Origin of the sequence: Porphyrobacter sp. MBR-155 (assembly GCF_040547625.1) — a bacterium.
Taxonomy (GTDB): domain Bacteria; phylum Pseudomonadota; class Alphaproteobacteria; order Sphingomonadales; family Sphingomonadaceae; genus Erythrobacter.
This window is the reverse complement of sequence record NZ_JBEPQB010000004.1, coordinates 171,041-285,727: the sequence shown is the minus strand read 5'-3', so window position 1 is coordinate 285,727 and position 114,687 is coordinate 171,041. Positions and strand designations below refer to the sequence as shown.

The window sequence follows — 114,687 nt, the reverse complement described above, 5'->3', positions numbered from 1 at the left end:
TTTCGGCAAATTCACGGTTGCTCGGCGGAGCCAGTGCGCTGCGCTGCCAATTGTCGATCAGCACCTCGCACCCGCCGCCATCAGCTTCGGTCAGCGGATGAATTCGCGCAAACCCGGAGATCATGGCATCGCCATCAAAGGCACTGAAACTGCGCGCGATGCGCAACCCCATGCGGCGCGATTGCCGGACCAGTTCCAGCAATTCGGGGATTGCCAGCGTTCCCGGCAGATCACCGCCGCAGCGCTCCTGCAATTCAGCCAGCTGCTCATCAGCGCTCAACAGGCGGTCGTGCGCATCGGTGAGCCCGCAGGTGCCCAGCAGATTGTCGTGCCGGTCGATGGTGTTCATGATGCCGCTCTGCTTGCCGCCAGCATGGTCGCAGCGTGTTCGGGCGATAGCGTGGCAATCGCGCGCGGCATCCGGGCGGCAGGCTCAACCAGCAGATATTGCCGTTCGATCTCAGGCAAGGAAAGTCCGGCCGATCTCAATGCCAGGGCTAGCCGAGCGCCCTGCCCTTCGTGACAGGCCAGCACCACCGATTCTCTCGGCTGGCGGGTTTGTGCAGCTAGCGCGCTCGAAAACAAGGCAAGTCCGGCGTGGTCTATCGCCATTGCCGCCACCGCCCCGCGCCGCATCGCCGCGACAAGACGCGCAAGCAGCCCGAGCCGGCTGGCGGCCTCATCATAACGCAGCGGCACCCGTTCGAGCGCGGCGCGCGCCGTGTCATCGGCCGCATGGCGCAGGCCAATCGCGATCACCGCATGGAAAAGCTCAGCCGGAAGTTCGCCCAAGGGCAACTCCATCCGGCGCTGGCTCTGGATAAAGCGCGACTGCGCGGCCAGCGCGCTCATCGCCAGACTGGCAATCGCAGGGTCATCGGACGCGATCAGTTCCTGCAATAGCGGGCTGAGCACCGGGTCGATGGCGCGGCGCAACTGGAACTTTTCCGCAAGCAGGCCCTCATTGGCAAGCGCATGACAGAAGCTGAGCAGCGGCTCGTCACGCATCAAGCGATCGGCCCAGAAATCGATCATCGCCGGATCGGCCAGCGATGGCGAACGAGCGGCGGGATCACGTCCGGCCATCGCGGCCAGCAATTGTGCGGCGCAATCCACCACCATGCCGCGCACCCGCGCAAGGATAGCGTCGCGCACCAATGCATGGGCGTCACTGGCGAGCAAATGGCGCAGCACCGGGACGACCGCCGCCGCCGCGCGGTCTTCGCGCGCGAGTTCATCCCGCAGGATCGCCTCGACAGCTTGGTCGGCGGCAAGGTCCATCGTTTCTTCGCCCATCCTTGCAGGCCTAACACCTGCATAGTTAAGGCCGCGTTAGTTCAATTGTCAGCTTTGCGCAGTAGCAAAGCGGCAAGCAGCGCCAATGCCATGATTGCGACCGCCTCGGGCAGCAAACCGAAAACCGCCGCCAAGGCGAGCAACAGCAACTGGCTCGCCCGGTCGGATGCAACCGCCGCCAGCGCGGTATTGGTTGTTTTTGACGCAAGTCGTGCCAGCCCAATGGCCATCGGCCCAGATACCGCCAGCGCAGTCCATTCGGGCCAGGGGGATAGCGCAAACCATATCGCAACTGCGGTCAAAACATCCACCAAAACCCCCGCAATTGCCCCGCGCCGCCCAGCGGTGTGCTGACGCAGCAGATGCTGGCGCAGCGTCGCAAAGCCGCCCGAAAGCCGCGCTGCAAAATTGCCAAGCGCCGCCAGCGCAAGGCCGCCCGCTGCCGCCCCCAACGCCGCCGTCACCGCTCCGCCAATCAGCAAGGCGAATGCTGCGGCTGCGCCAAGCATTGGTGCCCGCATCAGGCCGCGCGGCGCAAGTTTTCGCACCAGCACCGCCGCCAGTGTCGTCAGCGGCGCGCGCCAATCCGATTCTGGCGCTGCTTTTGCAATCATGGCCTGTTCGTGCCGCGTGATCGCATCGGCGCAATCGGCCAGCAACCAAGCCTCATCCGTCAACGCATTTGCGGTTAAGCCGTGACAAGGCGTTCCAGCTTGCAGGGCGAGCCGCAGCAGCACCGAAACCGCATCGGCATCCGCAGGAAAATCAGCCAATTGTTGCACTGGCGCACCGCGCATTACCAGCAGTCCGGCCCAATGGTGCACCGCATCAACACGCTCAAAGTCGTGAGGGTGGCTGGTCGCAAGCGGATGATCGGAAGGCAGGCAGGCGACCATCCGGCGCAGGCCGAGGTCAGCCTCCACCAGCGAGCGCGCCAGCAGCGGATCGGGCACCAGCCCATCGCGCAGTATGATAAGATCATCCTCGGCCCGAACCAGCGCCGGAAGCGCGGCAAAGCCTTTCAACGCATGAAACGCGCCGCCGCCCGCCTCAACCTCGTGTTGCAGACGCAGAAGTTCACCGCGCACGTCCTCGCACAGACAGAGTATCCGTTCGACCCCCAGATCGCGCATCAACGCCACCTGCCAAGCCAGCACCGACCGCCCGGCCACAGGCAATTCGGCGCGCAATTCGCCGTTCGCGGTGCGTGTGACAGCAGCAATCAGGCCGGTGCGCATCCCTCACATCTCCGATCGAGCCACGGAAAGACTGAGGGATTGGCGGGTTCAGCGCAATCGTTCAAGCACCATCATGGGATCAGCGACGTGCGGTGCGAGAGAAACGCGCGAGCACCGCTTCGATCTCGCGGATCGCCAGCGGCTCTCCCGGTGCTGCCCGCAGTGCAATTTCAGCCGCCTGCAACAAATCATCGGCATGGAAACTTGCCGCCAGCCCCTTCAGCCGCATTGCCGCAACGTTCCAGTTGCCATCGCAGCGCGCCCGTTTGAGCAGGTCAAGCTGGCGAGCCGCGCTTTCCAGAAACGCCGCGCGCAGCTCGCGCAGCAGCACGGCATCATCGCCGGCCGCCGCCGCAAGGGTCGCATCAAGGGCTCCATTATCAAACGCCATGACACGATCATAAGGCAAATTGGGTTAAAGCGGGGTTTATCACGAGTCCGACTGTGTTATGATAGCAATATGGCAGGACGGCACCAGATGCGCGCCTTGGGGCGCAAGAGCGGGGAAAACGGCGCAACGGAGCCGGTTTCGCCGGACAATGTCGCTGATAACGCGGCATCGCCAGATACGGCGGAACTGGAGCTGTCAGAAAGCTGGATCGCTGACAGTGACCCCGCTCTGCCGACATCCCGGTTCGGGTGGGTGGCACCGACTTTGGCAATGGCAACCATTTTCGCATGGTCGGCATTTTTCGTCTGGGCGCATTGGGCAAAATTGCTTGCCAACCCTGCCCCAGATCTGTGGGCAGGCTGGGCTGTGCAATGGTCGGTACCGGTTGCTCTGGTCGGGATCGTCTGGTTGCTTGCCATGCGATCATCGCGCGCAGAAGCCAATCGCTTTGCCGCCAGCGCCGCGCAGATGAACCAGGAAAGCGCCGCGCTCGAAGCACGTCTCAAGGTGGTCAACCGCGAACTCAGCCTCGCGCGGGAATTTCTGGGCGCGCAATCGCGCGATCTGGAATCGCTGGGCCGGATCGCTGCGGAGCGGATTTCCACCCATGCAGGCGAATTGCAGGCGCTCATCACCACCAACGGCGCGCAGGTCGAGGCGATTGGCAGCGCCAGCGAAACCGCGCTCGGCAACATGAACCGGCTGCGCGATGACCTGCCGGTGATCGCCAATTCCGCGCGCGACGTCGCCAACCAGATCGGCGGCGCAGGGCGCAATGCCCAGGATCAGCTTGAACGGCTGGTGGCCGGGTTCGAGAGGCTCAACACTTTTGGTGCCGCCAGCGAAACGCAGGTGCGTAGTCTGGGTGAGCGGGTGGGTGAAACACTCACCGGGTTCGAGGATCAGCTGACCCGGATCGAAGCGCTCGTCACCCAGCGATTTGTCGCCTTGCAGACCGATGCCGAAGCCTACCGTGCCCGGCTCGACGCGCTGGAAGCCACTGCGCTCGCCGCGCTGGGCAAACGGGCACGGCAAACCACGTCCGAGATTGAGGCTTTCGACAGCCAGCTGAGTGAACGAAGCCGCGCACTTGCCGAACAGTTTGAACAGCGCCAGGCCGCGTTCGAAACTCACGAAGCGCAAGCAAGCGAACTGCTGGCACAGCGGCTTAGCGAACTTGATGATGCCCTGGCTCTGCGGCGTGAAGCGCAGATTGCCGATACTGAAAAGCTGCTGGCGCATGGCGAAGCAGTGGCAGAACGCATCGACCAGTTGGGGCAGATGATACGCGAAATTGACGAGCACGGTGAAGCTGCACGCGCCAACCTTACGACAGGCCTTGACACGCTTGGGGAACATTTGGCCGACAAACGCGCCGCGCTTGCCGCAACTGAGACACAATTGGCGCAACTCACCGAAAGCGGCATTCGCCTGCTGGAAATCATCCAGTCGGGCGCGCGCACCACACGCGAAGATCTGACCCAGTCGATCACCGGAGTCGGCGAAGCGCTCTCTGAGGTTGAGGCGCGCGCTGACACGGTCAACCAGTTGATGCTGCGTTCAAGCGAGCAAGGTAACGACCTGTCTGGCTATCTGCTGCAAACCCGCAGCGAGATCGACGCCGCCGATGAAGCGATTGCCGGGTTCCGATCACGCCTCGCCGAACAGTCAGACGACGCGCTCGCCCGCCTACAGGGCCTGCGCGGCGGGTTCGCGCGGCTGGCGGAGGAAAGCGGAACGCTCGCCGCTGACACGCAGGAACGGTTGCGCGATGCGCTCGGCACGCTGGAGACAGCGATTGCACAGGCCTTTGCCACACTTGATTCCGGTGCGCGGGAAAAGACCGCTGCGCTCGCTCAGAACCTCGGCGGCGAAGCGGTCGAGGTGCTCGAACGCGCGCTACAAAATGAAGCAGCCACGATGATCGGCAAGCTGGAGCAAGCAGCAGCCCGTGCCTCGGGCGTCGGCCGGGAAGTAACCATCCAGCTGCGCGATCAGCTTGTGCGGGTGAACGAGCTTACCGGCAATCTCGAACACCGCGTGACGCGTGCGCGCGAACTGGCTGAAGAACAGATCAATAATGACTTCGCGCGGCGCATGGCGCTGATCACCGACAGCCTCAATTCGGCTGCCATCGATATCAGCACCGCGCTGTCCACCGAAGTGGCTGACACCGCATGGGATGCCTATCTGAAGGGCGACCGCGGTATCTTTACGCGCCGCGCGGTGCGCCTGATCGACAATGGCACCGCGCGTGAGATTGAATCGCTCTACAACGCGGACGATGTGTTCAAGGCCAATGTCAGCCGCTACATTCACGATTTCGAGGCGATGCTGCGCTCGATCCTGTCGACCCGTGATGGCCACGCGCTGAGCGTGACGGTGCTGGGTTCGGAAATGGGCAAGCTCTATGTAGCGCTGGCACAGGCGATCCAGCGCCTGCGCAGCTAGAGCATCGTGCTGAAAAGTGGGAACCGGTTTTCAGCTTTTTACGATGCGACAACAAAGGCTAGAGCGGGCGACCTGCGTCAGATTTAACGCAGCCCGCTCTAGCGCGCCGCTGCTCCCGGCGGCTTGGGCATAATGTCGATATCGGCAACAGTGACCCAGCCATATTGGTAATTGGCGACGAACAGCCCGGTGAACAACGCCGCGATGATCGTTGCCCGCAACGCCACCCTGCCGGGGCGGAAATTGACCGGGGCGCTGTCCGCCTGTCCAGGTACCTTTGCCTCCCCGGCTTCATCGGCGGTGCGCACGCCGAACGGCAACATCACGAACGCGCTCATCACCCAGAACAGGAAATAGATCGCCGCAATCGAAGTGATCTGCATCAGGCAGGTACCCCCGGCATCACCACGCGCACCTGCGGTTTCTTACCCGACCAACGCTGCGCCGCACGGCGGGCGGCGAGCCGGGCTGCTTCGTGGATCACAGCTGAATCGCGTGCGTCCTTGCCCTTGAGCCGATTGATCGCAGCAAGCACGTCGCCAGCGGCCTCTTCAAGAAAATCTGGCAGGTCTTCATCCAACGGCAGGCCAATTGCCTCCACCAATGGTGCCTGCCCGCGCGCGAGCACCACCACCAGCACGCCATCTTGCGCGATCCGGCGGCGCATGGTGATCGCTTCGCCGTTAGCGCGCGCGATAATGTCGCCATCGAGCACCAGACGCCCCGCACGCACTTCGGCCAGCTTGCCCGGCTTGCCGGGGGCTAGGCGCACAAGATCGCCGTTCTTCTGCACCACTTGCGCCGGGATCCCGGCGGCTTTGCCGACCCGCGCCTGCTCAGTCATATGGCGGATTTCGCCGTGGACAGGCACCAGCACGTCTGGCCGCAACCAATCATACAGCGCCTCAAGCTCTGGCCGCCCCGGATGGCCCGAGACATGGATAAAGGCCTGCCGGTCGCTCACGGTCACAATCCCGCGCGAGGCGAGCTGGTTCTGAATCTTGGCGATCGGGATTTCATTGCCGGGGATCTGGCGCGAGGAGAATAGCACCACGTCGCCCGCAGCCAGTTCAATCGGATGATTACTATCCGCCATCCGGCCCAGCGCAGCACGCGGTTCGCCCTGCCCGCCGGTGGCGATGATCAGCACTTCGCCGCGCGGCAGGCCCATTGCGGTGTCGAAACTGACCGGCGTGGGGAAATCGTCAAGATAGCCATTATCCTGCGCGACCTCGATAATCCGGTCGAGCGAGCGGCCTGCGACGCAAATCTGCCGCCCCGTTTCGCGCGCGACCTCGCCCAGCGTGTGCAGCCGCGCGACGTTGCTGGCGAAGGTGGTGACGACGACGCGCTTGCCCTTGTGCCGCGCAACCTCTTCCATCAACCCGCGATGCACTGCGCCTTCGGAGCCGGAGGGTTCGGGATTAAACACATTGGTCGAATCGCACACCAGCGCCAGCACGCCTTCGTCACCGATAGCGCGCAGTTCTTCTTCGGTGGTGGGCTCGCCAATGATCGGTTCTTCGTCGAGCTTCCAGTCGCCAGTGTGGAAGATGCGCCCATGCGGCGTGTCGATCAGCAGTGCGTTGCCTTCGGCAATCGAGTGCGCCAGCGGCAGATAGGTTATTTTGAACGGGCCGATGTCGATCTCGCCGTGATCTTCCTCGATAATATTGAGTTTGACCTTGCCAAGCAGCCCTGCTTCCTCGAGCTTGCGCGCCACCAGATCGGCGGTGAACGGGGTGGCATAAAGCGGCACGCCCAACTCGCCCGCGAAATAGGGGACTGCGCCGATGTGATCTTCATGCGCGTGGGTCAGCACGACGGCGAGCAGATCCTTGCGGCGCTCCTCAATGAAATCAAGGTCGGCAAATACCAGTTCGACGCCAGGATATTCGTTGCCCGAAAAGGTCATGCCCAGATCAACCATGATCCATTTGCCCTGGCAGCCATAGAGATTGACGTTCATGCCAATTTCGCCGGAACCGCCGAGCGCAAGGAACAGCAATTCATCTTCGGGCGTAAAATCTTTCTTCAAGGTGTTTCCGGTTCTGTCAGGAGAGGGATAAAATAGGTTCAAGCGGTTTCGGCCTGACGCGCAAGGATGGCGAGGCCGTCCAGCGTCAGGTCAGCATCGACGTGGTCGAAAATGTCGGTGGCGTCATCGAACAATATGGCGAGCCCGCCGGTGGCTACAACCTTTGCCGGGCGGCCAATTTCGGTTTTCATCCGCGCGACCATGCCTTCCATCATCGCGACATAACCCCAGAACACGCCGATCAGCATCTGGTCTTCGGTGTTGCGGCCAATCACGCTGCGGTTGTCGGGTGCACGAATGGCGATGCGCGGCAGCTTGGCGGTTTTGCCGACCAGTGCATCGAGTGACAGGTTGATCCCCGGCGCGATTGATCCGCCCTTGTATGCACCGGTGAAATCAACCGCTTCAAACTTTGTCGCGGTGCCGAAATCAACCACAATCAGATCACCGCCATATTTGTGATGCGCAGCGAGGATGTTGAGCGCACGGTCAGCGCCCAGCGAGGACGGTTGATCGACGTCGATTGCGAACTGCCAGGCGGCTTTACCCTGCCCGGCGAATAACGGAGTGATGCCGAAATATTTCTGGCACAGCACGGTCAGGTTATGGTCGGCACGCGGCACGACGGAGGCGACAATAATCTGAGTTATCTGGTCGCGCGCAACCCCTTCGATGGCCAGCAATTGCAGCAGCCACACCGCATATTCATCGCCCGTACGGCGTGGATCGGTGGCGATCCGCCAGCGCGCGCGGGTGGTGTGCGAACCGTCCGGGCAAGGCTCGAACAGCGCAAAAACGACGTTGGTGTTCCCGACATCAGCGGCAAGCAGCATTGGGCGCACTCCTTAATCCAGTCATCATTTCAGACGATATCCCCGGCGCGAATGACACGTTCGCTGCCATCCGCCAAGCGTAGCCGCAAAGCACCATCGCTTTCGTCCAACCCCGCGAAGTTGCCGGAGAGCTGCGACCCATCGCTATCGTGGACGGTTACGGACGAACCCCGGGTGTGGATTGACAGCCCCAGAAATACTTCGAGTGTAGGGCCAATGCCAGCATCACGCCAATAGGCAAGGTTGCGGGCAAACTGCCCGGCCAGCGTTTCGGCGAAAACCGCGATTGGCACAGGATCGCTGACGTCGGCGAGCGCTACCACCTTGCGGTCGGGCAATTGCGGCGCGCGAGCAAGGTTGACGCCAACGCCGACCACCACCTGCCCGCGCACCATCTCCAGCAGAATGCCCGATAATTTGCCGTGGTTCAGCAGCACGTCATTGGGCCACTTGAGCGCCAGCCCAGCGGCGCTGTCTTTAACAATTCGACAGGCTTGGAAGACACTGATGGCTGCAACGAAGCTGAGCGAGGCCGGAGGTGGATCGTCTGTGCGCAGAGCAACCACGGTTGAGCCCATGAAATTGCCCGTGCCATCAAACCATTCGCGTCCCTGCCGCCCGCGCCCAGCAGTCTGGCGGTGCGCAACCAGCCAATGCCCTTCTGGCCATCCTTCTGCGCTGCGGATGGCCGCGACGAGGTCAGCATTGGTCGAGCCGGTTTCTTCGACCAGTCGAATGTCAGGCGAAACCGTCAAACCGCAAGGAACAGCGAGGCTGCGGCCTTGTCTGCCAGATCGGTCAGCGACGGGGTCAGCAGATAGCCTAGCGGTGAAACAATCGCCGCCGTCAGCCCTAGCAGCACCCAGTGCGCAGCGCCGCTCTTGCCTGTGACCACGCCCGCCGGTGCATCGAAGAACATCACCTTGACGAACTTGATGTAGTAGAACGCCCCGATCACGCTCGCCGCAATGGCGATGGCGCCAAAGGCGACCAACCCGGCTTCGATAGTAGCCTGAAACACCACGAACTTGCCGTAGAAACCGAGCAGCGGCGGAATGCCCGCGAGGCTGAACATGAACAGCAGCAACGCCCAGGCAATCGCAGGTCGCGTGACCGAGAGGCCCCGGATATCGGCGAAGGTTTCAAACAGCGCGCCATCTTCACCGCGCAGCATCAGCAGAGCAACAAAACTGCCAAGGCTCATCGCGACATAGATGAACAGATAGACCAGCATGGCGCTCACCCCGGTCTCGTTCGCGACCGCAAGACCCAGCAGGATGAATCCGACATTGTTGATCGACGAATAGGCCAGCAGGCGCTTCAAATTCTCCTGCCCGATCGCCCCAAGCGCGCCGAAGATGATGGAGGCGAGCGCGGTGAACATCACGATCTGCTGCCACGCATCGACTTGCGCGCCGAACACTTCAAACACCACCCGCGCGGTGAGCGCCACGGCAGCCACCTTGGGAGCGGTAGCGAAGAACGCGGTGACGGGGGTCGGCGCGCCTTCGTAAACGTCGGGCGTCCACATGTGGAACGGCACCGCCGAAATCTTGAATGCGAGGCCCGACAGAACGAAGATCACACCGAACAGCGCGCCAATGCCCATTTCTCCGGTCAGACCCGCGCGCACGGCGGTGAACGCGGTGCCGCCGGTGAAGCCGTAAAGCAGACTCATCCCGTAAAGCAGGATGCCCGATGCCAGCGCGCCGAGCACGAAATACTTCAGCCCCGCCTCGCCCGAACGCGTGTCGCGCCGCAGGATTGCGGCCAGCACATAGGCCGACAAGCTGTTGAGTTCGAGCCCGAGGTAGAGCGTCATGAAATCATTGGCCGAAACCATGATGCTCATGCCGACAGCGGCGAATAGCATCAGCACCGGATATTCGGCGCGCATCCCGCGCTCTGTGCCCGCCGCCGCACTGTTGAAAAACGCTGGCGCGACCATCAGCGCGCCAATCGCAGCAAGATAGATCAACGCCTTGGCAAACAGCGCGAAGCTATCGACCTTGATTAGCCCGCCAAACGCCAGCGTGGCCGGGCCGTCCACCCCGAAATGCAGCCCCGGCACCAGCATGAAACCCGCACCGAACAAGGCGGCTGCGGCGGCAATGGCGACAAGCCTTGCGGACTTGTCACCACCCCAAGCACCAACCAGCAACAGCGCGAGGCCCGCCGCGGTCAGCAGCAATTCTGGCGCGATCAGCGCGAAGGAGTGAGCGAAATCCATCAGTGCGCGCCCTCCTCGGCGCTCGAATGATTGGCGCCGTTTTTATGCGAAAGCGCATTGGCGGCTTCGGCGCGGGGAGCACCTGCGGTCAAAGCGGCATCGCTAGCCGGAGCCGCTGCCGCAAGCCGCGCATCAAGCACGGCAATGTCAGCGCGCATCGGGGCAAGGAAACTTTCAGGGTAAACCCCCATCCACAGCACGGAAGCGGCAATCGGGGCCATCATCAACCATTCACGCGCCGAAATGTCGCGCATCGCGGCCGCGTCTTCATGCACCTGCCCGCCAAATGCGACCCGGCGATAGAGATAGAGCATATAGGCCGCGCCCAGAATGATCCCGGTCGTCGCCACCAGCGCCACAAGGCTGGACGTCTGATAAATGCCCGCCAAGGCGAGGAACTCTCCCACAAATCCGCTGGTTCCCGGAAGGCCGATGCTCGCCATCGTGAACAGCAGGAAGAACAGCGCATAATAAGGCATATTGATCGCCAGCCCGCCGTAACGCGCAATCTCACGCGTGTGCAGCCGGTCGTAGATCACACCCACGCACAGGAACAGCGCGGCCGAAACAAGCCCGTGCGACAGCATCACGATCATCGCGCCTTCCAGCCCCTGCACGTTGAAGGCGAACAGGCCCACGGTCACAATCGCCATATGCGCGACCGATGAATAGGCGATCAGCTTCTTCATGTCTGACTGCACCAGTGCGACCAGCGAGGTGTAGACCACTGCGATCATCGACAGGACAAACACCAGCCACGCAAATTGCGCCGAGGCCTCAGGGAACATCGGCAGGCTGAAACGGACAAAGCCATAACCGCCCAGCTTGAGCAGCACGCCCGCCAAGATCACCGACCCTGCCGTGGGCGCCTGCACGTGGGCATCGGGCAGCCAGGTGTGGAACGGCCACATCGGAACCTTAACCGCGAAACTGGCGAAGAATGCCAACCACAGCCACGTCTGCGCGCCTGGCGGGAAGGAGTATTGCATCAATGTCGGGATGTCGGAGGTGCCAGCCTCTGCCACCATCCAGAACATCGCAATCAGCATCAGCACCGATCCGAGCAGGGTGTAGAGGAAGAACTTGTAACTGGCGTAAATGCGGTTGTCCCCGCCCCAAACCCCGATGATCAGATACATCGGGATCAGGCCTGCCTCGAAGAAGATATAGAACAGGAACAGATCCTGCGCCGAAAACGTGCCGATCATCAGCACTTCCATGAACAGGAAGGCCGCCATGTATTCGCCGACGCGCTTTTGCACGGCATCCCAGCTCGCCAGAATGCAGATCGGCATCAGGAACACGCTGAGCATGATCAACATCAGCGCAATGCCGTCGATCCCCAACGCCCATGTAAAGCCCGCGAACAGTTCAGCCCGTTCAGTGAACTGCCATTGCGCGCCCCCGATCTGGAAATTCGACCACAGCACCACGCCGAGAACAAAGGTGACGAGTGTCGTCCCCAGTGCAATCCACCGCGCGGCAGCAGCGCCCGCAAACAGACACGCCATCGCGCCCGCCAGCGGCACGAGCATCATCAACGACAGGATGGGTAGGCCTTCCATGACGAAGCGAGCTCCTACAGCAGAACGTAAGTGATAGCGGCGACCAGCCCGAGCAGCATGATCAACGCGTAGGTGTAGAGGTAGCCCGACTGGATCGACTTGGCGGCCACCGCGCTGCGATCAACAACCCAGGCGATGCCATTGGGGCCAAACCGGTCGATCGTGCCAATATCGCCGAGCTTCCAGAATTGGCGACCGAGCCAGAAAGCGGGTTTCACAAAAATCCGATCATACAACTCGTCAAAATACCACTTGTGGTAGACGAAGTTGTGCAAGCCGCCGAAAGTCGCGACGAACTTGGCCGGGATATCAGGCTTGGCGATATAGGCGAGATACGCACCCGCAAAGCCGAGCAGCATCACGACCAGCGCCGAATACTTTACCCAATAGGGCACAGCGTGCATGGCATGAATTAACGGCTCGTTATAAAAGATCGACCCGGCCCAGAATGCCGCATTATCGAGGAAGCTCGGCGCAAACACCTGCCCTGCCGCAACCGCGCCAACAGCCAGCAGGCCGAGCGGCACCAGCATCGACACCGGGCTTTCATGCGGGTGATAGCCGCCTGTGGTATCTTCTCCCGCCTGTTCCGGGGTCTTGTGGACGGAATGCTGGATATGCTCGCTCTCGATCCAGCGCGGCTTGCCCCAGAAGGTCAGGAACATCAGCCGCCAGCTGTAGAAGCTGGTCAGCAAGGCAGCACCAACGCCCAGCCAGAACGACATCACTGAAATCTGCGTACCGCGCGCAAAGGCTACTTCGAGCACGGCGTCCTTCGACCAGAACCCGGCAAAGCCGACGCCAAGGTGGTAAACGCCCAGCCCGGTGATCGCCAAGGTGCCCGCCAGCATCGCGTAGAAGGTGAACGGAATGCGTTTCCTCAGCCCGCCGTAATAGCGCATGTCCTGTTCGTGATGCATCGCGTGGATCACACTGCCCGCGCCAAGGAACAGCAGCGCCTTGAAGAAAGCGTGGGTGAACAGGTGGAACATCGCCGCCCCGTATGCGCCCACCCCGGCAGCAAAGAACATATAGCCGAGCTGCGAACAGGTTGAATAGGCGATCACCCGCTTGATGTCCCACTGCGTGGTGCCGATGGTAGCGGCAAAGAAGCAGGTGGCAGCACCGATTACCGTGACGACCATCAGCGCGGTCGGAGCGGTTTCGAACATTGGCGACAGACGGCAGACCATGAACACACCCGCCGTCACCATTGTCGCGGCGTGGATCAGCGCGGAAACCGGCGTCGGCCCCTCCATCGCATCGGGCAGCCAAGTGTGCAGGCCCAACTGCGCGCTCTTTCCCATCGCGCCGATGAACAGGAGGATGCACAGGATGTCCATCGTATAGAGGCGCATCCCGACAAAGGTGATGGTCGATCCGCTCATCGCCGGCGCCTCGGCCAGAATTTCGGGGATCGAAGTGGTCTGGAACACCAGATAGGTGCCGAAAATGCCGAGCATGAAGCCCAGATCGCCGACCCGGTTGACCACAAACGCCTTGATCGCGGCGGCCCCGGCGCTGGGCTTTTTGAACCAGAACCCGATCAGCAGATAGGACGCCAGCCCAACCCCTTCCCAACCGAAGAACATCTGCACCAGATTATCAGCCGTCACCAGCATCAGCATCGCAAAGGTGAACAGCGAAAGGTAGGCGAAGAACCGCGGCTGATCCGGGTCTTCCTCCATATACCCCCACGAATAGATATGCACGATTGCCGAAACCGTGTTGATCACGACCAGCATGACCGCCGTCAGCGTATCGACCCGCAAGGCCCAATCGAAGGAGAGCGAGCCGCTTTCGACCCACTTCAACACCTGCACCACTTCGGCGGTTTCAGTCCCGGCGATAAAGCCGAGGAAGATCGGCCAGCTCAGGATAGCTGACAGGACCAGCGCGCCGGTGGTGATCGACTTGGCCGCAAGATTGCCGATCATGCGGTTGCCCAGACCGGCAATCACAGCCGCCAGCAGCGGCGCAAACACGATGAGGAGGATCTGGGTCTGCACTGGTCGCTTACCCCTTCATCCGGTTGATATCATCAACCGCAATTGAGCCGCGTCCGCGGAAATAAATCACCAGGATCGCAAGGCCGATGGCGGCTTCGGCCGCCGCCACGGTCAACACCAGCATCGCGAAAACCTGCCCCACCAGATCCTGCATAAACGCGCTGAAGGCGACCAGATTGATGTTCACGGCGAGCAGGATCAGCTCGATCGCCATCAGGATCACGATCACATTCTTGCGGTTGAGGAAAATCCCCAACACCCCAAGCACGAACAAAATCGCGCCCACGGTAAGGTAGTGTTCGATACCAATCCCACCTGCACTCATCATAGTTCAACCCCTTGCCCGATCTCCGGGTTCTTCATGACGGTTGCATCTTCGGGACGGCGGCGGATCTGCTTGCCCACGTCCTGCCGCGCACGCGCACCGAGCTTCGGCGGCTGGAGGGTCAGCACAATCGCCCCGATCATCGCCACCAGCAGGATGATCCCGGCGATTTCGAACAACAGGATATACCGACCATAAAGCAGCGCGCCGAGCGCCTCGATATTGCTGACATCAGCCGCCTGCATCGCGCTGCCATCGGGCACGCCGAGCGATATTCCGCCTGCATTGTATGCGCCCACCGCCAGCAGCAATTCGGCCAGCAGCACCGCTGCAATCGCCAGCCCCAACGGGACATTGCGGATAAAGCCTGCGCGCATCGCGGCAAAATCAATGTCGAGCATCATCACCACAAACAGGAACAATACCGCGACCGCGCCGACGTAAACGATCACCAGCAGCATCGCGATGAACTCTGCGCCCACCATCACCATAAGCCCGGCGGCGTTGAAGAAGGTCAGGATCAGCCACAGCACCGAATGCACGGGGTTCTTCGCCATGATAACCATCACAGCGGCGCCGACCACGATGGTCGCGAAGAAATAGAAGGCGATGGCCTGTATCATGTCGTGTCTCCGCCGGTCCGTTACCCCGGCCAAGGCCGAAGTCCAGAAAGCGGCAATGTGATCCCTTAGTCCAAGCTAGATCCCGGCCCCGAATTCATTGGTGCCGGGATGACGAAATATTGATCCTACAACTCTCTGCGGCGCGCCCTAGCGGTAGGGTGCGTCGGCTTCAAGGTTGGCCGCGATGGCCCGTTCCCACTTGTCACCATTGCTGAGCAATTTGGCCTTGTCATACAACAGCTCCTCGCGGGTTTCGGTGGCGTATTCGAAATTCGGCCCTTCGACGATGGCGTCGACCGGGCAGGCTTCCTGACAGAAACCGCAATAGATGCACTTGGTCATGTCGATGTCATAACGCGTGGTGCGGCGGCTGCCGTCTTCGCGCGGTTCGCTGTCGATGGTGATCGCCTGCGCAGGGCACACAGCCTCGCACAGCTTGCACGCGATGCAACGTTCCTCGCCATTGGGATAGCGCCGCAGCGCGTGTTCGCCACGGAAGCGGGGCGAGAGCGGGGCTTTTTCAAACGGGTAGTTGATCGTCACCTTGGGCTTGAAGAAATACTTCAAGGTCAGCGCGTGCGCTTTGAGGAATTCCCAGAGGGTGAACGATTTGATGAGGTGGGAGACGGTGGTCATGAAAAATGCCCAATGGCCATGAGATAACCGGAAGTGGCAGCGACAAACAGCAGGCTCATCGGCAGGAACACCTTCCACCCGAGGCGCATCAGTTGGTCATAACGGTAGCGCGGCACGGTGGCCCAGATCCAGCTGAACATGAAGAAGAACACGAAGGTCTTGAGCAGGAACCAGATGATCCCCGGCACCATGTAGAGCGGCGCCCAGTCAATCGGCGGCAGCCATCCGCCCCAGAACAGCAGTGTGTTTAGCGAGCACATCAGCAGGATGTTGGCATACTCGCCGAGCCAGAACAGCGCGAAGCTCATCGAGGAATATTCGGTCTGGTAGCCCGCAACCAGCTCGCTCTCCGCCTCGGTCAGGTCAAACGGCGCGCGTGCGGTTTCGGCCAGCGCCGAGATGAAGAACACCACCCACATCGGGAACAACAGCGGATGCACCGCATAGGCGTTGATCACGCCGAGGCCGAAGCCTTGCTGCGCATTGACGATGCCCGACAGGTTGAAGGTGCCAGCAAACAGCACCACGCACACCAGCACGAAGCCGATCGAGACTTCGTAGGAGATCATCTGCGCCGAAGCGCGCATCGCCGAGAAGAACGGGTATTTGGAGTTCGACGCCCACCCGCTCATCACCACGCCGTAAACCCCCATCGAAGAGATCGCGAGGATGTAGAGCAGACCCACGTTGATATCCGCCAGCACCACGCCCGCATCGAACGGGATCACCGCCCACGCCGCCAGCGCGACGGTAAAGGTGATAATCGGCGCGAGCAGGAAGATGCCCTTGTTAGCGGCTGATGGGATGATGGTTTCCTGCAGGAAGACCTTGAGCCCATCCGCGAAGCTCTGCAGCAAGCCGAACGGCCCGACCACATTCGGCCCACGCCGCATCATGATCGCGCCCAACACCTTGCGGTCGACATAGATCACCATGGCGACGCTGAACATTACGAGCAGCGAGATGATCAGGATCCCCGCAAAGGTCGCGACGGTCCAGGCCCATTCGTAGGAGAGGCCGAGGGATTGGAAGAAAGCGGTCATCGATTCACTCCCTCGTCATTGCGAGGAGCCGCAGACGACGCGGCAACCCATGGGCCGTTGCTCTGCGACGCCGTGGATAGGGCCATGGATTGCTTCGCTTCGCTCGCAATGACGAAATTGGTCGGAGGCAGAAAATGGCTCATTCCGCAGCCTCCTTCACATCGGCCCCGTGCAGCAATTCATCCGAACAGCGCTGCATCACTTCGCTCGCGCGGGCGATAGGGTTGGTGAGGTAGAAATCCTTGACCGGATAGCCGGTGATCTCGCCCTCGGACTTCGCGCCGCTGTCCGCCTTGGGCAGCGCGCCGTAATCGGCGAGGCCTTCTTCGCCAAGAGCAGGCACGGCGGCAATCATCTTCGCCTGAAGCTCGGCAAAGCTGTCGAAGCCGACCGTGACGCCTAGCGCATCGGCGAGCGCGCGCAAAATCGTCCAGTCCTCGCGCGCATCGCCGGGGGCGAACACGGCCTTTTCGGCGAACTGCACCCGGCCTTCGGTGTTGACGTAAGTCCCGTCCTTCTCGGCATAGGATGCACCGGGCAGGATGATGTCGGCGTGATGCGCGCCCTTATCGCCGTGGTGGCCGATATAGACCTTGAGGCTCCCCGCGAACGCGCCGTAATCCATCTCGTCCGCGCCGAGGCTGAGCAGCACTTTGGGCGCGGCAGCGGCGATGTCGCCCATGCCGCCCGGAACTGTGAAATCAAGCATCAGCGAAGCCATCCGCGCCGCCGAAATGTGCAGCACGTTGAACCCGTTCCAATCGTCTTTCACCAGCCCGAACTTGTCGACCAGCTTCAGCGCAGCAGGCAGCGCGCCCTTGGCCAGCGCCGCCGCGCCGAGGATCACCGCCGGGCGCTTGGCCGCCTTCATGACGTCACCCAGTTCCTTGGGCACGCGGTTGAGCAGTTTCAGGTCGCTACCGAGCAAGGTCGCCGGATAGGTCGTTTCCCATTCCGGCCCGACCACAAAGACCTTCGCCCCCGCCTTCACCGCCTTGCGCAGCCGGACATTGAGCAGCGCCGCTTCCCAGCGGACATGGCTGCCGATGATCAGGATCGCATCAGCCGTCTCGATGCCCGCGAAGGTCGAATTGAAGTTCACCGCCGCGAGATTTGACACATCATAAGTCATGCCGGTCTGGCGCGCTTCGATCAGCTGCGAACCGCAGGCATTGACCAGCGCCTTCGCCGCAAACATCGTCTCGGCATCGAGCATATCGCCCGCCACCGCCGCAATGCTGGCTTTGTCGCCTTCCAGAGCGCCCGCGATCATGCCGAAGGCTTCGCTCCACTCAGCAGGCTGTAACCGGCCATCCCGGCGCACCCAAACCCGGTCGAGCCGCCGCTTGGTCAGCCCGTCGACCTGATAGCGGCCCTTGTCGCTCAACCACTCCTCGTTCACGTCGTCATTGACGCGTGGCAGCGCGCGCATGACTTCGCGTCCCTTGGAATGGAGCGTGATGTTCGCCCCCACCGCGTCCGACACATCAATGCTGAGTGTCTTCTTCAGCTCCCACGGCCGCGCCTCAAAGGCGTAAGGCCGCGAGGTCAGCGCGCCGACCGGACACAGGTCGATGACATTGGCGCTCAGCTCATGCGCCGCCGCCTGTTCGAGATAGGTGGTGATCTGCATATCTTCGCCGCGATACAGCGCGCCGATTTCGTCCACGCCGGCGATTTCCTCGGAAAAGCGCACGCAGCGGGTGCAGTGGATGCAGCGGGTCATGATCGTCTTGATCAGCGGACCCATGTATTTCTCGGTCACGGCGCGCTTGTTTTCGCGGGCATAACGCGAACCGCCGCGGCCATAGGCGACCGCCTGATCCTGAAGATCGCACTCGCCGCCCTGATCACAGATCGGGCAATCGAGCGGGTGGTTGATGAGCAGGAACTCCATCACCCCTTCGCGGGCCTTCTTGACCATCGGGCTATCGGTGCGGATTTCCTGACCCTCGGCAGCGGGCAGCGCGCAGCTAGCTTGCGGCTTGGGCGGGCCAGGCTTCACCTCGACCAGACACATGCGGCAATTGCCCGCGATGCTGAGCCGTTCGTGATAGCAGAAACGCGGGATTTCCTTGCCCGCCAACTCGCACGCCTGCAAAACAGTCGCGCCCGCGGGGACTTCGATTTCCTGACCATCTACGGTGACTTTAGGCATCAGTCTTCTACCACGATGTTGTTGGCGGAGCAGAGGCTAGGCGATGGCGTATGCGGACCTGTCATACGCAATCCGTAACCTTGGCGAAGGTAGTGCGCGACTTCCGCAAGCGTCGACACCTTGGTGGCGTTTGCATCTATGTTGAACTTCAGGTTGCTGTTCGGGTCATAAACCCGAAAGAACCCATCGGTGTAGCGGTAGGGCACGCGACGCTCAGTGATCCCCTTGCGAGGACCGACCTTAAACTCGTGGTCTTTATAGATGAGCGGCTCAGTCACTCCGCCGCTTCCGCAAACTGCGCGTTATGTTCGTTGATCCGTCGCTCAAGTTCCGGCCGGAAATGCCGGATCAGCCCCTGGATCGGCCACGCCGCCGCATCGCCCAGCGCGCAGATCGTGTGGCCTTCGACCTGCTTGGTGACTTCGTGCAGCATGTCGATTTCCTCGATCGCAGCATCGCCGGTGCGCAGGCGTTCCATCATCCGCCACATCCAGCCTGTGCCTTCGCGGCAGGGGGTGCACTGGCCGCAGCTTTCGTGCTTGTAGAAATAGCTGAGGCGGCTGATCGCGCGGACGATGTCGGTGGACTTGTCCATGACGATCACCGCTGCCGTGCCGAGGCCCGAGCCCAGTTCCTTCAGCCCGTCAAAGTCCATCGGCGCGTGGCGGATTTGCGCGGCGGGGACGAGCGGCACGGACGAGCCGCCGGGGATCACCGCCAGCAGATTGTCCCACCCGCCGCGAATGCCGCCGCAGTGCTTTTCGATCAGCTCCTCGAAGGGGATGCTCATCGCTTCCTCGACGACGCAGGGCTTTTCCACGTGGCCGGAAATCTGGAACAATTTGGTGCCCTTGTTGTTCTCGCGCCCGAAGGAGCTGAACCACGAGGCCCCGCGCCGCAGGATCGTCGGCGCGACCGCGATGCTTTCGACGTTGTTGACCGTTGTCGGGCAGCCATAGAGCCCCGCGCCCGCCGGGAACGGAGGCTTGAGGCGCGGCTGGCCCTTTTTGCCTTCGAGGCTTTCGATCATCGCGGTTTCTTCGCCGCAGATATAGGCGCCCGCGCCGCGGTGCATGAACACGTCGAAGTCGTAGCCCGAACCGCAGGCGTTCTTGCCGATCAGCCCCGCGTCATAGGCTTCGTGAATCGCCTTCTGGAGCGTCTCGGCCTCACGGATATACTCACCCCGCACGTAGATATAGGCCGCCCGCGCCCGCATCGCGAAGCCTGCGACCAGCGCGCCTTCGACCAGCTTGTGCGGATCGTGGCGCAGGATTTCGCGGTCCTTGCAGCTACCCGGTTCGGATTCGTCGGCGTTGATGACGAGGAAGCTGGGGCGACCGTCGCGCGATTCCTTGGGCATGAAGGACCACTTGAGCCCCGTGGGAAAACCCGCCCCTCCGCGTCCGCGCAGGCCCGAAGCCTTCATTTCCTCGATGATCGCGTCCGGCCCGCGTGCGAGCAGCGCCTTGGTGTCGTCCCAATCGCCGCGCGCCTGCGCTGCCTTCAGGCCCCAATCCTGAAAGCCGTAAACGTTGGTAAAGATGCGATCCTTATCGCCAAGCATCACTGCTTCCCTTGAGTTTTGGCGCGTTTCAGCCGCACCAGCGAAATCACTTGGAAGGCAAGTCCGAGACCCATCAGGATCACGCCCATTTCCATCTTGCCGGTCGCGCTCAACACCGCACCCAGCGCAAAGCCGGTCAGCCCGAGGACGACAAAGGCGAGCGTGAGCGAATTCATCCGATCACTCCCTGCTGCCACAGCCCTGCCAGCACCGCGAGGATGAGGATGATCACCCCCACGCGCACCAGACCCATCAGCACCTTGTAGGCGATGAAGGCGAGGATCAGCGCGCCAAGTATGGAGACGGCTTCGGTCACTTTGCAACCTCTCCCGTCACCCCAGCGAAAGCTGGGGCCTCAGGCAACAAAGCACAGTGCGTGTCGCCCTGGGTCCCAGCTTTCGCTGGGATGACGAGAATGGGATGGCCGGAACGCATCACCACTCCCCCCGATAATCGTGGTTGGCGTTGACCATGTCCTGCAAGGTAGTCGGCCCGCCCGAGGGTTCCGAGGTATGCCGCCCCGGCTCCTGCGTGCCCGCTTTGGGTTGCTCACCCGCTGCGAGCGCATCGAGCACCGCGTCGAGGCGTTCCAGCGTCAGATCCTCGTAATTGTCATCGTTGATCTGCACCATCGGCGCGGTGGCGCAATTGCCCATGCATTCGACTTCGGTGAGGGTCCACAGCCCATCTGCCGAAACCTCGCCCTTCTTCATGCCGCGCTTTTTGCAGGCGGCGATGATGTCGTCGCTCCCGCGCAGCATGCAGGGCGTAGTACCGCACACCTGCACGTGGAATTTGCCGACGGGCTTCAGGTTATACATGAAGTAGAAGCTGGCGACCTCGAGCACGCGGATCACCGGCATCCCGAGATATTGCGCCACATATTCGATCACCGGAAGCGGCAGCCAGCCCTGCGTATCGGTCTCGGCGCCGACCTGCCGCTGGGCGAGATCGAGCAGCGGCATCACCGCCGAGCGCTGACGCCCCTCGGGATACTTGGCGATGTGCCAATCGGCGGTTGTCTTGTTCTCCGGGGTCCATGCGAACGCGCTCCAACGGGAGCGCAGTTCGGGGGTATCGGGTGCGGGGGTACGGTCAGCCATTTGAGTTCTCGCGGCGGCGCTTGTTTCCTCGCAGTTCGAACCACGTCGACAAAACGAGCGACCCAAGCATTACAGACATGAATTGATTGTGGCCCGCTATCAACAATCCAATCGAGACCCCCAAGATCAGGATCGCAAGCGACAGGAGCGCGAAGTCGAAGCGGCTCATCTCGATCACCGGTCACACTCCCCGAACACCACGTCGATCGCGCCCAGGATGGCGGTCGCGTCGGGCAGCATGTGGCCTTTGCACATGAAGTCCATTGCCTGAAGGTGCGAGAAGGCCGTGGGGCGGATCTTGCAGCGGTAGGGCTTGTTGGTGCCGTCGCTGACGAGATAGACGCCGAATTCGCCCTTGGGGCTTTCGGTCGCCACGTAAACTTCGCCAGCAGGCACGTGGAAGCCTTCGGTGTAGAGTTTGAAGTGGTGGATCAGCGCTTCCATCGACTGCTTCATTTCGCCGCGCTTCGGCGGCACGACCTTGCTGTCGCTGCTGGCAATCGGGCCAGTCGGTATCTCGCGCAAGCACTGGCGGATGATTTTGGCGCTTTCGTAAACTTCCTTCACGCGCACCATGAAGCGATCATAGCAGTCCGAATTTGTGCCCACCGGAATGTCGAATTCCATGCGGTCATAGACGTCATAGGGCTGGCTCTTGCGCAGATCCCACGGGATGCCAGCGGCGCGGATCATCGGGCCGGAAAAGCCCCACGCAATCGCATCATCGCGGCCCACAACCGCAATATCGACATTGCGCTGTTTGAAAATGCGGTTGTCGATCACGAGGCTCATCGCGTCTTCGAACAGCTGGAAGAAACGGTTGTCGAGCCAGTCGCCGATATCGACCAGCAGCTTTTCCGGCACGTCCTGATGCACGCCGCCGGGACGGAACCACGCCGAGTGCATCCGCGCGCCGCTGGCGCGTTCAAAGAAGTTCATGCAATCTTCGCGCAGATCCATGATCCACAGGTTCGGCGTGAACGCGCCAACATCGAGGATGTGCGCGCCCATGTTGAGCATGTGATTGGAAATGCGCGTCAATTCCGCAAACAGCACCCGCAGATATTGCGCCCTGATCGGCACTTCGAGATTGAGCAGCTTTTCAATCGCCAGCACATAGGAATGTTCCTGACACAGCGGCGAAACGTAATCGAGCCGGTCGAAATAGGGCAGCGCCTGCAAATACGTCTTGTGTTCGATCAGCTTTTCGGTGCCGCGGTGGAGCAGGCCGACGTGCGGGTCGATCCGTTCGATCACCTCACCATCCAGCTCCATCACCATCCGCAGCACGCCATGCGCCGCCGGATGCTGGGGGCCGAAATTGATGGTGTAATTGTTGATGACCGCGCCATCGGTGGTCGGCGATTCTTCGCGCTGCATGGTCATTTCTTCGCCTCCCCGGCAGGCGGCACCGCAGGGGCCTTCTCGTCTCCGGGCAGCACGTAATCTGCTCCTTCCCATGGGGAGAGGAAATCAAACTCGCGCATTTCCTGCGCCAGTTCGACCGGTTCATACACCACCCGCTTTTCCTCTTCGGAATAGCGTAGTTCGGTGTAGCCGGTGAGTGGGAAGTCCTTGCGGAACGGGTGACCTTCAAACCCGTAATCGGTGAGGATGCGGCGCAGATCGGGGTTGCCCGCGAAAGTGACGCCGAACATGTCGAACACTTCGCGTTCCAGCCAGCCCGCGTTGGGCCACAGCCTCGTGACGGTCGGAACCGGGGTGTCCTCGTCAGCCGAACATTTCACCATCACGCGGTGGTTTTTGGTCAGGCTCAGGAGCATATAGACCACCTCGAACCGCTCCGCGCGGTCGAGGTAATCAACCCCGGCGATTTCCATCAACTGCTGATATTGGTGATCGTCACGCAAGCTGCGCAGCACCTGTTCGATGCCATCGCGCTGGACGCGGAACGATACCTCGCCATGCGCTTCTTGCGCATCGATCAGCCACACGCTGATGCTTTCGCTGATCGCGTCAATCACGCCTTCGTTCGAGGCGAATTTCGGGGCGGAGTGGAGAACGGCCATCGCCCTTACCTCTCAATCGTGCCGACGCGGCGGATTTTGCGCTGGAGCTGCATGACGCCGTACAGCAGCGCCTCGGCCGTCGGCGGGCATCCGGGCACGTAAATATCCACCGGCACAATCCGGTCACAGCCGCGCACCACCGAATAGCTGTAATGATAATAGCCACCGCCATTGGCGCAGCTGCCCATGCTGATCACGTATTTGGGATCGGACATCTGGTCGTAAACCTTGCGCAGCGCCGGGGCCATCTTATTGCAAAGCGTGCCCGCCACGATCATCACGTCCGACTGACGCGGGGACGCACGCGGGGCAGCGCCGAAACGCTCCATGTCGTAACGCGGCATATTGACGTGGATCATCTCGACCGCGCAGCAGGCGAGGCCGAAGGTCATCCACCACAAGCTGCCGGTGCGCGCCCACTGGAACAGATCCTCGGTCGAAGTCACGAGGAAGCCCTTGTCATTCACCTCTGTCTGCAACGCGGTGAAATAGGACGCATCGGGCTGACGCAACTCGCCGCCCTTGGCGGTGGTGAGCGCCGAAATGTCAGGAAGTCCTTGGGGAGGAGTAATGGTCGTATTCATTCCCAATCCAACGCCCCTTTCTTCCATTCATAAGCCAGCCCAACCGCAAGGATGAACAGGAACACCATCATGCCGCCCCAGCCAACCCAGCCCGTTTCGCCAAGGCTGACCGCCCAAGGGAACAGGAATGCGGCTTCAAGATCGAACACGATAAAGCTGATCGCCACGAGGTAGAACCGCACATCAAACTGGCTGCGTGCGTCCTCAAACGCGGGGAAACCGCATTCATACTCGCTGAGTTTTTCGGCATCCGGGTTGTGCGTGCCGGTCAGCCGAGACACCGCCATCGGCGCCACCACGAACAGGAGCGAGAGCCCGAAGGCAACGAGCACGAATAACAGTATCGGAAGATACTGGCTGAGATCGACCACGGCGTTGTCCAAGCTGTTAATTCCGATGGCCGCCCTAAGCCCGTCGAACGGCAGGCGCAAGCCTGTGACTCCGACAAATTCCCTTATTGGTGTTGCGGGAAATCGAACACCTGTTGCGCCCGCCCCTTACTTCATCATGTTCGCCGCCGCCTTGTCGGTCGCCTTGCCATAGGGCGGCTTCAATCCGGCAAGCTTGGCGATGTCGATCTTGGGCTGGTGATAAACCGCGCGGGCGTGGCTGAATTCGCGGAAGCCTTCGATGGCGTGGTAAGACCCCATCCCCGACGGGCCGACCCCGCCGAACGGCAGGTCTTCCATCGAAACGTGGAAAATCACGTCATTGGTCGTCACCCCGCCTGAAATCGTTCGGGTCAGCACACGTTCCTGTTCGCCTTTGTCCTCACCGAAATAATACAGGCCGAGCGGGCGATCATGATCGTTGACGTAATCCACCGCCTGATCGAGCGCCTTGTAGGTCATCACCGGCAATACCGGGCCGAAGATTTCCTCTTGCATCGCCGCCATATCTTCGGTGACGTTTTTCAGGATGGTGAGCGGCATCTTGCGTTGGTTGGCGTTTGTGAAATCCTCGCCAGCGGGATTGACCTCGATCACCTCGGCGCCCTTGCCGCGCGCGTCTTCGATCAGGCCTTGCAGCCGCTCAAAGTGGCGGTCGGACACGATCGAAGCGTAGTCATCATTATCGAGCAGGCGCGGATACATCGCGCTCGCCGCGCCGACGACGCCCGCCACCGCTTCGTCCTGCTTGTCTTCGGGCACGATCATGTAATCGGGCGCGAGGCAGATTTGCCCGGCGTTGAGCATTTTGCCAATCGCAATCCGTTCGCCTGCCTTGGCGAAATCGGCGCTGCGGCCCATGATGACGGGCGATTTTCCGCCGAGTTCAAGCGTTACCGGAACGAGGTTCGCGGCGGCGGCCTGCATCACCCGGCGGCCCGTCGCGGTCGACCCGGTGAACACCAGATGATCGAACGGCAGCGAGGAAAACGCGGCGGCGACTTCCGGCCCACCGGTAACAACCGCGACTTCTTCGGGTGCGAAATATTCGGCCGTCAACTGCGCCATCAACTCGCTGGTGCGCTCGGTAAATTCGGACGGTTTGATCATCGCACGATTGCCCGCTGCAAACACCTGCATCAACGGGCCAAAGGCAAGCTGAAGCGGGAAATTCCACGGGGATAGGATGCCGATCACGCCCTTGGGTTCATACCGCACCTCGGCCCGCGCGCCCAGCAGGCCGAGCGGGAACTGCACCTTGCGCTTGTCGGGCTTGGCCCACTTGTCCATGTGTTTCAGGGCATCATTGCCCGCAGCCACGGTCGCCGCAACATCGGTCAGCATCGATTGCGCGTAGGAACGGTTACCGAAATCCGCGCTCATCGCCTTGGCGAAATCATCACCGTGATCCTTCACCAGAGCAATCGCGCGCCGGATGCGGTCTTTGCGCTGCGACATTGGTTCCGGGCGCGAAGCGGTGAAGGCAGCGCGTTGGCGCGTCAGCAGGGCTTCGAGTTCTTCGCGGCGATCATCGGCCATGTCATTCTCCCATTCGCAGTGATGCGTTTTCATTTGCGACGCATCTTCGCGCAAAGCCCGCCCGCTGACAAGGCGGTTGCAGCCACGCGACTATGATTGCCAATACTGCGACGCAGCATTACATTGGGGGATCACCACCCCCTACGTGACGCAAGGACTTTGCCATGACCCAGTTTTCCGCCGCCGACCCGATCGTGATCCTTTCTTACGCCCGCACCCCGATGGGCGCGATGCAGGGCGCGCTGGCCGATGTTGCCGCGACCGATCTTGGCGCGGTGGCGGTCAAGGCGGCGGTTGAGCGCGCCGGCGTGGCGGGTGAGGATATCGACCGTGCCTATATCGGCTGCGTGCTGCCCGCTGGGCTTGGCCAGGCCCCGGCGCGCCAGGCCGCGATCAAGGCGGGCCTGCCGCTTTCCGTTCAGGCCACCACCGTCAACAAGGTGTGCGGCAGCGGAATGCAGACCGTGATCATGGGGGCCGAAGCGCTCGCCAGTGGCACCATCGACGTGGTGGTTGCCGGCGGGATGGAGAGCATGACCAACGCGCCTTACCTGCTCAAAAAGCACCGCTCGGGCGCGCGGTTGGGGCATGATACGGCCTATGACCACATGTTCCTTGATGGGCTGGAAGATGCCTATGAACCGGGCCGCGCGATGGGCACTTTTGCTCAGGATACCGCCAACGCCTATCAGATGACCCGCGACGAGATGGATGCCTACACCATCGAATCGCTCGCCCGCGCCAACCGTGCGATTGCCAGCGGCGCGTTTGCCGACGAAGTCGTGCCGGTGACGGTGAAAACCCGCGCAGGCGATGTTGTGGTGGAACACGACGAATCCCCCAGTAAAGGCCGCCCTGACAAGATCCCGCAACTGCGCCCCGCCTTCGCCAAGGACGGGACGATCACCGCCGCGACGTCCAGTTCTATTTCGGATGGTGCCGCCGCATTGGTGCTGACCCGCGCAAGTGTGGCCGCTGACAAGGGCTACACCCCCGTCGCACGGATCGTCGCCACCGCAGCGCACGCGCAGGCCCCGGCGGATTTCACCACCGCGCCGATCCCCGCGATCCAGAAAGTGCTCGACCGCGCCGGGTGGAGCGTCGATGATGTCGATCTGTTTGAAGTCAACGAAGCCTTCGCCTGCGTGGCGATGTTTGCGATGCGCGATCTTGGCATCCCGCACGACAAGATCAACGTCAACGGCGGCGGCACGGCATTGGGCCACCCCATCGGCGCGAGCGGTGCGCGGATCATCGTCACCCTGCTTGGCGCATTGAAGGCGCAGGGCAAGACGCGCGGCGTAGCGTCCTTGTGCATCGGCGGCGGGGAAGCGACCGCGGTTGCGGTGGAGTTGATCTAAGGCGAAACGCCGGGCGGCTTGGCGGTCGCCCGGCCTATTCGTCGCCCGGCAAATCCTCTGCGCCCCACAGGCGTTCGCGCAGCGTCCAGCCCTTGCGCCCGGCAATATCGACTTCGCACCAGCTTTCACGGCAGCGCAGCAGGGTAGCGACCACACCGGGCTGCGCCCGCCAATTGAGCGCCGACGTGGGCGATGCCTCGGCCCGCACATCAGCCAGCCCTGTCCCCACCACCATCACCCCGCGCGCAGGGTCAAGCTGGCTGCGCGCAATCCAGCCGCGCGCGCCTTCGGGATCTTCGACCAGACGCCAGCCTTCGCGCACCCGCACAACCTTCACCGGCAGGCCCTTGCGCTTGTATACCCACTCGATCGGGTACTCCTCGCTCGGCCCGACCCGCATCCGCACCTCGTCATAACGCAGCGACGCCCAATAGGGCAGCGCCCGATCCTGCGCCCGCAGCGGCGCGGTGAACACGGTCAGCCCTGCCGCGAGGGCAAGACAAAATGCGATAAAGTTACGGAATCCCCACATCATCCGCTGCGATAGCCGCACTGCCCCGTCCTGTTCAAGCCGCACATGCCGGATCGCAGCTTGACCGCGCGGCCCCTGCGGTATTAGCCGATACCTATGCCAGAAACCCGCACCCCGATTGCCCACCTACCCCTTGAACGCCCGCGCGTGATCGTCACCCGCCACCTGATGCCCGCAGTCGAGGCGCGGATGCGCGAGCTGTTTGATGTGGCGCTGAACGAGGGCGACGTGCCGCTGACCCGCGAACAGCTTGCCGCCGCGATGCGCGATTGCGACGTGCTGGTGCCGACCGTGACTGACCGGATCGACGCCGATCTGATCGCAGGCGCGGGTGATCGCCTGGGCCTGATCGCCAATTTCGGCGCGGGGACGGAACATATTGATCTGGCCGCCGCCGCCGCGCGACGCATCCTCGTCACCAACACCCCCGGTGTGTTCACCGATGACACCGCCGATTTGACTATGGCCGGGATCATTGGCGTGCCGCGCCGGATACGTGAAGGTATCGGCCTCGTTCGGCGCGGCGAATGGACAGGTTGGGCACCTTCGGGCCTGCTGGGGCGTAAGCTGGCGGGCAAGGTGCTGGGCATCGTCGGCATGGGGCGGATCGGCCAAGCGGTCGCCCACCGCGCCCGCGCCTTCGGTCTGGAGATCGCCTATACCAACCGCAAGCCGCTGCCCGAAGCGCTTGAACGGATGCTCGGCGCGCGATACGTCGCCGATATCGATGCACTGATGGCCGAGGCGGACATTCTCACGCTGCACTGCCCTTTGACCGACGACACGCGCCACCTTGTCGACGCGCGGCGGATTGCGCTGATGAAGCCGGGCAGCAGCATCATCAACACCGCGCGCGGCGAGTTGATCGATCAGGAAGCACTGATCGCGGCGCTGCAATCGGGCCATCTGGCGGGCGCGGGGCTGGATGTTTACCCGGACGAGCCCAACGTCGACCACCGCTTGATCGAGCACCCCAACGTAATGACCCTCCCCCACATCGGCAGCGCCACTGCGGAAGGCCGCGAGGATTCGGGCCACAAGGTGATCGCCAACATCCGCATATGGGCCGACGGGCACAGGCCGCCCGATCAGGTGCTGACGGCGCTGGTGCGGTGAGGAGATTTTTTCTCGCCTTATCGGCAACCGCTCTGCTCGGAGTTGCGCCTCCTGCGAAGCGCATCGTACCACCGGGAGAAGGTGTGCTTTGCTCTGCCGTCCTGCTCCACTTCGCCCGAAATCAGGGGGAGGCATGCTTCCCCGAGGACGACCTGGCGTTTCAGTCCCAGCTTCAATCATGGACCGACCGCTTCGATGATTATCTCGTTCGGAACTTGCCCGGCGGTGATGCTCAACTCGAACAATTCAAGGCAGATCAAGGCGTTGCATCCCCACCCGACAAACGCATTTGTGAACTCGGCGAAGACTATAGGTTCTACGAATACTATCGTGACGCCAATCGCGAGAAGGTTATGCAGTCCATCGACGAGCTTCTAGCCCGCGATGGACCGCCGACTTTCGGCGACTGCCTCTAATCCCCCGTCAAAATCCGCTCGACCAACTCGCCAACGCTCGGCGTGTAGCCGTTGGAGAAGAACGGATCGGTCTTGAAACGGTAGGCCGCGTGGCCTGCAAAGGCGAGGTTGTTGTCGGGATGATCGCCGTGGGCGATGTCTTGCAAGGTCTTCTGAATGCAGAAGCTGCGCGGGTCGGCGAGGCGCCCGGTGGTGTAATCATCGTGGTCTTTCCAGCTGGAAAACCCGCAATGCGACAGGCAGCCCATGCAGGCCTGCTGATCGTCGCGGATGGTATCGCGCGCATCGGGCGTGACAAATACGATGGTGCCGTCGGGAGTCTTGAGCGGCTCGGTATGCCCGGCGCGCATCCAGATTTCCGCCTTGGCCTTATCCTCTGGCCGCACCCAGAAACTGCGCGCCTTGCCGTCTTCGCCGAGTTGCACCGTGCCTTCTTCCGCGCCGCGCTTGAAAAACGCAATCTGGCGTTCTGACCGGTGCATCAATTCATACAGGAACGGGGTCTTGACCGCGCTCGAATAAAACCCGGTGGGCGAGAACTTGTGCAGCAGCACATCGCCCGGCTCGACCGTGCGGAGCATATCCTTCCAGATCTGCGGGATCGGACTTTCGCGGGTGAGCAAGGGGCGCGTGCCGAACTGGAATGCGATCTTGCCGAGTTCGGGATTGTCGATCCAGTCGTTCCATTCGCGCAGGTACCACACCCCGCCCGCCATCACGATCGCCACATCCTCGCTCACACCCTCGGCGCGCATCATCGCGCGCAGCTCCTTGACGCGCGGATAGGGGTCTTGCGGCATGGTCGGGTCTTCGGCGTTGGAAAGGCCATTATGCCCGCCCGCCAGCCATGGGTCTTCATAGACCACCGCCGCCATCAGTTCAGGCACCTTGTGATAGCTGCGTTTCCACAACGCGCGGAACGCCCGGCCCGAACTGATGATCGGCAGGTAGGACACATTGAACCGCGCCGCGATTTCCGCCAGCTTGTAAGGCATCCCTGCCCCGCAGGTGACGCCGGTCACCATGCCGCGGGTGTTTTCCAGCACGCCTTCGAGCACGGCCTGCGCCCCGCCCATTTCCCACAACACGTTGATGTTGATCGCGCCCTTGCCGCCTGCGATTTCATAGGCCTGTTTGACCTGCGTGGTCGCGCCATCAACGGCGTAACGGATCAATTCCTGATGGCGTTCGCCGCGCGTTGCGCCGTGATATATCTGCGGAATCGGGTTGCCGTCTGCATCATAGCTATCGGCGTTGACTGCGCTGACCGTGCCAATTCCGCCCGCCGCCGCCCACGCGCCTGAACTCGCATGGTTGGTTGCCGATACGCCTTTGCCGCCTTCGACCAGCGGCCACACTTCTCGCCCGCCATAGACGATCGGGCTCAATCCCTTGAACAATGAAAACTCCCCTTCGCGCCGTTCCTGACGCGCATTCCTTTATTGTGACATAGTGATCCGATACGCGCGCCGCAACGCTTGAGGCGGCGCTTTTGCTAGCCCGCGCTGCAGGCGCGGATCGCCTCTGGTCTGGTGCGGGCTTTACCGCGTTCAAACCGTGCAAAATATCCTTTGATGTCTGGCCGCTCGACATATTCTACCAGCACATAGCCGACCGCCTCGAATTCGCAGAACAGCAGCCGGTGCGGCATCCCGTGCGTGCCGATCGGGCTGTTGCTTTCCACAACAATGATCTGCCCGCCGGCGTTAAGCGCAGGCCACATATGCCACAAAAAGGCGTAGGGCTCGGTCACTTCGTGATACATATGAACCATGAAGATGCGGTCGAAACTGTCAGGAGGCAGCTGCGGATCGGCGGCTTCGCCCAGCTTGATCGAGATGTTTTCAAGCCGCTCGCGCTCAACCCGGCGGCCCAGCCGTTCCAGCGCATCGCGGCTGATATCCTGCGCCAACACGCGTCCGTCTGCCCCCACACGCTCGGCGAGGCGCACGGTATAGTAGCCTTCGCCCGCGCCGATATCCGCCACTGTCATTCCGGCGCGGATATTGGCGAGGTCCATCACGACCTGCGCTTCATTTCGCTCATCACGCGCATCTTCGTTGGAAAACTGGTTCGAAATTACCTTCGCTACCGGGCGATCCGGTTTGGGAAATTGGGCCGTGCTTTCGGGCTGATCCACCACAACGGGCATGATCTGATCGCAGGCCGACAGCAGCAGCATGGCCGCAGCCGCCACGGCCACCGCAAGCGGACGCCCCATCGCCATCATTATTCCACATCCTCGATTTCGACTGTCTCGCCCGTCACCCGCTGGGCGAGCGCGGCTGAAATGAACAGATCGATTGCGCCATCAAGCACGCTGTCAGGCGCAGTAGAAACGACCCCGGTGCGCAGGTCTTTGACCATCTGATAGGGCTGCAACACGTATGACCGGATCTGGTGGCCCCAGCCAATTTCGCTTTTTTCCTGATATTCGCCGCTGGCAGCCGCTTCGCGCATCGCCATTTCGCGTTCGAACAGCCGTGCCTTGAGCATATTCATCGCGGTTTCGCGGTTCTTGTGCTGGCTGCGATCATTCTGGCACGCCACCACGATCCCGGTCGGGATGTGGGTAAAGCGCACCGCCGAATCGGTGGTGTTGACGTGCTGCCCGCCCGAACCCGATGCGCGATAGGTATCGATCTTGAGGTCTGCCGGATTGACCTCGATTTCAAAAGAGTCGTCAATCACGGGATAGACCCAAACCGAACTGAACGAGGTGTGCCGCCGCGCGCTGCTATCATAGGGGCTGATGCGCACCAGCCGGTGGACGCCGCTTTCGGTCTTGGCATAGCCATAGGCATTTTCGCCCTTGATCAGCAGCGTGGCCGATTTGATCCCGGCCTGATCGCCCGCCTGATATTCGACCGTTTCGACCTTGTAGCCGCGCCGTTCGGCCCAGCGGCCATACATCCGAAACAGCATTTCGGCCCAGTCCTGGCTTTCGGTGCCGCCTGCGCCTGCGTGAATTTCGATATAGGTGTCGTTGGCGTCCGCCTCACCCGAAAGCAGCGCCTGCACCTTATCCGCATCGGCGCGGTCGGCGAGCCGTTCGAGCGTGGCTAGGCCATCAGCGACGATGCTATCCTCGCCCTCTGCCTCTCCCATTTCGATGAACTCGATCGCGTCAGCCATTTCAGCGGCGATTTCGTTGACGGTGTTCACCGCATTTTCAAGCGTCTTTTGTTCGCGGCTGATCGCCTGCGCCTGCTTGGGATTGTCCCACAGCGCGGGGTCTTGCACCCGCGCGTTGAGTTCATCGAGCCGCCGCAGCGCACGTTCCCAGTCAAGCGACAGACGCACCAATGACAGCGCCGCTTCGATCCGGTTGATAAAGGCTTGGGCCTCGGCCCGCATGGTTGATCCTTTGGTCACGCAAAAAGTCGGCCCCGCTTAACGCTGGCGGCGCGATTGTAAAGCACCCGGCGCTGCGCAACGCGCGGTGCATTTCCTTCAACGCACCGCGCGCCAAGGCAGTTCAGTAAATCCCGCCCTGTTCCTCGACAAAATTGGCTGGCCGTCCATCGGGCGCATCGACCACTATGCTTTCGGCAGTTTCTCGGCCAGCGCGGATCAGTTGAAGAATCTCGTTGCGCCGGGCCGCGATTTCGTCCTGCCGGGTGAAACGTTCTGGCTCAGTATCGGGTTTGAACGCTTCCCAGATGATCGCCGATCTGGGGTCATCGGTCGGCCAGCCTTCATAGACCTGCTTGCCCGAGCGGCGATCCACCCGCACCATCCGCACGCCCTGCGGCGCAACCGGAGGAAGGTCAGACCACTTCTGGCGGGTTTTTTCGATCAGGCTTTTGATGATCGGAGCGGCGATCGTGCCGCCATAGGCATAGCCGCCCATATTGCGCGGCTGGTCAAAGCCGACATAGGCACCCGCGACATATTGCTGAGTGCCGCCGATGAACCACACGTCCTTTGGCCCGGTGGTGGTGCCGGTCTTGCCGAACAGCGGCAGATTGAGCGGATTGAGCACCGTCGCCGTGCCCCGGCTGACCGCGCCGCGCAGCATATGCATCACCTGAAACGCGGTGCGCGCGTCCATCGCCTGTTGGCCTCTGATGCCCATGCGCGGCATTGGTTTGCCGTCCCATTCGGCCATGCTGCACCCCCGGCAATTGCGGGTATCGGCGCGCCACAGCACCTTGCCGCGCCGATCCTGCACATAATCGATAACGGTCGGCGCATTCAGCCGTCCATGATTGGCGAGCGCGCTGTAACCGCTGACCATTTTCACCAGCGTCGATTCGCCTGCGCCCAGCGCGGTGGAAGGATAGGGTGCAAACTTGCCGATCCCGAGCTTTTCAATCTCCTCGACAACATTGGGCATACCCGCAGCCATGCCGATCTGCACGGTCATGATGTTCTGCGACTGTTCAAGGCCATACCGCATCGGGTGCTGCCCACCCGCGCCGCGCCCGCCGCGAATGCACTTTTCGCCGAGGTTGGCGCCCTGATAATAGCAGAAGCGCGAATTATCGATCTGGGTTGACGGGGTCATGCCATTGTCCAGCCCGGCGGCATAGACGAACGGTTTGATCGTCGAGCCCGGCTGCCGCATCGCCTGTGTCGCGCGGTTGAAATCGGACAGGCGGTAGTCAAACCCGCCCTGCATCGCCACCACGCGGCCTGATTGTGCAGCTTGCACCACCAACGCGCCTTGCGCTTCGGGAATAGTGCGCACTTGCCAGCCATTACCCGCTGGGCTGGCGGCGATCACATCACCTGCCTTGAGCGCATTGGGCAGGCCCGATAGCGGCGCCTCAGCGCCATCAGCAAAGCCGATCCGCGCCGATGATCCGCTGCGGCTGGTGACGACACCGATGCGCCAGTTACGATAATTGATCCCCAAAGGCGAGCTGGCAAGCTGGCCCGCCCAATTGCCCTCGCCAACGTCAATAGTGGCAATCGGCCCGCTCCATGCGCGACCGCCGTGATAGCGCAGCAACCCTTCACGCAAGGCATCGCGCGCGGCGAGCTGAATTTCGGGATCGAGCGAGGTGCGCACCCACAACCCGCCTGCATAGACGCTATTGCCGCCATCTTCGGCGGTTTCACCGAAACGGTCGATCAGTTCGCGGCGCACTTCTTCTAGGAAATATCCCGCATCCACGCTACGTTCGCGGCGCTGGGTGACAAGGCCCAAAGGCTTGGCCGCCGCCGCGCGACTCTGCGCCGCAGTGATAAAGCCATTGGCCTCCATCTGACTCAGCACGAAATTGCGGCGATCCAGCGCGACCTGTTCCTGCCCCTTGCGGCCATAGCGTTCGGGGGCCTTGGGCAGGATCGCCAGAAACGCCATCTGGTGCAGTTCCAACTCGTCCACGTCGCGGTCAAAATAAGCGCGTGAGGCCGCCTGCACCCCGAACGACCGCCGTCCGAGGGGGATTTCATTGAGGTAAAGTTCAAGGATTTCCTGCTTGGTCAGCACCTGTTCGATGCGTCCGGCAAGGATCATTTCCTTGAGCTTGCGCGTGACCGAATATTCATCGCCCAGCAGCAGGTTCTTGGCGACCTGCTGCGTGATCGTCGACCCGCCCACCGCACGCTCGCCCGATCCCATCTTGCTGGCATAATCGAACACTGCGTTTAATGTGCCAAAGAAATCGACCCCGCCGTGGCTAAAAAAGGTCTTGTCCTCGGCCGCGAGATAGGCCTCGATCAACTGTTCGGGAAAATCGGCATATTGAAGCTGCACCCGGCGTTCGCGGGCATAGGAATGGACAATCTCGCCATCCACCCCGCGCACCACCGAAGGCAGCGGGGTTTCATAGGTCAGCAGCGCGTCAGCCTCAGGCAGATCGCTGGCGAGCCAGACGAACACCGCAATCCAGATCACCAGAAACGCGCCAACCGCCGCTGCGGCGAGTTTGAACAGCAGGCTTTGGCGCCATTTTTCGCCAAACCACGCCAGCGCCGCCGCGATATCGCGGTTCACGCGGTAGCGCAGATAGGCCCATAGCGGTTGGGTATCAGTGGCGGGTGTCAGGTCGGTCATCGGCGCGAAGCGACTAGCACGCGCGCGGGTGCAATGGCTAGCCGATTTAGATGCCTATTCCCCGCCCGCAGTCAGCGCAGCGGTATCGGCGCGGCGGGCGAAATAGACCTGCACCGCGCGCGCCAAGACACTGGCATATTGCGCGCGGCCTTCCCGCGTGGTCAGCCGCGCCCTGTCATCCCGATTGGTCACAAACCCGCTTTCGAACAACACCGAAGGCACATCGGGCGCGCGCAGCACCACCAGCGCAGCGGCTCGGCGCGGTTGCGTGTTAAACGCGAGCTTGTCCCCGCCTTCGCGCAGCACCAACCCGACAAATTCGATCGCGTCCTCCTGTGTGCGCTGCTGCGCCAGTTCGACCAGAATCGCGCTCACCGCCTCGCTCTGGTCGTCAATCGCAATGCCGTTCAACCGGTCGGCGTCGTTCTCACGCGCAGCAAACCGCGCCGCGGCCTCGCTCGACGCGTCATCGGACAAGGTGTAGATGCTCGCCCCGCCGACATCGGCGCGCTCTCCTGCGGAATCGGCGTGGATCGAAATGAACAGGTCAGCTTCGAGCAGCCGGGCGATCTCGGGCCGGTAGCCTAGCGGCACGATGCGATCATCGCCGCGGGTCATGGCCACCCGGATGCCGCCCGCGCGCAGCAATTCATCACGCAGCGCCAGCGCGATAGCGAGCGTGATGTCCTTTTCATTGACCTTGCGCCCCTCAGTATCGGTGCCGATAGCACCGGGGTCACGTCCGCCATGACCGGCATCGATCACCACCAGCGGGCGCGCGGGATCATCAGGGCCGGCGATATCCGGCAGTTCAAGCGGCGCGCGCGCGCCGTCCACCACAAACCGCAGCACATAATCGCGCCCCCATTGCGGCACCGGGATCAGCACCCCCAATGCCGCAGCCCCGCCCAACAGCAACAGGGGTGCCAGCAGCACGATCAGCAACATGGTGCGATAGTTCATATCGAATGCGGCTTACGTTCTTGCGACTGCGAAACGCAATAGAGTTGCGGGGTTTGCCCCACAGTGCTAGCGCTTCGATCAGAGAGGTTGCAACATGGTGCCTTGGTGCCTGACCGCTTCGCTCTCTGACTACCGGACGCCCTTTTTACTCCGGCTCCCGGTTCACAACAGGTTGATGCAGTGACGAAACGCTTTTCCCCACCCACCAGCACAGCGCGCGTTTCGCTCGCTGGCGGTGCGATGGACCAAAGCGCGGCCCAAGGTTTACCACCACGCCGCAGTTGCGTTGCAGCAGACACGAACTTCGCGCCCTTCGCTATTGGCCTATCCCGTGGTGGATCAGGCGCGGCTACCAACCCCGGCGTGGTCTTGAACCGTGCCGGTTCACCAAACAATGCGCGCCCCCTTGATGCCCCATTGCGGGCAAGGCCGGGCGCTTGGAGAATATTCAATGTCAACGCGCATGCTTATCGATGCGCGCCACCCGGAAGAAACCCGGGTGGCGGTTCTTACAGGCAACCGGATTGAGGAATTCGATTTCGAATCTGCTGAACACAAGCAGATCAAAGGCAATATCTATCTCGCCAAGGTAACGCGGGTCGAACCATCGCTTCAGGCGGCGTTTGTCGATTTTGGCGGTAATCGCCACGGGTTCCTCGCCTTCAGCGAAATCCACCCCGATTATTACCAGATCCCCAAGGCGGATCGTGACGCGCTGCTGGCCGAAGACGCCGAAGCCGCCGAAGAAGAAGAGCGCCTGCGCGCTGAGGAAGAAGACGAAGGCATTTCCCCCGGCGACGAATACGACGCCGAGGACGAAAGCGGCGAAGCGCTCGCCGAAGACCTTGCTGAAAATGGCGTTGAGGAAGTCGACACCTCCGACAAGGATGACGTCGCCACCTTTGAAGGCGGCGCGTCGGACGATGACGGTTCTGACGACGAAATCAGCGACGATGAGACCACCGACGATGAAACCACCGAGGGTGCTGATCAGGATCGGGGCCGCGGTCGTCGCGGGCGCCGCCGTCAGGGTGGCCGGGGCGAAAAGGGCGGCGAAAAAGGCAATGGTGGGGCCAATGGTTCGGGCCGCACCCGCGCCAAACAGGTCGACGAAGTTCGCGCCAAGCGTCAGGAACTGCGCCGCCGTTACAAGATCCAGGACGTGATCCAGCGCCGTCAGGTGTTGCTGGTGCAGGTCGTCAAGGAAGAACGCGGCAACAAGGGCGCGGCGCTGACCAGTTACCTCAGCCTTGCCGGACGTTACACCGTGCTGATGCCCAACTCCACAAGCGGCGGCGGGATCAGCCGCAAGATCAGCTCCACCAGCGATCGCAAACGATTGAAGGACATGGTTTCCGACTTGAAGCTGCCGCGCAGCATGGGCCTGATCGTGCGCACCGCCGGGATGAGCCGCACCAAGCCAGAAATCAAACGCGATTTCGATTACCTCGCCCGCGTGTGGGATGAAATCCGCGAAAAGACGCTGGCCTCGGTCGCCCCCGCGTTGATCCATTCGGACAGCGACCTGATCAAGCGCGCGATCCGCGATATCTATAACCGCGACATCGAAGAAGTCGTGGTCGAAGGCGAGGATGGCTACAAATCGGCCAAGGCATTCATGAAAATGCTGATGCCCAGCCATGCGCGCCGGGTGAAAGCCTATTCCGATCCCGTTCCGCTGTTCCAGCGTTATGGCGCCGAAGACCAATTGCGCGCGATGTATGATCCGATGGTGCAGCTCAAATCGGGCGGCTATCTGATCATCAACCCGACCGAAGCGCTGGTGTCGATCGACATCAACTCGGGCCGTTCGACCAAGGAACACGGGATCGAAGCGACCGCGCTTCACACCAATCTTGAAGCGGCCAAGGAAATCGCCCGCCAGCTGCGCCTGCGCGACATGGCCGGCCTGGTCGTGATCGACTTCATCGACATGGATTACTCCAACAACGTCCGCAAAGTCGAAAAGGCGATGAAGGACGCGCTGAAAAACGACCGCGCGCGCATTCAGGTCGGCCGCATCTCCAGCTTCGGCCTGATGGAAATGAGCCGTCAGCGCCTGCGCACCGGCGTGCTCGAAGCGACCACCCGTTCCTGCCCGCATTGCGACGGCACCGGGCTGGTGCGCACCGCCTCATCAGCCGGGCTTTCGGCGCTGCGCCTGATCGAGGACGAGGCCGCGAAGGGCAGAGGCACGCTGATCCGGCTTGCCGCCAGCACCGAAGCGGCGATCTACCTGCTCAACGAAAAGCGCGCCGATCTGGTCGAGATCGAACAACGCTTTGGCGTGACGGTCGAAGTCGTGCCCGAAGGCGAGGATGAAGGCGCCAAGATGAGCGTGTCGAGCGCAGGCCCGCGCCCGTCACAGGCTCCCAAGTTTGAACCGATCATCGATGATGAAGAGGACGAAGATCTCCCCGAGGACGATTTCGAGGAGGAAGAAGAAGAGCGTGAAGCGCCCCAGCGTCGCCAGCGTCGCGGCAGTGGGGAGCGCAGCGAAGCCAGTGAGAGCGAAGATGACGCCGCGCGCCGCAAGAAGCGCCGTCGTCGGCGCGGAGGCCGCAATCGCAGTCGCGGTGATCGTGAAGACGGTGTCGAAGGCGAGTCCGACGAGGCCGAAGACAGCAGCGAAAACGCCGACAATGGCGAAGACACCGATGATCGCAGCGATGCGCCTGCGGGCGAATCCGGCGATGATGGTGCCGCTGATGCAGAAGGCCGTCCGAAAAAGCGTCGTCGCCGGGGTGGTCGCGGTCGCAAGCGTCGCTCGGATGAAGGCGGCGAAGGTGAAGGCGCCAATGGCGAAGCACAAACGGCTGGAACCGAAGGCGACGATGACGGTCTGACCGTGGTCGAGGCTGAGACCGAGTCCGTCGAAGCCGAAGCCGCACCGACAGCGGACGAAGCGCCCGCCGAAAAGCCCAAGCGCAAACGCGCCCCGCGCAAGACCAAGGCAATGTTGGCGGCAGAAGCTGCGGCAGAGGCAGAGGCAGAAGCTGCACCCGAAGCCGCGCCCGCGCCGGAACCCGCTGCTGCGGTTGAGGAAGCCGTTGAAGCTGCGGCCGAAAAGCCCAAGCGCAAACGCGCCCCACGCAAGGCGAAGGTCGCAGACGCTGCTCCGGCAGAGGTGACAGAAGTATCGCAGCCCGCGCCTGATGCAGTGCCTGCAGCCGATCAAGCTGTTGATGCTGCCAATGCCGATGGCACACCGCGCCGGGGCTGGTGGCAGCGTACTTTTGGCGAATGAGCTGATTGCACCTATTTGAAGAAAACGGGCGGGAGAGGGTAACTTCTCCCGCCCTTTTCACGCCAGCTTGCGCGCGATCCCCCACTCCATCCACCCGGCAAAGCGCGGCGTTTTGGGGGTATAGCCATCGCCCAGCGTTTCCACCGCAAAGCCTGCGTCCTGCAAGGCGCTGGCGATCGGGCGGGTCAGGTGGCATCCCCCGGCAAGCTGCTTCCACACAGGCTCAATCCGTTCCTGCCAGCGGCGCACGCCTGCATCAGGCGCGCGGCCATGTTCAAGGAACAGCGCCTGCCCGCCGGGCCGCAAAATGCGCCGCAATTCGCGCGTCACCTGCGCCGGATCATCCACCGAACACAGCGTGAAGGTGCATACCACGCAATCGAAACTGCTATCGGCGAACGGGATCGCCTCGCCTTTGGCCGCGCGCAAATCCGCCGCCCAGCCCTTGGCCTGAGCCGCCGCGCGGGTGCTGTCGAGCAGGCCTTCGTGCGGATCAATCCCGGCATAGGATGTGATCGCGGCCGGGTCATAGAATTCGTGATTGATCCCGCCCCCGCAGCCCAGCTCAAACACGTCGCCGCGCGCCAAAGGCACCACCGCCGCGCGGCGCTTCATCACCTGGCCCTGACTGCAGGCGCAGGTGATCAGCTTTGGCATGATCGTCGCTTCGTACCAATTCTTGAGGCCCATGGGTTTTCCTTCCTCGGCAGCAGGGCACCACCCTAGCGCGGCGATGGCAGATCGGGAAATGCCGATTTGCGCTGTCAGCACGCTGGGAAGGTGCTAACCTATGGCGATGACCACAACCACATCGTCCATTCCCGCATTCCGGTTCCACCCGCTGATATGGGGCATGGCGGCAGCCGCTTTGCTGGTTCCGGCCGCAGCGATGCTGGTGACGCGCGAGGTCAATTGGGGTGCGGGCGATTTCATGGTCTTCGGCGTGATGCTGGCCGCGCTTTGCATGGCGGTAGAGACGGCTTGCCACTGGCTTGCCACCCCCTTGCTCCGGTTTTCCGCGATCGTTCTGGCGGCTCTGGCATTCCTGATCGTTTGGGCAGAACTGGCCGTGGGCCTGTTCGACTAGGGACAGCGCGCATCGCCGCGCCCCAATCAACCCCCGTTCGAAACCCTGCAACACATGGCAGGCACGGCCCGCTTGCCAGCGTGTGATGAAACGTTAGATAGGGGGCAAATCACAACGGGATCACATGATGGCGACCTTCACTCTCCCCAAGAATTCGAAAATCAGCCCCGCTGGCAAGGTGCACAAAGCATCAGGCGCCAATGGGAAGGGGCGGGTGAAATCGTTCAAGGTCTATCGCTACGATCCCGACAGCGGCCAGAATCCGCGTTACGACAAGTTCGAAATCAACCTTGATGAATGCGGTCCGATGGTGCTCGACGCGCTGTTCAAGATCAAGAACGAGATTGACCCGACACTGACCTTCCGCCGTTCATGCCGCGAAGGCATCTGCGGTTCGTGTTCGATGAACATGAACGGCAAGAACGGCCTCGCCTGCACCACCGCAATCGAAGACCTGAAGGGCGAGATTCGCATCACCCCGCTACCCAGTATGGACGTGATCAAGGATCTGGTGCCCGATTTCACCCATTTCTACGCGCAATATGCCTCGATCCGTCCGTGGCTCCAAACCGTCACCCCGACGCCGAGTGGCAAGGAACGGCTGCAATCGCCGCAGCAGCGCGAACAGCTTGATGGCCTCTACGAATGCATCTTGTGCGCCTGTTGCTCGACCGCCTGCCCGTCCTATTGGTGGAACAGCGATAAGTTTCTCGGTCCGGCGATCCTGCTGCAGGCCTATCGCTGGCTGGCAGATAGCCGCGATGAAATGACCGGCGAACGGCTTGATGATCTGGAGGATCCGTTCCGCCTTTATCGATGCCACACCATCATGAACTGCGCCAATGTCTGCCCCAAGGGATTAAGCCCCGCCAAGGCGATTGCCGAAACCAAGAAGATGCTGGCTGAGCGGGCGATCTGATCCGGTGACATTGAGAGACGACGTATTCGAGCACGGGCCAGACCCGGACAACCCCGGCTGGCGGCACTGGAACCTGAAAGACCCGACGCTGTTCAACGGCGCGGTGATGGGCAAGCTCATCACCCGCGTTGATCCCGATGGAAAAGCTCGGCTTCGAATGTTCCCGCAGCGCCATCACGAAAACCTGCAAGGCATAATCCACGGCGCGGTGACGTTGTCGCTGATCGACATCTCGCTGTTCACCACCATGCACACGCTGGGCAGCGGGAACGCCGGGCCTTCGGTTACGCTGGAACTTTCGACGCAGTTCGTCGGTGGCGGCGATCCAACGCGGCCGCTGGACGCCGTGACCGAAATCGTGCGTGAAACCGGCAAACTGGTGTTCGTGCGCGGGATGGTGGAGCAGGACGGCGATATCGTCGCATCCTTCTCAGGCATCGTGCGCAAGATGCAGCCGCGCGCGTGACCGGGTTGCTCGCGCGCTACGAAGCGCTGATTGCCAGTGGAGAACTGCGCGCCGATTCGGATCAACGCGCGGCGGCCGAGCGGCTTGACCGGTTGCAACGCGAGTTAGAGGCGCCCCCGCCCAAGCAGGGTTTGTTCGCGCGGCTGACCGGCACCTCCGCCGCAACGCCCGAACCGCGCGGTGTTTACCTTTGGGGCGGGGTCGGGCGCGGCAAATCGATGCTGATGGACCTGTTCGTCGAGACGCTGGCGATCACCGCCAAGCGCCGCGTCCATTTCCATGCCTTCATGCTCGAAGTCGACCGCCGCATCGCCGAAGCGCGTAAGGCCGAGCGCAAAGACCCGCTGCTGTCCGTCGCGTTAGACATGGCGGCAGGTCTGCGCTGTCTCGCCTTCGACGAGATGGTCGTCACCAATACTGCCGATGCCGCAATCATGGGACGTTTTTTCGGCGCGCTGATGGAAAGCGGCACGGTGATCGTCACCACCTCCAACCGTCCGCCGCGCGACCTGTACAAAGACGGCCTCAACCGATCATTGTTCCTGCCGTTCATCGCGCTCGTCGAGGAACGCATGGACGTGCTGAGCCTCAACGGCCCGACCGACTACCGGCTCGACCGGATAGGCGGGCTGGCAACTTGGCACACGCCGATGGGCGATGCGGCGACCGCGCAGGTGCGTGAGGCGTTTTTCCGCCTGACCGACTTTGAACCGGAAGACGCGGCCCATGTGCCTAGCGGCGCACTCGATCTGGGCGGCGGGCGCACCCTGTTTGTGCCAAAATGCCTCAAGGGCGTGGGCGTGTTCAGCTTCAAGAAGCTGTGCGGCGAAAACCGCGGCGCGGCGGATTATCTCGCGATTGCGCGGGCGTTTCACACGGTGATCCTCGTCGGCATTCCGAAGATGGGGCCGGAGAACCGCAACGAGGCGATCCGTTTCACCAAGCTGATCGATGCGCTTTACGAACACCGCGTGAAGCTGTTCACCACCGCCGCCGCCGAGCCGGAGGCGTTGTATCAGGCGGGCGATGGGGCGTTTGAATTTGAACGCACGGTAAGCCGGTTGAATGAAATGCAGTCCGATGAATATATGGCGATGGGCCACGGGGCTGAGGGGTAAACTCTCAGCCGCTTACCCCAAGCTGCGACAGCGACTTTTCCAGCATCAGCAATTGCCACAGGCTGCGCGAATGATCGGCGCGGCCCGCGATATGCGCTTCGGCCATCACAGCAACGGCTTGCGGATCAAAGAACCCGGACTGTGCGATAGCGGGACTGCTGGCAATCCCCCGCGCCGCACCCGCCAATGGCCCGCGCAGCCATTCGGCAATCGGGGTCACAAACCCCTGCTTGGGCCGGTAGAGAATGTCCTGCGGAAGATAGCGTTCGAGCGATTTCTTGAGCAGATATTTGCCGGTACCGCCCTTCACCCGCATCCCCTCGGGCAGGCGCGCGGCGAATTCCACTAGGCGGTGATCGAGCAGCGGTTCGCGCGCCTCAAGGCTGACCGCCATGCTGGTGCGATCAACCTTGGTGAGAATATCGCCGGGCATCCAGAAGGTGAGGTCGGCATATTGCGCGCGGTCGAGGCCCGAGCGGCCCGGCGCATTGCGCATCAACGCGATCAGCTCATCCTCGCCGCGAAACCCACCGAGGCTGGCGGTAAAGCTGTCGGAATAAAGCGCGGCGCGCGCCTCTGGCGTGGTGACGGAAAGCCCGCGTGCATAGCCAGCCTCGCCGCTTTCAGCGAGCGCCAGCAGCGTCGCCTTGGCGCGCAGCGGGCGCGGTGCCCAATCGGCTTTTGGCCATGCCCTCCCCAGCGTGCCGAACAACGGTGCACGCAATGCGGCAGGCAGCACGCGGCGCGCGCGTTCTTCATGATGGTGGAACACCTGCCGCCGGTATCCGGCAAAGGCCTCATCCGCGCCGTCACCCGATAGCGCCACCGTCACCCGTTCACGCGCCAACTGGCACACCCGCCATGTCGGCAGCGCCGAGGCATCGGCGAAGGGTTCATCAAACATCGCGGCGAGTGTATCAATCGCGCCAAAATCATCGGTCGCGACGATACGTTCCTGATGATCCGCACCAAACCGCGCGGCGACGCGGCGGGCGTAGCTGGTTTCATCATAGGCGGCGACATCGAAGCCGATTGAACAGGTCTGCACCGGCTGGCTGCTCGCCTCGCTCATCAAGGCGACAACCCCGGACGAATCCACCCCGCCTGAAAGGAACGCGCCCAATGGCACATCGGCCACCATGCGCGACCGCACCGCTTCGCGCAGGCGGTGGACGAGCTGTGCGGAGAGATCGGCCTCGCTCCCACGTTCGCGCTGCGTGAAGTCGATGTCATACCAGCGCCGCGGACGGCCCGGCGCACGGCCTTGTTCAAGCGAAAGAAAATGCCCTGCCGGAAGCTTTTCTGCCCCTGCCAGGATCGAATGACTATCGGGGACATAGCCCCATGTCATATAGGCCTCAATCGCCTGCGGGCTGACCCGGCGGCGCAGCAGTGGGTGCGCGAGCAAGCCCTTCAGTTCCGAGGCGAAGGCGATGCTGCCGTCCGACAGGTGCGCCAGAAACAGCGGCTTCACCCCAAAGCGATCCCGCGCCAGAAACAGCTGGCGTTTATCCCGGTCATACAGCGCGAAAGCGAACATCCCGTCGAGCCGCGCAAGGCAATCCGGCCCCCAGCGCTGCCACGCGGCGAGGATCACCTCGGTATCGCCATTGGTGCGGAAGGTGAAACCGGCCTGCTCCAGCTCGCTGCGAAGCTCCCGGAAATTGTAGATTTCGCCGTTGAACACGATCACCGCGCGCGCGTCTGCCGAATGCATCGGCTGCGGCGATCCGGCGATGTCGATGATCGAGAGGCGGCGGTGGCCCAGCCCGACGCCGTGATCGGTCCACACGCCTGCCCCATCCGGCCCGCGATGGGCGAGCGCATCGCACATCCGTTCTACCCGCGCCGGATCAACCGGCTTGGGAGTTTCGGCATGAAAGATCCCGGCAATTCCGCACATAGCGCGCGGGCCTAAAGCATGGCGGCCAGCGCAGCAATCGCGGCCATGCCTGCGATCACCAACGCGGGCACAGTCGGCGCGATGTTGAGGCCTTCGGCGCGGGTCAGCCAGTGCCAAGTGGTCAGCGCGTCAGCCGTCCAGCCATAGTCCTCCGGCTCGCGTTCAAAGAACCGCCAAGCGCCCGCCAGCAACGCGGCGACGATGACGGCGAAGAATATCCAGCCATAGACGATGTGATCGAACCCGGTCGCAGCCTCGGCCCCGACATATTGCGCGATATAAACCGTCGCCCAGGCGCGCACCCCGTTGGCGAGGATCGGAATGATGATGCAGGCGGCAAGGAAAGCGGCCCGCCGCCGCCAGCTGGCAAAGCGGGTGAAGGCGACCAGCACGCCCAAAGTCACCATCGCAATCAGAAACTTCACCCCCGAACAGGCCTCGGCGACGATGAACAGCCCGGCGGGGGTGTTGATATAAATGCCTTCAATGCTGGCAGGCACCCCGCTCCAGCGGGTGAGCGCGACGGTGATATCGGCGGTGATGAATTGCAGCGGCGGGATGATCTCGTCGCCAAACGGCACCAGAAACGCCCCCATCGCCAGTGGCAGCGCCAGCAGGGCCGATGCGCGCAAGCCAAGCACGGTGAGCACCGCCGCCTGCACCGCGCCAACCGCCCCGGCATGGGCGATCAAGTTGATGTCAGCCGCGCGCCCCGCCCACCACAGCGCCAACGCTGCGGCGACCAGCGCAAGGCCGGGGAGGAACGGCTGCGGGGTAATCCGCGCCAGCTCGCCCGCCTTCAACATCACCAGCCAGCCGATAATGAACGGCACCAACAGCAAATGGTTATAGGTGTCGATATTCCACCACTGATGCAGCATCTCACCCCAGCTAGGCGCGGTGGCCGCGATCAGCGTTATCCAAGCCGCAGCCAGAGCCAGCAGCGGCGTGCGCCACGCGGGCGCAATGCGATCAAACCGGGCGGCGGCGCTTGCGGGCAGAGCGGCAGGTTCAGGCGGCATGGCGCGCACCCTCCCCGCCCCTGCCGACAAGCCCCGCAAGTGGTGCCAGCATCGCATCCCAGCCATGTTGATCGAGCACGAATTGCCGCGCCGCCGCGCCCATTTGCGCTCGCGCATCAGGGGCGGCCAGCAGCGGCGCGATCCGGGCGCACATGGCATCAGGATCGGGCGGGCTGATGATCCACTGCGCGCCGTCCTCAGCCGCAATTCCCGTAGAAGCGTCGGGGGTCAGCACGACCGTGCGCGCCATAGCCATCGCTTCGAGCACCTTGTTCTGCACCCCGCGCGCGATCAGCAGCGGGGCGAGCACCATGTCGGCAGCGGCGAGGAACGGGCGCACGTCGGGCACTTCGCCCCACACCTGCACGCCGGGGGTGCCGTGGTGCGCCATCAGCTTACCAGTGGGATTGCGTCCGACAATATGGAACATTGCGGCGGGGTAAAGCGCGCGCAGTTTCGGCATCAGCGCTTCGATTACCCATAGCGCCGCCTGTTCATTGGGACGATAATCCATCTGCCCGGTAAAGACGAAATGCGGCCCCGGCAGACCTGCGATGATCGGGTGCGGGGTGACCTTGGCAGGATCGAAAAACGCAGCGTCGATCCCGTTGCCGATTACCTGCACATTCACCCGCGCCGGGTCGGCAAGGCGGCTGCGATAGAGCGCCGCCTCCGCCTCGGAAATCAGCAGCGTCGCATCGGCGCGCTGGCCGAGCCGTTGTTCCTCGGCAGAAAGCAGCCGTGCCTCACGCGCATTGAGCCACACCCGCTCGCCCGCTTCGGCATAGCTGGCAAATTTGGCGCTATCGACATCGCACAGGTCGATCATCACCCGGCCCGCAAAGTCAGCCGGGACATATTGCCCCATCTGGCCGGAGAACACGGTGATGGCGGTGATGTTGCGATCGGCGATTGTCGCTCGCACCCATGCTGCAAGCTTGCGGCTGTGGAACGCGGTGAGGCTGACCGGCTTGCCCGCCAACACCGCCTCAATCCCGGCGAGCGCCAGCGGTTTGGTGCGCGGGACGATGCAGTGCGACGCGGCAACTTGCGCAAGCGCCGCCTCCCCCGCCCTGTCTCCATCGGAAAAGCATCCGACGTGCACCGGGCCAAGCCGCGCCAGCGCCTTGAGTAAATGGTGCGAACGGATGCGGTCGCCGCGATCCGGCGGGAACGGCACGCGGTGGGTGAGGAGCAGGATTTCCCCCATTACGCGAGCCCGCGCGCGATCCACGGCCCTATTGTATTGGCGACCGGCAGTGGCAGCTTCTTCCACAATTCAATCTTGCGGGAATAGCTGGCGTCGGTGGGATTGATATTGCGCGCCGCCGCGCCAAAAGCCGCCCATGCGCCATAGGTCAGCGGTTGCGGGACAAAGCCCCAGTTCTTCTTGAACGCAAACGGCCCGCTGCCGGTTTTGGAACGCCCGAAATCGAACCGCTCCATGCCTTGCCGCCGCGCGTGGAGCATCAATTCGTAATACATCAGCTCATTGGCGCGCGCGGGCCGGGCGGCGTGGCTGCCCCCGCCCCAGAACGGCATCACCGCGCCATCGTGGTAAAAACTGAGCACGCTGGCGAGCGGGGTATCGCCGTCCCACACGGTAAGAATGTCGCTGCTTCCCGGAAAGGCTTCCAGCATCGCGGCAAACAGCGCGCGCGGGAATACCGGGGTGCCAAGGTTGCGCACGCTTGCGCTGTAACAGGCGTAATGCGCGGCCAGATCAGCCATGCTGCGCCCGATGGTGACGCGGTGGCCGAAGCCCAGCCCCTTGCGCACTTCGGCGCGCGCCTTGCGCGGGATGGCAGTGAGTTCGGCCTCGTCATTGTCAGCCAGCGCGCGTTCAAACCCGCAATGCTTGTCGCTCCACTGGCTCCAGCCATCGGGGATCGGCCCGCCGCGCAGTTCGATGGCCGCAAAGCCTGCGCGCCGCGCATAGCACGCCGCAGCCTCAGCCAGCGCACGCGCCGCTTCATCGCTGCCAGCGCAAATCCCGCCGCCGACCCCGAACCCGCTCGATACCAGCGCCTTGCCAAACAGCGGCGAGCGAACTTCGGTCAGCGGGAGCCAGCCGGTGATGATGCCCATCCGTTCGATGACAATGCCCGCCGCGCGCTGCCCTGTGCCCGCCGCGACCGCCTTGAGCCATGCCGGGCGGTGGAACAGGCTGGCGCGCGCTTCGTTGACGAAACGCTCGATCCGGCGCACGTCCTTCGCATCGCCAAAATCGGCCATGCGCAGGCTTGGCGCGGCATTCAACGGCGCGTTCATACGGCGTGATCCGCAGGCGGATTGAGCGGTGCCAGTTCCCCGGCGCGCGCGGATTCGCGGTGGGCGATCATGTCCATCCGGCCCCAGCGAAATTCATTCACCAGCTCACGCAGCTTGCCCGCCATCCGGCTAAGCCCGGTATAGTGCCGCAGGCGTGATCGCATCGGCGCGTGCGGCATACGCGGCTGATCGGGATCGACTTCCCACGGGTGGAAATAGAACACCGCCGGACGGCCCTCCTCGCGGTTGGCCTGCCGGATTGCCCAGCGCGAAAAGGCATAGGGCAGCACCCGGAAAAACCCGCCGCCGCCCGCCGCCACGCGCCTGCCGCCCAGCAGCGCGGTGGTCACCGGCAGTTCGACCAGCGATGACCACGACAACGGGCGGAACGCAAAGCGCGGGGCTTCAGGCCAGCCATAGTGATCATGCGCCACCGGGGCGACGCTGCTCGAATAGGCATAGCCCTGCGCGGCCAGTTCAGCGAACGCCCAGGGGGTGCGGTGGTCGATCGAAAAACTCGGCGCGCGATACCCTGTCACCGCCACGCCAGCGCAATCCTCGATGATTTCGCGCGCCTTGCGGATATCCTCGGCAAAGGCGGGGCGATCAAGGGTGAACACCCGCGCATGATCATAACCATGGCTGGCAAGTTCGTGCCCGGCATCGGCAATCCGGCGGATCATGTTCGGATGCCGCTGCGCCACCCAGCCAAGCGTGAAGAAGGTCGCCCTGACATCAGCCTCGGCAAGCAGATCGATCACCCGATAGACATTGTCTTCCACCCGCGTGCGGATGCTTTCCCACTCGCCGCGCGCGATCACGTTTTCGAACGCGCCGACCTGAAACCAATCCTCAACATCAACCGACAAGCCATTGACGATTGATGGGATTACCGGGGTCTGCACCTCCGGATCAGGATCGGGTAAGGGGTGAAACGGAGCGTTCATGGTTCACGCCGCCTCGCGCGACGGGTCTTCCTCAAGCCATTCGATCAGCATGGTCAGCACGTGGCGGAAGGATTGTTCCTGCTCCTCCAGCCGCGCCTCGATCCGTTCGAGCGCTTCTGCAAGCTGGGCTTCGGCTATGCGCGCGTCGTCGGGTGAGAGCGGATCGCCCGCTGCATCGCGCTGACCCGTCCCGGCGGCCTGCAATTCGCTGATCGCGGCCTCAAGTTCGGCGGTGCGCGCATCACGGGCGGCAAGCAGCGCGGCGACTTCGGTGGCGGGCAGGCTGTCGGGGCAGTCAGGCACGGCAGTCGCAGCCGGGGCTGCCCTCAGATCGCCCGCGTTGCCCTGCGCGCCGCGGGTCTGATCCGCAGCCATTTCCGCCATCACCTCATCCAGCATCGCCAGCGTCAATTCGCCGCGTTCCTCGATCGCGCCGAGCAGCAGCAGGCGGTTCATCACCTGATTGACCCTGCGCGGGATGCCATCCGTACGGCGATAGAGCGCGTCGATCAGGCCTTCTGCAAAGCCGGGACGTTCGCTCCAGCCGACATGCATCAGCCGGTGGCGCACGTAATGTTCAACCTCGTCCGCATCCAGCGGTGCGAGATGGTGCGAGGCGATGATCCGCTGGCGCAGCTGCTCCAGATCGGGATGATGCGCAACCGTGCGGCGGAATTCCGGCTGGCCCAGCAGCAGGCTTTGCAGCAGCGGGTGCGAACCGAGCTGGAAGTTGGAGAGCATCCGCAGTTCTTCAAGCGCGCTCAGATCAAGGTTCTGGCATTCGTCGACCACCAGCAGACATCGCCGTCCCGCGCGGGCTTCGTCCTGCAGGAACCGTTCAATCGCGCCCAATGCGCTGGCCTTGTCCTGCCCTTCAACCGCCAGCCCGAATGCCTGCGCGACGACGTGCACCACTTCGTCCGCATCGAGCGCGCTGGTCACAACCTGCGCCACGGTCAGCGCCGCCGGGTCGATCCGTTCCATCAGATGCGCCACCAGCGTCGATTTGCCCGCGCCGACCTCGCCAGTAATGACGATGAAGCCTTCACCTTGCGACAGGCCATAGCCAAGATAGCTCATCGCCTTCTTGTGGCTGGTGCTTTCGAAATAGAATTGCGGATCGGGCGTAAGCTGGAAAGGCCGCTCGCTAAACCCATAATATTGTTCATACATGGCGCAGATGCTCCCCGTCAGAAATTGTAGCGCAGGCCGACCAGCGCGGTGGCAAAGGCGAAATCTTCAGCGGTGAATTCACTGTCGAAATAATCGACCGAAATCGCCGCGCGGCCCGTCAGGCGGCGGGTGATCGAACGATTATAGGCCCCTGATACACCCACGGCGGTGACATCATTATTGACACCGGCAGAATCGAACCAGTTGACATAGGCATTGGTCGAAATGTTGGCATTCGCGCCCAAGTCCCGCGCAAGCCCCGCGATCACGTAATAGCTTTCGTCGGTCAGGCCGTTGGCTGGCGACAAGGCCGTGCCCGCCGCCGCTATGAAGGTGCGCCGGTCATAGCCTGCGCCGAGCGACGCGCTGGTGCGCCCGATCCGGCGTTGATAGGACGCGCGCACCCCGCGCCCGCGGAACGCCGCTGATCGCACCGAACCCAGCCCGCCAATCGTGGCGATGCCATCGGTGCCGGTCACCAGCCCGCCGAAATCGCCGGTCACCGGATTGCGAATCGCCTCGAAATCGCTCGACAGCCCGGCCAGCGCATTATTGAGCACGCCGCCAGCCCCCGTCACCCCATCATAGGCCGACACCGCAAAGCTGCTGCGCTGGCTGGGGGCGTAGGTGAAGGTGCCGTAATAGGTGGTGGAATCATACCGCCGCCCGACCGAAGCCTGAAGGTTGGTGCGCGAACTGGGCCGCCACAGCACGCCCACGTCCCACAGCAAGCCATCGACATCGAAGGCAATCCGGCGCGGCGCAGATTTATCCGTGACAAACCGGCCATTGGCATCAATCACCGGCGCGCCGTTGGTATCGCGCAGCGCATCGCGGCTGGAAATCTCGACATCTTCATAACCCGCACCCGCCACCAGTGCGAGCGAGGGCGAAATCGGCAAGGTGACATCGCCGCGCACGTAAAGATCGCGCACGCGTTGATCGAGGTTGCCGATATCTTCCTGAAATCCGCCGGCGGTCACCGCAAGGCCTACCGGCGCCACCACGTCGGGGCTGACCCCGGCCCGGATCTGCCCAAGATAGGTCACGCTATCGTCGAAAACATCGACGCTTTCGCCCTGAGTGTTGACCAGGAAATCGTCGTTTTCAAAGCGGTTATAGCCAACCCTTGCCACTCCTTGCAGATCGACACCGCCGACGCGGGTGTTGAGGCTTGGCCCGGCATAGACGCTGTAGAACCGGCTTTCGGCATCCTCGCTTGGCAGCGGATTATTGGTTGTCCCGCCGCCGCCATCAAACCGCGTGCGCGCGGCGAGGCCGCCCGCTTCAAAGCTCAGCGCATTGGGGATCACCGCCAGCGTGCCGCGCGCGACCCCGCTGATGGTGTCGGAATCAACATCGTCATCACCGTAGGAAATGTTGCGCTCATAGCGCAGCGAAACCGCCACGCCGCTGTTGCGGCCCTGCACGTTGATATCGACCCCGGCGGCGACCTGGGTATAGGTCAACACATCATCACCCGGCGTCAATTCAGCCGAGATGATCTGCGAAACTTCGATATAGGGCTGCACCACTGCGGCGCGGCGCGTGCCCGCGCTGTCCTCGCTACCGCCAAAGGCCTGGCCCTGATCCTGCGCGACTGCCGGGCAGGCACCCGCCACGGCTGCGGCAGCAGCTATCAGTGCGGACCAAAGCGAGCGCCCACGCATCATCATTTCCCCTTGGCCCCGTAAGAGCCAAAGCGCCGACCCGAAGGGCTGTAGCGCGCAGCGTTGAGCAGCAATTTGATATCCCCGCAGGCCGACAGCAATTGCTGCGCATCTTCCAGCGCGGCGCGGCTCGTTTCGTCGGCGCGCACCACCAGCAACGCCTGCCCGACATGGGCGGCAAGTTCGGCGGCCGCCGACGCGGCAAGCGCGGGCGGGGTATCAAAAATCACGATCCGGTCCGGCGCGCCCTGCGTCAGCCGGTCGAGCACTTCACCGGTGCGCGCGCTCGCGAGATATTCGGCGTCGAGCGATGTCGCGGTGCCCGCAGGCAGCACGAACAGGCCGTCAATATCGGTCGCAATCACCAGCTTTTCGGGCAGGATTGCGGGATCGGAAAGCGCATCCATCAGGCCGCGTTCGGCTTCGATCCCCAGCCGCTTCGCCACCGATGGCTTGACCACATCGGCATCGACCAACAGCACTTCCAGCCCGCGTTCAGCCGCCAGCGCAATCGCAAGGTTGATGGCGCAATAGGTCTTGCCCTCCCCCTGATGCGGGGAACATACCAGTATCCGGCGCGCCAGCGGGGTATCGCCCGCGCGCGCATCGGCGAGCAGATCACGTTTGACGATCCGGAACTCCTCCAACAGGCCTGTCACCGGGTCTTCAGGCACGATCAGGCCTTCGTCGCGCAGGTGATCGCGGTCGATCGATACAACCGGGCCGCCAAACGCCACGGCACGCGGCGCGGTTGGAGAGGGGGCGGGAGCAGGCGCGGCGGGTTGCGGCTGAGCGGCAGGCGCAGCGACTGGCGCTGCATTTTGCTGCGGCGGTTGCGGCTGCGGCGTGGGCGCGCGGCGTTGTGGTTCGGGAACCGGCGGCACCTGCGGCACGCGCACCGGGCCAAGCCCGAACGCGGCATCGGCCCGTTCAAACAGCGACGCAGGCGTTGCGCCTTCGCGGTTGATCTTGCTCTGTTCGGTCATCGGATTGCCCCCACCCTCATGCAATCGTTCCGACAGCGATGATTTCAATGGCGACAAGCACCACGAACATCGCCACCAGCCCGGTGCAGGCCCCGGCAAACTGCTTCAGCCGCTTGCGTTCAATCACCCGCGCGGCATCGGATACCGTCAGCGAAATCGAACCGATCACCGGCAGATCAAACGCGCGCTCCAGCTTTTGCGCCGTGGCAAAGCTCGATTTCACCTGGCTCAGCCCATAGGCCGCAGCCGCGCCCGCGCCGAACCCGACAATCAGCACGCCAAACAGCAGCAGTGGACGATTGGGTGCTGCCGGTTTCTGCGGCACGCCGGGTTGCTGGATCACATCGAAACGGAACTGGCTGGCCTTGTCCTCAACCTGCCCGCGCGTGCGCAGCGCCTCACGGTCTTGCAGCAGCTTTTCATAATTCTGGCGCAGCACGTCGTAATCGCGGCTGATGCGGTTGGCTTCGGCGGCAACGGTCGGCTCGCTCGCCTGACTTGCCATCAATGCGGCAAAATTGCTCTGCAAAGCGGCGCGGCGCGCCTGCAAGGCTTCAACCCCGGCCTGCCGTTCGCTGCGGATCGCGATCAGCGAAGAATGCGCCGGGTTGGGCGTGCCGCCGGCATCATCACCAGCTGCGGCGGCCTGCTGCGTCAGGATCGCCACCTGCCGCTTGGTGGAAATTACATCAGGGTGATTATCGGTCAGCCCGCGTGCGCGCAGTTCTGCCAGCTGGGTTTGCGCCTGCTGCAACGCGGCGCGCGGGCCGGTGGCATCGCGGCCTCCCGCCAAGGTGCGCGGGGTGGTGGCCAACTGGCTGGAAATCGCCGCCAGCGCGCTTTGCGCAGCGGCCAGGTTGGCATCGACATCGCGCAGTTCGGCGCGCGCCTGCTGCACCTTGCTCGAAAGCGTCGCCGACCCGCCGATCAGTTCGGGATATTGCGCTTCGAACGCCAGGCGGCGTTGTTCGGCCTGTTCCAGCTCAAGCTTGCGTTCGTCCAGCTGCCGATCAAGATCGCCGATCGCTGTGCTGATCCCGGTGCGGTTGCCGATGACGTGTTCTTCGCGCAGGATATCAAGCAGTTTCTGCACCACATCGCGTGCCAGCACCGCGTTTTCCGCGTCAGACAGGTCGCGGCGACCGATTTGGGCGGTGATTTCGAACAGGTTATCCTGCTCGCTCGTCACCTTGACCTTCTTTTCCAGCTCGGCAATCGCGGTGTCCAGCGCACCGCGTTCGGTGATGCCTTCGCCCAGCCGGGTGGCAGTGATCACCTTTTCGAGGTTCTTGGCGCTCGACAAGGTTTGCCGCACGCGCATGATTTCTTCCTTGCCGTCGCCAGCAATGCCGAGCTGTTTGGACAGCACATCCTGCACATCAACGTAAACGCGCGCCTTGGATTCGTACGAATTGGGGATCATCGCGATCACCAGCCAGCCCAGCAGGCACACGCCCCACGCGACCGCAATCGCGATCCAGCGCCGGTGCCAGACCGACCACAGCGCCGCGCGCAATTCGTCGAATATCTCGCTCATGGGTGCAACGGCTCCGTCAGAACCGGCTTTCGGGGATGATGATCGTATCCCCCGGCATCAACAGGACATTGGCGGTCGCATCGCCGCGACGGATCAGATCCGACAGGCGCAGGCGATATTCGACCTGTTCACCGCTGTCGCGATCAAGCCGGATCAGTTTGGCGCGGTTGCCTGCGGCAAATTCGTTCAAGCCGCCGACGGCGATCATCGCGTCGAGCACGGTCATGTTGGCGCGGAATGGCAGCGAGGCCGGTTGCCCGGTCGCGCCGATGATCCGCACCTGCTGGGTAAAATTGCCCTCGGGCGTGTTGACGATCACCGAGACGATCGGCTGTTCGATATATTTCGCCAACTCGCCCGCGATGTATTCCTGCAATTCGGTGCTGGTTTTGCCCACCGCCGGAATGTCCTGCACCAGCGGGATGGTGAGCCGCCCGTCGGGGCGCACGCGCACCTTGTCGGCGGAAAGTTCGGGGTTGCGCCAGACGTGGATGGTGATCTCGTCGAGCGGGCCGATGGTGTATTCCTCGCTCGGCGCGATTTCCGTGCTCGAATAATTCGCAGGCGGCAGTTCCTTGCCCCCGGCGGCACAGGCGGCAAGCGCCAGCGCAGACAGGCTCAGGGTCGCCAAACGGGGGAGAGACGGGAAAGTAAACATCGACGCACAAGTCCTTGGCCAAAGTTCGCGAGGGCCATGTGCACGCCGCAGGAGCGACCTGCGACACATGGTTCTGCGCTGAGGATCGCTTGTCGTCGAAATTGGTGAATATAATGTTAGTTATAGAGCGCCAAATGCGGCCCCATCCCGATCCGGGACAGCGGATTTGCGCGGGTTAACGCGCGGCGCGGCCGGTGCACTTCACACCAGCATTTCCGCCGCCGGGCCGTGGCCGAGAAAGGCGGCCGGCGATGCGCTTGCCCCGTAAGCCCCGGCGCAAAACACCGCGACCAGATCGCCCACCTGCGCCTCCGGCATCGCAGCCGCATCGGCGAGCCGATCGAGCGGGGTGCACAGACAGCCAACGATGTTGACTTCCTCTGTCGGCTCCGCGCCATAACGCGTTGCAATCGCAGAAGGATAGTTGCGCCGCACCACCGTGCCAAAATTGCCCGACGCCGCCAGTTGGTGATGCAACCCGCCATCGGTAACAAGATAAGTCACCCCGTGGCTGACCTTGCGATCAATGATCCGGGTGAGATAGACGCCCGCTTCGCCCACCAGATAACGCCCGAGTTCAATGCACAATTCGGTTTCGGCCAGCACCGCAGGCAGGCTCTCGACCCGCTCGGCCAGTGCCGCGCCGACCCGCGCCAGATCGACCGGCGTATCGCCGGGGAAATAGGGGATTCCCAGCCCGCCGCCCATGTTCAGTTTGGGTAAGGGCTGGCCGATATCCCCTGCCAGTTTTGCAGCCAGTTCCAACACGTTGCCCTGCGCTTCGATGATCGCGTCTGCGCTCAGCGCCTGGCTGCCGGTGAAGATGTGCAGCCCGCGCCATTCGGCCCCTGCGGCGATGACATGGCGGGCCAGCGCGGGCACCTGATCGGCGTCCACCCCGAACGGCTTGGCCCCGCCGCCCATCTTCATGCCCGATCCCTTGAGTTCGAACGAAGGATTGACCCGGATCGCGATGCGCGGCGCCTTGCCCAACCGCTCCCCGATGGCGAGCGCGCGCGCCGCCTCGCCCGCGCTTTCGCAATTGAGCGTCACCCCGACCGCAATCGCCGCCTCCAACTCATCATCGCGCTTGCCCGGCCCGGCAAAGCTGATGCGCGCAGGATCAATCCTGACAGCGATGCAAAGGCCGAGTTCTCCCGACGAGGCAATGTCGAACCCATCGACCAACGCCGCCATATGGCCGATCACCGCCAGATGCGGATTGGCCTTGACCGCGTAATTGATCCCCACCCGTGCGGGCAGCGCCATGCGCAATGCGGCGACGCGGGCATCGAGATGCGCGCGCGAATAGACAAACAGCGGCGTGCGCCCCGCCTCTGCCACCAATTCGCTGACACGCCGCCCGTCGATGGCGAGTTCTCCATCAATCGCGGTGTAACCGGCGGGGATCGGGCCAACGGGCTTCATTGTGCAAATTCCTGTGTGAGTTCAGCCTGCAAAACGGTGCGGTCAATCTTGCCATTGGGGTTCAACGGCATCGCATCGCGCCAGTGGATCATCTGCGGCTGCATGAAATTGGGCAATTCGCGCTTGAGCCGGATCGGCAGCTCCGCGCGCGCCTCATCCTCGCCCGCTCCGCGCACCACCAGATGAACCGCTTGGCCCAACCGCGCATCCGCCACGCCAAGCGCCACGGCTTCCGCCACCAGCCCGGTAGCAAGGGCCGCCTCTTCAACCTCCTGCGGGCTGATGCGGTTGCCCGCGCTCTTGATCATCGCATCGCGCCGTCCGGCGAAATAGAGCAATCCATCCGCATCACGCCGCACCCTGTCGCCTGACCACACGGCAGTGCCGCCATAGGTGGACTCTGCGGGCGCAGGCTTGAACCGTTCAGCGGTGCGCGCCGGGTCTTGCCAGTAACCCTGCGCCACCAGCGGGCCGCAATGCACCAGCTCACCCTCCTCGCCATCAGCCGCGATGCCGCCTGCATCATTGATAACCAGAATCTCTGCTATGGGTATTGCCTTACCCATTGAAGTCGGATGCGAATCGACCAGAGCAGGATCGAGGAAGGTTGATCGGAACGCCTCGGTCAGACCATACATCGGGAACAGCTTTGCCGCCGGGAACATCCCACGCAACGCCGTGACCAGATCAACCGTCAACGCCCCGCCGCTATTGGTCAACCGCCGCAGCGGCGCGCGCGCCTCATCCGGCCAGTCAATCTCGGTCAGTTGCACCCACAGCGGCGGCACGGCGGCCAGCGTGGTTACACCATGCTTTGCGCAGGCCTTGGCCACATCCTTGGGGAACAGGAAATCGAGCGGCACCACGCAACCGCCAGCATACCAAGTCGAAAACAGCTGGTTCTGCCCGTAATCAAACGACAGCGGCAGCACCGCCAGCGTCACATCATCCGCTGCCAGCCCAAGATAATGCGCCACACTCACCGCGCCGAGCCACATATTGGCATGGCTGAGCATCACGCCCTTGGGCTTCCCCGTAGAACCCGAGGTGTAGAGAATCGCCGCCAGATCATCGGGATCAGCCGCAGATGGGCCAAGTTCGCGCCCCGTCGTGGCAGCCGCCGCCAACGCCTCACCCTCGCCCAGCGCCGCGCAGCCCGGTGGCAGATCACCCGGTTCCAGCGAAGCCAGCCGCGAACCCGTGCCGATCAGCAGCCGCGCCCCGCTATCGCCGAGAATATGCGCCGCCTGCGCGCGTTTGAGCAGCGGGTTGATCGGCACGTGCACCAGCCCCGCACGCGCCGCCGCCAGCGGCAGCAGGCAGGTGAGTTCGCCCTTCGCCGCCCAGCTTGCCACCCGCGCGCCCTTGTGTGGCACCATCCCGGCCAGCCACCCGGCCAGCACAGCAACACGCTGTCTTAACTGATTGTGGTTAAGCGTGGCGTCGCGCAAGCGCAGCGCCGGGCGCTCCCCATGCCCCATCGCCCCGGCCAGTTCGGCCAAGTGATCGAGCGGACGCGGGGAAGGATCGGGCGTGGTGGGCATCGGCAGGAGTATTCTTTCAGTGATCGAAACGCGGTATCACGATAGCGTTAACGTCTTGCAAGCCCTCACTGCGGGCGCAGGCGCTGCGCCGTTTGACCGCGCCGATTGGTTTGCGCTGATCGCCGATACCGGCATCACGCCGCTGATCGCCACTGCCAGCGACGGCGAAAGCACCGCCGCGATGGCTTTGACCGAGGATGGCGGACGGATCACCCCCTTGCGTAATTGGTACAGCTTCACCTGGCGCGCGCTGGCTCCTGAAGGCGCGGCGGGCGACCGGCTGTTGGCCGTGATCGCCAAGGATCTGAAAACACGCGGCTGGCGCGTCACGCTCGAACCCGTGCCGGGGGAGGGTGGCTCGGCCGAGCGGCTGGCGCAGGCGTTTCGCACGGCCGGGTGGCGCGTCAGCGTCGAGGAATCGGACACCAACCACGTCCTCCCCTTGCGCGGACGCAGCTTTGCCGAATATTGGGAAAGCCGCCCCGGACAATTGCACACCACGCTGAAACGCAAGGCCAAAAAGGTAGAAACGCAGGTGCTCACCCGCTTCGATGTAGACGTGTGGGATGAATACGAGGCAATCTATGCCGCCAGCTGGAAACCCGCCGAGGATCACCCTGCAATGCTGCGCGCCTTTGCCAAGGCCGAAGGCGCGGCGGGACGATTGCGGCTTGGTGTGGCACGGGTCGACGGCGTGGCGGTGGCAGCGCAATGCTGGACGGTAGAAAATTCAATTGCCTACATCCACAAGCTCGCCCATCTTGACAGCTACAAGCCACTATCGGCGGGCACCACGTTAAGCGCGGCGCTGTTTGCCCACGTGATCGACATCGACCGGGTCGAGTTGGTCGATTTCGGCACTGGTCATCAAAGCTACAAGGCCGATTGGATGGAGGACGTGCGCCCACGCTATCGCATCGATTGTCTCGACCCGGCACAGCGGCGAAGTTGGGCACCGCTGGCCAAGCGAATGCTGGCGGGGCTGCGCGCCTAACAGGCCCGCAATACTTGCACCCGCGCGCGCGCATGGCTAAGCCCCGCGGCCAAGCTTGGAGACAGGGATCAAGGTACCCCAATGAGCATCACGCCAATCATTGATGGCCAATTGGACGAAGCCGCGCTCGACCAGCAATTGCAGACGCTGATCGCCGATGTGCTGGGCCTTGATCCGGCGCAGGCGGCTGCGTTTGACGCGTATTCGGGGCTGTTTGGCCACTTACCCGAACTCGATTCGATGGCGGTGGCGGGCCTGCTTACCGAAATGGAAGACCGGTTCGGCATTGTGATCGAAGATGACGATGTGGATGGCGAAATGCTCGAAACCTATGGCGGGCTGCGGGCATTTGCGCGTGCCAAGCTAGACCCCCTCCAGACCCACTCTTGACCCCCTTTAAGCCCGTGCTTGCGTGAGTTTCACGTGGAACATTCCGGCCCTTGATGGCAGCATTGCGGGTGAAGAACTGCTGTTGGCATTCGACCGGGGCCGCCCGGCTCGGGTGCTGATATTGCCCGCATGGTTTGACGAGGCAAACAAGCTGCGGCGCTTTACGGTCGAGGTTATGCGGCGGCTCGATGCAGCCGGAATCGACAGTTTTCTGCCCGATCTGCCCGGTTGCAATGAAAGCCTCGCCCCGCTCGCGGATCAGACGTTGGAGGGTTGGCGCAGGGCTGCCGATATTGCCGCCACCAGCTTTGCCGCGACCCATGTGCTGGCGATCCGCGCAGGTGCAATGCTGGCCCCGGCGGGGCTGCCGGGGTGGCATTATGCTCCGCAATCCGGCCCCAAACTGCTGCGCGGCATGATCCGCGCCCGCACTATTGCTGCGCGTGAGGCCGGGATTTCAGAGACTTCTGACGAGCTGTTGGCCATCGGCCGAAGCGAGGGGCTAACGCTCGGCGGCTGGCACCTGGGCGCGGCAATGATTGCGGCGCTGGAGATCGCAGAACCCGCCCTCGCCCCCGGTCAGCACGGTATCGCGCAGCTGGAACTCGGCGGCCCCGGCCTGTGGCTGCGCGCCGAACCTGCCGAAGACGCCGCGCAGGCTGACGCTCTGGCTACAATCATCATCGAGGCACTGGCATGACCCGCCTCCCGCTCACCTTCGGCTGCGGCAGCCAGACGCTGGCGGGCACGCTCGACACCGCGCCGGGCACCTGCGGACTGCTGATCGTCAGCGGCGGCAATGAAATCCGCAGCGGCGCGTTTGGTGGGCAGGCGCAGCTCGCCGCGCGCATTGCCCGCGCCGGGTTCCCGGTATTCCGGTTCGACCGACGCGGGGTGGGAGACAGCGAGGGCGAAAACCGCGGATTTCGCAAAAGCGCGAACGATATCGCCGCCGCGCTCGACGCATTCCGGGCGATGGCCCCGCAGATCACCCGCGTGGTCGCTTTCGGCAATTGCGATGCTGCTTCGGCACTGATGCTGGCAGGCGGTGCGGGATGCGATGGGCTGATATTGTCAAACCCGTGGACGATTGAGCAAGACGACGGGGCCGAGGATGATACCACCCCGCCCCCCGCAGCGATCCGCGCGCGCTATCTCGAAAAGCTCAAAAACCCGCGCGAAATTGCGCGTTTGCTGGGCGGCGGGGTTGATCTGCGCAAGCTGGCGCGTGGTCTCACCCGTTCGCTGCGCCCTGCCCCGCCGCCATCAACGCTGGCCGAGGAAATGCGCGCGGGGCTGGCAGGCTTTGCTGGCGATGTCCGCATCCTGCTCGCCACCGCGGACCGAACCGCGCAGGTATTCGAGAGCGCATGGAACCCATCCGACCCGCGCATCCGGCGCTGCGACGGGGCAGGCCACGCCTATGTTGAGCCAGAACATCGTGACTGGCTGAAGGCCGAAATCCTCAGCGCATTACGCGCTTAACGCTCGAAATAACTCACCAATTCGACATGGGTGGACCACCGAAACTGCCCGACCGGGCGCAGTTTGGTCAAGCTGAACCCGGCGGCCGTTAACGTCGCCGCATCGCGCGCCCAGCTTGACGGGTTGCAGCTGACATAAACCACCCGCGCCAGCGTACTCGCCGCGATTTCAGCCACTTGCGCCCGTGCGCCCGCACGCGGGGGATCGAGCAGCACGGCATCAAAGCGGTTCAATTCCTCAGGCTGCAACGGATTGCGGAACAGATCGCGGTGCAGCGCCAGCACGCCTCCGCCCGACTGTGCACCGGCCGATTTGCAGGCCAGATGCGCCGCACGCTCGGCCTCAACCGCCAGCACTTTTCGTCCCTGCCGCAGCGCAAAGGCAAAGGTGCCCAGCCCGGCGAACAGATCGGCCACCAACCGCGCGCTGCCGAGCCAGTCTGCGGCATCGGCGGCCATCCGGGCCTCGGCATCGTGGGTCGCCTGCAGGAACGCACCCGCTGGCAGGCTGACCGGCACCCCGGCAAGCGTTACTGTGGAGGGCTCAGGCTCCCACACGGTTTCCGGGCCATAGCCCTGATCAATGCTCAGCCGCGCAAGGCCCTGTTCACGCGCGCAATCGAGCGCGGCTTCGGTCGGCCCCAGCCCTTCAAGCGGGAAGTGCGCAAGATTTACGTCCACGCCCTGATCGGCGAGCGTCAGGTCGATCCCGACCATCACCTTTGGCCCATGCGCCGCGACAAACTTGCGCAAAGGCGCGATCAGCGCGGTCAGCGCGGGGTGCAGCACAGGGCATTCGGCCAGATCGACCACGCGGTGCGATCCGCCTTCGCGATAGCCCAGCACCGCGCCCCCGGCGGTGCGCAACCCATGCAACCCGGCGCGGCGGCGACTGGCGGGCGGCGAAAGGTGGACAGGCAGCAGTTCGGCAGGCTCAAGCCCCTGCCCTTTGGCGGCATTCACCACCCGGTCGCGCACGAAATCAGCCAGCACCGCGTCATCGGCGTGTTGCAGCTGGCATCCGCCGCAGGTTGCAAAGTGGCGGCAAGCGGGCGCAACATGGTGCGGCCCCGGCGTGATCGCCCCGCCCGCGTCCACCGCATCGCCCGGCACTGCGCCAGCCACATGGCGACCCGATGCGGCAACGCCGTCTCCCTTGGCGGCGAGGCGGATGATGGGTTCGGAAATGCTGCCGCTAGCGTTCATCGACAGGCCGCTAGCGCCTCTGATACCCGTTCGGCAAGCTGTGACGCGGTGAAAGCCGGGCCAGATCGCCGCGCGGCCTCCCCATGCAGCCACACCGCCTCGCAAGCTGCGGTGAAGGGATCGGTCCCGGTGACCATCCGGCTCGCTGCTATCCCCGCCAGCACATCGCCCGTGCCCGCGACCGAGAGCCAGCTTGGCGCAGGCGTGCCGATCGCCAGCCTGCCATCGGGCGCGGCGATGACCGTGTCCGGCCCCTTGGCCAGCACCACCATGCCGGTCATCTTGGCGAGCGCCAGCGCGCGGGCCTGCCGCCCCTCGGCAATCACCCCGAACGTGCGGCACAGCGTTTCCAGCTCGCCATCATGCGGGGTGGCAAGCATTGGCACCTCGCGCGCGAGCATATTTGGCGCGAGCAGCACCAGCGCATCGGCATCAAGCACCAGCGTCTGCGCCCGTCGCAAAGCCTCACCCAGCGCCGCTTTCGCCGCGCCATCGCGCCCCAGCCCCGGCCCGACCAGCACCGCCGCCATGCGCGGATCGGCCAATGCTTCGGATAGCGGCGTGGTATCGACCACCAGATCGGGCGGCGTGCGCGGATCGGCTGCGCGACCGAGCAGCCTGACATAGCCCGCCCCGGCACGTTGCGCAGCGGCGGCGGCCAGCAGGCTCGCCCCCGGCATGGTACCGCCAACAACGCCCAGCAGGCCTCTGATATATTTATGACTATCTGCGGCAGGAGCGGCGATGCGAGGGCGCGTGATGATCTGCGCCGCCCCCTCGGTTGGCGCGATACCGATCGGCACAAGCCGCAACTGCCCCATCAGCGCACGCCCCGGCAGGCTCCAATGCGCGAATTTCCACGCGCCGAGAGCCAGCGTGAGATCAAAGCCGGGGAACCGCTCGTTCAGCACTGCGCCGCTATCGGATGCAATGCCCGATGGCACATCCACCGCGACACGATAGCGGTGCCGCGCCGCCAGATCGCGCAGTAACAACGCGTGTTCGGCTTCCAGCGGACGGGTCAGGCCGGAACCGAACAGGCAATCGACCAGCACATCGCCATCCGCGCCCGTTTGCATGGTCGCAGCGCCCCAACGCCTGCGCGCCTCCTTGGCCGCATCGGTCGTGGGTTCAAGCGGAGCGACAACGGTGACGGCATTGCCAGCATCGCGCAAAAGCCTTGCGATAACATAGCCATCGCCGCCATTGTTGCCGGGGCCGCACAGCACCGTGACACTGCGCCCCGCGGCGACGCGCCGGACCCATTCCGCCGCGCCGCTTGCCGCCACTTCCATTAATTCAACAACGCTCATCCCCGCATCGAACAGCGCCTGTTCGGCAGCGCGCATTTGCACAGTCGTGAGGACTTGCGCGGCGCTCACGGCTGAGCGGGTTCCAGCAGATCGGGCGGAATGCTGTACCGATCTTCGCCAATAGCGAATTGCACCGTGCCGCCCGTGCCGGGCTCCGGCACTAGCGGCTCCGCTCCGTCAAGCGGAGCCAGTGTGCCAGTGGCGAGGTCGCGGGAAAGCCGCCGGAACCCGCCATCAGGGTGATGGATCACGATGTCCTGCGTCCCGGCCACCAGTTCCAGCGTGCAAACCGGCGACAAATCCGCGCCCGCGCCGATCGCGCAATCGACGATGTCACCCGGCGGAGGCGGGCTTTCCGCTCCGCACGCCGTCAGCGCAAGCAATAAGGCGGCGCTAGATATCCGCAAACACATGGGTTTCCGCCTTCGCGCCGGGATGGGTCAGTGCTCCATAGCGCGCCGGCCCGACATTCTGGGCATAGCGCCACAAAGCGCCCGCCTGATAGTCATTGGAGCGCGGTTGCCATGCCTTGCGCCGCTCAGCCAGCACGTCATCGGCAACGTCAAGTTCGATCGTGCCCGCTTCGGCATCGATGCTGATGATGTCGCCATCCTCGACCAGCGCAATCGGGCCGCAATCGGCGGCTTCGGGGCAGACATGGCCGATGCAAAACCCGCGCGTTGCGCCCGAAAAGCGCCCGTCGGTGATCAGCGCGACCTTTTCGCCCATCCCCTGCCCATAGAGCGCGGCGGTGGTGGACAGCATCTCGCGCATTCCGGGGCCGCCCTTGGGCCCTTCGTAACGGATCACGATCACGCAGCCTTCGGCAATGTCGCGGCGTTCGACGGCAGCAAAGGCGTCCTCCTCGCATTCAAACACCCGCGCCGGGCCGCTGAATTGCAAGCGTGCCATCCCCGCAACCTTCACGATTGCACCATCAGGGGCAAGGCTGCCGCCAAGACCAACCACGCCGCCGGTAGGCGTGATCGGGGTCTTCACGTCGTAGAACACCTTTTGATCGGGGTTCCAGGTGATTTCATCGAGGTTTTCACCGATGGTCTTGCCCGTCACGGTGATCGGGTTGGGATCGATGAACCCGCCATCAAGTAGAGTTTTCATCGCCATATAGACCCCGCCCGCTTCGTGCATATCCTTGGCGACATACCTCCCGCCGGGCTTCAGGTCAGCGATGTAAGGCGTTGATTTGAAGATTTCGGCGACGTCAAACAGGTCGAAATCGATCCCGCATTCGCTCGCCATGGCGGGCAGGTGCAGCGCGGCGTTGGTCGAACCGCCGGTGGCCGCCACAACGCGCGCAGCGTTTTCAAATGCGGCGCGGGTGCAGATATCGCGCGAGCGCAGGTTGCGCGCCACCAATTCCATCACCTGCGCGCCTGCCGCCCGCGCAATTTCTTCGCGCGAAGTGTAAGGTGCCGGTGTCATATTGCTGTTCGGCAGAGATAATCCGATAGCCTCACCCACGCAGGCCATGGTATTGGCGGTGAACTGACCGCCGCACGCGCCGTGGCCGGGACAAGCGACCTTTTCGAGCGCGATCAGTTCTTGCAGCGGGCAATTTCCAGCCGCGAATTGCCCCACCGCCTCGAACACATCGACCACGGTCACATCCTTGCCGTGGTGAGTGCCGGGCAGGATCGACCCGCCATAGACGAAGATCGACGGCACGTTGAGCCGTAGCATCGCCATCATCATGCCGGGCAGGCTCTTGTCACAGCCCGCGAACCCGACAAGCGCGTCATAACAATGGCCTCGCACGGAAAGCTCGACCGAATCGGCAATCACTTCACGACTGATGAGCGAGGATTTCATGCCTTGATGGCCCATCGCGATGCCATCGGTGACGGTGATGGTGTTGAACCGGCGCGGGGTGCCGCCGCCTGCGATCACGCCTTCGCGGCAGATATCGGCCTGCGCGTTCAAGGTTGTGTTGCACGGCGCGGAATCGTTACCCGCGCTCGCCACGCCGACGAAGGGCCGGGCGATGTCTTCCTCGGTCATGCCCATCGCGTAGTAATAGGACCGGTGCGGGGCGCGCTCCGGCCCGACCGAGACGTGGCGGCTGGGGAGCTTGGACTTGTCAAACGTGCGAGACATAAGATTTCCTGTTTCGGGGATTTTGCGAAACTTCCCCTGCCTTCAGGTGAGCGCCGACGCAACCCTTTGCGCAAGATCGGCGAGCAACGCGGCCCAGCGGGCGTGGTCTGCGGGGGTTCGGGCCAAGTCTTGCCGGATTTCGATACCAAGATAGCGCCTGTCCGCCAATTCGGCATGGCGGTTCATGGTGTAATTGAGATCACGGCCCGAATAAGGGAGGTTGTCGCCCACGATGAGTCCTCGCTCCGCCAGCAGCGGGATGGCGATGCGCGCGGCGCGGTCGTCCTGATTGTAGAGCACGCCAGCTTGCCACGGACGCGCCTCTTCGCGCGAGGCAAGCTGCGGGGTAAAGCTGTGGAGAGAGAGGATCAGCGCCGGTTCGGCCGCCGCCAGCCATTGCTCCAGCCCGGTGTGATAGGGCCGGTGGAAGCGGGTGAGCCTTGCCTTGCGATCCGCGCCGATATTGCCGGGGATCGGGTGGCCGTCGCTGGTGTCGGGGACAAGGCCGGGCGCGGTTTCCTCACGGTTGAGGTCGCACACGAGGCGGCTGATGGCGGCGATGTGTGCGGGGATGGCGTGGGTATGTGCCAGTCGTTCGGCAATGGCTTCGGTGCCGATATCAACCGCGATGTGGTCTTCCAGCAAGCGCGCAGGGATGCCGAGATCAATGCCTTGCGGCACATGGTTGCTGGCATGGTCGGCAACGCAGACGATCCCGCCGGGGGTGGGCGTGCCGCGTTGGCGGAAGGGCAAAGTCACAAACCCAACCCCCGTTCGTGCTGAGCTTGTCGAAGCACTGCAATTCTTTTGCGGAGGCAGTGGCTTTCAAGCAAGGACGGCCCTTCGACAAGCTCAGGGCGAACGGATTTGCGGAAAATCACCGCAGCCGTCCCGCCATCGTCCACCACGCGGCGGGCATGGCCGCCCGCGCCGCATCGCGGACTGTAATGGTCTCATACAGCGCAAAACAGGTCGCGCCAGAACCGGACATTCGCGCGAGCCACGGCTTGGTTGCCTGCAAGGCCGCCAGCACCTCGGCGATCACCGGACATAGCGAAATCGCCGGGGCTTCGAGATCGTTGCGCCCTTCCAGCGCGATTTTTGAGGCGGGGCCTTGCGGCAGCGCGCCCCGGTCTTCACCATCCCACGCCTTGAACACCGGCCCGGTCGACAGCGGCACGCGCGGGTTGACCAGCAGGACGGGGGTTCCGGCATGGTCGTCCTCGACCGCAAGCTGCTCGGTGCCGGTGCCGAGACCAATATGGGTGCGGCTGAGCACGCAGGCAGGTACATCCGCGCCGAGTTTTGCGGCCTTTGCCTGCCAGTCGTCCGGCAAGCCGTGCAGCGCTTCGACGATTCGGAACACCGCCCCCGCATCCGCCGACCCGCCGCCAAGGCCAGCCGCAACGGGAAGGTTCTTCTCCAGCGTCACCGCAAGGCCCTGAGTGCGCGGCAGGGCGCCCAAGGCGCGGGCAACGAGGTTGTCGAAGGGATTGTCGAGCCCACCCGCAAACTCGCCGAGCGTGGTGACACTGTCGGCGGCGGCAGGCGCGGCGCTCAGCACATCGCCCGCATCGACGAAGGCGAACAGGGTCTCGAGGTCGTGATAGCCGTCCTCCCGCCGCCTGCGGACATGCAGCGCGAGGTTGATCTTGGCGTAGGCGGTTTCGGTCAGAGCCACCGTCAGTCGCCGAGCGATGGGCCTGACTGGCTGGCCTTCCTGTCAAGCCACACCGAGTAGAAGGCGCCCAGTCCTACGGCATAGAGGAGCGGAAGTGGGGCCTCATGCTTCCAGACGCCGAGCTCCTTGGCGAGCCGGTTCGCCGATACCGCGAGCCCGAAGAGCGACACGAGCGCCACAAACCAGAAAAGGACAAAGATCGCGGTCGGCACGAGCAATTGGTCAGCACTGCTCCCTCGGCTGATCAACATCGAGAGCACGAACATGCCGAGCATCGCTCCAAGGAACGCCAGCAGCCAAACGCGATGGAGTTGGAACGCGCTCACGATCACATATTCGGATAGTTCGGCCCGCCGCCGCCCTCAGGCGTTACCCAGTTGATGTTCTGGTTGGGGTCCTTGATGTCGCAGGTCTTGCAGTGGACGCAGTTCTGCGAGTTGATCTGGAACTTGGGGCTGCCGTCAGCTTCCTCCAGCCATTCATACACCCCCGCCGGGCAGTAACGCGCCGAGGGGCCGCCGAACACCGCCAACTCGCTCGCCTTTTGCAAGCCTAAGTCCGCCACCTGCAAATGCAACGGCTGATCCTCGGCGTGGTTGGTGTAGCTATAGGCGACGTTGGTCAGCTTATCGAAGGTGATCACGCCATCCGGCTTGGGGTAGTCGATCTTGGGATAAAGATCGGCGCGGCCGGTCATTTCGTGATCGGCGTGGAACTTCATTGTGATCGGCAGGCCGATCTTGAGCTGGCGCATCCACATGTCGATCCCGCCGAGCAGCGTGCCGATGTCATCGCCGTACTTCTCCATCGCCGGGAGAACGTTCTTGACCTTCTGAAGCTCGTCTCCAACCCAGCTGCCGCGCACGGCAGGCTCGTAATCGGTGAGCTCGGTCTTCTCGTGGCCCGCGGCGATCGCCGCAGCGACGCTTTCGGCCGCCAGCATCCCGCTCTTCATCGCGGTGTGGCTGCCCTTGATGCGCGGCACGTTCACAAAGCCCGCCGCGCAGCCGATCAGCGCACCACCGGGGAAAGCGAGCTTGGGGATCGACTGCCAACCGCCGTCATTGATGACGCGGGCGCCGTAGCTGACGCGCTTACCGCCTTCGAGATATTCGCGGATCGCTGGGTGCTGCTTCCAGCGCTGGAATTCCTGATAGGGCGAGACCCACGGGTTCTTGTAGTTGAGCCAGGTCACAAAGCCGAGCGCCACCTGCCCATTGGCCTGATGGTAGAGGAACCCGCCGCCATTGCTGCCGCTCTCCGACAGCGGCCAGCCCTGCGTGTGGATCACCCGACCCGGCTTGTGCTTCGCCGGATCAATGTCCCACAATTCCTTGATGCCGAGGCCATAGATCTGCGGCTGGCAATCTGCCTCAAGATCAAAACGCGCCTTCATTCGCTTGGTCAGATGCCCGCGCGCGCCTTCGGCAAACAGGGTGTACTTGGCGTGGATTTCCATGCCGGGGGTGTAATCGGGTTTGTGGCTGCCATCAGCGGCGATACCCATGTCCTGTGTGATGACGCCAGCGACGCGGCCTTCTTCGTCGATCATCACCTCGGCAGCGGGAAAGCCGGGGAACACCATCACCCCCAACCCTTCGGCCTGTTCGGCCAGCCAGCGCGTCATGTTGCCGAGCGACCCCGTGTAGCACCCGTGGTTCGACAGGAACGAGGGCATGATGAGGTGCGGGATGGCGGTTTTGCCCGTCTTGGACAAAGCCCAGTGCCAATTGTCGGTCACCTGGGTTTCCGCCATCGGGCAGCCTTGCTCACGCCATTCGGGCAGTAATTCGTCCAAAGCCTTGGGATCGACCACCGCGCCCGACAGGATATGCGCGCCGATTTCCGAGCCTTTCTCCAGCACGATCACCTCAAGCTCAGCATTGATCTGCTTGAGTCGGATCGCCGATGCCAGTCCCGCCGGGCCACCGCCGACGATCACGACGTCGCAGGGCATTGATTCACGTGTCGTCATGGGGCTTTCCTGTTTGCTGATGCTTTGAGCGCGCCCGCCGCACACTCCGGCGAATTGATCTTATGACCCACTTGCTAACTGGGTATGGGACAGTCAAGACCTGCCTTCATCAGCATGACCCAACCGGCCCCCTCTCTAGCACGCGAATTCGACGCATCGCTCGCCTGGTGGCGCGCGGCCGGGGTGGACTGTGACTTTGCCGATGACGCTACGACGTGGTTGGCAGACGCGCCATTGGAAGCGGCTGCGACAGCGGGCGCTGCGTTATCTGGCGCACAGCGAACCGCGCCCTCGCCCGCCGGGCATGAAATGGCGCCGCAACGGATTGTCCCCTCGCCCGCCCCCGCCCCGGTGGCTCAGCGCCGCAACCTGCTGGGCGATTCGCCGCCCGCTGATCTGGCTGCGTTTCGCCAGTGGTGGCTGGAATCGCCCGAACTCGATACCGGCGGGCTTTATCCCCGGATTGCGCCGCGCGGCGATTCCGGCGCCGCGTTGATGGTGCTGGTGCCGCAGCCCGAGGAACACGACCGCGACGTGCTGCTGCAAGGGCCGCAGGGCCGCTTGCTGGCGAATATTCTGGCCGCGATGGGGCTGGATGACAGCGCGACTTACATTGCCTCTGCCCTGCCCTGCCACACACCGATGGCCGATCTGGCCAACTTGGCCGCTGGCGGAATGGACGCGGTGCTGGCGCATCACATTGCGCGCGCCGCGCCGCAACGCTTGCTGGTGCTGGGCACCGGGCTTGCACCGATGCTTGGCCCGCAAGACGATCAACCTTTACGTGAAATCAACCATAATGGTGGCAAGACCCCGGTCATGGTCAGTGAAACGCTTGATGCCATGATGGATATGCCCCGGCTCAAAGCCCGATTCTGGAAGAGATGGATGGAATGGTCAGCCTCAAACTAATGCGCAAGCGCGCCGGATTTGCGGCAATTGCCTTGGCGGGGCTGGCTCTGCCGGTCGCCGCACAGGCGCAATCGGGCAGCCTTGTCGCACAATGGGGCAATCAGACGCGCGGCGAAAGCGCGCTTCCAGCGGTGCTTGGGCAGGAAGAACGCGCGCATTACCGCCAGTTGTTCGCGGCGATTGATGCCCAGCAATGGAGCGTGGTTGAAGAACTGCTGGCACAGCGCCCCGATGGCGTTCTGACGCAGGTTGCCCGCGCCGAATATTACACCCACGCCAATAGTCCCAAAATTTCGCCCGAACAGATCGCTGCGTGGTTCACCGCCGGAGTCGAACTGCCGCAGGCCGATCAGCTGGTGCGGATGGGGGCCAAGCGCGGGGTCGAATACCTGCCCGCGCTTCCCCCTGAACAAGGCTTCGCCCGCCAACCCTATGCGCCAAAACGGATCCTGCCGCGCACTGTGAACGATGGCACGATGGCCGCCGCGACCGCATCGGCAATCCTTGAAGCGATCAAGGCTGACAATCCCGCCGAAGCCCAGCGCCTGCTGGCCGAAGCGGATTGGCAACTCTCCAGCGATGCCCGCGCCGAATGGCGCCAGCGCGTGGCGTGGAGCCATTATATCGAGAATGATGACGCTGCCGCGCTCGAACTGGCACGCACCGTTGCCGAAGGTTCGGGCGAATGGGTGGCTGAAGGCGCGTGGGTCGAAGGGCTGGCCGCGTGGCGGTTGGGCCATTGCTCGCTCGCCGGGGACGCATTTTCCCGCACCGCATCGCGCGCCTCGAATGTCGAACTTGCCGCCGCAGGCCACTACTGGGCGCACCGCGCAGCTGTGCGCTGCCGCGAACCGGGACAGGCGCAGCAGCACCTTTCCGCGGCCGCGCAGATGGACGAAACGCTCTACGGGATGCTCGCCGCCGATCAGCTTGGCATTGAACTGCCCGCCCACGCTCCGCCGCAGGCATTCGAGCGCACCGATTGGGAACAGCTGGCCCGCCGTGGCAATATCCGCGTGGCAGTGGCGCTGGCCGAGATTGGCCGCCCCGCGCTCGCCGATGAGGTGCTGCGCCACGAAGCGCGGATCGGCCCTGCCAGCCAGTTTGCCGCATTGTCGCGGCTGGCGCGCGAATTGGGGATGCCCGCAACACAATTGTTCATGGCGCACAACGCGCCTTACGGCACCCGCAGCGATCCATCGCTGCGGTTCCCGGTAGCGCGCTGGCAACCGGTAGATGGCTGGCAGGTCGATCCCTCGCTCGCCTTTGCCCACGCGCTGCAGGAATCCAATTTCCGCGCCACTGCGGTCAGCCCCGCCAATGCGCGCGGGTTGATGCAGATCACCCCGATCACCGTGCGCCAACACGCACCGCGCCTCAATATGAGCGCGTCCTACGTCAATCTCGACGATCCCGAAGTGAACCTGGCATTCGGCCAGCGCAATCTTGAAATGCTGCGCGATTCGCCTGCAACCGGCGGAACACTGCCCAAGATCATGGCCGCCTATAATGCCGGCCTGACCCCGGTGGCGCGCTGGAATTCCGAGATCAACGACCAGAACGATCCGCTATTGTGGATGGAATCGATCCCCTATTGGGAAACGCGCGGCTATGTTGCGATCGTGATGCGCAATTACTGGATGTATGAGCGCGCTGCCGGAGCGCCATCCCCCAGCCGCCGCGCGCTGGCGCAGGGTCGCTGGCCGGAATTTCCGCAAGCGCAAGCGGTGCGGTCTGCGCTGCTGGAACGCTAATGACGCGGTTTAAGCGCTGAGAACCCAGTTTTCGCTGGGATGAGGGATTGGGCTGGCGCGGATTAGGCAGCGCGAAGGGTTAACGCCTGCCCCTTACCCAAACGCCGCACCCACCTTGCCCGGTGCAAAGCGGATCAGGCGGCTGTCTGCCAGCGCGGCGGTGCGGTTCGCCACAGCCAGCTGGTAATCCGGGTCTTTGATCATATCGAAAAACGCGCCCGCATTGGCATATTGCGCGATAAAGCCATCGTGCCAGACGCGGTCATCCGGGCCAGTCACCATCGTCTGGAACGTGCCGCGCCACACGATGCTGCCGCCGACGCGGGCAAAGATCGGGCCGCTGGTTTTGCCGTATTCCTGATAGGCGCGCCGTCCGCTCCAGCCCTTGCCCGCATGTTCGTGGCCTTCCGGATATTCGGCATGGTCGCGGTAAAGCAGCAGGTTGAGCATCGCAATCGGCTCATCACGCGGCAGATCCTTGAACGCGGCGAAATTGGCGGGTGATGGGTCAATATAGGTTACGTTGGTCAAATCATTTCCTTCGTCATTGCGAGCAGCCGCACGGCTGCGCGGCAATCCATGAACCGGTCAGACGTAGCGAAGCGTCATGGATTACGTCGTCGCTACGCTCCTCGCAATGACGAGGAGAGATCAGGATCTATTCCGTCAAGATGTAATCGCTAAATCGGTCGCGCAGGTCTTTCTTTGAAATCTTGCCGGTCGCGGTGTGCGGAATGTCGTCGACGAATTCGACCGCGTCGGGCAGCCACCACTTGGCGACAATCGGTTTCAGATGCTCGATGATCTCCCCGCCGGTGACGTCCGCGCCAGCCTTCCTGACCACGAACAGCACCGGGCGTTCATCCCACTTTGGGTGGCTGATGCCGATGCAGGCCGCCTCAGCCACCGCCGGATGCCCGCAGGCGGCATTTTCCAGCTCGACCGAACTGATCCATTCGCCGCCCGATTTGATCACGTCCTTGGTGCGGTCGGTCAGTTGCAGGGTGCCATCAGGGTGCAGGATGCCGACATCGCCGGTATCGAACCAGCCATCATCGCCAACCGCGTCCTTCTCCGCCTTGAAATAGCGCTTGATGATCCACGGCCCGCGAATTTGCAGCGCGCCGCTGGTCTGGCCATCGCGCGGCAGTTCGGTGGTCATGTCGTCGAGATCGACGGTGCGCAATTGCACCCCGAAAATCGGACGGCCCTGCATCGCGATCTTTTCGATCCTTTGTTCAAGGGTCAGGCTGTCCCAATCCCAGGTCGGCCCGCCAACCGTGCCGATCGGGCTGGTTTCGGTCATCCCCCAGGCGTGCTGCACGCGGATGCCGCACTTCAAAAGCCGTTCGATCATGAACTTGGGCGCGGCTGATCCGCCGATGGTGGCGGCCTTCAACGGCGGCAGGTCGAGGCCATTGGCATCGCAATACTGAAAGTGCGCCAGCCACACCGTCGGCACACCCGCAGAATCGGTCACACCTTCGCGCAGCATCAGATCGTGCAGCACGGCGGGATCATTGACCGCCGAAAACACGAACTTTATCCCCGCCATCGCGCCCGCATAGGGCAAGCCCCAGCTCGCCGCGTGGAACATCGGCACCACGGGCAGCATCACCGAAGCGCTGGAGAAATTGAACGCCGATGGTTGCAGCCCGGCCATGGCGTGCATCACGGTGGAGCGGTGTTCGTATTGCACGCCCTTGGGATTGCCGGTGGTGCCGGAGGTATAGCAGATCATGCAAGGATCGCTTTCTGCCCCGCTGACCCATTCGAAGACGCCATCGTGCGCCCCGATCCAATCCTCAAACGCCGGGGCGTGATCGCCGCTATCGTAGCATATGTAATGTTCAACCATCGGCCAGCGCGATTTCATACGGTCGACAATCGGCTGGAACGCCGCATCGTAACACATCACCCGGTCTTCGGCGTGGTTGACTATATAGTCGAGCTGATCGTCAAACAGCCGCGGGTTCACCGTGTGCAGCACCCCGCCCATGCCTGCGACGCCATACCAGCTGACCAGATGGCGCGCGTGGTTCATTGCGAGGCTCGCGACCTTGTCGCCCGGTTTGAGGCCAAGCGCCTGCAACGCTTGGGCCATCATCAACGCATCGCGGCGGATACCGGCCCAATCGGTGCGGGTGACGCTGCCGTCGGCCCAGCGGGTAACGATTTCGCGCGTTGGCGCTTCACGGGCAGCGTGATCGATCACCGCCGTCACCCGCATCGTCCAGTCCTGCATTGCCCCAAGCCTTGATCCGGCCATCGCTGTCTCTCTCCCTCAATAGCGCAATTAATTGCGTCAAATTTGGTGAATCATGGCCATTCAATGCCCATCACTGGGCTGCTTGGCAATCATCCAACGTAGCCATCGCGCCGGTGACGAGCGGTTTGCGCCCCCGGCCGTGCGATGTGCGTGGAATTCACGCCACCAGCCGCAGCCGCGCTTTGCCCTTCAATGGCACCAGCGCGACATTGTCGATCCCCTCAACCGCCGCCAGCCGCTCCGCCAGTTCACCATTCAGCCAGAACCCGCCGCCCAGCCGCACCTGCGCATGGCCGTCCGCCGCCAGCGCAAGGCGCACCACCACTTCGCCGCTGCCGCTGCCGCTGCGCTGGTGTTCCTGCGCAAGATCGAGTTCGATCCGCAGTTCAAGCAGCGCCTCAATGCTGGCGATATCGGCGGTCAATTGCATCGCCGTCGCCCCGCTGACCGCCGCAAGGGGCCGCGCGCCGCGCACGGTCAGGCGCGGCGGCTCATCAGGGTTGGGCGCATCCAGCTCGACCGTCAGCAGCAGGCATTCGCCTTCCTGTCCCCAGCGTTCAAACTGCGGCACCAGCGCCTCTTCAAAACAGGCGGCGGAAAACTGGCCCGACGAATCCGAAAAATCCGCGCGCACAAAGGTGCCGCCCTTGCGGGTGCGCGCCTTGGTGATGCCTTCGACCAGCGCCGCCATCACCGCTGTGCCGCGCCCGCCCGGCGGCGCGCCTGCTTCCATCAGGCTCTGATAAGTGCGCGCGCCATTGGCCGAGGCGACATCGCGATATTGCTGCACCGGATGGGCGGAGAAATAAAAGCCGAAATTCTCACGCTCCTTCGCCATGCGCTCTGCCCGGCTCCACGCGGGGGCGGATTGCAGGCGCAAATCCTCCTCCGCCGCCGTCTCGCCGCCGAACAAAGCCGCCTGCCCGCTTGATCGTTCGCGCAAAGCGGCATCAGCCACCGCCACCAGCAGATCGGCATTGGCATAAAGCAGTCCGCGATCCGGTTCGAGGCCGTCAAACGCGCCCGCGCAAATCAGGCCTTCCAGCTGCCGCCGGTTCATGCTGCCCTGCGGCAAGCGTTCGAACAGGTCTTTGATGCTGGCAAAGGCCCCGCCCGCCTGCCGCTGCGCCGCGATCGCTTCCATCGCCTTTTCACCGACATTGCGAATGCCCGCGAGCGCATAGCGCACCGCGTAACCGTGATCGGTCTGTTCAACGGTAAAGCGCGCCTGACTGGCGTTGATATCGGGCGGCAACACCTCAACCCCGCCATTGCCGTTCGGGTAGCGTCGCGCATCATCGACAAACACGCTCAGTTTGTCCGACTGGTGCAGGTCGAAACACATCGACGCGGCGTAGAATTCTTCCGGGTAGTGCGCTTTGAGCCAACCCGTCTGATAGGCCAGCAGCGCATAGGCGGCGGCGTGGGATTTGTTGAAGCCGTAGCCGGCAAACTTGTCGATCAAATCGAACAGCTCGTTGGCGTGTCTGGCCTCAATGCCGGACACCTCGCGGCAGCCTTCGATGAAGCGTTGGCGCTGGACGTCCATTTCGGCCTGATTCTTCTTGCCCATCGCGCGGCGCAGCAGGTCGGCATCGCCGAGCGAGTAGCCCGCCAGCACCTGTGCGGCCTGCATCACCTGTTCCTGATAGACGAAAATCCCGTAGGTTTCGGCCAGAATGCCTTCCAGCTTGGGGTGCGGATATTCGATCGGCACCGCGCCCGCTTTGCGCTGACCGAACAGCGGAATGTTGTCCATCGGGCCGGGGCGATAGAGCGAGACGAGCGCGATGATGTCGCCGAAATTGGTCGGCTTCACCGCTTTCAGCGTACGCCGCATCCCTTCGGATTCCAGCTGGAACACGCCCACGGTATTGCCCGTCTGCATCAGGCTATAGACCGCCGGATCGTCCAGCGGCAGCGCCCCCAGATCAATGCTGATCCCGCGCTCCCCCAGCAGATCAACCGCCTTGCGCAGCACCGACAGGGTTTTGAGACCGAGGAAGTCGAACTTCACCAGCCCGCTGGATTCGACATATTTCATGTCGAACTGCGTCACCGGCATATCGGATCGCGGATCGCGGTAGAGCGGAACCAGTTGCGCCAGCGGACGATCCCCGATCACCACGCCCGCCGCGTGGGTCGATGAATTGCGCGGCATCCCTTCCAATTGCATGGCGAGGTCAACGAGGCGTTTCACCTCCTTGTCGTTATCATATTCGCGCTTGAACTCCGCCACCCCGTTCAGCGCACGCGGTAGCGGCCACGGGTCGGTCGGGTGGTTGGGGATCATCTTGCACAGGCGGTCGACCTGACCATAGCTCATCTGCAAAATACGCCCGCAATCGCGCAGCACCGCGCGCGCCTTCAGCTTGCCGAATGTGATGATTTGCGCGACGTGATCGCTGCCATATTTGGCCTGCACATAGCGGATCACCTCGCCGCGCCGGGTTTCGCAAAAGTCGATATCAAAGTCGGGCATCGACACGCGTTCGGGGTTGAGGAAACGTTCGAACAGCAGCCCCAGCCGGATCGGATCGAGATCGGTGATAGTCAGCGCCCAGGCGACTACCGAACCCGCGCCAGACCCGCGCCCCGGCCCCACCGGAATGCCCTGTTCCTTGGCCCATTTGATGAAATCGGCCACGATCAGGAAGTAGCCGGGAAAGCCCATTTTCACGATCACGTCGATTTCGAATTCGAGGCGGTTGAAATAGACCTGCCGATCTTCGGCCGGCAGGTCTGGATAGGCAGCCAATCGCGCCTCCAACCCCTTTCGCGAATCCTCCGCCAGCGCCCGCGCTTCGCCCGACAGGTCGCCTGCAAGGCTCGGCAGGATCGGCTTGCGATACGGCGGCGCGAAGGCACAGCGTTGCGCAATCACCAGCGTGTTGGCGGTCGCTTCGGGCAGGTCGGCGAAGGCCTCGTCCATCATGCTGGCCGATTTGACGAAAGCCTGCGGGTTGGAACGCGGGCGATCCTCGGCCTCGATCTGGGTCGAATGGGCAATGCACAGCATCGCGTCATGCGCCTTGTGCATGTGCGGTTCGGCGAAGTTGGCGGGGTTGGTGGCAACCAGCGGCAGATCGCGCGCATAGGCAAGATCGATCAGCGCGCTTTCTGCCCGTTCGCACACCGGATCACCGTGCCGCGCCAGTTCGATGTAGAGCCGCTGCGGAAACAATGCCTCCAACTGCGTGGCCAGCCGCGCCGCCGCTTCGGCTTGCCCATCGGCGAGCAACCGGGTCAGCCCGCCCTCTCCCGCGCCGGTCAGCGCTATCAGCCCGCCCGTATGCCCTTCAAGATCGGCAAGCGTAACGTGCGGGTCAAGCTCCAGCGGGCGATCAAGGTGGGCCTGCGATACCAGGTGGCACAGGTTGCCATAGCCTTCGTCATCCTGCGCCAGCAGTGCGAGGTAATCGATGCTGCGCGCGTCCGATCCTGCCACCCCTTCGCGCGCCACCCCCAGCAATGCGCCGATGATCGGCTGCACACCTTCGGCCTTGCACGCGGCGGCGAAGGGCATGACCCCGTAAAGCCCGTTGCGGTCGCAGATGGCGATGGCGGGAAAGCCGCGTTCCTTTGCCAGCTTGGCAATGTCCTTGGGATCGATTGCCCCTTCGAGCATCGAGAAGGACGAGAGCACGCGCAAGGGGACAAATGGAGCAAAAGCCATGATGCGACTATGCGCAAACAGGCTGCCAGCGCCAAGGGCGACTTCCACAGGAAACTCATGGTCGTCGTGCCAGCGAAAGCTGGCATCTCATGTTGCAAACGCGGCGCTCGCAATGACGAAGATATGCCTACAGCAGCTTTTCGATATCCTTGGCGATCCGTTCGGGCGCGTCGGTCGGACCGTAGCGTTTGACCACCTTGCCATCGCGGCCCACCAGAAACTTGGTGAAGTTCCACTTGATCGCGGTCGATCCCATCAGGCCCTTCGCCGAAGTTTTCATCCAGTCATACAGCGGCGATGCGCCCGCGCCGTTGACATCCACCTTGGCCATCAGCGGGAAAGTGACGCCGAAATTGACCTTGCAGAACTCCGCAATTTCATCGGCATTGCCCGGTTCCTGCCCGCCGAACTGGTTGCAGGGAAAGCCCAGCACTTCAAACCCGCGATCCTGATAGCGCTGATGCAGCTTTTCCAGCCCGTCATATTGCGGGGTAAAACCGCATTTGCTCGCGGTGTTGACCACCAGCAGCACGGTGCCGAGCTTGTCCTTGAGGTCGAGTGTTTCGCTGCGGTTGGTGGTGACAGTGAAATCGGCAATCGTGGTCATGCGCCCATCCTTTTCAAAGCCCGTGGGTCAGCACGCCGTCGTGGAGTCGCACCACGCGGTCCATCCGCCGGGCAAGCCGTTCATTATGCGTCGCGACCAGCGCCGCGCTGCCTTCACCGCGCACCAGCGCGAGGAATTGTTCTAGCACCTTGTCCGCCGTGTGTTCATCAAGATTGCCGGTCGGTTCGTCTGCCAGCACCAGCATCGGGCGGTTGGCCAGCGCGCGGGCAACCGCAACGCGCTGCTGTTCACCGCCCGAAAGCTGGCTGGGGCGGTGGGTCAGGCGCTCGCCGAGGCCGAGGCTGGTGAGCAGACTATCGGCGCGTTCTTCGCAATCAGCGCGCGGTGTGCCGAGGATCATCTGCGGCATCACCACATTCTCGCGCGCATCGAAATCGGGCAGCAGGTGGTGGAACTGGTAAACGAACCCCAGATGTTCACGCCGCAGCCGGGTGCGCTGATCGCTGGCAAGCTCCTCCGCGCGTTCCCCCGCCACGCTGATCGATCCTTCGAACCCGCCTTCAAGCAGGCCGACCGCTTGCAGCATCGTTGATTTGCCCGAACCCGAAGGGCCGAGCAGCGCGACAATTTCCCCCGGCATGATGTCGAGATCGACCCCGCGCAGCACTTCGATACGCTGGCCGCCCTGTTCAAAGGTGCGCTTCAAGCCCTTCAACGAAACGATCAGAGCGTCAGGGTTCAAGGGGCTATTCATAACGCAGCACCTGCACCGGATCGGTATTGGCCGCCTTCAGCGCCGGATAGAGCGTGGCCAGAAAGCTCATCACCAACGCGAGCGTAACAATCCCGGCGATCTCCCACGGATCGGTGCGCGATGGCAGGGTCGTAAGGAACCGCACCTGCGGATCCCAGATTTCCTGCCCGGTGGTGAACGCGATGAAATCGACAATCGGCTCGCGGAAGAACAGCACGATCGCGCCCAGCACCAGACCGGCAAAGGTGCCAATCGCACCGACGGTGGTGCCGGTGGTGACGAAAATCTTGAGCAAGCTCCTGCGCGTTGCCCCCATTGTCCGCATGATCGCAATGTCGCGGGTCTTGGCGCGCACCAGCATCACCAGGCTGGAAAGGATGTTGAACGCGGCCACCAGCACCATGAAACTCAGCGCAAATGCCATCGCCACGCGTTCAACCTGCAAGGCTTCGAACAGCGCCGAATTGATCGTTTTCCAGTCGGCAATCACCGCCTTGCCCGCCAGTTGCGTGGCCAGCGGTTCAAGGATTTGGCCGACCCGGTCAGGGTTATCCACGGTCACTTCGATCATCCCGATGGAATCGCCCATCAATAGCAATTTCTGCGCATCCTTGATCGGCAGGACGACGAATTTCTCGTCATAGTCATAGATGCCGACTTCAAAGATCGCGCCGACTTCATACCCGACCTGCCGGATCGAGGTGCCGAATGGCGTCGCGCGGCCCTGCGGGTTGATGATGGTGATGGTATCCCCCACCCGCGCGCCGATATTCTGCGCCAGCCGCGTGCCGATAGCGATCCGGCCCGATCCATCGCGCAAGCTTGCCATGTCGCCCAGCACGACCTTTTCACCCAGTTCGGCAATATCCTTGTCAGTCTGGCCGCGCACGAACACTGCTTCTGCCCGGCCATTGAAGCTGGTCAACAGCGGCTGTTCGATCAGCGGAGAGGCATCGACGACGCCGGGCGTGCGCTCGACATTGGCGAGCACGCTTTCCCAATCATCCAGCCTGCCGCCATAGGCCTGCACAATCGCATGGCCGTTCAGCCCGACGATCTTGTCCATCAATTCAGCGCGAAAGCCGTTCATCACGCTCATCACGATCACCAGCATCGCGACCGACAACATCACCACGCCCACCGAAATCCCGGCGACCAGCGCAATGAACGCCTCCCCCTTGCCGGGCCAGAGGTACCGTTTGGCGATCATCCATTCGAATGGGGAGAGCATGGGAAGGTCAGTGCTGCCTGTAAGGTGAACATTGCCTGTAGTGCGCCGGGGCAAAGGCCGCAATCCCGCGTTGAAACCTGTCCCCGGCACCACCAAAGCAATCCAGACTTGTCACAACGTGGTCAGCAAAAAGCCGGGCATCGCCATCCCGCTTTCGCTTGTAATTGATCCGTCACATCGCCATTGGGGCGGAGCGCCCCGGAAGCAATCTTGCCGACAGGTCTGGTGATACCGATGACACCCCTGAATATGACCCACCCCTTCCTTGATGCGGATGGAGACAAGCTGCGCGAAGAATGTGGGGTATTTGGCGCGATCAATGCCTCCGATGCGGCCGCAGCAACGGCTTTGGGCCTCCACGCGTTGCAGCATCGCGGGCAGGAAGCCGCCGGGATCACCAGCTTTGACGGTCACGAGTTTTACTCGCGCCGGGGGCTTGGCCATGTTGCCGAAAATTTCTCCTCACCCGAGGCCATCGCCGAATTGCCCGGCCACATGGCGGCAGGTCACGTGCGTTATTCCACCACCGGCGGATCGGGCCTGCGCAACGTTCAGCCGCTTTATGCCGAACTCGCCAGCGGCGGGTTCGCGGTGGCGCACAACGGCAATATCTCCAACGCGATGATGCTGCGCACCGATCTGGTGAACAAGGGTTCGATCTTTCAATCGACCTCCGATACCGAAGTGATCATCCACCTCGTTGCAACCAGCCGTTATCCCACTATCGCTGATCGGCTGGTTGACGCGCTGCGGCTGGTCGAAGGCGCCTATGCGCTGATCGTGATGACCCCCGAAGGCATGATCGCCTGCCGCGACCCGCTGGGCATTCGTCCGCTGGTGATGGGCCGGATGGGAGAGACGATCCTGTTTGCCAGCGAAACCGTCGCCTTCGATGTGGTTGGCGGCGAATTCATTCGAGAAGTTGAACCGGGCGAGTTGGTGCTGGTCGATTTCTCCGGCGAAATTACCAGTGTGCGCCCGTTTGGCAGACCACAGCCCCGCCCGTGCATCTTTGAACACGTCTATTTCAGCCGCCCCGACAGCGTATTTGCCGGGCGCAGCGTTTACGAAGCGCGCAAGGCGATCGGCACCCAGCTGGCATTGGAAGCCCCGTGCGATGCCGATCTGGTGGTGCCGGTGCCCGATAGCGGCGTGCCTGCCGCAATCGGGTTCGCGCAAGCTTCGGGCCTGCCGTTTGAACTCGGCATCATCCGTTCGCACTATGTCGGGCGCACCTTCATTCAACCGTCTGACGGTGCGCGCCATTCGGGGGTCAAGCGCAAGCACAACGCCAACCGCGCGCTGGTGGCGGGCAAGCGGATCGTGTTGATCGACGATTCGATTGTGCGCGGCACCACCAGCATGAAAATCGTCGAGATGATGCGCGAAGCTGGCGCCACCGAAGTGCATTTCCGCGTCGCCAGCCCGCCGACTGCGTATTCCTGTTTCTACGGAGTCGATACGCCGGAACGTTCCAAACTGCTCGCCGCGCGGATGGATCTGGAACCGATGCGCGAATTCATCAAGGCTGACAGCCTCGCCTTTGTGTCGATTGACGGATTGTACCGCGCCGTCGGTTCGCAAAATCGCAATGCCGCCTGCCCGCAATTCTGCGACGCTTGCTTCTCGGGCGATTACCCCACCGCGCTGACTGACCTATCGCAGGCCGAAAACAAGGCTGCTGAACTTCCTTTTGCCGATCCGAAAGCCGCCTGATTCCATGACCGAGACGACGAAACCGCTATCCGGGCGCACCGCGCTTGTCACAGGCGCAAGCCGCGGGATCGGGGCCGCCACTGCCAAAGCGCTGGCCGAGGCTGGCGCGCACGTGATTCTGGTGGCGCGTAAGGTAAAGGCACTGGAAGCGGTCGAGGATGAGATTCACGCTTTCGGCGGCACCTCGACCATTGCGCCGCTCGATCTGATGGAGCCCGATGCAGTCACGCGGCTGGCGGGTGCGATTGCCGGACGCTGGAACACGCTCGACATCATGGTGCTGGCCGCAGCCTACCTGCCCGAACTGACCCCGCTGTCGCAGGTTGAACCGAAGCAGTTCAATCAGGCCTTGCTCACCAACGTGGTCGCCACGCAGGCGCTGATCGCCGGGTTCGATCCGTTGCTGCGCCGGGCCGAGGCAGGCCGCATCATCGGGCTGACCAGCAGCGTCGGCGCTACCCCCCGCCCCTATTGGGGTGCCTATGGATCGACCAAGGCGGCGTTTGAAAACCTGCTTGAAACCTATGCTGCCGAAGTCGAGCGGCTCAGCCCCTTGCGCGTCGCCATCATTGATCCGGGCGCGACCCGCACCGAAATGCGCGCCCGCGCCTATCCGGGTGAAGACCCGCAAACGGTCAAGGCCCCAGAAGTGGTCGCCAACCGTCTGGTTGCGCTGCTTACCCAAGGGTTTGACACGCTCCACCGCGAACGCATCGGATAGGGCTCGGCCCCGGTTCGGGCGCCACTCCCCGCAAATACCTACCTGGTCGTTAACCCTTTTCGGCAAATGCGTCTTAGGGGATGCGCTGGCATAGCAGCCGCTGGACCATCCGACTCTCGAGACCACAGGCTAAGTATACAAGGTTCCCAGTGATGGCGCTTACTTCTGATCCCTACCTTACGGCCGCACAGGAAGATCGCTGCGCGCCGCGAACACGGTTGACGATCCCGGCGACCTTGCGCGCATCGGGCGGGCGCGCTTTTCAGAGCGTGGTGCATGACCTGTCGATTTCCGGCTTTTCCGCCGCGTCGATCAACCGGATGCACGAAGGCCAGATGTGCTGGCTGACATTGCCGGGGCTCGAATCGCTGCAGGCCGAGGTGGTGTGGTGGGATAACTGCATCGTCGGATGTGCCTTTTCGGAACTGCTTAGCCCGATCGTGCACGACAATATCCTGCAACGTTACAGCAATATCGGCGTGTACCGTCAGGTGATCTGATCGGGCCGGGTCTGGAGGTTATTCCAGGCTCTCGGCAATCTTGGCCACCACCGCGCGCGCTTGGCTGCGCGCTTCGCTGGAGGTCGCCGTCGGCCAATTGCTGACCACTGCCATCACCAGTTTTTTGTCCGGCACCAGCGTGATCGCCTGTCCAAAAATCCCCTGAGCGCCGTAATTGCCGCCGGGATAGGTCCACCACTGGTAGCCATAGCCAAAGCCCGGCGCATCAGGGCCGAAATCGACCTGCGGCTTGCCTGCTTCGGCAAACCAGCCTTCGGGAACTGTGCCTTTGCCGCCTTCAAGCGCGAACTGGCCCATCCGCGCATAATCCGACAGCCGGAGCGACAGGCAACACCCGCCGATATTACCGCCGCGCGGATCAACCATCCAGAACATGCCCCCGGCAAAGCCCGCCGGTTCGACAATCTTGGCCCGCGCATATTCGGCCAACGGCATCCCGACCGCGTTTTCAACCAGCACCCCGATCAGGTTGGTCTCGCCGGTTTTATAAACCCACTTTTCGCCTGCCGGTGCCTCGCGCGGGAGTGCCTTCATCTGGGCGACCACCGCATCGGGGCCATGGTCGACCACAAACCGCGCCATCTGCGCGACATCGGAATTGGGATCGGTGTAATTCTCGTTCCATGCGACCCCGCTGGTCATGGTGGCGAGCTGACGCACGCTTACGCCTTCATAGGCTGAACCGGCGAGGTCAGGGATATACTGCGTCACCGGATCATCAAGGCTGGTGATAAACCCATCCTTGATCGCCGCGCCAAGCAAGGTCGAGGTAAAGCTTTTGGCGACCGAAAAACTGGTCCAGCGATCCTTGGGGCCAAGGCCGAGAGCATAGCTTTCATACCGCACCTTGCCATCAACCAGCACCATGATCCCGGAAGCATTGGTGTCCTTCATCAGCGCCTTCAGATCGGCTTGCAACGCTTGGCTAAGCGGTGCGCCTTTCGGCAAGATGCGCGGCGTACGCGCGGCAGGCACTTCGTGGCCGGCAAACCACTGTTCCATCGCGCGGAAGCGTTTGCTGCGCTGGTCATCGTTCCAGAACAATATCTGCAAATCGGCTTGGTCGCGCGGCGGCGGTTGGGTGATCGGCGCGGTGAGCGGAGGCGGCGGGACAACAGCCGATTCGCCGCCAATTGTGCCGGTGCATCCCGCCAGCAAAGCAGCGAGCGCGCTGCCTGAAACCAAACGCGAAATCCGCTGTGCGCCGCCCATCATCATATCCCTTTCATGCATTTATACGCAGTGCATAGGCGGGGGAAGTCGGCGTGGGCAAGCCCTGTGGGGCTTCCTCCCCTCACCCGCCCTTCATCGCCTGCAACGCCGTCAGCGCACGTTCGCGCGCGGCGCGGTGCGCGATGATCTTGCGCGGATAGCCCGCCGGTCGCCTTCCAAACTCTTCGGGATCGTGGATATAGGGCGCATCCAGCGCGGCAAGTTCGGGCACATATTCGCGGATATAACGGGCCGCGTCGAACTTCTCAGACTGGCTGAGCGGGGCCATGATCCGGCTGAACATATTGGAATCCACGCCCGTCCCCGCCGTCCACTGCCAGTTGGTGGCGTTCGAGGCATAATCGGCATCGACCAGCGTATCCCAGAACCATTTTTCGCCTGCGCGCCAGTCGATCAGCAGGTGCTTGATCAGGAAGCTCGCCGTGATCATGCGGACGCGGTTGTGCATCCACCCGGTCTGCCACAATTGGCGCATCCCGGCATCGACGATCGGGTATCCGGTGCGGCCTTCCTTCCACGCTTTGAGGTCGCGGGCAGCAGCGTCGTCCGTCGAGGGGTCGCGCCACGGGAAGCGGTCAAAATCCTCGCGGTAGTTCTGGGTGGCATAGGCGGGGAATTGCAGGATCGCGTTCTGTGCATAGTCGCGCCAGATCAGTTCGCCTTCAAAGGTGCGCCAGCCATCCGAGCGCTTGTGTTGAAAGCGGTGCCACACCTGAACGGGCGAAATCTCGCCGAAATGCAGGTGGGGGGAGAGGCGCGAGACTTTGTCGACGCTGGGGAAATTGCGCTTTTCATCGTAATCGTCGACGTGGGTTTCCCACCAGTTGAGGCGTTCTTGCGCGGCGGCCTCTCCCACCTGCCAGAAATCGCGCATCCCCCCCGCCCAGTCGGGCTTGGTCGGGAGCAGGTTCCATGATGCGAGGTCGTCGGACGCGGGCCAGTTATCCGGCGCGCTTAGCCTTTCGGGTGCTGGCAATTCATCGCGCGGGGGGAACTCTGCGCGCACCGCTCGGCTGAACGGGGTGTAGATCTTGTACTGCCCGCCCGTCCCGGTGGCGATACTGCCCGGCGGCATCAGATAATTGCCATCGTAAAGTTGCAGGGTGAGGCGTTCGGCCAGCCGCCCTTGTGCTTTCCTCCACCACGGTTCGTAATGGCGATTGGCGTGGATGGTGGCCGCGCCGATTTCCTCGGCCAGCTTGGCGAGTTCCTCCACCGCATCGCCGCGCCGCAGGATCAGCTTGCTCCCGCGTGCTTCAAGGCTGCGGGCAAGGCTCGCCAGCGAATGATGCAACCACCAGCGTGACGCACCGCCATAGCCGTGATGTTTGGGCGCCGCATCATCGAGCACATAGACGCACACCACCGGCCCGGCCTTGGCGGCGTGATAGAGCGCTGGGTTATCGGCAAGGCGCAAATCGCGCCGCAGCCATACGAGTTGGGTATCGGACAACATCAAACTCCGTTCGCCCTGAGCCTGTCGAAGGGCTGCACTTTCTTCTGTCCCCAGCCCCAGAAAGAAGGACAGTGCTTCGACAAGCTCAGCACGAACGGGTTTTGGGACTTAAGGCAATTAATTCGTTGTAAGTTCCTCACACTCCACGTCAGGCAACGCAACCGAGAACCGCCCCCGCGCGCGCGGATCGTAGAAGCGGGCGTCGTAGAGGATCACCGAACCTTTCTCGCACTCCGCTACGGTGGCCCGCGACCAGAAAAGGAATGCAGCGACTTGAGGATCGAACTTGAATGTGTCGAGAGATACGGGAAGTTTTTCCCCTTCGTTCACGACGAGCGGGAAATGGCCTCCGACACCTTGCCACGATTGCTGATCCGTACCGCGAAGGAGCGACCAGCGTCCTAGTACAGCATCGGGAATGGGCGAATTTTGCTTCACGTAGAAGATCAGTTCGCGCTCCCAGAAAGCTAGCGGCACAGGCGAGGCGATGGGCCTTACACCGACCTCCAGCGCATGCTCGCCTGCCGCGCTGGCCTGCTGACTAATCCCCCAGTTCATCGCGATATACGCCAACCCCACCGCAATCCCCACCCGCGCAGGCCGCATCCACGCCTCGCCCCGTTTCTCCCGCCGCCGCGACCACCAGATGCTTCCAATCAACACCGCCCACAGCCATACGTCGATAATAAACAGCGTATCGCCGTAGAACCATTGCGACGAAAACGGCTCCAGCAGCCGGATTCCGTAAACGTTGAGCCAGTCCAGCGCCGGGTGGGCAAGGCAACCGATGAAGGCGAGTCCATAAAGCCAGCCAATCCGCACCGGCAGCCGCCCGTCGGGCCGCGTCCCGCGCTTGGTCTGCCAGCGGTCAAACCCCCACAGCAGCCCCGCCAATATCAACGGCAACAGTAGCAGCGCGGGCGGGCCGTGGGTGATCCCGCGCCGGAAGGCGAGGTGTTCGGTGCCTTCCAGCCAGAAAAAACACGCCGCGTCCACATCGGGCAGGTTCGCGCCGATGATCAGCGCAGGCATGGCAAGGCCGGTGGTGCGCTTCAGCCCCGCCTGCCCCAGCACTGCGCCGACAAGGCTATGTGTCAGATTGTCCATGACTTCGCTGGCTAGCGACGCGCGGACGGCAAGGGAACTGCAAATGCGCTTGGAAAACTGGTGCGCCCTCGCCTATCGCAGCGCCAAAGCAATTCCAGGAGAGAACCGCAATGACCGATCACTCTAATAGTTCTGGCCCATTCATCCGCCCCGACATGAAGGGCTTCCTCGACATGATGGCGGCAGTGAACGGGCCAAAGCTTGCCGATTTGTCGCTGGAGGAGGCGCGCGCGTCCTATCAGGCGATGCACAATATCGCCGACCGCCCGGCGCGCGATCTGGCGGTGATCCGCGATCTTTCCTGCCCCGGCCCGGCTGGCGACATCCCGCTGCGGCTCTACGATGCCCGCGAGAGCCGCGACGCGGCCTCACCGGTGGTGGTGTTCTTTCACGGCGGCGGGTTCGTGATCGGTGATTTGGACACGCACCACGCGCTCTGCACCGAAATCGCGGCGCTGATCGATCTGCCGCTGGTGGCGGTGGATTATGCCCTCGCACCCGAAGCCCCCTTCCCCGCCGCGATCCTCGATTGCGAGGCGGCGGCGCGCTGGGTGGCTGGCAGTCCTGCCGAATTGGGCCGCGCCGCCTCTGGCATCATCACCATCGGGGACAGTGCCGGGGGCAATGCCGCCGTGGTCGTCAGCCAAATGCTGGGCGCGAACCCCGCCGCCGTGCCGGTGGTGCTGCAAGTGCCGCTATTTCCGCTGGTTGCTGATGCCAATGGTTCGGCCAGCATGGCGGCTTTTTCCGAAGGCTTCCTGCTAACCGCCGACACGATGGGCTTTTTTGATGCCGCCTACGGTGCCGACCGCAGCGACCCGCGCGGCTTCCCGATCCTGTCCGATCACAGCGATGCCCCGCCGACCATCGTCGCCACCGCCAGCCTTGATCCGATCCGCGATTCGGGCCGCGCATATGCGAAAGCGCTAGTCGATGCGGGGCGCGACGTGGTGTTCCTCGAAATGCGCGGGGTGACGCATTCCTTCACCAACCTGCGCGGCGCAGTGCCGAGCACCCAAGCCGATCTGGAACGCATCATCGCTGCGATGCAGTTCATGCTGGCAAACCCGGCATGAGCCACAAAGACCTGCCCTATCGCCCCTGCGCGGGCTTCATGCTGGTCAACGCCGAAGGGTTGGTGTTCGTGGGTGAGCGCATCGACGCATCGGCGCACGGGTTCTGGCAGATGCCGCAAGGCGGGATCGATCCGGGCGAAGACACGCGCGATGCCGCCTTGCGCGAATTGGTGGAGGAAACCGGGATCGGGCCGCACTTGGTCGAAGTGATCGCTCCGGCCTCACGCCCGCTGTTCTACGACCTGCCGCCCGAATTGCTGGGCAAGGTGTGGAAGGGCAAATATCGCGGGCAGGAACAATACTGGTTCCTTGGCCGATTCCTCGGCACCGATGCCGATATCGATCTGGAAGCGCACGATTCGCCCGAATTCAACGCCTATCGCTGGGTAGAGATCGAAACGCTGCCCGATCTGATCATCCCGTTCAAACGCGATGTTTACGCCGCGCTGGTGGCAGAGTTTCTGCCGCTGATCTAAGTTGTCAGTTGCTGACCGCTGCGCCATCGGCCGCGCTATCGGCTGCCAGCCGCGCTGCCGGAACCCCGCGCGCGATGGAGCCTTGCAGCGCCACGGTTTCGGGGCAATTATCGCCGCACAGGCTTTGCAGCGTGGCAAGATTGCGCTTGGCCTTTTCCAACGCGCCCTTTTCCACCAAGGCCGCGCCTTCGCCTGAAATCGCCGCGAAATTGCCCGGATCACGTTCGAGCGCTTCGCGGTAGTAGTGGATCGCCTTGCCCTGCAGCCCGCTTTGGCGCGCGGCTTCGGCCAGATCAATGAAGATCGGGGTGTAGCCAGGATCAACCGCCAGCGCGGCTTCGAATGCGTCAATCGCGGCCTGCGTTTCGCCCGCCTGCAACGCCGCCTGTCCCTGCGCCACCAGCGCCGCTGCGCGCGCATCGGGAGTGCCCGATCCAGCGAAAGTTACGCTCGCCGTCATGGCCAGACACAGCGAAAGGGCGGCAGCAGTAGGCGCAAAACGCATCAAAAGCTCCTTCAATGCTTTGGACCGGGAACCGGAAGGTTGGGTCATAGCATTGGAGACTATCACGGTGAACGCAAGCAGGCGATGAAAAATCCATCCGTGCCATCATGGAGCGGATCGAGCCGGTGGCCCGCCCCGTGCGCGCGGCCCAATGGTAGCGGCAATGGTTCGGCCTGCCAACCGGGATGACGCGCCAGAAACGCAGCGATCCGGTCTACCCCCTCGGCATCGAGCACCGAGCAGGTGACGAACACCAGCGAACCGCCGGGACGCACCAGATAGGAGCCGACATCCAGCACATGATCCTGCAAGGCATTGAGCCGTTTCAGTTCCGCCTGATCGAGCCGCCAGCGCCCTTCGGGGCTGCGCCGCCACGTTCCGCTGCCCGAACACGGGGCATCCACCAGCACATGATCGGCCTTGCCCGCCCAATCGCCCAGCGCGCGCATTTCGCGGGTGGGATCGAGCAGTACGATGTGATCGATTGCCGCACCCGCCCGCTCGGCGCGCGGGGCAAGGTTGCCCAGCCGCCGCTTGTCGGTATCGGCGGCAATAATGCTCGCCGCATTGCCCAGCCTTGCTGCCAGCGCCAGAGTCTTGCCGCCGCCGCCAGCGCACAGATCGATGATGGTGTCGCCCGGCTGCACCGGCAGCGCATCGATGATCAGCTGACTGCCGTGATCCTGCACCTCGATCAGCCCTGCGGCATAGGCATCCCACTGTTCGACCTGCGTGCCAGACGGGAACCGCAGCGCCTGCGCGGCGGCGAGTGGCTCGCCTGCTTCGGGCAATACGATCGTGGCACGATCCGCCTTGAGCGCGTTGACCCGGATATCAAGCGGTGCACGGTCGAGCAGCGCGGCAATCTCTGGCCCGCCCAGCCCCGATGCCCTGAGTGCAGCCACCAACCATTTGGGCGCGAGGCCAGTCTTGGCCACCGGCTCGCCCTCGGCTTTCGGCGCGGGGCCGTGGGGCGATCCATCGAACAGCGCCGCAATCGCAGCGTCCTGCCCCGCGACCGCCAGCATCGCCGCGCGCCCGTTTTCGGGCACCGGGCCGCACAGGCGGATCGCCTGATACACCAGGTCGCGCACCGCGCGCCGGTCTTTCGATCCGGCATAGCGGCGGGTGCGGAAATATTCGGCGATAATGCGGTCAGCCGGCGCGCCCTTGCCGCGCGCAGCGGTGATGACCGTATCGAGCAGATCGATGGCTGCCTGCACCCTTGCGGCGGGGGTCATGCCCCCAGCTCGCTGCGCGCTGATTTAACGTGTGGGATAATTGGGTGCCTCTCGGGTAATGGCGACATCGTGCACATGGCTTTCAGACAGCCCGGCATTGGTGATCCGCACAAATTGCGCGCGCTTCTGCAAATCGGCAATCGTGGCAGAGCCGGTATAGCCCATCGCCGCCTTGATCCCGCCAACCAGCTGGTGGACGACATTGGCAGCAGAGCCTTTGAACGGCACCTGACCTTCGATCCCTTCGGGCACCAGCTTCAATGCCGAAACATCCTGCTGAAAATAACGGTCGGCACTGCCGCGCGCCATCGCGCCGACGCTGCCCATCCCGCGATAGCTCTTGTAGCTGCGACCCTGAAACAGGAAGGTTTCGCCGGGGCTTTCGGCGGTTCCGGCCAGCATCGAACCGATCATCACGCTGGAAGCGCCCGCCGCCAACGCCTTGGCCGCATCGCCGCTGGTGCGCAGACCGCCATCGGCTATCACCGGCACGCCTGACTTGGCGGCTTCGGCAGCGCTTTCCAGAATCGCGGTCAGCTGCGGCACGCCAACTCCGGCGACCACGCGGGTGGTGCAGATCGACCCCGGCCCGATCCCGACCTTGACCGCATCGGCGCCTGCATCGACCAGCGAACGCGTGGCTTCGGCGGTGGCGACATTGCCCGCGATCACCTGCACCGCGTTCGACAGCTTCTTCACGCGTTCAACCGCGCGCGCGACTTCGACATTGTGGCCGTGCGCAGTGTCGATCACGATCACGTCAACCTCGGCATCGACCAGCGCTTCGGTGCGGGCGAACCCGGCATCGCCCACCGTGGTCGCCGCCGCCACCCGCAGGCGCCCGGCGGCGTCCTTGGTCGCGTTGGGGTAATTCACCGCCTTTTCGATATCCTTGACCGTGATGAGGCCGATGCAACGGAACGCATCATCCACCACCAGCAGCTTTTCAATCCGCCGTGCGTGGAGCAACCGCCGCGCTTCCTCCTGCCCGGTTCCGAGCGGCACGGTGGCGAGGTTTTCGGTGGTCATCAACTCACGCACCGGCTGCGCCGGATTTTCGGCAAAGCGCACGTCGCGGTTGGTGAGGATGCCAACCAGCTTGCCATCGCGGTCCGTCACCGGAATGCCGCTGATCCGGTGTTGCTGCATCAACGCCTGCGCATCGCCCAGCGTCGCATCGGGGCCGATGGTGATCGGGTTGACCACCATCCCGCTTTCAAACCGCTTGACCGCGCGCACTGCCGCGCACTGTTCTGCGATCTCAAGATTGCGGTGCAGCACGCCAATCCCGCCCAGCTGCGCCATTGCAATCGCCATATCCGCCTCGGTCACGGTGTCCATCGCCGATGACAGCACCGGAATATTGAGCGCGATGTCGCGCGTCAGCCGGGTCGAGGTGTCGGCCATGCTGGGCAAGATGCTGCTTTGCGCCGGGCGGAGCAGCACGTCATCAAAGGTCAGGCCGAGCGGGATATCCATATGCGCCACTTTCTTCAGGATCGCGGGGGTCAGCGGGAGAGGGGGAATCGTGGCGGCCCATGTAACCGCACTTGGCGCAATAGGCTAGGGCTGCTCATCTGCCACTGGCTGATAGCGCGCCGGATCGGCCAGCAGGCGGATCAATCCTTCGTGCAGCAACAGGTCATCAATCGCGCCGCCCACCTCGATTTCCGCCGTATGGTCCGACGGGCGATGGTATCGGCTGTCAAGGAACGGACGCAGGATCGCAGCGCTACCATAACTGCTCGACAGCAGCACCGCCGGCACGCCATTTTGCTGCAATGCCCAGCCATCGTGGCGCTGAATAAAGCTGTCAGCCAAGTCCTGTTCGCCAAGTTCGCGCCCACTGCGCGCCAGATAATCGAGGATCACCTGATCCAGCGGCGTCTGCCCGCGCCCGATAAAACCCACCGGGCTGGCTTCTGGTGCGATGGCTACCATGTCGAAATTGAACGCGGCGATGATAGAGCCGAGCGGCAACGGCGCGGCCTTGGCAAATGCCCGCGCGCCCAGCAGGCCCCCTTCTTCGGCGGTGGTCGCCAACACGTAAATATCACGGCCCAGCGGCCCGCCAGCCTTCAACCGCCGCGCCAGTTCGAGCATTGCGGCAAGCCCGCTGGCATTATCCGCCGCGCCGTTGCAGATATGGTCGACCTCTTCGGGTGGACGGCATTCGCCCAGATGATCCCAATGCGCCAGCAGCAGGATCGCCCCCGCCCCCGGCGCGCTACCCGGAATCCTGCCCACCAGATTGCTGGAGGTGAATTCGCGGCGCTCTGCACTCGCCTGCAACGTGATTGCCAGATTGATCTCCAGCGGGGCGAAATCCGGCGCTTGAGCATCCGCCTTGTAGCTATCCCAGCGATGTGCCCCTACCGCCTCTGCCAGTGCGGCATCGGTGACATAGGCTGACAATGTGTCCTGATCCTCGCTGGCGAGTTGCAGCCTTTCGCGCGTTCCGGCCATGCGCACGCGGGTGAGCGCACCGGCATCGGGCAGCACGGTGACGACTGCGGTCGCCCGCTGCGCGAACAAGGCCGCGCGCCGTGCGGCATCGCGGCCCGGATCGGCAAGCATCACCGCCACCGCGCCCGCCATCGCATCGCCCAGCACTGATCCATCGCCGTAACCGACAAACACCACCGGCACCCCCGTGCCCGGCCCGCTGGCGGCAAGCGCACGGCGGCGCGGCGTGAACACGGCGGCGTCCGTTTCCGGCACGGTTACGCTGCTGCGCCCCTGTGTCAGGGTCAGGCTGCCAGTCAGCGGGCGGGTGGACACCAGATCGACCGGCATCCGCCAGTATGAGCCCGGATCATTGGTGCCCGATACAAGCCCAATCTCACCCATGCGTCGTTCAAGAAAAGTGAGCGTCTTGTCCTCACCCGGTGTGCCCGGCTTGCGCCCGCCGAAATCGTCGCTCGCCAGCACGGCGATATCAGCCATCAACCGCTGTTCGATAGCGGCGCGTTCGGCCAGCGGAGCACTGGTAATTGGCGCACGCGCGCAGGCGGCCAGCGGCAGGCTGACCAGAACCGCCAGAAAAAGCCGGGCGGGCGCGCCAATCATCCGGCGGTCCAACCCCCGTCGATGCTGTAATTGGCACCGGTAATGTTGCGCGCGGCATCGCCGCACAGGAACAACGCCAGCGCGGCGACATCTTCGGGCTGGACGAAGCTTTTGGTCGGCTGCTTCGCCAGCAAGACATCATTGATCACCTGGTCGCGGGTCATTCCGCGCGCGGCCATTGTGTCGGGGATCTGGCCTTCGACCAGCGGCGTCCAGACATAGCCGGGGCTGATGCAATTGGCGGTGACGCCGTGCGTGGCGAGTTCCAGCGCGATGCTTTTGGTAAAGCCCGCCATCGCGTGTTTCGCCGCGACATAAGCGCTTTTGAACGGCGAAGCGGTGAGCGAATGCGCGCTGGCGGTGGCGATGATCCGGCCCCAACCTTTGGCCTTCATTCCAGGCACGGCAAGCCGCGTAGTGTGGAACGCCGCCGAAAGGTTCAGTGCCAGTATCGCATCCCACTTTTCCGGCGGAAATTCCTCAACCGGGGCGACGTGCTGCATCCCGGCATTGTTGACCAGAATATCAACCGGGCCGATATCTGCCATCATCTGCGCGATAGCCGCCGGATCAAGCAGGTTCGCGCCATTATAGGTCGCGCCCAGTTCTTCGCACAGGCGCGCGATTTCATCGGCATCGCCCAGCCCGTTGAGGATCACTTCGGCCCCATCCGCCGCCAACGCACGGGCAATCGCCAGACCGATGCCAGAGGTTGAGCCGGTAACCAGTGCACGCTTTTCCTTGAGCATTCGCCGCATCTCCTGCACGTTCGGGCTATTCACGTTCGCTTTTGCCGCCCGAAAAGCGGCTGTCCAGCAAATTGCTTAAAGCGGCGCGCGATGGGGGAGGATTCTGGATGCGGTTGGGCCCTTTTGACACTTCACGGATCAATGTTCGATCCAGCAGCGCAGGCGGAGGTGGCGGCGCGCGGCGCGCTGGCGGGATCGGCTGCGGCACATTGGCGATTGCGCTGATCGGCGCGGTGGTATTCGGGCTTGATCCGATGGACACCATCGGCCTGGTTGAAGGCGTGCAGCAGCAGGCCAGCCCGGCGCAAAGCGGCAGCAGCAGCAGCGACGATCTGACCGAAGCGGAAGTCTGCGCCACCAGCGCCTATGCCACCGAAGCCTGCAACGCGCTCACCAGCCTCAACATCACATGGCAAGCGGCGTTTGACCGCGCCGGGATCCCGTTCGAACAACCATTCCTCGATCTTTACCGCGATGGCCGGGTGGCAACCGATGGCTGCGGCAGCGCCACCTCTGCCGCAGGGCCGTTCTACTGCCCGGCGGACAAGGGCATCTATATCGACACCAGCTTTTACGATCAGCTCGCGCAGATGTCGGGCACCGGGGGTGATTTTGCTCGGCTCTATGTGATCGCGCATGAATATGGCCACCACATCCAGACCATCACCGGGCTTTCCCCGCAGGTGCGATCCGCGCAGCAACGCAACCCGTCGCAGGCCAATCAATTGCAGGTGGCGATGGAATTGCAGGCCGATTGCTATGCCGGGATGTGGGCAGGCCGCAATCGCAACCTGATCGAACCCGGCGATCTTGAAGAAGGGCTGACAGCCGCCAGCGCGATCGGCGATGATACCTTGATGCGCAATGCGGGGCAGCGCATATACCCCGAAAGCTTCACCCACGGCACCAGCCGCCAGCGGATGCAAGAGCTCAAACTAGGATTGGAAAGTCGCAATGATGATGCCTGTGATGTGTTCTTCGAAGCGGGTTAGGCCGTTCGCGCTGCTGGCCGGGATTGCGCTGATGGCCACCCCGGCGGCGGCGCAAGTGGTGCCCGAGCCCGATAGCACCGAAGTTGCCAAGACGCCCTTGCGCGATTTCAACATCGACGCTCAGGACATTCCTGAAGTGTTGCTGATTGCCGAACGCGATCCCTATGCCACTGCCGGACTCAGGCGTTGCGATGCGATCGTCACCGATATCGCCTCCCTGGATCAAGTGCTCGGCGCGGATTATGACATTGCCGTGGATGACGGCAATGGCGGCCTTAACCAAGGGCGCATCGGCCAAAAAATCGTGGGATCGATCATTCCGTTCCGCGGCCTTCTGCGCGAAGCGACCGGTGCCGCTGACGCTGAACGTGCGCTGCGTGCTGCCTATACCGCAGGCATGGTGCGGCGCGCTTTCCTCAAAGGCTGGGGGCTGGGGCGCGGCTGTGACTATCCGGCGCGGCCAAAGCGCGCGGGCGGTGCTGCTGACCAATGATGCGCACGCTGCTGATCGCCGCGGTCGGGATTTTGCTCGGCGCTCTCCCGGCGCAAGCACAGCCGCAAGACGAGTTTTTACCGCTTACCACCCCGGTTGAATTGGCGGAGGGTGAAAGCGAAGCGGAAGTTGGTGAACTGATCTTTCGCGGGGGAGTGGAAATCGCGCCGGATAAGGCGAGGATTGGCGGCATTTCGTCCATCGAATGGCACGAGGATCAGCTTTATGCGGTCGCCGATGACGGCCGCTGGCTGGTGATGACGCCTGAGGACGTGGCAGGCCGCCTCGTCGATGTCTCATCGGTGACCATCGGTGATTTGCGCGATGCCAAGGGCGGCAAGCTTGGCAGCAAGCAGCGCGGCGACGCCGAGGCAATCACCCGGCTGGCCTCTGGCGAATGGCTGATCGCGTTTGAACAGGATCACCGCATCTGGCGCTACGCCGAACACGGCGGCGCGGCCACCGGCAGCGAAAGCGGCGCGGATAGCCTGATCGCCGCGATCACGGATGCCAATGGTGGGATCGAAGCCCTCGCCGCCTATGATGGCGGGCTGCTGGTATGCGGCGAGTGGGCCGATCCTGCGCGCCCCAATTGCCTGCGGATCACGGCTGCGGGTGCGCAAACCTTCCACCTTCCCGCCCCCGCCGGGTTGGCCGAGGTGGGCGGCACGCCGACCGACGCCGCATGCAAGGGCGATGGCACCTGCTATGTGCTGTTTCGCAGCTTCACCCCCGGATACGGCAACCGCGCGGCGATTGTCGCGCTCACCCCGGATGCCGACCCGCAAACCCTCGCCGTGCTAGCACCGCCACTGATGCTCGACAATTTCGAAGGGCTGGCGGTACGTGAAGCTCAGGGGCGCACGTTTCTGTATCTCGTATCGGACGACAACTTCCGCAATTGCGAGACCAAGCCCGGCGATGGGTGCCAGCGCACACTGCTGATGAAGTTCGAGATCAAGGGTGAGCCTGCCGAGACTGTGCCCGCCACGCCCGAAGCCTTCGCCGCCGCGCCCACATCGCGCCCCGGCACCCGCCCCTTCCCCGATGCCGCCAGCGTCAGTGTGGTGATCAAAACCACCCTCGGCCCGATCACCATCGCGCTGGAGACCGAGCGCGCACCGATCACGGCGGGCAATTTCCTGCGCTATGTCGATCAGCGGCGGCTGGATGGCACCACGTTTTACCGCGCGGTGCGCCTTGAGAGCGATCCGCAGCCCAGCGGCCTGGTGCAAGGCGGCACACGCGGCGATCCGAAGCGTATTCTGCCCCCCATCACCCACGAACCCACCAGCCAGACCGGCCTGACCCATACCCACGGATCGGTCTCGATGGCGATGAACGCGCCCGGCACCGCCGACGGTGATTTCTTCATCATGATCGAGGATCAGACCGGGTTCGATGCCGACCCCACGGCGAGCGAACCGGCGTGGCGCGCGGGCTTTCCGGTGTTCGGATATGTCACCGATGGCATGGAAGTGGTCGCCGCGATCCACGCTGCCCCGCGTGACGATCAGGCAGGCGAAGGGGTAATGCGGGGTGAGATGCTGGCCGCGCCAATCACAATCATTTCTGCGCGGCGGGCTGAGGCTTCGCCGCCCGCGCCATAAGTGCGGCCTTGTCAAATGCCGGGCGGCCGACCGGCGCGCTCGCCACCTGCGGTTTGCCTGCTTCGATTGCAGTCAGCCATTGGTTCACCCCCGCCCCGATGCTGACCTGCGGCAGCGAGGCAAGGAAACGCGCCTCAGTCTCCCACTCCGCCACCGAACGCCCGGCCATCCGCGCGGCCTCATCGAGCGCCACCGGCTGACGCAGCGCGCGGTTGATCAGCGCATCGCCAAAATAGGTCCAATCATTCTCCGCCACGCAGCCAAACGAATTGCGCGTGGCCGCCGCCGCAGTGAGGATCGCGGTGTCCGGGCTGGCAAGCGCGGGGACGAACACGCCTGAATAACACGCGCTGATAATCAGCACCCGGCGGCGAATCCCGGCCTCCTCCAGCGCCGATTTTAGCTTGGCGGGGGACAGAATGCCATAGCCGCTATCGCCGTAGTGATAGGCAAGGCCAATGTCCGACCCGTGGCTGGTGGTATAGAGCACCAGCACATCCTCGGACGAGTCCATCACTGATCCAACGTGCGACAGCGCCAGCAGCAGCGCGGTGATCGAGCCGTGGGGCCTGTCATCGCGCGCACCGTCCGGCCCGGCCAGCGTCAGCGTGCGGCCCTGTGCATCATACCGCGCGCCCAGCACCCGCGCGGCCTCCCGCGCCTCACGCGCGAACACCGGATCGCTATCCAGCGCGATGGTGAGCACATAGGCATCAGCCACGCCGGGCCGCTGCGGAGCAAGCGCGCCGAGCGCCGTATCAAGCCGCCGCTGCTGTTCGCGGATCGCGGCGGCGGAAACCCCGCGCTGTAATTCGGGGCTGAGTTCATATGACTTGCGCCGCTCGGCCCGGCCCTCTCCGCTGGCAAGATCGGGAAAGGGTGCGGTGTGGGGTGGCGGCTGGTTGGGGTTGGTGGCGGAGGGTTGCGCCGCAGATTGCGACAAAACCGGCACTGCCAGCAACGCCGCCAAGGCCCCTGCGATGATCGCGCCCTTGTTCATCGCAGTGCAAGCTGCCTGCAAGCAGGAGTTCGGTCAAGCGTGAGCGTGTACGTGGTCCCAAGTTGCCAGAATTACCAATATCTGGTAACTAAGCTCGCATGGGCAAAAACACCTCAATCTCGCTCGGCGACCACTTTGAAAATTATACTCGCCGAAAGGTTGAATCGGGGGAGTATAGCTCGACCAGTGAGGTCATTCGCGAGGCGCTGCGGTTGCACGAGGAACGCTCAACCTTCAAATCGAAACTGCTGGAAGCGATCGACGAAGGTTTGGCAAGCCCGATTGACGAGACGTTCGATATTGATTGTTGGTTTGACGAAGAATTTCTTGCCAAGTGATGCGTATCATATTCCGCACGGCGGCATCCGCCGACATGCGGCGCATCGGTCGCGAAACCCGCAGCGCATGGGGTGACACTCAAGCGGTCTATTATGTTGGGAAGTTGCGAACCGATATAAAATCCCTGCGCGAATTCCCGCTACGCTTTCCAGAGTTAGAAACTCGCCCCGGCCTTCGGCGCATGAATAGCGGGCGCCACGCGGTGTTTTATGAGGTGGCGGAAGGCCGGATCGAGATTGTCCGGGTGTTGCACGTGGCGAGTGATTTTGAGCGATGGGATTGGAATTTTTCTGCTCGCTGGCACCCTTAGCCACCTAGTTCTGCATACCGTTTTCGATCTGACAGCCTGCTTCAATCAATTCGTCAAAAAAACTGACGCCTTCAATTGGATATCTTTCCGAACCGTAGGAGCGTCGGTCATCAAGCCACGCAACAACCTCTTTCCCGACCTCCTCATCATGCGAAACCAGAGTTGCGAAGATTGAAGCCCACAACTGTTTATCATTCTGACAAAAGTGCGAAAATTTGCCAGCGATCAGGATCCTTGCAAACTCGCAATACGAAATGAGAGCATGACCCTGATCATGAGTGATTGTGCCTGGTATGTGTGGAAAAACGTTGTGGATCGATTCAAGCTGTTTGGACGACACAACATGACCGTCGTCGGTCGCAGGCGCTTTCACATTGAGTTGCAAATCCCAGCGACCATCCGGGGCGCGACCAAGCACCCGAACTGCAACGTCAGTTGAAAAGAGACCATGATATTCCGCCGGAGGAATAGTGCTCCATTCCATATCAATACACCCGCGCCTTCGGCTCGATGTAAGCAATATCGTCCGTCAGCGTGTATTCGTGCACCGGGCGGTAATCGATCCGCACTGTTCCGCCCGAACCGCCCCAACCGTCAAACCACGCCACGGTATGCTTCATCCATTCAGCATCGTTGCGATCAGGGAAATCCTCATGCGCGTGGGCGCCGCGGCTTTCCTTGCGGTTGGCGGCGCTGGCAATCGTCACATTGGCCTGCGACATGAGGTTATCGAGTTCGAGCGTTTCGATCAGATCAGAATTCCAGATCAGCGATTTGTCACTGACGTGGATATCCGCCATCCGCTTGCTTTGTTCGGCCAGCTTGGCCACGCCTTCGTCCATCAGTTTCTGATCGCGGAACACGGCGCAATGTTTCTGCATCGCCTTTTGCATATCACTGCGGATTTGCGCGGTGGGGGATCCGCCTTGCGCATAGCGGAAGTGATCCAGCCGGGTCAGCGCGAAATCGGCGCTGTCGGCGGGCAGTTCGGGCTGTTTGGCGTTCGCTTTCAGGCTATCGCGCAGGTGATGCCCGGTCGCCCGGCCAAACACCACAAGATCGATCAGCGAGTTCGATCCGAGGCGGTTCGCCCCATGCACCGAAACGCACGCCGCCTCACCCACCGCATAAAGGCCGGGGACCGCGTGATCGGGGTTGCCATCCGGGCCGAGGGTGACGACCTGGCCGTGATAGTTACAGGGGATGCCGCCCATATTGTAATGCACCGTCGGGGTCACGGGCAGCGGCTGGCGGGTCAGATCGACCCCTGCAAAAATCTTGCCGCTTTCGGTAATCCCCGGCAGGCGCTGCGCCAGCACCTTGGGATCGATGTGATCGAGGTGGAGGTAAATATGATCGCCCTCCGGCCCGACACCGCGCCCTTCGCGCATTTCCAGCGCCATCGAACGCGACACGACATCGCGGCTCGCCAAGTCTTTCGCGGAAGGCGCGTAACGCTCCATGAAGCGTTCGCCTTCGGAGTTGGTGAGATACCCGCCCTCGCCCCGCGCACCTTCGGTAATCAGCACGCCCGCGCCATAGATGCCGGTCGGGTGGAACTGCACGAACTCCATGTCCTGCAATGGCAGGCCAGCGCGCAACACCATGCCGCCGCCGTCGCCAGTGCAGGTGTGCGCCGATGTGGCGGTGTAATAGCAGCGGCCATAACCGCCCGTCGCCAGCACGACCGATTGCGCGCGGAAACGGTGGATCGTGCCGTCATCCAGACACATCGCGATCACGCCGACGCAGACCTTCTCGCCGCCCACTTCGGACATGATCAGATCGAGCGCGAAGTATTCGATGAAGAAATCCGCGTCATACTTCAGGCTCTGCTGATACAATGCGTGGAGCATCGCATGGCCGGTGCGGTCAGCCGCGGCGCAGGTGCGCTGCACCGGCGGGCCGGCGCCCATGTTCTGCATGTGCCCACCAAACGGGCGCTGATAGATCGTGCCATCGGCGTTGCGGCTAAACGGCACGCCCGCGTGTTCCAGCTCGTAAACCGCTGCCGGGGCTTCGCGCGCGAGATATTCGATCGCGTCCTGATCGCCCAGCCAGTCTGACCCCTTGACGGTGTCGTACATATGCCAGGTCCAGTGATCGGGGCTGTTGTTGCCAAGGCTCGCCGCGATCCCGCCTTGCGCTGCCACGGTATGGCTGCGGGTGGGGAACACCTTGGAGATATTGGCGGTGCGCAGGCCGCTTTCCGCCGCGCCCATCGTCGCGCGCAGGCCAGAACCGCCCGCGCCCACCACCACCACATCATAGGTGTGGTCGATAATCTTGTATGCGCCCTTCAGATGCGAAGCCGAGTCGGCTGCGTTTGCTGCTGTCGTAGCCATCAGGCCTGACCTCCGAATGCGAGCGCGGCAACGCTGAAAATGGCAAAGGCGCCGCCGCCGAAAATTGCGAGATTGAGCGCGACAAGCGCCCCGAACTTGGTGCCGGCGTTGTGGACATAATCCTCGATCAGCACCTGCAGGCCGAGCCGCGCGTGCCAGAACAGACTGATCACCAGCAGGATCATCGGCACCGCCGCCACCGGCTGCGAAAGCCACTTGGCAACGCTGGCATAGTCAAAATCGCCGAGCATCACGAGGCTGACCAGCAGCCAGCTCATCAACACCACATTGCCGATCGCGGTGAAGCGCTGCACCAGCCAGTGATGCGCGCCGTGGTGCGATGCGCCCAGCCCGCGAACGCGCCCGATGGAAGTTCCGTTACCCATATGCCTGTCTCCTCAGCGCAGCAGGATCAGGGCCCAGAAGCCCGCGGTGAGAAGGATGGCGATCACCGGCGCGGCGATTGACCATAGGCGATTGGTATCCAGTTCATAGCCAGCGCCGATATCGAGCACGAAGTGGCGCAGCCCGCTCATCATGTGATTGAAGAACGCCCATGACAGGCCGACCAGCACCACCATGCCGACAGGCGAACCCATGATCGACTGGAAACTGGCATAGGCCGCAGGCCCGCTCGCCAGCGCGCCCAGCCACCACACCAGCACGCCAAGGCCAACCAGCGCCAAGCCATCACCGGTGGCGCGGTGGAGGATTGATACCAGCATGTGCGGGCCCCAGCGCCACACCTGCAAATGGGGAGAAAGCGGTCTTTGGTTCATGATGATCCCGTCTGGTCGCTGGATTTTGTCATCCCACTAAGCATCGCTATCGCTTGAGGCAAGCGGCGAGCGGTGGACACAGCTTGCAAAGTTTCGGATAGACACTTGCATGGGACACATTCTTGTAACCGGATCAAGCCGCGGAATTGGCAAGGCGGCGCTCGAAACTCTCAGCGCGCGGGGGGTGGCGGTGATCGGCCATGCCTCACGCCCGCAACCCGCCGCGCCGGGCGCTCCGCCGATCATCGCCGCCGATTTCGGCGATCCGCTGGCCGTCCAATCGCTATGGGAAGCGGCGCTGGAACTGGCGGGCGGGCAAATTGACGCGGTGGTCAATAATGCCGGGCGGTTCGAGGCCAACCGGCTCGACCGATCGGACATCGAATGGCTGGATGCGTGGGAGGATACCTTGCGGGTCAACCTCACCGCCGCCGCTCAGCTTTCGCGGCTGGCGGTGCTGCACTGGCAGGCGCGCAGTTTTGCAGGGCGGCTGGTTCATGTGGCGAGCCGCGCGGCCTATCGCGGGGATTCGCCGGCGCATTGGCACTATGCTGCGGCCAAGGGGGGGATGGTGGCGATGCACAAGACGATTGCGCGCGCCTATGCCAAGGACGGCATCCTCAGCTTCGCAATCACGCCAGGGTTCACCGATACCAGCATGGCCGATGATTACCTCGCCAGTCGCGGCGGGCCGGGGCTGCTGGCGGACATTCCGCTGGGCCGGGTGGCGACACCGGACGAAATCGCCGCGATCATCGCCTTTTGCGCACTGGACGCACCGCCAAGCATGACCGGCGCGGTGATCGACGCCAATGGAGCCAGCTTTGTTCGATAAATCCCTCTTCGCTCTGACCGCGCTGGCACTCGCCGGGTGCGGCGCCAGCATCCCCGCCTCGGACATAACCGCACGGGTCGCGGACGCGCAGCATTCGAGCGACATCGTGCGCTTTGCCTCGGTGTGCGAAGATTGGGACGATTGGGACAAGCCGACAGAGCCGTTCCAGATCCACGGCAACACCTGGTATGTCGGCACCTGCGGGATCGCCGCGATCCTGATCAAGGGCGATGATGGCGCGGTGCTGATCGACAGCGGCACCAACACAGGCTCCGAAGCGATTGAGGCCAATATCGCGGCACTCGGCTACACAATGCGCGATGTGAAGGCATTGCTCGTCAGCCATGAACATTACGACCATGTCGGCGGGATGGCCCGGTTTCAGGGGCTGAGCGGCACGCCGCTATGGGTCGGCGAAGGCGCGGCCGAGGTGATGCGCACCGGCAAGGACGATCCGCGCGATCCGCAAGCGGGGCTGCACGCAGCCATGGCACCGGTCACTGGCACGATCCGCGCAGTCGCAGACGGAGAGGTGCTTGAAACAACCGGCGTCACCCTAACCGCGATCGCCACCCCCGGCCACACCATCGGCGCGATGAGCTGGCAGTGGGAGAGCTGCACTGCGGGCGGATGCGTGACCATTGTTTATGGTGACAGCCTCTCGCCCGTCAGCGCCGACGAATACCGTTTCACCGATCACCCTGAATATGTCGCGATGTTCCGGCGCGGGATCGCTCGGCTGGCAGGGCTGGAATGCGATATGCTGATCACCCCGCATCCTTCGGCGAGCCAAATGCTTGCCCGCGCCCGCACCGGTTCATTCGAAGGCGGCATGACCTGCCTCGCCTACGCCGCCAGCAAGACCAAGGCGCTGGATGATCGGCTCGCCAAGGAAGCTGCCAGCAAATGACCACCTGGAAATTGAGCCTCCACGCGCCCAAGACGGTGGTGCAGGCGGCGCTGCTCGCGCATGATCTCATCGACGATTGGGACTTTGAACTCGTCATCGCGGGGCGCGAAGTGGCGGAGGACCAGCCTGACGACTGGGTGCTCGAAGGCTGGTTTCCGCGCAAACCGGGCAAGGCGCAGAAAGCCGCGCTGACGGGCTTGTTCGCGGGCGTTTTAGAAGGTGGGGCACCCAAACTCACCATCGAGGAACTTCCCCCGCAGGATTGGGTGACGCTGAGCCAGCACAATGTCACCCCGATCCGTGCCGGGCGGTTCCACGTTCACACCCCCGATTACCCCGCCGACCCGCGAGCCATCGACTTTGTGATCCCCGCCAGTCAGGCGTTCGGCACCGGGCAGCACCGCACCACCGCCGGTTGCCTCGAAATGCTCGACGCGATCAAGGCGAGCGGCATGGTCGCGCGCAATATTGCCGATATCGGCACCGGCACCGGCTTGCTCGGCTTTGCGGCGCTGGCGCTGTGGGCGCGTGCGCGCATCACCCTTACCGATATCGACGCGGTGTGCGTGCCGGTGGTCGAGGAGAACGCCGCATTGAACGGCATCCCGCTCGGCCCGCGCGCGGGTGAGGCGGTGATGGTGGTGGCCGACGGGATGGACGATCCGCTGATCAAGGTGCGCGGGGCCTATGACCTGCTGATCGCCAACATACTCGCCGGGCCGCTGGTGGAACTCGCGCCCGATTTTGCCCGCGCAGTTGTGCCGGGGGGCAGCTTGCTACTGGCCGGATTGCTCGCGGGCGAACAGGAAGCGGCGGTCAGGCGCGCGATGCACCGCGCAGGCTTCCGCATGGCAGCACGGTTGCAACGCGGCGATTGGGCGATATTGTGGCTGCGGCGGAGACGGATGCGCTAGGCGGCGACAAGGTTGGTTTCCAACAGCGCCAGCGCGTAGCGGGTGAAGGCGGCCATGTTGGCGATGCGGTCATCCGAAGTTGTTTCAATTAGGCGGGTGAACTCGCCCCCCGGCCCTGCCAAAGCGGCAACACTGCGTCCGGCAGGCGCGCCGCTGGGGTGATTGGAGCCGCCGACCGACCCGCTTTCGGCCAGACCCCAGTCTGCGCCGAAATTGTCGCGGATCGCGCGGGCTTGCAACAGTGCGTATTCTTCGCTGGCCCCGCGCATCCCCTTGTATGCCTCGCGCGGCAGATCGAACAGCACGTCGCGGGCGCGGAAGGAATAGACCACGCCGCCCCCCACAAAGTAATCGAGCGCGCCGGGCACCGTCAGCAAGGTGGCGGCGATCAAGCCTCCGGTCGCCCCGTCGGCCACCGCGACTGTCTCGCCTCGCGCCCGCAGCAGGCCTGCGATGTGCAAGGCTCGCGGATGGAGTTCGTGCAGCAAGTCCATCAGTTTCCCAGCGCCTCAGCGACAATCGCTGCCCAGCCCGCCTCGTCCACCACTTCGATGCCGAGTTCAGCGGCTTTCTTCATCTTCGATCCCGCCCCCGGCCCGGCCACCACCAGATCGGTTTTCGCGCTGACGCTGCCAGCCGCCTTCGCGCCCAGCCGTTCAGCCTGCGCCTTGGCTTCGTCGCGGCTCATGGTTCCCAGCTTGCCGGTGAACACCACGGTCTTGCCAGCAACCCGGCTGGCGATGGTTTTGACCTCGTAGCGCGGCGGGGTGACTTGGCTGAGCAGATCTTCCCACACCGCGACGTTGTGCGGTTCGTGGAAGAAGTCTCGGAGCGACTCCACAACTGCGTCGCCCACGCCGTCGATCGAGGTAAAGGCAAGATACCAATCATAGTCTGTTTCGGGCTTTAACCGAGCACCGCTCTCAGCCATGAAGTTCGCGTTCAGGTGGTCTACTGCCTCTTTGATCCTCGGTAGATCGTGAAAATGCTTCATCAAATCCCGCGCCGTCACCTCGCCGACGTGGCGGATACCAAGCCCGAACAATAGCCGCGCGGCATCGGGCGTGCGTTTGGCCTCGATAGCTGCCAGCAGGTTGTCGACCGACTTCTCCTGCCACCCCTCCAGCGCCAGAATATCGCTGCGCCGCTGCCGCAGTCGGAAAATATCCGCCGGGCTTTCCAGCCACCCCAACGCAAAGAACTGCGCGATGGTCTTTTCGCCCAGCCCCTCGATATCCAATGCTTTGCGACTGACGAAATGTTCGAGCCGCTGGGTGCGCTGCGCCGGGCAGATTAGCCCGGCGGTGCAACGCACATCGACCTCGCCTTCTTCGGCCACCGCCTCGCTGCCGCATTCGGGGCAGTGATCGGGGAACGCGAACGCGGCGCGCACCTCGTCACGCGTTAGGTTATCGACCACCTGCGGGATCACATCGCCCGCACGCTGGATCACCACCCGGTCGCCCACGCGCAGCCCCAACCGCGCGATCTCATCACGATTGTGGAGCGTCACATTGGTCACCGTCACCCCGCCGACCAGCACCGGGGCGAGCCTGCCCACCGGGGTCAGCTTGCCCGTGCGCCCGACCTGAATGTCGATGGCTTCGACAGTGGTTTCCGCGCGCTCCGCCGGGAACTTGTGCGCCAGCGCCCAGCGCGGGGCCTTGGCGACAAAACCCAGCCGTTCCTGCCAATCGATCCGGTCGAGCTTGTAAACCACCCCGTCAATATCATAGGGCAGATCAGGCCGCGCCGCGCCGATCGCATCGAAATGCGCAACCAGATCATCCGCCCCACCTTCGATCCGGGTGAACAGCGGTGAGATCGGAAAGCCCCACGCGCGCAAGCATTCCACCACCTCGGTCTGGGTCGTGCCCGGAACCTGCGTCGCCGCGCCCCAGCCATGCGCCCAGAACCGCAAGGTACGCTTGGCGGTGACATTCGCATCTTTCTGCCGCAGCGATCCTGCCGCCGCATTGCGAGGGTTGGCAAACAGCTTCCCCCCCGCCTCATGCTGCGCAGCATTGATTGCGGTAAAGGCCTGTTTTTCCATATAGACCTCCCCGCGCACCTCGAAGATGGCGGGAACATCGGCGGGCAGTTTTTGCGGGATGTCGGGAATATGCGCGACATTCGCCGTCACATCCTCACCCACCTGCCCATCGCCGCGCGTCGCGGCGCGCAGCAACACGCCGTTTTCATAGCGCAGCGAGCACGATAGCCCGTCAATCTTGTCCTCGGCGGTGCAGGCCAACGGCGCGTCTTCCGGCAGGTTCAAAAACCGCCGCATCCGCGCCAGCCACTCCGCGACTTCCTCTGGCGAGAACGCATTGTCGAGGCTCATCATCCGAACTTCATGGGCGACCTTGCCCAATGGCGAAGCGGCGATGGCATGGCCCACTTTGCGCGTGGGCGAATCGTCGCGGATCAGATGCGGAAAGGCCGCCTCCAATTCGGCATTACGGCGGACGAGCGCATCATATTCCGCGTCGGAAATCTCGGGCGAATCCTCGGCGTGATACAGCCGGTCATGATGCGCAATCGCACGCGCCAGCCGCATCAATTCATTGGCGGCATCGGCTTCGGAGAGGTTGGCGCGCTGGCTCATTGGCATTGGTTTCGACGTCCTTTGGCTCTCCTATGCCCGAATAGCAAAGCGCCGAAAAGTGCGGCGCCAAGACGTCACATATCGTTCGCTGAACCGTGCAAGCCGGTTCGTTTGCGGAACTGATGTAATCGCATTGCCCCCGTAAATGATAAGTCAGTCATCCCATCAGACCACTTTGTAAATGAAGTAATATCATGTTATTTGAATCGTAGGGGAGCATGACGACTATCGAGTCGATGCAGATGTCTATGGCAGCTGCATATTTGGGGGGAGGTATAAAACCATGATATATCCTAAGCTTATCGGCTTTGCTGCGGCGTCTCTTTTATTTAGCGGGGCAGCGGTTGCACAGAACTTCACTTATGAAGTTGTTTGGGAACCTGTTGAATTTGTTGGTGGAATGGATACTCCTGATAGGCCGCAGGGCGGCGCAGGAATAGTGAACGGGTCTTACACCACGACATATGCCGACGGATCAGTGGAAAAGGGCAAGGCCCGCTGCATCGGCATGGATCAACCCGACAACGGGCTGTTTGCCCTGCATTTCTCATGCACCACCAACGATCCCAGCGGCGTGGCTTCGCTGGTCTATGGCTGTAACTATCTGGGCAAGCCCGGGCCGGAAACTCCGCTTGGATGTGTTGGCGGCATTCAGGGTAAAACCGGTGAAGCAACCGGACGGCGTGGTTCGCTGACGATGGAATGGTATTCCGAAACCCAGGCACGCGGAACCGGCCAGTGGTACGCTAGCCAGTAACGCAAAACCCGATAGGTTGACCGGGGCGCGGATCGATTTTCATCTCCCGCCCCGGCAACCGATCGGATTTCGTGCCTGCCCACCGCGCGTATTCGCGGTGTCAGTCGTGATCGGGCACCAACACCGTCGCCCACATCGTCAGGCCGCACATCGTCCCGCGAGGTCTAAATCCAAGCGATCTATAAAGCCCGATCGCGCCTTCGTTGTGGGCGTATGAATGGAGATAGGGCACATCACCGCGCGCGCGCTGTCCGGCCATAACCTGTTTGATCAGCCGCCGGGCAAGACCCTGCCCGCGATATTCGGGCCAGGTGCAGACCCCGCTGATTTCCGCCAGCCCTGACGCAGGCAGCATCCGCTCTCCCGCCATCGCTGCCAAGCGCCCGTCGATACGGATACCGTAGAACTGGCCAAAACGATGAGTCAGCGCGCGCCACGGCCCCGGCTCAGTCGCCAGTGCGATCTCGGCCATCTCGGCTGCATCATCCTCACCAAGCCGGTGAATTTCAGGATCAGGCGCTTCATCCGCAGGCACATCGCCATCGGCGATCATCTGGAGCAGTTCCATCGTTCGTTCGATGCGTGTACCGGGCGGCGCGCGCCAAACTTCCGGCTCGATCAGCCACAATTCGTCATCCCGGCTTGCGAGCAGTGAGGCCAAACCCGCCTGCGCCTCCTGCCCGCCATCACGCGCGGCCGCAAATGGCCCGTAGCGTGGATCGACCCGAACGGCAGAGCCCGACCCTTGCGCGAGATGGGCAAGCCGCCCTTGCAGCATATGCCACACCTGCCGATCAAGGATCCGATCCATCACACCCCCTCCAGCAGCCGATCTGCCTGCGCGCGCGCTTCGGGCGTCACTTCCGCGCCAGACAGCATCCGGGCGATTTCCTCTTGCCGCCCGTCAGCATCCAGCAGCACCACGCTGGTGCGTGTCACCGTGCCTCTGGATGCCTTGGCGATCAGGTAGTGCTGCCCGCCCCGCGCGGCGACTTGCGGGCTGTGCGTTACCGCGAGCAATTGGCCTTCCTGCGCCGCCAGCCGAGCGAGGCGTTCTCCGATGGCGCTCGCCACCGCCCCGCCCACGCCGCGGTCAATTTCGTCGAAGATGATCGTCGCCGCCCCGCCCTGTTCGGCCAACGCGACCTTCAATGCGAGGATAAAGCGCGACAATTCCCCGCCGCTCGCGATCTTGCCGAGGGCTGCAAAATCCGCGCCGGGGTTGGTCGAGATGAGGAACTCGACCGCGTCCATCCCGCTTGCGCCCCAGCGGTCTTCGGGCAGCGCGGTGATCTGCGTCAGGAATCGCGCGGCGTCGAGCTTGAGCGGCGCAAGCTCCGCCGCCACCGCCGCGTCCAGCTTCGCCGCGCCCGCCACCCGCGCCGCGTGCGCCTTCTGCGCCGTTGCCACGTAGGCAGTGCGCGCTTCCTTGGCGGCGGCTTCAAGCGCGTCCAACTGCGCCTCCCCGCCCTCAATCGCGTCGAGTCGGCCACGCATCGTGCGCATCAATTCGGGTAGGTCGTCCACCTCGCAGCGGTGCTTGCGGGCGGCGGCGCGAAGTTCGAACAGCCGGGTTTCGGCGTTTTCCAAGGCGTTGGGATCGTGCAGCAGCGCCTCGGCAGCGGCTTGCAGCTTGTCCTCCGCCTCTCCCGCTTCGATCACCGCGCGGTCGAGCGCAGCCAGCGCCTCGGTCAGCAATGCGTGTTCGCCCGCGATCCGGTCAAGCTTGCGCGCGGCCACGCGCAGCGCAGCGAGCGGCGAATCCGAACCCTCCCACACATGGCGCAGCGCCTCCAGATCGCCCGCCAGCCGCTCACCCTTCTGCATATCGGCGCGAGTCGCGGCAAGGCGTGCTTCTTCGCCTGCCACCGGTTCCAGCGCGGCCAGCTCCGCCAGATGTGCGATCAGCAGATCCTGATCGGCCTTGGCCTGTTCCACCGCGCCGCGCGCCTCGGCGAGCTGCGCTTCAGCCCTCGCCCAGACGGCAAAGGCGCGTTCCAGCCCCGCCGCATCGGTGCCCGCATAGCGATCCAGCAGCATCCGGTGGCCGCGCGGATTGACCAGCCCGCGATCATCATGCTGGCCGTGGAGTTCGACCAGCGCAGGCGCGAGTTCGCGCAGCAGTGCGACGCTGGCGGGTTGATCGTTGATGAAGGCTTTGGAGCCGCCATCGGCCTTCACCTGCCGCCGGATCAGCAGCGGCTCTCCCGGTTCAATGGCGATCTCCGCCTCATCCAGCGCGGCGGCGATGGGCGCGGGCAGCGCGGCGAATTCAAAACTGGCGGTGACGCTCGCCTTGTCCTCTCCGGCGCGCACCAGCGATGTCTCCGCCCGGTCGCCCAGGATCAGCCCCAGCGCATCGAGCAGGATCGACTTGCCCGCCCCCGTCTCCCCCGTCAGCACGCCCAGCCCACGCGCGAAGGTGAGATCGAGCGCTTCGATGAGGACGATATTGCGGATCGAAAGACGGGTCAGCATGGGCGGTGCAAGGGATAGCGCAGGCCGCTGCCGCCGTCACGCTTCAAGCGAGAGGCAATCCCCAAGCCCATGCGCCGGGTTTCAGGACTTTGAAAACCCACGCCCTGCTGAAATTTTATGGTTGCGAATCGCCTGACCGATTCGGCCCCGCACCGATTCGTCGTTGGCGGCGCAAGACCATCCATTTGCGCTGAAATTCGGCCCCAAAACGAAAAAAGCCCCGGTTTCCCGAGGCTTTTTGCTAGCTCTTACGACGCCGACTTAACTGGTGCCGAAGAGAATGGAAATCCAGCCCCACATAATATTTCTCCTATCAGCGTCAATTGCTGTAGGAGCGTTTTAACACAAAATTAACCATAATCAACCGTTAACTACGATTCTCCCGCCGCCCATCATCGATAGCAGCTCTGGCATCGTAATTGCCCGTGCAAACAGGTAGCCTTGCGCATGGTCGCAGCCCATCGCGCGCAAAGTGGCTGCGACTGCCTGATCCTCGACACCTTCGGCCACCACGACCTTACCCAGCGAGTGGGCGATTTCGATCGTGGCGCGCACCACGGCGCGGCTTTCTTCCGATGTCGCCATGTTCTGCACGAAGCGCTTGTCGATCTTGAGTTCGGAACTGGGCAACTTCTCGATATATTCGAGATTTGATTGCCCGGTGCCGAAATCATCGATCGAAAGACTGATCCCGCGCTGTTTGAGCGCAGCGATTTGCGGCGCGATTCGTTCATCTTCCAACTTGGCCGTCTCGGTCAGTTCCAGCGTGAGGTTGCCCGGCGGGAAGGCATGGCGGCCCAGCATTGTCATGATGTCGAACATCAGATGCGCGTCGCTCAGGCTTTTGGCTGACATATTGACTGCCAGCTTGAAGGCCGGATCAAGCGCAATCGCTTTCTTGCCTTCAACCAGCGCGGCTTCCATCACCACCAGCGTCAATTCGTTGATGCGATCCCCCGCTTCGGCGGCGAGCACCAATTCTTGCGGATTGACCCACTCCTTGCCATCAGGCTTCCAGCGGATTAGCGTTTCCGCGCCGACAATCCGGCCGGTGAGCAGATCGACCTTGGGTTGGTAAGCCACCCCGATACTGCGATCACGCAGCCCTTTTTCCAGCACCCGCAGCAATCCAACCCGCTGGTTGCGGGCTTCGAGATAGGCGGGATCATTGATGATAAACCGCGCTCCGCGCGATGCGGCTTCCTCAGCCGCCTGCATCGCCTTCTTGATGCGCTGGTCAAGCGGCAGATCATAATTGGTATCGATCCCCAGCGCCGGTGCACTGCTGGCCGATTGCCAATCATGGCTGATCGCGGTCTTGAGAATCAGCGCAAGGCCATCGGCATGCCGTTCGAGACTGGCGGTGTCCATCCGCGGGGCCAGCCACACCAGAACGTCACGATCAAACGCGACATCGCCCGTCTCTCCCGGCCCTTTGATATAGGCGATCAACGTGCTGACAAACTCGCCCAGTTCGCGCGCGGTCCATTCTTCCGACATTTCGGCCAGGCTTGCGATTTTCAAAGCATAGACATCGCGTCCGGCGCTGACCTGATCGGAACTCAACGCCGAAGTGCTCATCGCATCGACATCCTGACTATAATATTTGCGGGCGATGCGCTGAAACCCGATACCCGCTGCCAGCATGGCCAGCAGCGCTGACATCACATCAATATTGACGCCGAATTCGTCGAGCACCAGTGGCACGGTGAGCAATCCGCCAGCCGAAACCACCAGCGCGCGCGACGATTTCGAATTCGCCAGAACCTGCGCCATGATCGCCAGCCCGGCAACCAGCAGCGCCGGAACCCACATCAGATCAACCGGCACCCCGCGCTTGAGCGTATGCGCGCCCATGATGTGGAAATAGGCGCCGGGCAAGCGACCGTCGCGCAAGGGCAGGCGATAATAGTCGGCTGATTCATAAAAGCTCTCGCCTATAATTACGCTTTTGCCATCTAGCGCGGAAGCTGAAATATCGCCGTTAAGGACATCAATGTAACTGAAGGCCGGTATTGTGCCGGGATTGAACGCATAATCCGGGCGGTAACTCCGGTCAGGGCCAGTGTAATTCGCCAGTGCCGCTGAAAGCGAAGGATGCCTCGATCCGTTGAGATTAACACTGGTTGGAAAGGTAACCGAAAAGCCGAAAGGGGCTCCAAGCCCGTTCATTGCGGCAAGTTGTGCATGCTCGCGAAACGCGGGGCGTGGAACAATCTCCTCCACGATCTGGAATCCAACCTCGTGCTTGGGCGCGAAGCCGAGCCAGACTTTGCCCTTGTGCCGGGCAAGCGTCTGGGCGAATATCGCGTCGGCTTTCGGGTTTTCCGGATCAGCGTGTGCGCGGTCGAATGTGACCTTTGCCACCCCCGATGCAATCAGCGTGTCAATCAATTGGCTATCATCCACGCGCGACGGCAGCGTCCGATTGAACGCATTGTATGTTTTGTCATCGATGGCAATCATCACCACGTCCTGCGGCGCAGGCTTGGATCGCACCTCGGCCCGCATCGCGCGGTAGAAGTCTTCGGCAGGCAACGGCAGCTCAATCGCAGCTGACACCAGCCCGAACAGGATCGCAAAGCCCGCCACCTTGGCACGCTTTCGCCGGAGCAGCGCCGCGCCCGAATTGCGGATGATTCCGCCGTTCAGCACAGCAACCTCATCGCCAGCAAAGCCAAGGGCGCGCCGCAGGTAGTCTACTGTTGATTGCATTGATCTGATCATGAAGCGCGCAAATCCGAACGGGAACTGCGGTTAACCTTAGGTCGCGTTGGTTAATTCATCGCAAACGCTGATCGCGATGCGATGGCGGGGTACTACCGGCCACCACTCGGCCCGCAGGCGGTTGCTTGACCCCTGCTAGACCCCTCTTAGACCCCTCCTAGACCCGTTTTAGTGCCTGTTTTCATGATGTTTCACGTGAAACATTGGTTGCTGGCAGTGGACATGGCAGCCAGTTTGTCATAGTTGGTCGCGATGCACGCGGGGGGTGATCACATAACATCGGTACTGTTCGTGTGCCTCGGCAATATCTGCCGATCACCCATGGCCGAAGGCGCGTTTCGCGCTGCCGCTGCGCAGAGCGGCCTCGATTGCCACGTCGATTCCGCCGGAACCGCATCCTATCACATTGGCGATCCGCCCGATCCGCGCGCCATTGCAGTTGCCCGCTCCAACGGCGTGGACATTGCCGGACTAACCGCGCGTCAGTTGAAGTCCGATGACTTCTACCGCTTCACCCACGTGATCGCGCTCGACCGCGCCAATCTTGAAGGGATCAAGGCCCACGCCCCGCGCGACGGGACAGCCACGGTCGCGCTGCTGCTGGATGCGGTCAATGGCCGCGAGGGTGAGCCCGTGCCCGATCCCTATTACGGCGATAGCGCCGCCTTCGAAGCGGCGTGGCAGATCATCACCGAAGGGGCCCAGGCGCTGGTGGAGCGTCTGGCCAGCGCAGGGTCTGACCCGCTCGCCTAACCCCCGCGCAACAACTGCACGCCCCAATCGCGTTCGAACAGGTATAACAGCAACCGCGCCGCCTCTCCGCGCGGGGAAGCCAGCCCGCCACCCGGCGCCCCTTCGTCCCGCTCGATCAGCAGCCGCGCATCGGCATGGGCGGTCGGCAGCAGCCGCTGCATCTGTTCCAGATTGGCAATCCGGAACGCCGCTTCGCCCGATTGCCTTGTGCCGAGCAATTCGCCCC

The 114,687-nt window shown here is 63.0% G+C and carries 108 protein-coding genes and 1 pseudogene (2 of these 109 only partly in view); 30 read left to right on the top strand and 79 right to left on the bottom strand.

Translation table 11 applies throughout. From position 1 onward, the window contains the following. The 4 genes from ABIE62_RS06290 to ABIE62_RS06275 form a co-directional block, all read right to left on the bottom strand. Positions 1-349 carry the beginning of a sensor histidine kinase gene (locus ABIE62_RS06290; RefSeq protein ID WP_354324468.1) on the bottom strand. It extends 1,061 nt beyond the left edge of the window, so the window shows 349 of its 1,410 coding nt (coding positions 1-349); the start codon lies at positions 347-349; its stop codon lies beyond the left edge, outside the window. Continuing rightward, entirely contained in the window at positions 346-1,296 is a 951-nt protein-coding gene (locus ABIE62_RS06285) for a hypothetical protein (protein ID WP_354324466.1), read from the bottom strand. Before ABIE62_RS06285 ends, ABIE62_RS06290 begins: the two co-directional genes overlap by 4 nt. 41 nt (positions 1,297-1,337) lie before the next feature. After that, on the bottom strand, positions 1,338-2,534 hold the full coding sequence (locus ABIE62_RS06280) for a hypothetical protein (RefSeq protein WP_354324464.1): 1,197 nt from the start codon (positions 2,532-2,534) through the stop codon (positions 1,338-1,340). Between the two features lie 79 nt (positions 2,535-2,613). Continuing rightward, positions 2,614-2,925, bottom strand: coding sequence for an Hpt domain-containing protein (locus tag ABIE62_RS06275; RefSeq protein ID WP_354324462.1), 312 nt, complete (start codon positions 2,923-2,925; stop codon positions 2,614-2,616). 69 nt (positions 2,926-2,994) lie between these two features. Here ABIE62_RS06275 and ABIE62_RS06270 point away from each other — a divergent pair, with 69 nt between their 5' ends. After that, positions 2,995-5,376, top strand: a complete 2,382-nt coding sequence (locus ABIE62_RS06270) for a coiled-coil domain-containing protein (RefSeq protein WP_354324461.1) — start codon at positions 2,995-2,997, stop codon at positions 5,374-5,376. 98 nt (positions 5,377-5,474) lie between these two features. Here ABIE62_RS06270 and ABIE62_RS06265 read toward each other — a convergent pair whose 3' ends face one another. From ABIE62_RS06265 to ABIE62_RS06155, 23 genes and pseudogenes are all read right to left on the bottom strand, one after another. Further along, a complete protein-coding gene (locus tag ABIE62_RS06265) occupies positions 5,475-5,759 on the bottom strand; it encodes a DUF1467 family protein (protein WP_354324460.1) in 285 nt (94 codons plus the stop codon). After that, entirely contained in the window at positions 5,759-7,414 is a 1,656-nt protein-coding gene (locus ABIE62_RS06260; protein ID WP_354324459.1) for a ribonuclease J, read from the bottom strand. Before ABIE62_RS06260 ends, ABIE62_RS06265 begins: the two co-directional genes overlap by 1 nt. Positions 7,415-7,452: 38 nt before the next feature. Continuing rightward, positions 7,453-8,247, bottom strand: coding sequence for a type III pantothenate kinase (locus ABIE62_RS06255; protein WP_354324458.1), 795 nt, complete (start codon positions 8,245-8,247; stop codon positions 7,453-7,455). 29 nt (positions 8,248-8,276) lie between these two features. Continuing rightward, a complete protein-coding gene (locus ABIE62_RS06250; protein WP_354324457.1) occupies positions 8,277-9,002 on the bottom strand; it encodes a biotin--[acetyl-CoA-carboxylase] ligase in 726 nt (241 codons plus the stop codon). Beyond that, positions 8,999-10,477: an NADH-quinone oxidoreductase subunit NuoN gene (nuoN, locus tag ABIE62_RS06245; protein WP_354324456.1), complete on the bottom strand. Its 1,479-nt coding sequence runs from the start codon at positions 10,475-10,477 to the stop codon at positions 8,999-9,001. Before nuoN ends, ABIE62_RS06250 begins: the two co-directional genes overlap by 4 nt. After that, on the bottom strand, positions 10,477-12,042 hold the full coding sequence (locus ABIE62_RS06240) for an NADH-quinone oxidoreductase subunit M (protein WP_354324455.1): 1,566 nt from the start codon (positions 12,040-12,042) through the stop codon (positions 10,477-10,479). Before ABIE62_RS06240 ends, nuoN begins: the two co-directional genes overlap by 1 nt. A gap of 14 nt (positions 12,043-12,056) precedes the next feature. After that, entirely contained in the window at positions 12,057-14,051 is a 1,995-nt protein-coding gene (gene nuoL / locus ABIE62_RS06235; protein ID WP_354324454.1) for an NADH-quinone oxidoreductase subunit L, read from the bottom strand. Positions 14,052-14,058: 7 nt separating this feature from the next. Beyond that, positions 14,059-14,376, bottom strand: a complete 318-nt coding sequence (gene nuoK, locus ABIE62_RS06230; protein WP_354324532.1) for an NADH-quinone oxidoreductase subunit NuoK — start codon at positions 14,374-14,376, stop codon at positions 14,059-14,061. Beyond that, the gene (locus ABIE62_RS06225; RefSeq protein ID WP_354324453.1) at positions 14,376-14,999 is read right to left on the bottom strand and encodes an NADH-quinone oxidoreductase subunit J; all 624 of its coding nucleotides are present in this window, start codon (positions 14,997-14,999) and stop codon (positions 14,376-14,378) included. Before ABIE62_RS06225 ends, nuoK begins: the two co-directional genes overlap by 1 nt. A gap of 147 nt (positions 15,000-15,146) precedes the next feature. Next, the gene (gene nuoI / locus ABIE62_RS06220) at positions 15,147-15,635 is read right to left on the bottom strand and encodes an NADH-quinone oxidoreductase subunit NuoI (RefSeq protein ID WP_354324452.1); all 489 of its coding nucleotides are present in this window, start codon (positions 15,633-15,635) and stop codon (positions 15,147-15,149) included. After that, the gene (nuoH, locus tag ABIE62_RS06215; RefSeq protein ID WP_354324451.1) at positions 15,632-16,678 is read right to left on the bottom strand and encodes an NADH-quinone oxidoreductase subunit NuoH; all 1,047 of its coding nucleotides are present in this window, start codon (positions 16,676-16,678) and stop codon (positions 15,632-15,634) included. Before nuoH ends, nuoI begins: the two co-directional genes overlap by 4 nt. Before the next feature lie 139 nt (positions 16,679-16,817). Further along, on the bottom strand, positions 16,818-18,836 hold the full coding sequence (gene nuoG / locus ABIE62_RS06210; RefSeq protein WP_354324450.1) for an NADH-quinone oxidoreductase subunit NuoG: 2,019 nt from the start codon (positions 18,834-18,836) through the stop codon (positions 16,818-16,820). Beyond that, a complete protein-coding gene (locus tag ABIE62_RS06205) occupies positions 18,836-19,114 on the bottom strand; it encodes a hypothetical protein (RefSeq protein WP_354324449.1) in 279 nt (92 codons plus the stop codon). The genes nuoG and ABIE62_RS06205 overlap by 1 nt, the downstream gene beginning before the upstream one ends. Next, positions 19,111-20,403: an NADH-quinone oxidoreductase subunit NuoF gene (gene nuoF / locus ABIE62_RS06200; RefSeq protein ID WP_354324448.1), complete on the bottom strand. Its 1,293-nt coding sequence runs from the start codon at positions 20,401-20,403 to the stop codon at positions 19,111-19,113. The genes ABIE62_RS06205 and nuoF overlap by 4 nt, the downstream gene beginning before the upstream one ends. After that, positions 20,403-20,579, bottom strand: coding sequence for a hypothetical protein (locus ABIE62_RS06195; RefSeq protein ID WP_354324447.1), 177 nt, complete (start codon positions 20,577-20,579; stop codon positions 20,403-20,405). Before ABIE62_RS06195 ends, nuoF begins: the two co-directional genes overlap by 1 nt. Beyond that, positions 20,576-20,719, bottom strand: a complete 144-nt coding sequence (locus tag ABIE62_RS06190; protein ID WP_354324446.1) for a hypothetical protein — start codon at positions 20,717-20,719, stop codon at positions 20,576-20,578. The genes ABIE62_RS06195 and ABIE62_RS06190 overlap by 4 nt, the downstream gene beginning before the upstream one ends. A gap of 118 nt (positions 20,720-20,837) precedes the next feature. Further along, the gene (gene nuoE, locus ABIE62_RS06185) at positions 20,838-21,506 is read right to left on the bottom strand and encodes an NADH-quinone oxidoreductase subunit NuoE (RefSeq protein WP_354324445.1); all 669 of its coding nucleotides are present in this window, start codon (positions 21,504-21,506) and stop codon (positions 20,838-20,840) included. Next, the gene (locus tag ABIE62_RS06180) at positions 21,499-21,684 is read right to left on the bottom strand and encodes a hypothetical protein (RefSeq protein WP_354324444.1); all 186 of its coding nucleotides are present in this window, start codon (positions 21,682-21,684) and stop codon (positions 21,499-21,501) included. Before ABIE62_RS06180 ends, nuoE begins: the two co-directional genes overlap by 8 nt. Beyond that, complete coding sequence (locus tag ABIE62_RS06175) at positions 21,681-22,892, bottom strand: NADH-quinone oxidoreductase subunit D (protein ID WP_354324443.1); 1,212 nt, start codon at positions 22,890-22,892, stop codon at positions 21,681-21,683. Before ABIE62_RS06175 ends, ABIE62_RS06180 begins: the two co-directional genes overlap by 4 nt. Positions 22,893-22,894: 2 nt before the next feature. Further along, positions 22,895-23,536 (bottom strand): annotated as a pseudogene (locus ABIE62_RS06170) (NADH-quinone oxidoreductase subunit C); the annotation flags it as partial. 5 nt (positions 23,537-23,541) lie between these two features. Beyond that, positions 23,542-24,120 (bottom strand): NuoB/complex I 20 kDa subunit family protein, encoded by a 579-nt coding sequence (locus ABIE62_RS06165; RefSeq protein WP_354324442.1) that lies wholly within the window; start codon positions 24,118-24,120, stop codon positions 23,542-23,544. After that, entirely contained in the window at positions 24,117-24,491 is a 375-nt protein-coding gene (locus ABIE62_RS06160; protein ID WP_354324530.1) for an NADH-quinone oxidoreductase subunit A, read from the bottom strand. The genes ABIE62_RS06165 and ABIE62_RS06160 overlap by 4 nt, the downstream gene beginning before the upstream one ends. Before the next feature lie 126 nt (positions 24,492-24,617). Beyond that, positions 24,618-26,048, bottom strand: coding sequence for a coniferyl aldehyde dehydrogenase (locus ABIE62_RS06155; RefSeq protein ID WP_354324528.1), 1,431 nt, complete (start codon positions 26,046-26,048; stop codon positions 24,618-24,620). Positions 26,049-26,212: 164 nt separating this feature from the next. On the opposite strand from ABIE62_RS06155, the gene ABIE62_RS06150 reads away from it, so the two are divergent. Continuing rightward, entirely contained in the window at positions 26,213-27,409 is a 1,197-nt protein-coding gene (locus tag ABIE62_RS06150; RefSeq protein WP_354324441.1) for an acetyl-CoA C-acyltransferase, read from the top strand. A gap of 34 nt (positions 27,410-27,443) precedes the next feature. On the opposite strand, the gene ABIE62_RS06145 is transcribed toward ABIE62_RS06150, so the two are convergent. Beyond that, entirely contained in the window at positions 27,444-27,944 is a 501-nt protein-coding gene (locus tag ABIE62_RS06145) for an SH3 domain-containing protein (protein ID WP_354324440.1), read from the bottom strand. A gap of 93 nt (positions 27,945-28,037) precedes the next feature. Here ABIE62_RS06145 and ABIE62_RS06140 point away from each other — a divergent pair, with 93 nt between their 5' ends. Next, positions 28,038-29,057, top strand: coding sequence for a 2-hydroxyacid dehydrogenase (locus ABIE62_RS06140; protein ID WP_354324438.1), 1,020 nt, complete (start codon positions 28,038-28,040; stop codon positions 29,055-29,057). Continuing rightward, positions 29,054-29,473, top strand: coding sequence for a hypothetical protein (locus tag ABIE62_RS06135; protein WP_354324436.1), 420 nt, complete (start codon positions 29,054-29,056; stop codon positions 29,471-29,473). Before ABIE62_RS06140 ends, ABIE62_RS06135 begins: the two co-directional genes overlap by 4 nt. Here the strand turns inward: ABIE62_RS06135 and ABIE62_RS06130 are convergent. The 5 genes from ABIE62_RS06130 to ABIE62_RS06110 form a co-directional block, all read right to left on the bottom strand. Continuing rightward, complete coding sequence (locus tag ABIE62_RS06130) at positions 29,470-30,873, bottom strand: NAD(P)H-dependent flavin oxidoreductase (protein ID WP_354324434.1); 1,404 nt, start codon at positions 30,871-30,873, stop codon at positions 29,470-29,472. The genes ABIE62_RS06135 and ABIE62_RS06130 overlap by 4 nt on opposite strands. A gap of 95 nt (positions 30,874-30,968) precedes the next feature. Beyond that, a complete protein-coding gene (locus ABIE62_RS06125; RefSeq protein WP_354324526.1) occupies positions 30,969-31,700 on the bottom strand; it encodes a class I SAM-dependent methyltransferase in 732 nt (243 codons plus the stop codon). A gap of 2 nt (positions 31,701-31,702) precedes the next feature. Then, entirely contained in the window at positions 31,703-32,830 is a 1,128-nt protein-coding gene (gene prfB / locus ABIE62_RS06120) for a peptide chain release factor 2 (protein ID WP_354324433.1), read from the bottom strand. A 121-nt stretch (positions 32,831-32,951) separates the two neighbouring features. Continuing rightward, positions 32,952-35,480 carry a penicillin-binding protein 1A gene (locus ABIE62_RS06115; protein ID WP_354324432.1) on the bottom strand — a complete coding sequence of 843 codons (2,529 nt, stop codon included), beginning with the start codon at positions 35,478-35,480 and terminating at the stop codon, positions 32,952-32,954. 54 nt (positions 35,481-35,534) lie between these two features. Then, a complete protein-coding gene (locus tag ABIE62_RS06110; protein WP_354324431.1) occupies positions 35,535-36,443 on the bottom strand; it encodes an N-acetylmuramoyl-L-alanine amidase family protein in 909 nt (302 codons plus the stop codon). Positions 36,444-36,894: 451 nt separating this feature from the next. Here ABIE62_RS06110 and ABIE62_RS06105 point away from each other — a divergent pair, with 451 nt between their 5' ends. Continuing rightward, positions 36,895-39,690, top strand: a complete 2,796-nt coding sequence (locus ABIE62_RS06105; protein ID WP_354324429.1) for an Rne/Rng family ribonuclease — start codon at positions 36,895-36,897, stop codon at positions 39,688-39,690. 57 nt (positions 39,691-39,747) lie between these two features. On the opposite strand, the gene ABIE62_RS06100 is transcribed toward ABIE62_RS06105, so the two are convergent. Beyond that, entirely contained in the window at positions 39,748-40,380 is a 633-nt protein-coding gene (locus tag ABIE62_RS06100) for a class I SAM-dependent methyltransferase (RefSeq protein WP_354324428.1), read from the bottom strand. A 106-nt stretch (positions 40,381-40,486) separates the two neighbouring features. On the opposite strand from ABIE62_RS06100, the gene ABIE62_RS06095 reads away from it, so the two are divergent. The 4 genes from ABIE62_RS06095 (at position 40,487) to zapE (ending at position 43,280) form a co-directional block, all read left to right on the top strand. Then, complete coding sequence (locus ABIE62_RS06095) at positions 40,487-40,777, top strand: hypothetical protein (protein WP_354324426.1); 291 nt, start codon at positions 40,487-40,489, stop codon at positions 40,775-40,777. Positions 40,778-40,904: 127 nt separating this feature from the next. Further along, positions 40,905-41,696: a succinate dehydrogenase iron-sulfur subunit gene (locus tag ABIE62_RS06090; protein ID WP_354324524.1), complete on the top strand. Its 792-nt coding sequence runs from the start codon at positions 40,905-40,907 to the stop codon at positions 41,694-41,696. Positions 41,697-41,700: 4 nt separating this feature from the next. Continuing rightward, on the top strand, positions 41,701-42,162 hold the full coding sequence (locus ABIE62_RS06085; RefSeq protein ID WP_354324424.1) for a PaaI family thioesterase: 462 nt from the start codon (positions 41,701-41,703) through the stop codon (positions 42,160-42,162). Then, positions 42,159-43,280: a cell division protein ZapE gene (gene zapE, locus ABIE62_RS06080; protein WP_354324422.1), complete on the top strand. Its 1,122-nt coding sequence runs from the start codon at positions 42,159-42,161 to the stop codon at positions 43,278-43,280. The genes ABIE62_RS06085 and zapE overlap by 4 nt, the downstream gene beginning before the upstream one ends. Before the next feature lie 4 nt (positions 43,281-43,284). On the opposite strand, the gene ABIE62_RS06075 is transcribed toward zapE, so the two are convergent. The 12 genes from ABIE62_RS06075 to ABIE62_RS06020 form a co-directional block, all read right to left on the bottom strand. Continuing rightward, a complete protein-coding gene (locus tag ABIE62_RS06075) occupies positions 43,285-45,183 on the bottom strand; it encodes an XrtA/PEP-CTERM system amidotransferase (protein ID WP_354324419.1) in 1,899 nt (632 codons plus the stop codon). A gap of 11 nt (positions 45,184-45,194) precedes the next feature. Beyond that, on the bottom strand, positions 45,195-46,205 hold the full coding sequence (gene xrtA / locus ABIE62_RS06070; RefSeq protein ID WP_354324417.1) for an exosortase A: 1,011 nt from the start codon (positions 46,203-46,205) through the stop codon (positions 45,195-45,197). Beyond that, entirely contained in the window at positions 46,195-47,415 is a 1,221-nt protein-coding gene (locus ABIE62_RS06065; RefSeq protein WP_354324415.1) for a TIGR03087 family PEP-CTERM/XrtA system glycosyltransferase, read from the bottom strand. The genes xrtA and ABIE62_RS06065 overlap by 11 nt, the downstream gene beginning before the upstream one ends. Then, the gene (locus tag ABIE62_RS06060) at positions 47,415-48,476 is read right to left on the bottom strand and encodes a FemAB family XrtA/PEP-CTERM system-associated protein (protein WP_354324413.1); all 1,062 of its coding nucleotides are present in this window, start codon (positions 48,474-48,476) and stop codon (positions 47,415-47,417) included. Before ABIE62_RS06060 ends, ABIE62_RS06065 begins: the two co-directional genes overlap by 1 nt. Next, positions 48,473-49,423, bottom strand: coding sequence for an XrtA system polysaccharide deacetylase (locus ABIE62_RS06055; RefSeq protein ID WP_354324412.1), 951 nt, complete (start codon positions 49,421-49,423; stop codon positions 48,473-48,475). The genes ABIE62_RS06060 and ABIE62_RS06055 overlap by 4 nt, the downstream gene beginning before the upstream one ends. 3 nt (positions 49,424-49,426) lie before the next feature. Beyond that, positions 49,427-50,596 (bottom strand): XrtA/PEP-CTERM system-associated ATPase, encoded by a 1,170-nt coding sequence (locus tag ABIE62_RS06050; RefSeq protein ID WP_354324410.1) that lies wholly within the window; start codon positions 50,594-50,596, stop codon positions 49,427-49,429. Positions 50,597-50,613: 17 nt separating this feature from the next. Beyond that, entirely contained in the window at positions 50,614-52,218 is a 1,605-nt protein-coding gene (locus ABIE62_RS06045; RefSeq protein ID WP_354324408.1) for a porin family protein, read from the bottom strand. Between the two features lie 50 nt (positions 52,219-52,268). After that, a complete protein-coding gene (locus ABIE62_RS06040) occupies positions 52,269-53,252 on the bottom strand; it encodes an AAA family ATPase (protein WP_354324406.1) in 984 nt (327 codons plus the stop codon). Positions 53,253-53,268: 16 nt separating this feature from the next. Further along, positions 53,269-54,789 (bottom strand): XrtA system polysaccharide chain length determinant, encoded by a 1,521-nt coding sequence (locus ABIE62_RS06035; RefSeq protein WP_354324405.1) that lies wholly within the window; start codon positions 54,787-54,789, stop codon positions 53,269-53,271. Between the two features lie 16 nt (positions 54,790-54,805). Then, positions 54,806-55,447 (bottom strand): XrtA/PEP-CTERM system exopolysaccharide export protein, encoded by a 642-nt coding sequence (locus ABIE62_RS06030; RefSeq protein ID WP_354324403.1) that lies wholly within the window; start codon positions 55,445-55,447, stop codon positions 54,806-54,808. A 201-nt stretch (positions 55,448-55,648) separates the two neighbouring features. Continuing rightward, entirely contained in the window at positions 55,649-56,875 is a 1,227-nt protein-coding gene (locus ABIE62_RS06025; protein WP_354324401.1) for a pyridoxal-dependent decarboxylase, exosortase A system-associated, read from the bottom strand. Next, positions 56,872-58,419, bottom strand: a complete 1,548-nt coding sequence (locus ABIE62_RS06020) for an acyl-CoA ligase (AMP-forming), exosortase A system-associated (RefSeq protein WP_354324399.1) — start codon at positions 58,417-58,419, stop codon at positions 56,872-56,874. Before ABIE62_RS06020 ends, ABIE62_RS06025 begins: the two co-directional genes overlap by 4 nt. Positions 58,420-58,438: 19 nt before the next feature. Between ABIE62_RS06020 and ABIE62_RS06015 the strand changes: the two genes are divergently transcribed. The 4 genes from ABIE62_RS06015 (at position 58,439) to ABIE62_RS06000 (ending at position 61,288) form a co-directional block, all read left to right on the top strand. After that, on the top strand, positions 58,439-59,413 hold the full coding sequence (locus ABIE62_RS06015) for a GNAT family N-acetyltransferase (protein WP_354324398.1): 975 nt from the start codon (positions 58,439-58,441) through the stop codon (positions 59,411-59,413). Positions 59,414-59,494: 81 nt separating this feature from the next. Then, positions 59,495-59,803 (top strand): acyl carrier protein, encoded by a 309-nt coding sequence (locus tag ABIE62_RS06010; RefSeq protein WP_354324396.1) that lies wholly within the window; start codon positions 59,495-59,497, stop codon positions 59,801-59,803. Positions 59,804-59,825: 22 nt separating this feature from the next. Next, entirely contained in the window at positions 59,826-60,503 is a 678-nt protein-coding gene (locus tag ABIE62_RS06005; protein ID WP_354324395.1) for an alpha/beta hydrolase family protein, read from the top strand. Then, positions 60,500-61,288 carry a hydrolase 1, exosortase A system-associated gene (locus ABIE62_RS06000; RefSeq protein ID WP_354324393.1) on the top strand — a complete coding sequence of 263 codons (789 nt, stop codon included), beginning with the start codon at positions 60,500-60,502 and terminating at the stop codon, positions 61,286-61,288. The genes ABIE62_RS06005 and ABIE62_RS06000 overlap by 4 nt, the downstream gene beginning before the upstream one ends. On the opposite strand, the gene ABIE62_RS05995 is transcribed toward ABIE62_RS06000, so the two are convergent. The 8 genes from ABIE62_RS05995 to ABIE62_RS05960 form a co-directional block, all read right to left on the bottom strand. Next, the gene (locus ABIE62_RS05995) at positions 61,285-62,493 is read right to left on the bottom strand and encodes a class I SAM-dependent RNA methyltransferase (RefSeq protein ID WP_354324392.1); all 1,209 of its coding nucleotides are present in this window, start codon (positions 62,491-62,493) and stop codon (positions 61,285-61,287) included. The genes ABIE62_RS06000 and ABIE62_RS05995 overlap by 4 nt on opposite strands. Continuing rightward, positions 62,490-63,875, bottom strand: a complete 1,386-nt coding sequence (locus ABIE62_RS05990) for an NAD(P)H-hydrate dehydratase (protein ID WP_354324390.1) — start codon at positions 63,873-63,875, stop codon at positions 62,490-62,492. Before ABIE62_RS05990 ends, ABIE62_RS05995 begins: the two co-directional genes overlap by 4 nt. Then, positions 63,872-64,219, bottom strand: coding sequence for a hypothetical protein (locus ABIE62_RS05985; protein ID WP_354324389.1), 348 nt, complete (start codon positions 64,217-64,219; stop codon positions 63,872-63,874). The genes ABIE62_RS05990 and ABIE62_RS05985 overlap by 4 nt, the downstream gene beginning before the upstream one ends. Beyond that, entirely contained in the window at positions 64,200-65,921 is a 1,722-nt protein-coding gene (ilvD, locus tag ABIE62_RS05980; protein ID WP_354324387.1) for a dihydroxy-acid dehydratase, read from the bottom strand. The genes ABIE62_RS05985 and ilvD overlap by 20 nt, the downstream gene beginning before the upstream one ends. Before the next feature lie 42 nt (positions 65,922-65,963). Then, a complete protein-coding gene (locus ABIE62_RS05975; RefSeq protein WP_354324386.1) occupies positions 65,964-66,680 on the bottom strand; it encodes an N-formylglutamate amidohydrolase in 717 nt (238 codons plus the stop codon). A 118-nt stretch (positions 66,681-66,798) separates the two neighbouring features. After that, positions 66,799-67,602: a 4-(cytidine 5'-diphospho)-2-C-methyl-D-erythritol kinase gene (locus ABIE62_RS05970; RefSeq protein WP_354324384.1), complete on the bottom strand. Its 804-nt coding sequence runs from the start codon at positions 67,600-67,602 to the stop codon at positions 66,799-66,801. Between the two features lie 2 nt (positions 67,603-67,604). Further along, the gene (locus ABIE62_RS05965) at positions 67,605-67,928 is read right to left on the bottom strand and encodes a hypothetical protein (protein WP_354324383.1); all 324 of its coding nucleotides are present in this window, start codon (positions 67,926-67,928) and stop codon (positions 67,605-67,607) included. Positions 67,929-67,930: 2 nt separating this feature from the next. Next, on the bottom strand, positions 67,931-69,577 hold the full coding sequence (locus tag ABIE62_RS05960; protein ID WP_354324382.1) for an electron transfer flavoprotein-ubiquinone oxidoreductase: 1,647 nt from the start codon (positions 69,575-69,577) through the stop codon (positions 67,931-67,933). Positions 69,578-69,661: 84 nt separating this feature from the next. Here ABIE62_RS05960 and ABIE62_RS05955 point away from each other — a divergent pair, with 84 nt between their 5' ends. Both ABIE62_RS05955 and ABIE62_RS05950 read left to right on the top strand, forming a co-directional pair. Beyond that, a complete protein-coding gene (locus ABIE62_RS05955; protein ID WP_354324380.1) occupies positions 69,662-70,489 on the top strand; it encodes a uracil-DNA glycosylase family protein in 828 nt (275 codons plus the stop codon). Then, entirely contained in the window at positions 70,471-72,243 is a 1,773-nt protein-coding gene (locus tag ABIE62_RS05950; protein ID WP_454184796.1) for a lytic transglycosylase domain-containing protein, read from the top strand. The genes ABIE62_RS05955 and ABIE62_RS05950 overlap by 19 nt, the downstream gene beginning before the upstream one ends. 93 nt (positions 72,244-72,336) lie before the next feature. On the opposite strand, the gene ABIE62_RS05945 is transcribed toward ABIE62_RS05950, so the two are convergent. From ABIE62_RS05945 to ABIE62_RS05920, 6 genes are all read right to left on the bottom strand, one after another. Then, positions 72,337-72,774, bottom strand: coding sequence for a DUF1330 domain-containing protein (locus tag ABIE62_RS05945; protein ID WP_354324376.1), 438 nt, complete (start codon positions 72,772-72,774; stop codon positions 72,337-72,339). A 127-nt stretch (positions 72,775-72,901) separates the two neighbouring features. After that, positions 72,902-74,512, bottom strand: a complete 1,611-nt coding sequence (locus ABIE62_RS05940) for a long-chain fatty acid--CoA ligase (protein WP_354324374.1) — start codon at positions 74,510-74,512, stop codon at positions 72,902-72,904. Between the two features lie 157 nt (positions 74,513-74,669). Beyond that, entirely contained in the window at positions 74,670-78,188 is a 3,519-nt protein-coding gene (dnaE, locus tag ABIE62_RS05935) for a DNA polymerase III subunit alpha (RefSeq protein ID WP_354324373.1), read from the bottom strand. 127 nt (positions 78,189-78,315) lie between these two features. Continuing rightward, positions 78,316-78,795, bottom strand: a complete 480-nt coding sequence (locus tag ABIE62_RS05930) for a glutathione peroxidase (RefSeq protein WP_354324371.1) — start codon at positions 78,793-78,795, stop codon at positions 78,316-78,318. A gap of 13 nt (positions 78,796-78,808) precedes the next feature. After that, positions 78,809-79,510 (bottom strand): ABC transporter ATP-binding protein, encoded by a 702-nt coding sequence (locus ABIE62_RS05925; RefSeq protein WP_354324370.1) that lies wholly within the window; start codon positions 79,508-79,510, stop codon positions 78,809-78,811. Then, the gene (locus tag ABIE62_RS05920) at positions 79,503-80,741 is read right to left on the bottom strand and encodes a lipoprotein-releasing ABC transporter permease subunit (protein ID WP_354324368.1); all 1,239 of its coding nucleotides are present in this window, start codon (positions 80,739-80,741) and stop codon (positions 79,503-79,505) included. Before ABIE62_RS05920 ends, ABIE62_RS05925 begins: the two co-directional genes overlap by 8 nt. 243 nt (positions 80,742-80,984) lie before the next feature. Between ABIE62_RS05920 and purF the strand changes: the two genes are divergently transcribed. The 3 genes from purF to ABIE62_RS05905 all read left to right on the top strand — a co-directional run bounded on the left by purF (position 80,985) and on the right by ABIE62_RS05905 (position 83,678). Further along, entirely contained in the window at positions 80,985-82,457 is a 1,473-nt protein-coding gene (purF, locus tag ABIE62_RS05915) for an amidophosphoribosyltransferase (protein ID WP_354324523.1), read from the top strand. Between the two features lie 4 nt (positions 82,458-82,461). Then, positions 82,462-83,178 carry an SDR family NAD(P)-dependent oxidoreductase gene (locus tag ABIE62_RS05910; RefSeq protein ID WP_354324367.1) on the top strand — a complete coding sequence of 239 codons (717 nt, stop codon included), beginning with the start codon at positions 82,462-82,464 and terminating at the stop codon, positions 83,176-83,178. 152 nt (positions 83,179-83,330) lie between these two features. Then, a complete protein-coding gene (locus ABIE62_RS05905) occupies positions 83,331-83,678 on the top strand; it encodes a PilZ domain-containing protein (RefSeq protein ID WP_354324365.1) in 348 nt (115 codons plus the stop codon). Between the two features lie 18 nt (positions 83,679-83,696). Here ABIE62_RS05905 and ABIE62_RS05900 read toward each other — a convergent pair whose 3' ends face one another. The 3 genes from ABIE62_RS05900 to ABIE62_RS05890 all read right to left on the bottom strand — a co-directional run bounded on the left by ABIE62_RS05900 (position 83,697) and on the right by ABIE62_RS05890 (position 87,495). After that, complete coding sequence (locus tag ABIE62_RS05900; protein ID WP_354324363.1) at positions 83,697-84,932, bottom strand: serine hydrolase domain-containing protein; 1,236 nt, start codon at positions 84,930-84,932, stop codon at positions 83,697-83,699. 61 nt (positions 84,933-84,993) lie between these two features. Beyond that, entirely contained in the window at positions 84,994-86,385 is a 1,392-nt protein-coding gene (locus ABIE62_RS05895) for a cryptochrome/photolyase family protein (RefSeq protein ID WP_354324521.1), read from the bottom strand. Positions 86,386-86,505: 120 nt separating this feature from the next. Continuing rightward, complete coding sequence (locus ABIE62_RS05890) at positions 86,506-87,495, bottom strand: metal-dependent hydrolase (protein WP_354324362.1); 990 nt, start codon at positions 87,493-87,495, stop codon at positions 86,506-86,508. A gap of 110 nt (positions 87,496-87,605) precedes the next feature. On the opposite strand from ABIE62_RS05890, the gene ABIE62_RS05885 reads away from it, so the two are divergent. Together ABIE62_RS05885 and ABIE62_RS05880 are read left to right on the top strand one after the other, a co-directional pair. Then, complete coding sequence (locus ABIE62_RS05885; RefSeq protein ID WP_354324360.1) at positions 87,606-88,571, top strand: alpha/beta hydrolase; 966 nt, start codon at positions 87,606-87,608, stop codon at positions 88,569-88,571. After that, entirely contained in the window at positions 88,568-89,047 is a 480-nt protein-coding gene (locus ABIE62_RS05880) for an RNA pyrophosphohydrolase (protein WP_354324358.1), read from the top strand. Before ABIE62_RS05885 ends, ABIE62_RS05880 begins: the two co-directional genes overlap by 4 nt. 4 nt (positions 89,048-89,051) lie before the next feature. Here the strand turns inward: ABIE62_RS05880 and ABIE62_RS05875 are convergent, their stop codons facing one another. From ABIE62_RS05875 to ABIE62_RS05855, 5 genes are all read right to left on the bottom strand, one after another. Beyond that, complete coding sequence (locus ABIE62_RS05875) at positions 89,052-89,552, bottom strand: tetratricopeptide repeat protein (protein WP_354324356.1); 501 nt, start codon at positions 89,550-89,552, stop codon at positions 89,052-89,054. A gap of 62 nt (positions 89,553-89,614) precedes the next feature. Next, positions 89,615-90,793: an RsmB/NOP family class I SAM-dependent RNA methyltransferase gene (locus ABIE62_RS05870; protein WP_354324354.1), complete on the bottom strand. Its 1,179-nt coding sequence runs from the start codon at positions 90,791-90,793 to the stop codon at positions 89,615-89,617. 24 nt (positions 90,794-90,817) lie between these two features. Next, positions 90,818-92,272 (bottom strand): IMP dehydrogenase, encoded by a 1,455-nt coding sequence (gene guaB, locus ABIE62_RS05865; protein WP_354324352.1) that lies wholly within the window; start codon positions 92,270-92,272, stop codon positions 90,818-90,820. Positions 92,273-92,356: 84 nt separating this feature from the next. Further along, entirely contained in the window at positions 92,357-93,862 is a 1,506-nt protein-coding gene (locus ABIE62_RS05860) for a M20/M25/M40 family metallo-hydrolase (RefSeq protein ID WP_354324350.1), read from the bottom strand. After that, positions 93,859-94,611, bottom strand: a complete 753-nt coding sequence (locus ABIE62_RS05855) for a 3-hydroxybutyrate dehydrogenase (protein ID WP_354324519.1) — start codon at positions 94,609-94,611, stop codon at positions 93,859-93,861. The genes ABIE62_RS05860 and ABIE62_RS05855 overlap by 4 nt, the downstream gene beginning before the upstream one ends. A 107-nt stretch (positions 94,612-94,718) precedes the next feature. On the opposite strand from ABIE62_RS05855, the gene ypfJ reads away from it, so the two are divergent. Genes ypfJ through ABIE62_RS05840 form a run of 3 tightly spaced genes read left to right on the top strand, consistent with a single transcriptional unit; the run spans position 94,719 to position 97,706 of the window. Beyond that, on the top strand, positions 94,719-95,603 hold the full coding sequence (ypfJ, locus tag ABIE62_RS05850; RefSeq protein WP_354324349.1) for a KPN_02809 family neutral zinc metallopeptidase: 885 nt from the start codon (positions 94,719-94,721) through the stop codon (positions 95,601-95,603). After that, on the top strand, positions 95,581-96,096 hold the full coding sequence (locus tag ABIE62_RS05845) for a hypothetical protein (protein WP_354324347.1): 516 nt from the start codon (positions 95,581-95,583) through the stop codon (positions 96,094-96,096). Before ypfJ ends, ABIE62_RS05845 begins: the two co-directional genes overlap by 23 nt. Then, positions 96,093-97,706, top strand: coding sequence for an esterase-like activity of phytase family protein (locus tag ABIE62_RS05840; RefSeq protein ID WP_354324345.1), 1,614 nt, complete (start codon positions 96,093-96,095; stop codon positions 97,704-97,706). Before ABIE62_RS05845 ends, ABIE62_RS05840 begins: the two co-directional genes overlap by 4 nt. On the opposite strand, the gene ABIE62_RS05835 is transcribed toward ABIE62_RS05840, so the two are convergent. Continuing rightward, positions 97,663-98,706, bottom strand: a complete 1,044-nt coding sequence (locus ABIE62_RS05835; RefSeq protein ID WP_354324343.1) for a C13 family peptidase — start codon at positions 98,704-98,706, stop codon at positions 97,663-97,665. The genes ABIE62_RS05840 and ABIE62_RS05835 overlap by 44 nt on opposite strands. 98 nt (positions 98,707-98,804) lie before the next feature. On the opposite strand from ABIE62_RS05835, the gene ABIE62_RS05830 reads away from it, so the two are divergent. Continuing rightward, complete coding sequence (locus ABIE62_RS05830) at positions 98,805-99,044, top strand: type II toxin-antitoxin system ParD family antitoxin (protein ID WP_354324341.1); 240 nt, start codon at positions 98,805-98,807, stop codon at positions 99,042-99,044. Next, positions 99,044-99,355, top strand: coding sequence for a type II toxin-antitoxin system RelE/ParE family toxin (locus ABIE62_RS05825; protein WP_354324339.1), 312 nt, complete (start codon positions 99,044-99,046; stop codon positions 99,353-99,355). The genes ABIE62_RS05830 and ABIE62_RS05825 overlap by 1 nt, the downstream gene beginning before the upstream one ends. A 4-nt stretch (positions 99,356-99,359) precedes the next feature. On the opposite strand, the gene ABIE62_RS05820 is transcribed toward ABIE62_RS05825, so the two are convergent. The 4 genes from ABIE62_RS05820 to sdhC are packed head-to-tail and all read right to left on the bottom strand — an operon-like array spanning position 99,360 to position 102,479. Next, the gene (locus ABIE62_RS05820; RefSeq protein ID WP_354324337.1) at positions 99,360-99,839 is read right to left on the bottom strand and encodes a hypothetical protein; all 480 of its coding nucleotides are present in this window, start codon (positions 99,837-99,839) and stop codon (positions 99,360-99,362) included. 1 nt (position 99,840) lies between these two features. Continuing rightward, positions 99,841-101,700 carry a succinate dehydrogenase flavoprotein subunit gene (gene sdhA, locus ABIE62_RS05815; protein WP_354324335.1) on the bottom strand — a complete coding sequence of 620 codons (1,860 nt, stop codon included), beginning with the start codon at positions 101,698-101,700 and terminating at the stop codon, positions 99,841-99,843. After that, the gene (gene sdhD / locus ABIE62_RS05810) at positions 101,700-102,086 is read right to left on the bottom strand and encodes a succinate dehydrogenase, hydrophobic membrane anchor protein (RefSeq protein ID WP_354324334.1); all 387 of its coding nucleotides are present in this window, start codon (positions 102,084-102,086) and stop codon (positions 101,700-101,702) included. Before sdhD ends, sdhA begins: the two co-directional genes overlap by 1 nt. A gap of 12 nt (positions 102,087-102,098) precedes the next feature. After that, the gene (gene sdhC / locus ABIE62_RS05805; protein WP_354324332.1) at positions 102,099-102,479 is read right to left on the bottom strand and encodes a succinate dehydrogenase, cytochrome b556 subunit; all 381 of its coding nucleotides are present in this window, start codon (positions 102,477-102,479) and stop codon (positions 102,099-102,101) included. Between the two features lie 109 nt (positions 102,480-102,588). Here sdhC and ABIE62_RS05800 point away from each other — a divergent pair, with 109 nt between their 5' ends. The 3 genes from ABIE62_RS05800 to ABIE62_RS05790 are packed head-to-tail and all read left to right on the top strand — an operon-like array spanning position 102,589 to position 105,138. Further along, entirely contained in the window at positions 102,589-103,314 is a 726-nt protein-coding gene (locus ABIE62_RS05800) for an SDR family NAD(P)-dependent oxidoreductase (protein ID WP_354324330.1), read from the top strand. After that, positions 103,304-104,224, top strand: coding sequence for a subclass B3 metallo-beta-lactamase (gene bla, locus ABIE62_RS05795; protein ID WP_354324328.1), 921 nt, complete (start codon positions 103,304-103,306; stop codon positions 104,222-104,224). Before ABIE62_RS05800 ends, bla begins: the two co-directional genes overlap by 11 nt. Then, positions 104,221-105,138 carry a 50S ribosomal protein L11 methyltransferase gene (locus tag ABIE62_RS05790; RefSeq protein ID WP_354324326.1) on the top strand — a complete coding sequence of 306 codons (918 nt, stop codon included), beginning with the start codon at positions 104,221-104,223 and terminating at the stop codon, positions 105,136-105,138. Before bla ends, ABIE62_RS05790 begins: the two co-directional genes overlap by 4 nt. Here ABIE62_RS05790 and ABIE62_RS05785 read toward each other — a convergent pair. Both ABIE62_RS05785 and ligA read right to left on the bottom strand, forming a co-directional pair. Then, positions 105,135-105,632, bottom strand: coding sequence for a CinA family protein (locus ABIE62_RS05785; RefSeq protein ID WP_354324325.1), 498 nt, complete (start codon positions 105,630-105,632; stop codon positions 105,135-105,137). The two genes, ABIE62_RS05790 and ABIE62_RS05785, sit on opposite strands and share 4 nt — an antisense overlap. Beyond that, positions 105,632-107,752, bottom strand: coding sequence for an NAD-dependent DNA ligase LigA (ligA, locus tag ABIE62_RS05780; RefSeq protein ID WP_454184788.1), 2,121 nt, complete (start codon positions 107,750-107,752; stop codon positions 105,632-105,634). The genes ABIE62_RS05785 and ligA overlap by 1 nt, the downstream gene beginning before the upstream one ends. A 277-nt stretch (positions 107,753-108,029) precedes the next feature. Here ligA and ABIE62_RS05775 point away from each other — a divergent pair, with 277 nt between their 5' ends. Beyond that, positions 108,030-108,503, top strand: coding sequence for a hypothetical protein (locus tag ABIE62_RS05775; protein WP_354324324.1), 474 nt, complete (start codon positions 108,030-108,032; stop codon positions 108,501-108,503). 100 nt (positions 108,504-108,603) lie between these two features. On the opposite strand, the gene ABIE62_RS05770 is transcribed toward ABIE62_RS05775, so the two are convergent. The 3 genes from ABIE62_RS05770 to ABIE62_RS05760 all read right to left on the bottom strand — a co-directional run bounded on the left by ABIE62_RS05770 (position 108,604) and on the right by ABIE62_RS05760 (position 113,696). Next, the gene (locus ABIE62_RS05770; RefSeq protein WP_354324322.1) at positions 108,604-109,314 is read right to left on the bottom strand and encodes a GNAT family N-acetyltransferase; all 711 of its coding nucleotides are present in this window, start codon (positions 109,312-109,314) and stop codon (positions 108,604-108,606) included. Beyond that, positions 109,314-110,981 (bottom strand): DNA repair protein RecN, encoded by a 1,668-nt coding sequence (gene recN, locus ABIE62_RS05765; protein WP_354324320.1) that lies wholly within the window; start codon positions 110,979-110,981, stop codon positions 109,314-109,316. The genes ABIE62_RS05770 and recN overlap by 1 nt, the downstream gene beginning before the upstream one ends. Positions 110,982-111,341: 360 nt before the next feature. Beyond that, positions 111,342-113,696, bottom strand: coding sequence for an EAL domain-containing protein (locus ABIE62_RS05760; protein WP_354324319.1), 2,355 nt, complete (start codon positions 113,694-113,696; stop codon positions 111,342-111,344). A 264-nt stretch (positions 113,697-113,960) separates the two neighbouring features. On the opposite strand from ABIE62_RS05760, the gene ABIE62_RS05755 reads away from it, so the two are divergent. Further along, a complete protein-coding gene (locus ABIE62_RS05755; protein WP_354324318.1) occupies positions 113,961-114,461 on the top strand; it encodes a low molecular weight protein-tyrosine-phosphatase in 501 nt (166 codons plus the stop codon). On the opposite strand, the gene recG is transcribed toward ABIE62_RS05755, so the two are convergent. Next, positions 114,458-114,687, bottom strand: partial view of an ATP-dependent DNA helicase RecG gene (recG, locus tag ABIE62_RS05750; RefSeq protein WP_354324316.1) — the 3' end only. It continues 1,861 nt past the right edge of the window; 230 of the gene's 2,091 nt are visible here — the last part of the coding sequence; the start codon falls outside the window, past its right edge; the stop codon is at positions 114,458-114,460. The genes ABIE62_RS05755 and recG overlap by 4 nt on opposite strands.

Coding starts and splice junctions, on each gene's coding strand:
- ABIE62_RS05820 (WP_354324337.1), bottom strand. CDS start 99,839: ATGGAATGGAGCACTATTCCTCCGGCGGAATATCATGGTCTCTTTTCA.
- ABIE62_RS05905 (WP_354324365.1), top strand. CDS start 83,331: ATGGCGCTTACTTCTGATCCCTACCTTACGGCCGCACAGGAAGATCGC.
- ABIE62_RS06035 (WP_354324405.1), bottom strand. CDS start 54,789: ATGAGCGAGATATTCGACGAATTGCGCGCGGCGCTGTGGTCGGTCTGG.
- nuoG (WP_354324450.1), bottom strand. CDS start 18,836: ATGCCTAAAGTCACCGTAGATGGTCAGGAAATCGAAGTCCCCGCGGGC.
- ABIE62_RS06165 (WP_354324442.1), bottom strand. CDS start 24,120: ATGAATACGACCATTACTCCTCCCCAAGGACTTCCTGACATTTCGGCG.
- ABIE62_RS06025 (WP_354324401.1), bottom strand. CDS start 56,875: ATGAAGCCCGTTGGCCCGATCCCCGCCGGTTACACCGCGATTGATGGA.
- ABIE62_RS06100 (WP_354324428.1), bottom strand. CDS start 40,380: ATGGGCCTCAAGAATTGGTACGAAGCGACGATCATGCCAAAGCTGATC.
- ABIE62_RS06055 (WP_354324412.1), bottom strand. CDS start 49,423: ATGAACGCTCCGTTTCACCCCTTACCCGATCCTGATCCGGAGGTGCAG.
- ABIE62_RS05930 (WP_354324371.1), bottom strand. CDS start 78,795: ATGACCACGATTGCCGATTTCACTGTCACCACCAACCGCAGCGAAACA.
- ABIE62_RS06030 (WP_354324403.1), bottom strand. CDS start 55,447: ATGTTTACTTTCCCGTCTCTCCCCCGTTTGGCGACCCTGAGCCTGTCT.
- recN (WP_354324320.1), bottom strand. CDS start 110,981: ATGCTGACCCGTCTTTCGATCCGCAATATCGTCCTCATCGAAGCGCTC.
- nuoI (WP_354324452.1), bottom strand. CDS start 15,635: ATGACCACCGTCTCCCACCTCATCAAATCGTTCACCCTCTGGGAATTC.
- sdhD (WP_354324334.1), bottom strand. CDS start 102,086: ATGGGTAACGGAACTTCCATCGGGCGCGTTCGCGGGCTGGGCGCATCG.
- sdhC (WP_354324332.1), bottom strand. CDS start 102,479: ATGAACCAAAGACCGCTTTCTCCCCATTTGCAGGTGTGGCGCTGGGGC.
- ABIE62_RS06150 (WP_354324441.1), top strand. CDS start 26,213: ATGACCCAGTTTTCCGCCGCCGACCCGATCGTGATCCTTTCTTACGCC.
- ABIE62_RS06090 (WP_354324524.1), top strand. CDS start 40,905: ATGGCGACCTTCACTCTCCCCAAGAATTCGAAAATCAGCCCCGCTGGC.
- ABIE62_RS05955 (WP_354324380.1), top strand. CDS start 69,662: ATGGGACAGTCAAGACCTGCCTTCATCAGCATGACCCAACCGGCCCCC.
- ABIE62_RS05920 (WP_354324368.1), bottom strand. CDS start 80,741: ATGCTCTCCCCATTCGAATGGATGATCGCCAAACGGTACCTCTGGCCC.
- ABIE62_RS06140 (WP_354324438.1), top strand. CDS start 28,038: ATGCCAGAAACCCGCACCCCGATTGCCCACCTACCCCTTGAACGCCCG.
- ABIE62_RS06105 (WP_354324429.1), top strand. CDS start 36,895: ATGTCAACGCGCATGCTTATCGATGCGCGCCACCCGGAAGAAACCCGG.
- ABIE62_RS05785 (WP_354324325.1), bottom strand. CDS start 105,632: ATGGACTTGCTGCACGAACTCCATCCGCGAGCCTTGCACATCGCAGGC.
- ABIE62_RS05800 (WP_354324330.1), top strand. CDS start 102,589: ATGGGACACATTCTTGTAACCGGATCAAGCCGCGGAATTGGCAAGGCG.
- ligA (WP_454184788.1), bottom strand. CDS start 107,752: ATGCCAATGAGCCAGCGCGCCAACCTCTCCGAAGCCGATGCCGCCAAT.
- ABIE62_RS05770 (WP_354324322.1), bottom strand. CDS start 109,314: ATGGATCGGATCCTTGATCGGCAGGTGTGGCATATGCTGCAAGGGCGG.
- ilvD (WP_354324387.1), bottom strand. CDS start 65,921: ATGTCTCGCACGTTTGACAAGTCCAAGCTCCCCAGCCGCCACGTCTCG.
- ABIE62_RS05825 (WP_354324339.1), top strand. CDS start 99,044: ATGCGTATCATATTCCGCACGGCGGCATCCGCCGACATGCGGCGCATC.
- xrtA (WP_354324417.1), bottom strand. CDS start 46,205: ATGCCGCCTGAACCTGCCGCTCTGCCCGCAAGCGCCGCCGCCCGGTTT.
- ABIE62_RS06075 (WP_354324419.1), bottom strand. CDS start 45,183: ATGTGCGGAATTGCCGGGATCTTTCATGCCGAAACTCCCAAGCCGGTT.
- ABIE62_RS06255 (WP_354324458.1), bottom strand. CDS start 8,247: ATGCTGCTTGCCGCTGATGTCGGGAACACCAACGTCGTTTTTGCGCTG.
- nuoH (WP_354324451.1), bottom strand. CDS start 16,678: ATGACCGCTTTCTTCCAATCCCTCGGCCTCTCCTACGAATGGGCCTGG.
- prfB (WP_354324433.1), bottom strand. CDS start 32,830: ATGCGGGCCGAGGCCCAAGCCTTTATCAACCGGATCGAAGCGGCGCTG.
- ABIE62_RS05755 (WP_354324318.1), top strand. CDS start 113,961: ATGCACGCGGGGGGTGATCACATAACATCGGTACTGTTCGTGTGCCTC.
- ABIE62_RS05940 (WP_354324374.1), bottom strand. CDS start 74,512: ATGGCCGGATCAAGGCTTGGGGCAATGCAGGACTGGACGATGCGGGTG.
- ABIE62_RS05790 (WP_354324326.1), top strand. CDS start 104,221: ATGACCACCTGGAAATTGAGCCTCCACGCGCCCAAGACGGTGGTGCAG.
- ABIE62_RS06145 (WP_354324440.1), bottom strand. CDS start 27,944: ATGATGTGGGGATTCCGTAACTTTATCGCATTTTGTCTTGCCCTCGCG.
- ABIE62_RS06265 (WP_354324460.1), bottom strand. CDS start 5,759: ATGCAGATCACTTCGATTGCGGCGATCTATTTCCTGTTCTGGGTGATG.
- ABIE62_RS06095 (WP_354324426.1), top strand. CDS start 40,487: ATGACCACAACCACATCGTCCATTCCCGCATTCCGGTTCCACCCGCTG.
- ABIE62_RS05900 (WP_354324363.1), bottom strand. CDS start 84,932: ATGCATGAAAGGGATATGATGATGGGCGGCGCACAGCGGATTTCGCGT.
- ABIE62_RS05960 (WP_354324382.1), bottom strand. CDS start 69,577: ATGACGACACGTGAATCAATGCCCTGCGACGTCGTGATCGTCGGCGGT.
- ABIE62_RS05830 (WP_354324341.1), top strand. CDS start 98,805: ATGGGCAAAAACACCTCAATCTCGCTCGGCGACCACTTTGAAAATTAT.
- nuoF (WP_354324448.1), bottom strand. CDS start 20,403: ATGCTTGGCGATAAGGATCGCATCTTTACCAACGTTTACGGCTTTCAG.
- ABIE62_RS05950 (WP_454184796.1), top strand. CDS start 70,471: ATGGTCAGCCTCAAACTAATGCGCAAGCGCGCCGGATTTGCGGCAATT.
- ABIE62_RS06270 (WP_354324461.1), top strand. CDS start 2,995: ATGGCAGGACGGCACCAGATGCGCGCCTTGGGGCGCAAGAGCGGGGAA.
- ABIE62_RS06280 (WP_354324464.1), bottom strand. CDS start 2,534: ATGCGCACCGGCCTGATTGCTGCTGTCACACGCACCGCGAACGGCGAA.
- ABIE62_RS06040 (WP_354324406.1), bottom strand. CDS start 53,252: ATGACCGAACAGAGCAAGATCAACCGCGAAGGCGCAACGCCTGCGTCG.
- ABIE62_RS05840 (WP_354324345.1), top strand. CDS start 96,093: ATGATGCGCACGCTGCTGATCGCCGCGGTCGGGATTTTGCTCGGCGCT.
- ABIE62_RS06010 (WP_354324396.1), top strand. CDS start 59,495: ATGAGCATCACGCCAATCATTGATGGCCAATTGGACGAAGCCGCGCTC.
- ypfJ (WP_354324349.1), top strand. CDS start 94,719: ATGCGGTTGGGCCCTTTTGACACTTCACGGATCAATGTTCGATCCAGC.
- ABIE62_RS05910 (WP_354324367.1), top strand. CDS start 82,462: ATGACCGAGACGACGAAACCGCTATCCGGGCGCACCGCGCTTGTCACA.
- ABIE62_RS05890 (WP_354324362.1), bottom strand. CDS start 87,495: ATGGACAATCTGACACATAGCCTTGTCGGCGCAGTGCTGGGGCAGGCG.
- ABIE62_RS06155 (WP_354324528.1), bottom strand. CDS start 26,048: ATGGCCGATGATCGCCGCGAAGAACTCGAAGCCCTGCTGACGCGCCAA.
- ABIE62_RS05925 (WP_354324370.1), bottom strand. CDS start 79,510: ATGAATAGCCCCTTGAACCCTGACGCTCTGATCGTTTCGTTGAAGGGC.
- ABIE62_RS05855 (WP_354324519.1), bottom strand. CDS start 94,611: ATGCTCAAGGAAAAGCGTGCACTGGTTACCGGCTCAACCTCTGGCATC.
- ABIE62_RS06020 (WP_354324399.1), bottom strand. CDS start 58,419: ATGCCCACCACGCCCGATCCTTCCCCGCGTCCGCTCGATCACTTGGCC.
- ABIE62_RS06195 (WP_354324447.1), bottom strand. CDS start 20,579: ATGAATTCGCTCACGCTCGCCTTTGTCGTCCTCGGGCTGACCGGCTTT.
- ABIE62_RS05995 (WP_354324392.1), bottom strand. CDS start 62,493: ATGAACGCTAGCGGCAGCATTTCCGAACCCATCATCCGCCTCGCCGCC.
- ABIE62_RS06285 (WP_354324466.1), bottom strand. CDS start 1,296: ATGGGCGAAGAAACGATGGACCTTGCCGCCGACCAAGCTGTCGAGGCG.
- ABIE62_RS05775 (WP_354324324.1), top strand. CDS start 108,030: ATGATATATCCTAAGCTTATCGGCTTTGCTGCGGCGTCTCTTTTATTT.
- nuoE (WP_354324445.1), bottom strand. CDS start 21,506: ATGGCTGACCGTACCCCCGCACCCGATACCCCCGAACTGCGCTCCCGT.
- ABIE62_RS06065 (WP_354324415.1), bottom strand. CDS start 47,415: ATGGGGGAAATCCTGCTCCTCACCCACCGCGTGCCGTTCCCGCCGGAT.
- ABIE62_RS05985 (WP_354324389.1), bottom strand. CDS start 64,219: ATGTGTTTGCGGATATCTAGCGCCGCCTTATTGCTTGCGCTGACGGCG.
- dnaE (WP_354324373.1), bottom strand. CDS start 78,188: ATGGCTTTTGCTCCATTTGTCCCCTTGCGCGTGCTCTCGTCCTTCTCG.
- ABIE62_RS05885 (WP_354324360.1), top strand. CDS start 87,606: ATGACCGATCACTCTAATAGTTCTGGCCCATTCATCCGCCCCGACATG.
- ABIE62_RS06060 (WP_354324413.1), bottom strand. CDS start 48,476: ATGAACGCGCCGTTGAATGCCGCGCCAAGCCTGCGCATGGCCGATTTT.
- ABIE62_RS05860 (WP_354324350.1), bottom strand. CDS start 93,862: ATGATTGGCGCGCCCGCCCGGCTTTTTCTGGCGGTTCTGGTCAGCCTG.
- ABIE62_RS06000 (WP_354324393.1), top strand. CDS start 60,500: ATGACCCGCCTCCCGCTCACCTTCGGCTGCGGCAGCCAGACGCTGGCG.
- ABIE62_RS05835 (WP_354324343.1), bottom strand. CDS start 98,706: ATGAACAAGGGCGCGATCATCGCAGGGGCCTTGGCGGCGTTGCTGGCA.
- ABIE62_RS06115 (WP_354324432.1), bottom strand. CDS start 35,480: ATGACCGACCTGACACCCGCCACTGATACCCAACCGCTATGGGCCTAT.
- sdhA (WP_354324335.1), bottom strand. CDS start 101,700: ATGGCTACGACAGCAGCAAACGCAGCCGACTCGGCTTCGCATCTGAAG.
- ABIE62_RS06240 (WP_354324455.1), bottom strand. CDS start 12,042: ATGGAAGGCCTACCCATCCTGTCGTTGATGATGCTCGTGCCGCTGGCG.
- ABIE62_RS06225 (WP_354324453.1), bottom strand. CDS start 14,999: ATGATACAGGCCATCGCCTTCTATTTCTTCGCGACCATCGTGGTCGGC.
- nuoK (WP_354324532.1), bottom strand. CDS start 14,376: ATGAGTGCAGGTGGGATTGGTATCGAACACTACCTTACCGTGGGCGCG.
- ABIE62_RS05875 (WP_354324356.1), bottom strand. CDS start 89,552: ATGCGTTTTGCGCCTACTGCTGCCGCCCTTTCGCTGTGTCTGGCCATG.
- ABIE62_RS06110 (WP_354324431.1), bottom strand. CDS start 36,443: ATGAACTATCGCACCATGTTGCTGATCGTGCTGCTGGCACCCCTGTTG.
- ABIE62_RS05845 (WP_354324347.1), top strand. CDS start 95,581: ATGTGTTCTTCGAAGCGGGTTAGGCCGTTCGCGCTGCTGGCCGGGATT.
- ABIE62_RS06175 (WP_354324443.1), bottom strand. CDS start 22,892: ATGACCATGCAGCGCGAAGAATCGCCGACCACCGATGGCGCGGTCATC.
- ABIE62_RS06125 (WP_354324526.1), bottom strand. CDS start 31,700: ATGGCGATGGGGCGTCCGCTTGCGGTGGCCGTGGCGGCTGCGGCCATG.
- ABIE62_RS06275 (WP_354324462.1), bottom strand. CDS start 2,925: ATGGCGTTTGATAATGGAGCCCTTGATGCGACCCTTGCGGCGGCGGCC.
- ABIE62_RS05760 (WP_354324319.1), bottom strand. CDS start 113,696: ATGCAATCAACAGTAGACTACCTGCGGCGCGCCCTTGGCTTTGCTGGC.
- ABIE62_RS05870 (WP_354324354.1), bottom strand. CDS start 90,793: ATGACCCCCGCCGCAAGGGTGCAGGCAGCCATCGATCTGCTCGATACG.
- guaB (WP_354324352.1), bottom strand. CDS start 92,272: ATGGATATCCCGCTCGGCCTGACCTTTGATGACGTGCTGCTCCGCCCG.
- ABIE62_RS05880 (WP_354324358.1), top strand. CDS start 88,568: ATGAGCCACAAAGACCTGCCCTATCGCCCCTGCGCGGGCTTCATGCTG.
- ABIE62_RS06050 (WP_354324410.1), bottom strand. CDS start 50,596: ATGTATGAACAATATTATGGGTTTAGCGAGCGGCCTTTCCAGCTTACG.
- nuoN (WP_354324456.1), bottom strand. CDS start 10,477: ATGGATTTCGCTCACTCCTTCGCGCTGATCGCGCCAGAATTGCTGCTG.